Source organism: Morococcus cerebrosus (genome assembly GCF_022749515.1).
Classification (GTDB): Bacteria; Pseudomonadota; Gammaproteobacteria; order Burkholderiales; family Neisseriaceae; genus Neisseria; species Neisseria cerebrosa.
The window spans coordinates 1,785,761-1,901,103 of the sequence record NZ_CP094242.1; the positions used below are offsets into that span (position 1 = coordinate 1,785,761).

Here is a 115,343-nt window from a genome sequence, read left to right on the forward strand (position 1 = left end):
GTGGCGGAAAAAACGATTGCGGTGGCGGAAGCCAAAGTCCATATGGATTTCGGCAGGGCTTTCGTCTCAGCGGTCGCGTGTAACTGGATGGTGTGTATGGGCGCATGGCTGCACTTTGCCGCCAAGCATACGGCGGGGCGGATGTTGGCGATTTGGTTTCCCGTCATGATTTTCGTGTTAAACGGCTTCCAACACCTTGTCGCTAATATGTTCGTCATCCCCGCCGGTATTTTGGCGGGCGCAGACATCACATGGGGGCAGTTTTTCTTCAACATGATTCCCGTGTTTTTAGGCAATGTCTTAGGCGGCGCATCGTTTGTCGGCGCGTCGTACCTTTATACTTATAAAGATACGCTGAAAGATTGTGCCGAGTCTTGAATAGATTGGTATTGAAAAGGTTTAGAAACGCAAAGGTCGTCTGAAAACAGAATTTTGGTTTTCAGACGACCTTTTGTTTCATTCAAATTAATGAGGCAATTCACCACTTCGGATTTTCTTTTTGAAATCCTGAGTTTCCCTGACAATTACTTTCGCCATCAGCAAGAGGGCGATTAAGTTGGGCAAAGCCATCAATCCGTTGAACGTATCCGAAGCGAGCCAAACCAAATCAAGACTCAAGACGGTTCCCAGCATGACCGAGGCGACGTAAAAAACTCGGTAGAGATTCGCGGATTTTTCGCCGAATACATATGCCGCACATTTCTCACCGTAGTAACACCAGCCCAAAATGGTCGAATAGGCAAAGAAAATCAAACCGATGGTAACGACCCAGCCGCCGAAACCGGGCAGCATTTTTTGGAAGGTAACGGTAGTCAGCGCCGCGCCGCTCAATTCCGGTTTGACAAACTCACCGCCCGCGCCGAGCAAACCCATCACCAATACAATTCCCGTAATCGAGCAGACGACGATCGTGTCCAAAAACGTCCCGGTCATGGAAACCAATGCCTGGCGGACGGGATGGTCGGTTTTCGCGGCTGCAGCGGCAATCGGTGCAGAACCCATACCCGCCTCGTTAGAAAACACGCCGCGCGCCACGCCGTAGCGGATCATCGTCCCGATTGCGCCGCCTGCCACAGCCTGCGCGCTGAACGCATCGGAGAAAATCAGTTTGACGGCGGGTGCTAGCAAGCCTGCATTGACGGCAATAATGGCAATGCCGCCTAAAACGTAAAACACCGCCATCGCAGGTACGATAAACGAAGCAGCTTTAGCGATACCTTTAATACCGCCCAAAACAACGATAGCTGTCAGAATGGTCAGGACGACGCCGGTATAGCCCGGTTCCACGCCGAAACTCGTCTGAACGGCCTGCGCAACCGAGTTGGACTGTACCGAACTGCCGATACCGAACGAAGCAAATGTGCCGAATAAAGCAAACGCCAATGCCATCCATTTCCAGTTTTTGCCCAAGCCTTTTTCGATGTAATACATCGGCCCGCCAGACATTTCGCCTTTGGAGTTGGTCACGCGGTATTTCACCGCCAACACGCCCTCGGCGTATTTGGTAGCCATACCGAAAATGGCGGTCATCCACATCCAAAATACCGCACCCGGACCTCCGGTAACCACGGCGGTCGCCACACCTGCAATGTTGCCTGTACCGATGGTGGCGGACAGGGCGGTCATCAAAGCAGCGAAATGGGAAATATCGCCTTCGTGGTCTTCGCCGTCATCCGTTGTTTTTTGCGGCATAAACGCCTGCTTGAGCGCGTAACCGAGCATAGAAAATTGCAGGCCTTTGAGCATAACGGTCAACAAAACGCCCGTTCCGACCAACAACACCAGCATAACAGGTCCCCAGACCCAGCCGCTGACTGTTTCAAAAAACGCTTTTAAATTCTCCAAAAATAATTGCATATTTTTCTCCTCATTATGTTTTTAGTGTTCGGTCATTTCAGCATAAAGCGTTAAAAAACGCAACGGTCTGATGATATGCTCCTTATTTTCTCCATAAATCCAAACTCATCACGTCGGATCTAAATGCAGAGAACATTAAAATAAAAATACCCGTCTGACGTCAGTCTGCGCAAATGGAAATCTGTATTTCAGCATTACAAAAAGCTAATAAACATCATAAACTTAAAATACCTAGCCTCCTATCTGCACAAACTTAAAAAGATAGAGCCTTCCATTTCGATTCACGATAAATTTCAGACGACCTTCTTGGCGTTAAAAACAACAACTCAACATTTAAACTAACAGGCAAAAAAGGTCGTCTGAAAGCCCCTTATTTCTTTCAGACGACCTTGAATTCCCGCTTTGTATTGTTTTCGGGTATTTTATTGCAGGGTAAAGCCTGCTTTGAAATCCAGCTTCGGCACGCCGATGATAAAACGCTCTCCGATACTGTCTTCAAACTCGTATGCGCCTTCGATACTGCCCCAAGGCGTGCTGATTTGCGAACCGCTGTTGTACTCGTATTCCTCACCCGGATACAGGACAGGCTGCTCTTCGATCAAACCGCCGTGTCCGACCTGCCCGATTTCTCCGTGCCCGTCGGTAACTTCCCAAAACCGCTGGCGCAATGTGATAACTTCATTGCTGCGGTTGCAGATGGTGATTTGATAATTAAAAGCATAGCGGTCACGATAAACATCGCTTTGTCCGGCGATATAACGCGGCTTTACACTGATTTCTATATTATTCATTTTGCTTCCCCGTGATGATGCGGTTCTATTTTTATTTAAAAGTGAGTGAAAGTGTGCCTGCCTTATATTTTTTATCAGCAGTCATATATTTAATTGTGTGTGTTTAAAAAATCCAAGATGCCAGCCCTAATACCAGTCCGGTCATCAGTGCGGCGATCAGGTCGTCAAGCATAATACCCAGCCCGCCGTGGATGCGGCTGTCGAACCATTTAATTGGCCAAGGCTTAAGCATGTCGAACAGTCGGAACACGATAAAAGCCGCAAGCCACCAACTCCAGCGGAAAGGCACGAAAGACAAAACCAAAATCATTGCTACGATTTCATCCCAAACGATACCCCCGTAATCCTGTATGCCCAGCTCTTTTTCGGTATACCCGCAAATGCGGACTCCCCAAACAAACATGGCGATACACAATAATGCCAAAACCCAGCCGCCGATTCCGATCAAATGAAGGACAAACGCCAAAGGCAAAGCCGCCAAAGTACCGGTCGTTCCCGGCGCGACGGGAGAAAGACCGCTGCCGAAACCGAAGCCCAAGAAGCATAAAGGACGCTCTTTGAGCCATGTGAAAGTAGGTTTAAATTCAGCCAAAATGATCGAACCCCCGTGAAGTAAGCAATAATTCGCCGCCTTTTTTATCCTTTATTTTCAGACGGCCTGAGTTGTTTGTTTTCCCTATCCTCGTTACCGCCACACCGCATTGCGCTGCTGCGGCAAGGATTTCACTGCGACGGTCTGCGGAAGCGGTAAATACCAATTCATAATCGTCGCCGCCCGACAAGGCGAAAGCCGTCCATTGTTCTTCAGACACCGATGTTCTCAATTCATCGGGAACCGGCAACACATCTGTCGAAATTTCCGCCCCCAACGACGACGCGGTCAGAATGTGCCCCAAATCCTGCGCCAGCCCGTCCGAAATATCTTGGGCGGCATGGGCAAGCGGCAAAAGTGCCAAACCTAAATCTACCCTTGGCTCCGGTCTGAGGAGTTTATCTTCGCAAAGTCCGAAGACTTCCGGCGGCAGGGTGCAGTTTTTCAGACGATGGTTTAATGCTGCCGCAGCCATACCGATTTGCCCGGACACCCAAATATCATCCCCTTCTTGCGCTGCATCGCGCCGCAGGGCTTGCTCTTGGGGCAGTTCGCCGACGATGGTGATGTTGAATACCAAATCACCTTTGGTCGTATCGCCGCCGATAAGCGTGATGCCGAAACGTTGTGCCAGCGAGAAGAAACTTTCGCAAAACCGCGTCAGCCATTCTTCGTCCAAATCGGGCAATCCCGCACTGAGCAGAACCCATTTTGGAACGGCACCCATCGCCGCCATATCGGATATGTTAACTGCAAGCATTTTCCATGCCAAATCTTCAGGAGAAACATCTGAAAAAAAATGTTTGTCCTTAATCAACATATCGGAACTAAAACACAAATCAAATCCGATACTTGGACGGATGATGGCTGCATCGTCCCCGATACCCAACACCAAACCTTCCGCCTGCTGTTTTTGCAAAAACTGTCTAATAAAGTCAAATTCTGTCATATTTAGCGTAAAAAATTGTCAACTCGTTTACCTTACAGGAAACCGTAGGGCAAGACATTCCTTTTATAAATAGCGATATTCATTGCGTTATCACCAGGATTCGCAACCCAAGGTCGTCTGAAAACAGGATTCCGATAAGATGGAATGTTTTCAGACGACCTTTTCTGTTGCCAGCAACATTTCCACATTCCGCTCGGTCGCTTCGGCTATCTCTTCAACGGCAACACCGCGAATTTCAGCGGCGATGGCGGCGATTTGGCGGATGTTGGCGGGCGTGTTGATTTCGTTTTTCAGCATAAACGGGCTGTCGGTTTCCAAGACGAAATCGGTGTCATTCAAGGTTTTGAGGGTTTCGCGTATTTTTCGTGCGTTCGGGTTGAGCAACAGCGAACCGATGCCGATTTTGAAGCCCAGTTTCGTCAACACGCGCGCTTCTTCCGCGCTGCCTGAAAACGCATGGACAATCCCGCCTTGGGCAAAGCCTGTCTTCCTGACGGCGGCGGCAATGTCGGCGGTGGCTTTGAGATTATGGATAATCACGCGGCGGCGCAGGGTTTGCGCGATGGTAAGCTGGCGGCTGAAGACTTGAATTTGCCGTTCTCGCTGCGGCGGCGTTTGGGTTTTGTCGTAAAAATCCAAGCCGATTTCGCCGACCCATGCCGCCGGACGCGCTTGCAATGTTTGTTCCAAACGCTGGAAATCCGGCTCGGAAACGTCGTCTGAAAACCAGGGATGGATGCCGAGCGCGATATGGATGTTGCCCAAAAGCGGGTTTTCAGACGACCTTTGCACCAAATCCGCCACGTCCTGCCAATCCTGCGGCCGGGTCGCGGGAACGATAAACCGCCCTACCCCTGCCTCCCGCGCGGCGGTCAGGATGTGCGGCAGGTTTTCGCGCAAGGCGGGATCGGCGAGGTGGCAATGGGTGTCGGTAAGGTTCATCGATTTCACACTAATTTTAGTCTTACCAATTCTTTGAGAACATCTTCCGCACCCCAGCCTTGCGATACGGCGAGGGTCATGAGCGCGGTGGCGGTTTCGAGGTTGCATTTGCCGCCGTTAATAATGCCCGAATTGCGGAACGCGTTGCCTTGCGCATAAACAGCGGCGGTTCTGCCTTGTTGGACTTGACTGATGTTGAGCAGCAGTTTGCCTTGCTGCGTAAAGTCTCGGACGGCGCGGATGAAGCCTTTGTCTGCGGGGGTGTTGCCGTGTCCGTAGCTTTGTAGGATAAGGGCGTGGGCGGGAAGCTGTCCGAGTCCGTCCGCAAGTTCTTGGACGGCAAAGCCGGGGATAAGCGTGCGGACGGCGATTTTTGCCTGCGGGTCGGGATAGCGGATTTTGAGGTCGTCTGAAACATCCGCCGTATCTTGGGACGGGACGCGAATATGGTTCCAACCTTGGGTTTCGTCCCATTCAGCGATGGCGCCGAAATGCGGATTGTCGAAGCCTGCGGCGGTTTCGGTGCTGACTTTGCTGCTGCCGACGGCGGGATAAAGTTTGCTGTCAAAGGCGATGACGGTTTGTTTGAGTTTGAGGCTGAAGGCGGCGACGGCGGTGGAGAGGTTGCGCGGGGCATCGCTGTTTTCGGCGGCGTAAGGCCATTGGGAACCGGTCAGGATGATGGGTTTACCCAAACCTTGCAGGGCAAGCGCGAGGAGGTTGGCGGTGTACGCCATGCTGTCTGTGCCGTGCAGTATCAGGATGCCGTCGCAGGAAGGCAGTTTGGCGGCGATGATGTCCAGCCAGTCGCGCCAGTGTTGCAGGGTGACGGAGGAGGAATCAATCAAAGGATTGCAGACGTGCCACTCGAAGTCGAGGTCGTCTGAAAAGGGGGAAAGGGCTTGGCTGACAAGCGCGGTATCTGGGCGCAGGCCTTCGCTGCTTTGGGTCATGCCTATGGTGCCGCCTGTGTAGAGGACGAAGATTTTTTGTTTCATGGACATCATCGGGTCGTCTGAAAATAATGATGCGGCTTATTTAACTATATTTCTGACAGGCTGGCAATTTGGTGGCGCAGACGGTTTTCAGACGACCTTGAAATGAAAAAACACCCCGAGGCTGCCGATATTTGATTTTCCAAGTGGATTTTTATTCACGAAGCGGGAGATTCAAGGCTAAAGCCGCAACAAGCTTGGACAATTTGTGAGGATTGCCAACGCAGAAGATACCGCTTTGAGGATAAAAAGACACGGAAACTATAGTGGATTAAATTTAAATCAGGACAAGGCGACGAAGCCGCAGACAGTACAGATAGTACGGAACCGATTCACTTGGTGCTTCAGCACCTTAGAGAATCGTTCTCTTTGAGCTAAGGCGAGGCAACACCGTACTGGTTTAAAGTTAATCCACTATATTGAATATCGTCAACCTTGTCAGGATGCTTGATTTTATTGTTCGCTTTGCGCGGCTTTTTTGGCTGCCTTGGCGGCTTTGCGCTGCGCCCGCTTTTCGCTCAATTTGGTACGGTAGAACTGGAGGCGCTGGCGTTTTTTCCACCAAAACCAGGCCAACACCACTGCCAATATACCCAAAACAGTAAAGATACCGGATTGCAGGCTGTGCATTTTTGCCATCAGCCAATCGATGTTGTTCGCGCCGTATTCGCCCAAATAAATCCACACCGGTACGGAAATCAATGCGGCAAGCCCGTCCATCAGAATGAAGCGGGTATAGGAAACTTTGCGGCTGATGCCAGCGGTCACGAAAACGGCGGTACGCAAGCCGGGCAGGAAGCGGGCGACAAACAATACCCAGTTGCCGTATTTGTCGAATTTTTCCTGCACCTGCGCATAACGCTTCGGCGTCATCACGCGGGCAATGGGTTTGAACTTGAGGATTTTCTGCCCCCACACGCGTCCGGCGACAAACATAAATCCGTCGCCCGCCAATACGCCGAGCATACCGACGACAACCATCCAATGCGAATTGGTGTACCCCAAGCCGGAAATCACGCCGCCTGTCACCAGCGTCAAATCTTCGGGAATCGGTACGCCAAAGCCGCAGATGACCAAAACGAAAAACACGGCTGCGTAGCCGTATTGGACAAAAAAGGCTTCTAAAAAGGCAAACATGGCGTATCCGTCGGTTGTAATGTGGAGGGGAAATTCATTTGAACTGAATGTCGTATTTTACCAAAGATAGGGTCGTCTGAAAGAAATAACAAGGAAGGTTATGAAAATAGGTGTGAACAATATGAATTGATGTGTTTCAGACGACCTCGAATCCTAAAAAACACAATCACAATGGATTAACCTTAAACCGGCATGGCGTTCCCCCGCCTTGCCCTGATTTAAAATCAATCCACTGTACCGCCGTTCCCGCTTGCGTGGAAACGACGGCAGTTCCAAGGTTTGCTAAAAACCTGATTGATTTTTTGACGGCATTACTGCTTGCCGGTGATGGCTGCCGCGATGTGTTCCGCGCCCTTTTTCGCCCAGTCCGCCTGCCGCGCTTCGACCATGACGCGCACGACCGGTTCTGTACCTGATGCGCGCAATACGACGCGGCCTTTGCCTTCGAGCTCTTTTTCTACTTCAGCCAATACGTCTTTCGAGGCTTCCTGCCATTTCTGACCTTTTTGAATGCGCACGTTGATCATGGTTTGCGGATACGGCTGCCAGTCGGCGCAAACGGTGGCAAGGTCTTGGTTCAGGATTTGCAGCGCCGCCAAAACTTGCAGCGCGGAGATGATACCGTCGCCGGTGTTGTGTTTGTCCATACACAAAATATGGCCGCTGGCTTCGCCGCCGATGAGCCAGCCGCGTTGGTTCAGTTGTTCCAACACATAGCGGTCGCCGACTTTGGCGCGGCAGAAATCGACGCCCTGCTCTTTTAAGGCGATTTCCATCGCCATATTGGTCATGACCGTACCGACTACTCCGCCGATGTTGATGCCTTCGCGGGCACGGGCTTTGGCGATGACGTAAATCAGGCTGTCGCCGTCGTACACTTTGCCGTTGCGGTCGACCATCATCAGGCGGTCGCCGTCGCCGTCCAACGCGATGCCGTAGTCGGCTTCGTTTTGCAATACGGCAGCCTGCAAGGCTTTGGGATGGGTTGCGCCGCATTTTTCGTTGATGTTGTAGCCGTTCGGTTCGTCGCCGATGCTGACGACTTGCGCGCCGAGTTCGTGGAACACTTTGGGCGCAACGTCATAGCCTGCGCCATGTGCGGTATCGACCACCAATTTCAGGCCGCGCAAATCCAAATGGCTGGGGAAGGTAGATTTGCAAAATTCGATATAACGGTCGTCCGCGCCATTGATACGGCGGGCGCGTCCGAGGCGGGCGGACGGCTGGGTTTTCATTTCCTCATCAATTTTGGCTTCGATTTCCAACTCGATTTCATCGCTCAGCTTCACGCCGCCTTCAGCGAAGAATTTGATGCCGTTGTCGGAATACACATTGTGCGACGCGGAAATCATCACACCGGCGGACAAACGCAGCGCACGGGTCAGATAAGCCACACCCGGCGTAGGCAGCGGGCCGGTTTGGATGACGTTGACACCCGCGGCGGTAAAACCAGCCACCAGCGCGGCTTCAAGCATGTAGCCGGAAATACGCGTGTCTTTGCCGATAAGGACGGTCGGCTTCTGCCCGCCGTCATGCTGCACCAACACCTGCCCCGCCGCATAACCGAGCTTCAATACGAAATCGGGGGTAATCGGGAATTGACCGACTTCGCCGCGCACGCCGTCCGTGCCAAAATATTTTTTTGCCATAAATTTGCTCCGTGAGGATGTTTTTAAAATGAGAATACCCGTGAATGTTATAACGGGCAGTATAGGGGATTTTATGCAAACCTGTTGGGATTTATGTTTAGCGTTATTAGATTGAGCCTGAGCGGTATAGTTTCTTATCTTATCAAAATCCGAAACAAGTTAACCGTATTAAACAAACAGGTCGTCTGAAACCTCAAAACTCTTTTTTAGACGACCTTGGATTCGGATTTCAAGTGCAACACTAGGGTACCAGTGGTTGGAACAGATTTAAGAATAAAACACTTGGCGTTTCGTAGCCAAGTGTTTTTCTTGGCCGGTGGTTCAACTCATCTTGAACCCTGCGTATCTCCCGATCGCTGATGTTTCGGAAATCTGTCTGTTTGGGGAAATATTGCCGGATGAGTCCGTTGGTGTTCTCATTCAGCCCTTTCTCCCAAGAATGGTAAGGGCGGCAAAAATAGGTTTTCGCCTTCAAGGCTTTGGCTATTTTGGTGTGTTGGTAGAACTCTTTGCCGTTATCCATGGTGATGGTGTGGACTCTGGCTTTATATGCCTTTAATACCCTAATGGCCGCCCGGGCAGTGTCTTCGGCTTTTAAGTTCTTTAATTTGCAGATGATGGTGTAGCGGGTAGTGCGTTCGACCAAGGTCAATAACGCGCTTTTCTGATTTTTGCCGACGATGGTGTCGGCCTCCCAATCGCCGATGCGGGTTTTCTGGTCGACGATAGCAGGTCGGTTTTCTATGCCGACGCGGTCGGGCACTTTGCCTCTGGTCCATGTGCTGCCGTAGCGTTTGCGGTAGGGTTTGCTGCATATTCTGAGATGTTGCCACAAAGTGCCGCCGTTGCTTTTGTCTTGGCGGAGGTAGCGGTAAACGGTGCTGTGATGGAGTGTGATCCCGTGGTGTTTATGCAGGTAGGCACATACTTGTTCGGGACTGAGTTTGCGGCGGATAAGGGTGTCGATGTGTTGAATCAGCTGCGAATCGAGTTTATAGGGTTTTCGCCGGTGCTGTTTGGTCAGCCGGCTTTGCCGTTGGGCTTTATCGGCGCTGTATTGCTGCCCTTGGATGCAGTACCGCTTGATTTCTCGGCTGATGGTGCTTTTGTGGCGGTTGAGCTGTTTGGCGATTTCGGCGATGGTGCAGTGGCGGGACAGGTATTGGATATGGTATCGTTCGTCTTGGGTCAGTTGTGTGTAGCCCATGGCAATCTTTCTTGCAGGAAAGGCCGTATGCTACCGCATACTGGCCTTTTTCTGTTATGGAAAGTTGCACTTCAAATGCGAATCCGCCGACCTCTTTATCACCACTTCAGGGGCTGCCGACATTTCATTTTCCAAGTGGTTTTTTGCTTCCAAAACGAAAACTATCGGACGCCGGCAGGCCCTAAGGCGTCCCACACCTTCAACGCATCCGCCGTCGCCTTCACATCATGCACGCGCACGATTTGTGCACCGCGCGCCACAGAAGCCAGCGCCGCCGCCACGCTGCCGTGTACGCGCGCCGCTGCGTCCGCCTCGCCGGTCAGCTCGCCTATCATGCGTTTGCGCGACACACCGATCAGCAGCGGGAAACCCGTTTCCGCCATCAATTCGGGCAAGTGCTGCATCAGCGCGATATTGTGTTGCAGGTTTTTACCGAAACCGAAGCCCGGATCGAGCGCGATGCGTTGCGGAGCGATGCCTGCCGCGATACATTCCGCCGCCCTCTCTTTCAAATACCGCGCCACTTCGCCGACAACATCTTGATATTTCGGATTAATCTGCATGTTTTCGGGCAAACCCTGCATGTGCATCAGGCAAATGCCCGTGTCCGCCTGACGCGCCAGCAATTCGACCGCGCCCTCGTCGGTCAACGCCGCTATATCATTAATAATATCGACGCCGCCGAGCGCCAACGCTTTTTCCATAATCACCGTGCGGCGCGTGTCCAAACTGACAGGAACGCCCCACCCCGCCACTTCCGCCAATACAGGCTCAATCCTCGCCCATTCTTCTTCAGGCGAAACATAATCCGCACCCGGCCGCGTCGATTCGCCGCCGATGTCGAGAATGTCCGCGCCCTCTTTCAAAAGCCGTTCGGCGTGCGCCAAGGCTGTTTGGGCGTTTTGCGAATATACGCCGCCGTCGGAAAAAGAATCGGGTGTCAGGTTGACGATACCCATGATTTTCGGCTTGTCCAAACCGATTTCAAACCTGCCTGCCTGCCAGATGCGCGTGGTCATGATGGTGTTCCGTAAAATAATGAAGACGAAATTATAGGTCCTTGGATTCGGATTTCAAGTGCAACACTAGGGTACCAGTGGTTGGAACAGATTTAAGAATAAAACACTTGGCGTTTCGTAGCCAAGTGTTTTTCTCGGCCGGTGGTTCAACTCATCTTGAACCCTGCGTATCTCCCGATCGCTGATGTTTCGGAAATCGGTTTGTTTGGGGAAATATTGCCGGATGAGTCCATTGGTGTTCTCATTCAGCCCTTTCTCCCAAGAATGGTAAGGGCGGCAAAAATAGGTTTTCGCCTTCAATGCTTTGGCTATTTTGGTGTGTTGGTAGAACTCTTTGCCGTTATCCATGGTGATGGTGTGGACTCTGGCTTTATATGCCTTTAATACCCTAATGGCCGCCCGGGCAGTGTCTTCGGCTTTTAAGTTCTTTAATTTGCAGATGATGGTGTAGCGGGTAGTGCGTTCGACCAAGGTCAATAACGCGCTTTTCTGATTTTTGCCGACGATGGTGTCGGCCTCCCAATCGCCGATGCGGGTTTTCCGGTCGACGATAGCAGGTCGGTTCTCTATGCCGACGCGGTCGGGCACTTTGCCTCTGGTCCATGTGCTGCCGTAGCGTTTGCGGTAGGGTTTGCTGCATATTCTGAGGTGTTGCCACAAAGTGCCGCCGTTGCTTTTGTCTTGGCGGAGGTAGCGGTAAATAGTGCTGTGATGGAGTGTGATCCCGTGGTGTTTATGCAGGTAGGCACATACTTGTTCGGGACTGAGTTTGCGGCGGATAAGGGTGTCGATGTGTTGAACCAGCTGCGAATCGAGCTTATAGGGTTTTCGCCGGTGCTGTTTGGTCAGCCGGCTTTGCTTCTGTGCTTTTTCGGCGCTGTATTGCTGTCCTTGGATGCAGTGCCGCTTGATTTCTCGGCTGATGGTGCTTTTGTGGCGGTTGAGCTGTTTGGCGATTTCGGCGATGGTGCAGTGGCGGGACAGGTATTGGATATGGTATCGTTCGTCTTGGGTCAGTTGTGTGTAGCTCATGGCAATCTTTCTTGCAGGAAAGGCCGTATGCTACCGCATACTGGCCTTTTTCTGTTATGGAAAGTTGCACTTCAAATGCGAATCCGCCGTCGTCTGAAAACATCATGCAGCTTTCAGACGACCCCGTTTTACAAATCCTGCCGTTTAATGCAAAAATCAGGTTTCCCGTCCTAATCCGCCTGACAAAGGAAACAGCCATGTACCGACACGTCGAATATTACCCCGGTGACCCGATTTTAAGTTTGGTCGAAACCTTCAAAAACGACCCGCGCCCCGAAAAAGTCAATTTGAGTATAGGCATTTATTTCGACGACGAAGGCAAAATGCCCGTATTGGAATCCGTGAACCGTGCCGAAACCGCCCGCGCCGCCACGCCTGCACCGTCGCCCTACCTGCCGATGGAGGGCTTGAACACTTACCGCAGCGCGGTGCAGCATTTATTGTTCGGCAAAGACAACCCCGCGCTCGCACAAGGGCGCATCGTTACCGTACAAACTTTGGGCGGCTCAGGCGCGCTCAAAGTCGGGGCGGATTTCCTGCACCGCTGGTTCCCCGCAGCGCGCGCCTACGTCAGCGACCCGACTTGGGACAACCACCGCGGCATTTTTGAAGGCGCCGGTTTCGAGGTCGGCACTTATCCTTATTACGACCCCGCCACCGTCGGCGTCAAATTCGACGAAATGACCGCGTTTTTCAACACCCTGCCCGAACACAGCGTCCTAATCCTACACCCCTGCTGCCACAATCCGACCGGCGTGGATATGTCGGAACAGCAATGGGACGAAGTGTTGCAAATCATCAAAACGCGCAAACTGATTCCGTTTATGGACATCGCCTACCAAGGCTTCGGCGGCGATTTGGACAGCGATGCCTACGCCATCCGCAAAGCGGTGGAAATGGAATTGCCGCTGTTCGTCAGCAATTCCTTCTCGAAAAACCTGTCGCTCTACGGCGAGCGCGTCGGCGGCTTGAGCGTGGTTTGCCCGAATAAAGAAGAAGCGGAATTGGTGTTCGGACAACTCAAATTCACCGTCCGCCGCATCTACTCCAGCCCGCCCGCACATGGCGCCTATATCGCCGCCGACGTGATGAACAACCCCGAGCTTTACGCCTTGTGGCAAAATGAAGTCTATGTCATGCGCGACCGCATCCGCGCCATGCGGCAGAAACTTTACGACGTATTGACCGTCCAAATCCCTGACCGCGATTTCACTTATTTCATCAAACAGCGCGGCATGTTCAGCTACACAGGATTGAGCGTAGAACAAGTCCGCAGGCTGCGCGACGAATTTGCCGTTTACCTGCTGGATTCAGGCAGGATGTGCGTCGCCGGGCTGAATGCTTCGAATATCGCCTATGTTGCCGATGCGTTTGCCGAAGTGCTGAAATAAAACGCAAAAAGCAAAAGGTCGTCTGAAACCCGATGTAGTTTTATTTGAAGTAAATCAAAAGGCCGCCCGAAAAATTTTCATCTTTCAGACGGCCTCTCTATAATTGGCGCACCCAACAGGGATCGAACCTGTGACCTCCAGCTTCGGAAACTGACACTCTTCCAACTGAGCTATGGGTGCGAAGAAGGCGTAAGATTAACGCAAATCCCGCCTGTTGGCAAAGCCTATTATGCAGGATGGCGCAAACAAGACAAATTTGAAGAAAAATCCCATAAAATAATCAACAACATACACAACCCACCCCTTAACAGGCGGCAAAAAACCGCCGCCTTTGCGTATATTTTCCACAAGAGCGATTGGAAAGCCCTTGTGAATTCAGTATAATCCAGCAAAATATTGTTAACTGCGTTTAACACACCAAACTATAACTCAAAGCACAACCTAACCTAACGGCGAGGCCTACCAAATGAAACAACTCCGCGACTCCAAAGCCCAAGGCTCTGCATTGTTTACCCTTGTGAGCGGTATCGTTATTGCCATTGCAGTCATTTACTTCCTCATCAAATTGGCGGGCAGCGGCTCGTATGCAGACGTTGCCCAATCTTCCGAAACCGCCACCCAAACCCGCATCCAGCCCGTAGGACAGCTTACCTTGGGAGACGGCATTCCGGTAGGCGAACGCAAAGGCGATCAGATTTTCAACAAAATCTGTATCCAGTGTCACGGCGCAGACAAATCTGTACCCAACGCGCCAAAAATCGAAAACAACGGCGAATGGGCTCCCCGTATCGCGCAAGGCTTCGATACCCTTTTCCAACACGCTCTGAACGGCTTTAACGCCATGCCTGCAAAAGGCGGCGCAACCGATTTGACCGACCAAGAACTTAAACGCGTCATCACTTACATGGCGAACAAGAGCGGCGGTACCTTCCCTGATCCAGATGCCGCAGCACCTGCCGATCAAGCCGCTTCAGGCAATGCAGCCGCCTCCGCACCGGCCGCTGCCGGCTCTGCCCCCGCAGCAGATGCACCTAAAGCCGAAGACAAAGGCGCAGCCGCTCCTGCAGCTTCCGGCGCAGACGGTAAAAAAGTTTTTGAAGCAACCTGTCAGGCATGTCACGGCGGCGCAGTCCCCGGCATTCCCGGCATAGGTAAAAAAGACGAATGGGCTTCGCGTATCAAACAAGGTAAAGAAACCCTGCACAAACACGCAATCGAAGGCTTCAACGCCATGCCTGCAAAAGGCGGCAACGCCGGCCTGAGCGACGATGAAGTCAAAGCAGCGGTCGACTACATGGCAAACCAATCAGGCGCCAAATTCTGATTTGTTCAAGAACGCTATTGATATCCCGTCAAAAACGCACCTTTAAACAAGGTGCGTTTTTTATGAGTTCCAAGAAATATGTAATCCCCTATCAACGCAGGTTTGGGACAAATAACATCCCCACTTCATTTACGATATATTTTATTCATTAACCCGTTCATTCTACCCTGCCTACACAAAACATACTGAGATAGAAAGAACAGCATTAAATTTTCTTTCAATTGGCAGCACAACAAGATTTTCAATTCACGCACACTGTTTGAGACCTTTGCAAAATTCCCCAAAATCCCCTAAATTCCCATCAAGACATTTAGGGGATTTCCCATGAGCACCTTCTTCCAGCAAACCGCACAAGCCATGATTGCCAAACACATCGACCGCTTCCCATTATTGAAGTTGGATCAGGTGATTGATTGGCAACCGATCGAACAATACCTGAACCGTCAAAGAACCCGTTACCTTAGAGACCACCGCGGCCGTCCCGCCTATCCCCTGTTGTCCATGTTCAAAGCCGTCCTGCTCGGACAATGGCACAGCCTCTCCGATCCCGAACTCGAACACAGCCTCATCACCCGCATCGATTTCAACCTGTTTTGCCGTTTTGACGAACTGAGCATCCCCGATTACAGCACCTTATGCCGCTACCGTAACTGGCTGGCGCAAGACGACACCCTGTCCGAATTGCTGGAACTGATTAACTGCCAACTGGCCGAAAAAAACCTAAAAGTAGAGAAAGCATCCGCCGCCGTCATTGACGCCACCATTATTCAGACTGCCGGCAGCAAACAGCGTCAGGCCATAGAAGTCGACGAGGAAGGACAAGTCAGCGGCCAAACCACACCGAGTAAGGACAAAGATGCCCGTTGGACAAAGAAAAACGGCCTCTACAAACTCGGTTACAAACAACATACCCGTACCGATGAGGAAGGCTATATCGAGAAACTGCACATCACTCCTGCCAATACCCATGAGTGCAACCATCTGTCCCCTTTGTTGGAAGGCATTGCCGAAGGTACGACCGTCTATGCCGACAAAGGCTACGACAGCAAGGAAAACCGGCAACATCTGAAAGAGCATCAGTTGTTAGACGGCATTATGCGCAAAGCCTGCCGCAACCGTCCGCTGACGGAAGCGCAAACCAAACGCAACCGATATTTGTCGAAGACCCGTTATGTGGTCGAACAAAGCTTCGGTACGCTGCACCGTAAATTCCGCTACGCCCGGGCAGCCTATTTTGGTCTGCTCAAAGTGAGTGCGCAAAGCCATCTGAAGGCGATGTGTTTGAACCTGTTGAAAGCGGCCAACAGGCTAAGTGTGCCTGTTGCAGCCTAAAAGGCGGCCCGGATGCCTGATTATCGGGTATCCGGGGAGGATTAAGGGGGTATTTGGGTAGAATTAAGGAGTGATTGGGGGCGGAAACAGCCGAAAACAGCCGAAAACCTGTGTTTGGGGTTTCGGTTGTCGGGGGAAAAGGAATTTTGCAAAGGTCTCTGTTTATAAAAACCAATCTAAAAAAGGTCGTCTGAAACCTTATTTGGGTTTTCAGACGACCTTTTTTTACTTTTGAAGTTTACTGCTTATTTTGCTGCCGAAGCCGTAGAGGCTGCTTCGGCTTTTGCACCGACAGCTGCATCTTCACCCCATGCAGCAGGATATTTATAGCCTTCGAAGCGTTTGTGCGCATAGGCTTTGAACTCATCGGAGTTATAGGCTTCGGTTACATCTTTGAGCCATTGGCTGTCTTTATCGGCAGTTTTGACTGCTGCCCAGTTAACATAGGCAAAGCTCGGCTCTTGGAACAGGGCTTCGGTCAGCTTCATACCGCTGCTCATGGCATAGTTGCCATTTACGATGGCGAAATCAACATCGGCGCGGCTGCGTGGCAGTTGCGCGGCTTCAAGTTCTACGATTTTGATGTTTTTCGGATTTTCGGCGATGTCTGCTTTGGAAGCAGTCAGCGGATTAACGCCGTCTTTCAACTTAACCCAGCCCAATTCGTTCAACATCACCAGCGCACGGGCGAAGTTGGACGGGTCGTTAGGCGCGGAAACACTGCTGCCGTCTTTGACTTCGTCCAAAGATTTCAGTTTGCCCGGATACAGGCCCAAAGGCGCAGTCGGCACTTGGAAAGTTTCAGCAATATCTAATTTGTGTTCTTTTTTGAAGTCGTCCAAATAAGGCTTGTGTTGAAAAATGTTGATATCCAGTTCGCCTTCAGCCAAAGCGAGGTTAGGACGGACGTAATCGGTAAACTCAACCAGTTTGACGGTATAGCCTTTTTTCTCCAACGCAGGTTGGATTTGATCTTTGACCATGTCGCCAAAGTCGCCAACGGTCGTACCAAAGACGATCTCTTTTTTCGCCGCGCCATTATCGGCAACCGGTGATGCGGAGGATGCGGCAGGTGCGCTATCTTTCTGCCCACCACAAGCTGCAAGCACCACAGCAAGCGTAGCAGCAGAAAGGGTTTTAAAAAAAGTATTTACTTGCATATCTTACTCCTGATAATTCATTGAAACAGTTTTCAGACGACCTCTGCCGTCAAAAAACGAGAATTTTAAATCTATTTGGTAAAACTCAGGGGGTTTTTTGCAGATTTTTCTGTTGATTCTTATTATTACCACAGTATATTCGAAATAAAACTCGGCACAATCCAAAACTTACGCGCTATGATAGCCTACAATTTTCCAAGTCAACAGATCTAGCTCGCGTTACCCCAAACGTACGAATAGATTAAAGAAGGTCGTCTGAAATCTTGTAGACAGGGTTTCAGACGACCTTTTTATTTCATATTAAATAGATTTACATTACCAACGATCAAATAGAAAAGTCCTCGACAACTGGAGCATAAAGCGTCCTATCGACCACTTCACGTGTCAGCTTAGGCGCGAACAATTCTATAAAATCATATGCATAACCCCTAAGATAGGTATCTTTCCTAACGGCAATCCAAGTTGGAGACGACTCAAACAAATGCGAGGCATCCACTAATTCCAGATCTGTGTCATTCTCAGGATCGTAAGCCATCTTCGCCATCAACCCAACACCAAGACCCAAACGGACATACGTCTTTAAAACATCCGTGTCCGCTGCCGACAACACAACATCGGGCTGCTCTAATCTGGCTTTATTAAAAGCCCGGGCAATACTACTCCCCTGATTGAACGCAAATTCATAAGTAATCAAGGGAAAAGAGGCCAAATCCTCAATACTCAAAGGATTTTTACAATCCAACAAAGGATGTTCATGCGGCACGATAACCGCATGATTCCATTCATAACAAGTTAATTTACCCAACTCCGGATGCTCATCGATACGCTCAGTTACAATCGCAATATCCGCCTCTCCGTTACTAACCATCTGGGCGATGGCCGCAGGACTGCCCTGCTTGATGGTCAGTGTTACCTTCGGATAACGTTTGACAAATTCCGCCACAATCAAAGGCAGGGCATAACGTGCCTGCGTATGAGTCGTCGCAACAATCAACGAACCACTGTCATGATCAGTAAACTCACTGCCTATATTTTTAATATTCTGCACATCGCGCAAAATCCGTTCTACAATTTCCAACACAGCCTTGCCGGGCTGCGACACAGAAACCACGCGTTTGCCGCTGCGGATAAAAATCTGTACGCCCAACTCCTCCTCAAGAAGCCTGATTTGCTTGGAAATACCCGGCTGGGAGGTAAAAAGGGCTTCAGCAGCTTCAGACACATTCAGATTATGCCGGTACACCTCCAATGCATACCGTAATTGCTGTAATTTCATAAACGGCTCGTGTTCTATATATTTGTATGATTTGTGCGACAAATGGCAGACAATTTAACATATTTTTCCTAAATTGTCGGCAGCACCCTCACCTCAAATAAAAACTTTTGTTTTAAATAGTACTATACAAACCGATTATCGAAACCAACATTTCCCTCAGTACAAACTGTATCCTTCATACAACAACAAATGGCAACAAACTCCGATTTACCCATAAATAAATGACACAAACTTGATTTTTAGGCATGATTCGAAGCTAGGAAGCAGGCAGTTTCATGATTGTATGAGGCATTGAGTATTGACAGTAGGCACCATGCTTCTTTATAGTGCAAACTGATATATCCGATTTGCCGCTGCTTAGTATGCTGCGGCCTGTATATTGGTAATTTGCAGCGGTTCTTAAACACCCGCCGCATAACAATTTAGATGAGGGAATAAAATGACCAAACAGCTGAAATTAAGCGCATTGTTCGTTGCATTGGTTGCTTCCGGCACCGCAATGGCAAGCGAACCGCATACCAAACACGGCTACACCGTAAGCAGCCAGTCTCAAGAAGTTGTCCGCAACAACTATGGCGAATGCTGGAAAAACAGCTATTTCGACAAAGAAACCCAAGGTCGTGTCGAATGTGGCGACCGTGAAGCAGTAGCCGCAGTCCAACAAGCTCCAGAATATGTTGATGAAACCGTATCTCTGTCTTCTAAAACACTGTTCGGCTTCGATAAAGACAACCTCCGCCCTGAGGCTCAAGAGAACCTGAACGCATTAGCCCAACGCCTGAACAATGAAAATGTTCAAACTGTGCGTGTCGAAGGTCACACCGACTTTATGGGTTCAGAAGAGTACAACCAAGCTCTGTCCGAACGCCGTGCAAACGTAGTTGCCAACTACTTGGTTGGCCGTGGTATTCCTTCCAGCAAAGTTTCCGCTGTAGGTCTTGGCGAATCTCAAGCTCAAATGACTGCCACTTGTGAAGCAGAAGTAGCAAAACTGGGCAAAAAAGTATCCAAAGCCAAAAAACGTGCTGCTTTGATTGCATGTATCGAACCTGATCGTCGTGTTGACGTGAAAATCCGCAGCACTGTTACCAAACAAGTTGCCCCAGGTCAAACAATTGAAGGTCAAGGTGAACGTCCTGCAGTAGATGAAGGTTGGATTCCTTCTCCCTACAACGGTGTACACGGTTACGCCAAACCTTAACTAAATTCAGTTTTAATTCAAAACCCCGCCTCTGCGGGGTTTTCTTATATTTTTATTTTCTCCTCTACAAATTAAGAGACTTTTTATCCCCTCTTACACCCACCTCTATAAATAATCAAAAAAATCAATAAACAAAACTTAATGAAAAACAAATAAAAAAGTATCCTAAGATTACTCAGGATACCCTCTTCAAGTCTTATATCATCAAGTAAAATTACTTAACCTCTATCTTTTCTACTCCGCCCATATAAGGCTGCAAAGCAGCAGGAATATTGATGCTGCCGTCGGCGTTTTGATGGTTTTCCAAAACAGCAACCAAAGTACGGCCGACTGCCAAGCCGGAGCCGTTTAAGGTGTGTACCAAGCGGTTTTTGCCGTTTTCGTCTTTAAAACGCGCCTTCATGCGGCGGGCTTGGAAATCTTCGCAGTTGGAACAGCTTGAGATTTCGCGGTAGGTGTTTTGCGCGGGAACCCAGACTTCCAAATCATAGGTCTTAGTCGCGCCGAAGCCCATGTCGCCGGTACACAGGGTAATCACGCGGTAGGGCAGCTCCAAGGCCTTCAGGATGTTTTCGGCATGACCGACCATTTCTTCCAGCGCTTCGTATGATTTTTCGGGATGAACGATTTGCACCATTTCTACTTTATCGAATTGGTGTTGGCGAATCAGACCGCGCACGTCTTTACCGTATGCACCCGCTTCGGAGCGGAAACATGGGGAATGGGCGGTCAGCTTCAGCGGCAAGTCGCTACCTGCCACGATGCTGTCGGCAACGGTGTTGGTCAGCGTCACTTCGGCGGTCGGAATCAGGTATTGCGTTTTTTTGCTCTCGTCGCCGCCACGGGTAACATGGAACAAATCTTCTGCAAATTTAGGCAGTTGGCCCGTGCCTTGCAGGGTGGTGTCGTCCACGATGTAGGGCGTGTAATGCTCGGTGTAGCCGTGTTTCAGCGTGTGCGTATCGAGCATGAATTGCGCCAGCGCGCGGTGCAGGCGGGCGATTTGACCTTTCATGACGGTAAAGCGCGCGCCGGAGAGTTTCGCGCCGCCTTCGAAATCCAAGCCCAAAGGTTCGCCCAAATCGACATGGTCTTTGATTTCAAAGTCAAATTCGCGCGGGGTGCCGACTTTGCGGACTTCGACGTTTTCAGTTTCGTCTTTACCAACAGGCACGCTTTCGTGCGGCAGGTTGGGAATGCTCAACAACCATGCGTCCAATTCTTTCTGAACAGCATCCAAATCGGCGGCGGCCTGCTCCAAATCGGTTTTGATTTGGGCGACTTGATCCATTGCCGCCTGCGCCTCTTCGTGTTTGCCCTGTCCTTTCAATGCGCCGATTTGTTTGGAAATGCTGTTGCGCGAGGCTTGCAGTTCTTCGGTTTTCACTTGGACGGCTTTGCGCTGCTCTTCCAAGGCATTGAAACGTGCGGTATCAAACTCGTAACCGCGCTGCGCCAAACGTTCGGCGACGGCTGCGGTGTGGCTGCGGAGCTGTTGGATGTCTAACATTTTGTTATTCTCTCGATAAGATTCAGAAATCGCATTATTGTAAACCAAATCGCCAATCTTTTCATGACACCACTTTTATTCAAAAAACCCCTTCTTACATATCATGCATTGCAGAAAAAGCAAGAATGGGATAGAATTCATCGTTTTGTCAAACCTTGCCTTTTGCTTTCGCATGGCAAAAGGCTGTTATTTAATCATCCATAAGGAGATAACATGCGTCATTATGAGATCGTGTTTATCGTTCATCCTGATCAAAGCGAGCAAGTGCCTGCTATGGTTGAACGTTACAAAACCATGATTGCCGAAGCCGGCGGCAAAATCCACCGCTTGGAAGACTGGGGCCGCCGTCAACTGGCTTACCCGATTAACAAAATCCACAAAGCACACTATGTTTTGATGAACATCGAAACTACTCCTGAAGTAGTTGAAGAGCTGGAAACCGCTTTCCGCTTTAACGATGCCGTACTGCGCCATCTGACCATCAAAACAAAACATGCTGTAACCGAAGCCTCTCCTATGCTGGGCGGCGAAAAAGCAAAAAACTTGCTGAACGGTGCGGCTGAAGAAGTTGCAGCAGCCGAATAAGATTGGATAATCTTACAAAGCTTACCGCCTTGATTTACAAGATTGAATCCTTGAGATACACGCCGGCAGGAATCCCTGTTTTGGATATTATGTTAAAGCATGAATCTTGGCAGGAAGAAAACGGGCAAAAATGCCTGGTCAGTTTTGAAATTCCCGCGCGTATTTTAGGTAAGCAGGCTGAAGAATGGCAGTATCGGCAAGATACGATGGTTGAAGCAGAAGGCTTTCTCGCACAGCGAAGCAAACGCTTCCCAAGGCCGATACTCCGCATACAGAACATTAAAGAATATAAAGGTTAAACGACAATGGCTCGTCAATCATTCAAACGTAGAAAATTCTGCCGCTTTACGGCTGAAAAAATCCAAGAAGTCGATTACAAACAAGTTGATTTGCTGAAAGACTTCATTTCTGAAAACGGCAAGATCATCCCTGCCCGCATCACCGGCACCAAAGCGCATTACCAACGCCAATTGGCTACTGCAGTCAAACGCGCACGCTTCCTGGCTCTGCTGCCTTACACCGATCAACACAAATAATTTTGGAGTTTAAATCATGCAAATTATTCTGTTAGAGAAAATCGGCGGTTTGGGCAACCTGGGCGACATCGTTACCGTGAAAAACGGTTACGCCCGCAACTTCCTGATTCCTGCCGGCAAAGCCAAACGCGCTACTGAAGCCAACATGAAAGAATTCGAAGCACGCCGTGCCGAATTGGAAGCCAAACAAGCCGAAATCTTGGCCGATGCTAAAGCACGTCAAGAAAAACTGGACGGTCAAACCATCACTATCGCTCAAAAAGCCGGTGTGGACGGTCGTCTGTTCGGTTCCGTTACCAATGCCGACATCGCTGCTGCGATTGTTGCTTCAGGCGTTGAAGCTGCAAAATCCAACGTCCGCCTGCCTAACGGCCCTTTGAAAGCCGTAGGCGAGTACGAAGTTGAAGTGGCTCTGCACACTGACGCTGTTGCTGCGATTACCGTTGCTGTTGTTGCGGCTGCCGAGTAATAGACAGTCTTAAAAGGTCGTCTGAAAGGAAAGGGAATGTATATTCCTACCGTCTTTCAGACGACCTTTTTGCATAATTAAGACTGCTTCCTTAGTGACTATAAATTCAGATATGAAAAAACTTATCCCTTTCATCGCAATATCAACTGCGTTGCTGCTTTCCGCTTGTAGTACAACCAAAACAAACGTTGAGTCTGCTAAAACGGTTGAGCCGATCAATCAAAGCAAAAACCAGCGTCCTGCTTTTGATTCTGCTGCGGAATCGGTTGCCAGCAGCGGCTTTAATGCCAATACCAATGTCCGCCAGTTTATCCGTTATGAGGCAGCGAAAAAGCAGTTTACAGAAGCCGAGCTGCAAAACTTTTTTAATGGCGTGGTTTACAAGGGCAATATCATCAATATCATGTACCGCCCGTCAACTTCCCGCCCTTGGTATGAATTCCGTACAGGCAACTCCGGCGCGACGAAATTTAACGGCGGCAAACAGTTTTACGCTGCCAACCGTGCCGTTATCGATGATGTGGCACGCAAATACGGCGTACCTGCCGAGCTGATTGTGGCGATTATCGGCATTGAAACCAACTACGGTAAAAACACGGGCAGCTTCCGCGTTGCCGATGCTTTGAGTACCTTGGGTTTTGATTATCCGCGTCGCGCCGAGTTTTTCCAAAACGAGCTGATTGAGCTTTTGCTGATGGCGAAAGAAGAAAAAGAGAACGTTTTTGACTTCAAAGGCAGCTATGCGGGCGCAATGGGTATGCCGCAATTCATGCCTTCAAGCTATCGCAAATGGGCGGTCGATTATGATGGTGACGGACACCGCGATATTTGGGACAATATCGGCGATGTTGCCGCTTCTGTTGCCAATTATATGAAACAACACGGCTGGAAAACAGGCGGAAAAATGATTGTTCCCGTCAATCTGACAATTACGCCCGATTTAAAAGCCATCATTGATGAAAAAACTGCATTGAACCGTACCGTTGCCGATTTCAAAGCGATGGGCGTGGTGCCGCAACAAGCAGTTGCCGACAACGAGAAAGCCGTTTTATTCAGCTTGGAAACCAGTCCGGGCGTATTTGAATATTATCTCGGTCTGAATAATTTCTATACGGTTTGGCAGTATAACAACAGCCGGATGTATGTTACCGCCGTGCGCGATATTGCCAATGCAATCAACAACAACGGTTTGTAATGTTCAAAAACCACCTTCTCCAAGGTGGTTTTTTATTTGAGGGCCTGAAACAAAACCACTCCAAATTCAAGCAATCAAGCGGATTTTCATGCCGTAACGCTTTTTGCCATGTCCCGATACAAACTGCCCACCGCACGCAGGCGATAAAAAGGCGTTGCCTTCGGCGGTAGGCTCGGCGCAGGTGTATTGTCCGTTGCGGTCGCTCCAAAGCGCGTAAACGGGCAGGTTTTGCGTTCGGATGTCGAGTTTCAGTCCGTCAAACGCAACATGTGTATCCGACGGCGAGGCGACAAATTCCGTGTGCGCGATATAGTCGGCATCGTAGGGCGCGCCGTTGAAATCGAATTGGGTGCCGACGGCGGGGAAATAAGGATGAAAACCGGGCGAAGTGCGCACGGGCGCGTCGCCGTAATTGCAGACGGTCAGCGTGGCGACCGCTTCTTTTTCGTTCGGCAGGCTGTAATCCAGCAGCCATTCGACGTTTTCGTAGCTTTTTGCCGTACTGATCAATCTCAAGCCGACATCCGATTCGTTTTGATAGCGGATTTGCCAAGTAGAGGTTCTGCCGAAACCGTGTTGCGCCAAATGGTTTTTACTGTCCGGCCCAAACTGCGGCAGGCAGACGTGCATCCCGCCGCGTAATTTTGTGTCAGTACCGACTTGGACGGTGGTTTTCGGAAATAACACTTCCCGACCGTGTAAAACCAAGTTGTCCACATATGCGCCCAGGGTGTTTATCTGCATGGATGCGGAATGATTGCGTAAGATGATTTCAGACATAGTGATTTGTTCTTCAAGATATTTTAGATTTTGTAATATTCTAACGATTATACACGCGCCTTTCCCGATATGCAGACAGAAAATCCTTAATAAAAATCAAAAAAATGCTAAAATACCCGTCATCTTTCAAGGTCGTCTGAAAGGCGTTCAACCACTTTTCAGACGACCTTCCGATTTATTTCCAGCAGAGAAAACCTTATGGCTTATCAAGTTCTTGCCCGTAAATGGCGTCCGAAAACCTTTGCCGATTTAGTCGGTCAGGAACACGTCGTCAAAGCCTTGCGCAACGCGCTGGACGAAGGCCGCCTGCACCATGCCTACCTGCTGACCGGTACGCGCGGGGTCGGGAAAACCACCATCGCCCGTATTCTGGCGAAAAGCCTGAACTGCGAAAACGCGCAACACGGCGAGCCTTGCGGCGTGTGCCAAAGCTGTACGCAAATCGACACCGGACGCTACGTTGATCTGCTGGAAATCGACGCCGCCTCCAACACCGGCATCGATAACATCCGCGAAGTACTGGAAAACGCCCAATACGCGCCGACCGCCGGCAAATACAAAGTCTATATCATCGACGAAGTGCATATGCTCTCCAAAAGCGCGTTCAACGCGATGCTGAAAACGCTGGAAGAGCCGCCCGAACACGTCAAATTCATCCTTGCGACCACCGATCCGCACAAAGTCCCCATTACGGTTTTGAGCCGCTGCCTGCAATTTGTCTTGCGCAACATGACTTCGCAACAGGTTGCCGACCACCTTGCCCATGTTTTAAACAACGAAAACATCGCCTACGAACCTGCCGCCCTGCAACTCTTAGGCCGTGCCGCCGCAGGCTCGATGCGCGATGCCCTGAGCCTGCTCGACCAAGCCATCGCCATGGGTTCGGGCAGCGTTGCCGAACAAGACGTCCGCCAAATGATTGGTGCGGTGGACAAGCAATATCTGTACGAACTGCTGGCGGGTATCGTCAACCAGGACGGCGAAGCCCTGCTGGCGAAAGCGCAGGAAATGGCGGCGCGCGCCATCGGCTTTGACAGCGCGTTGAGCGAACTTGCCATGCTGTTGCAACGCCTCGCCTTGATACAGGCGGTTCCTTCCGCTTTGGCACACGACGATCCTGAGCGCGAAACCCTGTTGCAACTGAGCCAGGCACTCAGCGGCGAACAAGTCCAGCTTTATTATCAATGCACTATCCATGGCAAACAGGATTTGAGCCTTGCGCCCGACGAATACGCCGGCTTCGTCATGACCCTGCTGCGTATGCTTGCGTTTGCGCCGCTGGCAGCGGATGCGCACGACGTTGGCGGACATATCGAAAATACCGAGCTGCATTCTGCCGAAACGGGTGTCCATACCGCAAAAAAGCCCTTGCAACTTCCCCAGTCTGAAGCCGCCAAACCACCCGTTCAGACGACCCCTGAGCCTGCTACGTCGTCTGAAAACAAAGTTGCCGAACCGGTTACGACTCAAGGAAACAACGACGTCCCACCTTGGGAAGACGCACCGAGTGATGTGGAAACCATAACAGAAACGCCTGCACAAACGGCGGATGCAAGCGTTCAGACGACCTCTGAAGTAGCAGAGACAAACACACAGTCCGCAAACGAAGCAGAAACGCCGTTTCAGACGACCCCTCAAGCCGAAACGTCGTCTGAAAACCAAGTTTCCGATTACGGGGCAGCAAACAACGAAACCGAGGTTTCCTTGTCTCAAACGTCGTCTGAAAACCCCATTCAGACGACCCCGATTGAAGAAGCCGTGGATGCAGAATCGTTTGCGCATGAAGCTTCCGCAGAGCCTTTCTACGATTACGGTTCGCCCGAGCATGACTACCCCGTAGCAGACAGCGCGGAAATGCCATCGCCGCCGGATTGGGAACACGCCGTCCCTGCCGATACGCCAGAAGCAGAATCGGAAGCCGAAGAAGACGGCGACGACGAAGAAGATACGCAGTTCGCCCCGCTGCCCGAGTTTTCTACTGAAAACTGGGCGGCAATCGTCCGACACTTCGCCCGCAAGCTCGGCGCCGCGCAAATGCTGGCGCAACACGCCGCATGGACGCACTACGACGCAGGCAGCCATCTGATGATGCTGTCGCTGACCGACGAAGCCCGCGCCACCGCCAACAAAGAGCGGCTCGACAAAATCAAAAACACGCTTGCCGAAGCCTACGGCCTGCCGTTGAAATTGCAAACCGAACCGTGGCGCGACGACGCGGGTTGGGAAACCCCGACCATGCGCCGCCAACGCCTCCAGCTCGAAGGCAGGCAGCAGGCGCAGGATTTGCTCGAAGCCGACGAAACCGCGCGTCAGGTTTTAAAAGTTTTCGAAGCCCAATGGCAGCCCGATTCTTTGGAACTGGCAGAGCAGGCGGAATAAGTTTTGTCTAGTTGCGATGGAATCACTGAAAATGGATACAATACAAGATGATTTACAAAAGAAAATAATATTTCAAATGGGCTTGAATTTGCAAAAATATCAAGAAATTGAACGAATTTTGAAGCATATTATTTCCATTTCAAGTAGAACTGCCCATATTACTTATCCTACAAAATCTCCTAATAATTCAAATCCTGAATTAAATATCTGGTCAGATCAGGAAGATATTACCAAAGCGACTTTAGGAAATTTGTTTGCGCAATTAGAAAAAACGGAGCATGAACCGAATTACGAAGATCATTGTATTGATAATCCCGAATTAACCCAATTAAGTTTTAGTTATCATATTCCAACGATATGTTTTATTGATAGGGAAATTTTTTATTTGGATTTTAAACAAGTTGTTCAAAATAGAAATATGTTTATTCACAATTTTCCAAATGAGATGCATCCAAAGGATGTCTTATGCAAGTTGAAAGAGGAATATAACCGAGCCGATAGATTTCAAGAAAATCACTTAAGACCTTGCTTAAATACACTAAGAAAGAGGATAGATAATTTACTACCAGAAATAGTTAAACAAGGTCTAATCATGATATCTAATTATGGCAGGTTAAGTGCTTGTGATGTATTAGACGAAATTTATCAAAAACACAAACGTAAGGATGGCTGGGCTTTGTGGACGAGTATTATTCAAGAGATGCAGAAAGAACACCCCTTTATTCTTTCCAGTTTGAAACAGGAAAGTTCGTTTGACGGTAAAAATATAGCTTTATATAAAATCTTTCAAGAAGCCTATCCGCGTTGGCAGTTTATGCAAGAAGATTTACCTAAAGGCACTAAACGATTATTGGTAAAAGTCGATAATCGAGAATTAAATTTACGAGAAGAATTGGATTAATAGGTCAACTGAAATATCGGATAAATCATATTCAGACGACCCTTCATACCAAACGGTATGACCCCATAACCTTAACGATTCAACCACAGGAGTTTTAAATATGTTCGGAAAAGCCGGATTAGGCGGCCTGATGAAACAGGCGCAGCAAATGCAGGAAAACATGAAAAAAGCGCAAGCGAAACTTGCCGAGACCGAAGTAGAAGGCGAAGCAGGCAACGGCTTGGTTAAGGTCGTGATGACCTGTGCCCACGTCGTGCGCAAACTCGAAATCAGCCCCGACCTGATTCAAGAAGCCGCAGACGACAAAGAAATGCTCGAAGATTTGGTGCTCGCCGCCATCAATGCCGCTTCTGAAAAAGCCGAAGAAACCACCAATAAAACCATGGGCGCATTCACCCAAGGCCTGCCCGCAGGCATGGGCGACTTCTTCCGCTAAACCCGCGCCGCAAAGCAAATATAGGTCGTCTGAAACGCCAAAAAGCAGTTTTCAGACGACCTTCGGATTGAGACCTTTGCAAAATTCCCCAAAATCCCCTAAATTCCCATCAAGACATTTAGGGGATTTCCCATGAGCACCTTCTTCCAGCAAACCGCACAAGCCATGATTGCCAAACACATCGACCGCTTCCCATTATTGAAGTTGGATCAGGTGATTGATTGGCAACCGATCGAACAATACCTGAACCGTCAAAGAACCCGTTACCTTAGAGACCACCGCGGCCGTCCCGCCTATCCCCTGTTGTCCATGTTCAAAGCCGTCCTGCTCGGACAATGGCACAGCCTCTCCGATCCCGAACTCGAACACAGCCTCATCACCCGCATCGATTTCAACCTGTTTTGCCGTTTTGACGAACTGAGCATCCCCGATTACAGCACCTTATGCCGCTACCGTAACTGGCTGGCGCAAGACGACACCCTGTCCGAATTGCTGGAACTGATTAACTGCCAACTGGCCGAAAAAAACCTAAAAGTAGAGAAAGCATCCGCCGCCGTCATTGACGCCACCATTATTCAGACTGCCGGCAGCAAACAGCGTCAGGCCATAGAAGTCGACGAGGAAGGACAAGTCAGCGGCCAAACCACACCGAGTAAGGACAAAGATGCCCGTTGGACAAAGAAAAACGGCCTCTACAAACTCGGTTACAAACAACATACCCGTACCGATGAGGAAGGCTATATCGAGAAACTGCACATCACTCCTGCCAATACCCATGAGTGCAACCATCTGTCCCCTTTGTTGGAAGGCATTGCCGAAGGTACGACCGTCTATGCCGACAAAGGCTACGACAGCAAGGAAAACCGGCAACATCTGAAAGAGCATCAGTTGTTAGACGGCATTATGCGCAAAGCCTGCCGCAACCGTCCGCTGACGGAAGCGCAAACCAAACGCAACCGATATTTGTCGAAGACCCGTTATGTGGTCGAACAAAGCTTCGGTACGCTGCACCGTAAATTCCGCTACGCCCGGGCAGCCTATTTTGGTCTGCTCAAAGTGAGTGCGCAAAGCCATCTGAAGGCGATGTGTTTGAACCTGTTGAAAGCGGCCAACAGGCTAAGTGTGCCTGTTGCAGCCTAAAAGGCGGCCCGGATGCCTGATTATCGGGTATCCGGGGAGGATTAAGGGGGTATTTGGGTAGAATTAAGGAGTGATTGGGGGCGGAAACAGCCGAAAACAGCCGAAAACCTGTGTTTGGGGTTTCGGTTGTCGGGGGAAAAGGAATTTTGCAAAGGTCTCGGATTATCTGTTTGACAAGTCGGCACCCGTCCAATATTTTCAGACGCCCCCTGCCCGCTTTGGTAAAATACACCATACAATCAACCGCCCTCTTCCACCATCCCCCAACCACGCCAACTGCCCATGACCAATCAGCGCATCAATCACGAACCCGTCTTCCTGCTTGCCTCCTCCCCTTGGCGCGAGAGCAGTTTGTGGGTGGAGGTGTTCAGCCGCCGTTACGGGCGCGTGGCTTTACTGGCGAGAAGCGCACGCAAAAGGCAGAGCGAGTTGCGCGGTGTGTTGGTGCCGTTTGTACCGGTCAGCGCCTCTTGGTACGGTTCGCAAGAGTTGAAAACGCTGCATCGTGCAGAGTGGATAGGCGGCTGGCCGCAACCGCAAGGCAGGGCTTTGTTCAGCGGCCTGTATATCAACGAACTGATGCTCAAACTGACGGCTCGCGAAGACCCGATACCCGAGCTTTACGACGCGCTAGAAGCAGTCATGCGGGCGGTATGCGACGAAAGCAGCCATACCGCCGCGCTGCGCCGCTTTGAATGGACTTTACTCAGCCGCTTGGGATTCGCACCCGATTTATTCCACGATGGCAACGGCGAAGCAATCCGCGCCGAAGAAACCTACTGGCTGACGCCTGAAAACGCGGTTGTCCCGATCGAAGAAGCTGAACGCTTCAATCCGCGCAACCATGGTGTTGCCGTCAGCGGCGACATCTTGATTCAGTTGCGCGAAGGCGATTTCACCCACCCCGAAAGTCTCGGACAGTCGCTAAAAATCACGCGCCTGCTGATTGACAACCTCCTGCCCGAAGGCATTAAATCCAGACAGGTTTTGCAACAGCTCCAGCAATTCAGTTTCGGTATTTAATCCTTTTCAGACGACCTTTTAAATTTCGATTTTTTCTCTTAGTTTCATACTGATGCGGAAAATCAAAAGCATACCGCGCACATCAATCCGCGATCTCCGCAAACTTCTCCCAATTTGCCAACACATACGCCACAGCCGCCGCCATATCGTCGTCCGCGATTTCGTAATATTCGCCGTCCAATTCCTCAAAATCGGGAAACTTAGCACGAATCTCGTCCAAAGATGCCCCTCTGTCCGCCATTTCCTCGATTTTTGCGCCGTCCCGCCCGTATAAAGCCTTTGCCTTATCCAAAATCTTAGGTGTCGGTTTAATCCGCCAGCGGCGCAGGCTGTCGGCGACGGGGTTATGGAACACATATTCGCCGTAACCCGCCGCAATCAGTTGCACAAAGCCGCCCTCCTGCACTTGGCTGTCCAAATAGCAGTAAGCCGTCAGCGTGTGCTGCTCGTCGTTCAAACACCGCATTTCCTCATCGCCTGCCGCATCCGTATAATCCAAATACGCCGCGCTCAATGTGTAGAGAAATTCTGCAGCGTCTTGAGGGTTCAAATCATCCTGCCGGAAAAGTGTCGTCATGTTAAAGCCCGTTTGAAAATAAAGCGATTTAAAGCTAATTCATCATAAAAACCGCATTATAGTGGATTAATTTTAAACCGGTACGGCGTTGCCTCGCCTTAGCTCAAAGAGAACGATTCTCTAAGGTGCTGAAGCACCAAGTGAATCGGTTCCGTACTGTCTGTACTGTCTGCGGCTTCGTCGCCTTGTCCTGATTTAAATTTAATCCACTATATAACCAAAGCATTATCAAACCAAAACCCATTTTCAGACGACCTTTTGCGCTGCACAAACAGGCGATATATCGTACAATAAGGTCGGACTTACCAAGGAAAAATCATGAACGCAAACACCGAAACCGTCATTATCTACCCCAAAGACCTGCCGCTGCACTGCTCCGGCCCCAACCACGAAACTTGGAACGGTCATCCGCGCGTCTTCCTCCCGATTCAGTCCGACAGCGACATCGAATGCCCCTACTGCGGGACGCGTTACCATCTCGAAGGCCACATTCCCCACCACCATTATTGAGACGCTATGAAGAGATACGCCCTCCTGCTGTTGCTCGGACTGTGTACCGCCTGCGGTTCGTATAAAGCCGTTCGCCCCGATGCCCCTCTCGCCGTCGTCGCCGAAGCGCAAAACAACGCCATCCGCTACCAAGCCGCCGACGGCAGCCGCATCTCCGCCATCTACGTCAACAGCAACAGCCCGATGACGGTCGAACTGCGTCAGGGAAGTACGGTCGAAAAACTGACGCAAACCCATTCGATGACCAAAACCACGGAATACCGCAATGCAAGCACAATATGGCAGCTTCAGGACGGCTTCGCCACGCTTACCCGCGGCGGCAAAACCGTCGTCTTCACCGAAATCATCGAATAATCCTGTCTGAAGTTCTTATCAAAAGGTCGTCTGAAACCCCAAAACAAGGTTTCAGACGACCTTCTTATTCAACTGCCTGCATCAAATCAATGATGACCGCAGCCGCATTCTTTTTTCATGTCGATAACCATGCGGCCGGTGATTTTGCCTTCGCGCATTTCTTGAAAAATCGCCGGAGCTTCGTCCAAAGCACGCAGTTGGACTTTCGGTACCACCAAGCCTTCTGCGCCGAATTGGAAGGCTTCTTCCAAGTCTTTGCGTGTACCGACCAGCGAGCCGACCACTTCGATGCCGTCCAAGACCAGACGCGGGATGGACAAGTCCATAGATTCAGGCGGTAGACCAATGGCAACGACGCGGCCGCCTGCACGGACGCAGTCTACGGCGGAGTTGAACGCGGCGGCAGATACGGCGGTGACAACGGCTGCGTGTGCGCCGCCGGTTTTTTCCTGAATCACTTTGGCTGCGTCTTCTTTGGCGGCGTTGATGACTAAATCTGCACCGCTTTCTTTAGCGAATGCCAGTTTTTCATCGTTGATGTCGATGGCGACGACGTGTGCGCCGAATACTTTTTTCGCGTATTGGACACCCAAGTTACCCAAACCGCCCGCACCGTAAATGGCAATCCATTGTCCCGGACGCACGCCGGAAACTTTCACGCCTTTGTAAGTGGTTACGCCGGCGCAGGTGATGCTGGAGGCTTGTGCAGGGTCGAGGCCGTCGGGTACTTTGACGGCGTAGTCTGCATCGACGATACAGTGGGTCGCCATACCGCCGTCGGCGGTGTAGCCTGCGTTCAATACGGAACGGCACAAGGTTTCGCGGCCGGTATTACAGTATTCGCACGAACCGCAGCTTTGGAACAACCATGCGATGCTGACGCGGTCGCCGACTTTCAGGGCGTTTGCGCCCGGAGCGACTTCTTTGACAATGCCGATGCCTTCGTGTCCCAACACGCGGCCCGGTTTTTCGCCGTAGTCGCCTGCCGCAACGTGCAGGTCGGTATGGCACACGCCGCAATATTCGACTTCAACCAACGCCTCGCCGTATTCCAACGGGCGCAGTTCGCGTTCTACAACTTCTACATCACCTGCTACATTTTGATTCACAACAACTGCTTGCATCTTCATGGTGTTCTCCTTGGCATTCGTACGAAATCCGTAAATGGTGGGACAGGCGGAATCGGAATAACGCCCTTCCTCTGAATGAGAATACTCCCCTTCATTTCGCTGTGTCAACACCCTATCTTTTTGAAAAATAAGAAATAAAATGTTATACCATAACAATCTGTTTGCGCAGAAATATATCTACCAAGCCGCTGAAAAATTCTTACACATATCATGTAAAAAAGGTCGTCTGAAAACTTTAAATACATTAACAAACCCGCTTCATTTCCATGCGGGGTCAAGCCTTATCGGATTAGATTTCCTATTTTAGAAAATTACATATTTGGAATTTTAAGAACGATATCATTTTTAGTGCTTGAACTGAAAGAGAAAAAATACTATTCTATTTTCAGACGACGTTGGAGATACGTCCGAAACCTCAAGAAGACAACCAAGGAGACGGCATCATGGCAAAAGATTTAAATGTGTTTGATAAAGAGTACGGCCTCTTGATTAACGGCGTGTGGACCAAACCCGGCGCGCTTTTGGATTCATACAATCCTGCCAACGGAGAATTGTTAGCCAAATTTACCGACGCATCCGATGCCGATGTCGATGCTGCAGTTGCCGCCGCGCAAGAAGCGTTCAAAACATGGCGCAAAACCACCACCACCGAACGCGCCGCCATCCTCAACAAAATCGCCGATGTGATTGACGAAAACTTGGAATTGTTCGCCTTGCAGGAAACGCTGGACAACGGCAAACCCATCCGCGAAACCCGCGCCGCCGATATACCTTTGGCTTCCGACCATTTCCGCTACTTTGCCAGCGTAATCCGCGGCGAAGAAGGCACTGCCACCCAGCTTGACTCCGAAGACCTGTCTATCGTCCTGCGCGAACCTATCGGCGTAGTCGGTCAAATTATCCCGTGGAACTTCCCTTTCCTGATGGCGGCTTGGAAAATCGCCCCCGCACTTGCCGCAGGCTGTACCATCGTTATCCACCCGTCTTCCAGCACTTCGCTGAGCCTGTTGTCGCTCGCTCAAAAAATTAACCACCTGCTGCCTAAAGGCGTGCTGAACATCATCACCGGACGCGGTTCTAAATCCGGCGAATACATGCTGCACCACAAAGGCTTCAACAAACTCGCCTTCACCGGCTCGACCGAAATCGGCCGCCGCATCGGCATCGCTGCCGCCGAAATGCTCATTCCCTCCACCTTGGAGCTGGGCGGCAAATCCGCCAACATCTTCTTTGACGACATGCCGTTTGACAAAGCCCTCGAAGGCGCGCAAAAAGGCATTTTGTTCAACCAAGGCCAAGTGTGCTGTGCCGGCTCGCGCATCTTCGTTCAGGAAGGCATTTACGACAAATTCGTCAACGCCTTGGCTGAAGAATTCAAAAAAATCAAAGTCGGCCTGCCTTGGGAAGACGACACCCAAATGGGTTCGCAAGTCAATGCCGGCCAGCTTGAAACCATTTTGAAATACGTCAAAATCGGCGAGCAGGAAGGCTGCCGCATCATCACCGGCGGTAAGAAAATCGAAGGCGAGTTGGGCAAAGGCGAATTTGTCGAGCCGACCTTGATCGAAGCCGGCAGCAACAGCGCCCGCGTCGCCCAAGAAGAAATCTTCGGCCCGGTTGCTACCGTGATTAAATTCAAAACCGAAGAAGAAGTCATCAAAATGGCGAACGACAGCGAATACGGCCTGGGCGGCGCAGTGTGGAGTACCGACATCAACCGCTGCCTGCGCGTTTCCAATGCGCTGGAAACCGGTCGCGTCTGGGTGAACTGCTACAACCGCCTGCCCGCAGGCGCACCGTTTGGCGGCTACAAAACTTCAGGTATCGGCCGCGAAACCCACAAAATGATGCTCGCCGCGTACACGCAGGTGAAAAACATCTACATTTCCACCCGTGAAGAACGCGAAGGCTTCTATTAATTGAATGTTCGCATGATAGCGGTTTGAACATGATAGGGCAGTTTGAAAACTTTTCAAACTGCCCTATTAATTACACAATAACTTTTTTAGGAGATAAATTATGTCGAAACACAAAACACGTTACATTCTGCCGCTGCTGGCCGTGATGGCATCTGCCGCCTGTATCGGTGCGGCAGGGTCGTCTGATAAAGCTGCAAATGCCGTTAAACCGAAACAGGAAAAGAATCTTTGTCCCGAACCTGTTGACCAAATGGATGAAGATTGTTTGAGGCTTACCCTGTTAGATTTTGAAATTGCATTAAATAAGAAGTACGAAGATTTATTTCGACGTGCCGCTGCCAAAGACCAAAAACTTCATGGCATGACAAAACAGTATTTTACAAGCATCCGCTCAAAATGGGAGGCTTATCAGGACGAACTATGTTACGACCCGACGGTAACGACCGATTTGAAAACACCGGCGGATCGGATTCACACTCTTTGCGCTATCGAACAGACGCAGCTTCATTTGAAGTCATTGGAACGTTTTTAATTTTTATAGGAGACTGATATGTCGAAACACAAAATCCGTTACATTCTGCCGCTGCTGGCCGTGATGGCATCCGCCGCCTGTGTCGGTGCGGCAGGGTCGTCTGAAAAAGCTGCAAATGCGCTTAAACCTCAGAAGGAAAAGAATCTTTGCCCTGAACCTGTAAAAGAAATGGACGATGATTGTTTGAGGCTTACATCAAGGGAGTTCGAAGGCAAATTGAACACAAAATATAAAGATTTATTTAGGCGAGCTGCCATCAAAGACAAAAAACTGCACGGTTTATCCAAACAGTATTTCACAAGCGTCCGCTCAAAATGGGAGGCTTATCGGGACGAACTCTGTGATGATCCGACGGTAACGACTGATTTAAAATCACCGGCGGACAGAGTTTTTTATATGTGTTATATCGAACAAACACAACACCATTTAAAAGCATTGGAACGTTTTTAATTTTTTAGGAAACTGATATGTCGAAACACAAAATCCGTTACATCCTGCCGTTGCTGGCAATAATGACATCCGCCGCCTGTGTCGGTGCGGCGGGGTCGTCTGAAAAAACTAACGAAAAAGATGCAAAGCAACAGAACAGGGCTATTTGTCCAGAGCCTGTCAATCTGATGAGTGATGATTGCTTGAGTATTACTTTAGGGGAATTCGAGGACAAGCTGAAGAAGAAGTATGAAGAATTATTTCGACGTGCAGTAGCCAAAGACCGAAAATTGCACGGATTGTCCAAACAGTATTTTGCAAGCGTCCGCTCGAAATGGGAGGCTTACAAAGAAGAACTTTGTGACGACCCGACGGTAACGACCGATTTGAAAACACCAGCGGACAGGATTTATTCTCTTTGCGCCATTGAGCAGACGAAACTTCATTTGAAGGCATTGGAACGTTTTTAATTTTTATAGGAGACTGATATGTCGAAACACAAAATCCGTTACATTCTGCCGTTGCTGGCAATAATGACATCCGCCGCCTGTGTCGGTGCGTCGGAGCCGTCTGAAAAGGCTGTTCCAAAGGTAACAAGGCAAAAACAGGACAATAAGGACATTTGCCCTCAGAGCATGATGAAAGACATAGACGGACAAGGCTATGAATGTGTAGATATTTTCAGTATGAGGTTGGAAGAGCAACTGAATAAGAAATACGAAAATCTGCTGCACCGTATCGATTCAAAAGACCCCAAATTGAATGGAGTATCCAAAGAATATTTTTTGACTATCCGTAAGATTTGGGAAAGTTATACGGAAATGCTGTGTTCAGACCCATCCGTTACGACGAAAGTTCGTCCTCTGGCAGGACGCTACATCCGTATTTGCAGGTTCGAGCAGAACTTAAACCATTTAAAAGCGTTGGAACGCTTTGAAAATTCTTTATAAAGCTGATAGATAGTTAGGAGGCTGATATGAGTCGTTTTACAGGCGGAGACCATCTGAAACCGGAAGACGGTTTGAAATACTATATACATCAAGCCATGATGGTAAACGAATTGTCGGGCGGATACGGTGCGTACGAAATATCAAATGCAAAAAAAGCAGACAGCGGTCCCAGTTTTGGTCCTATCCAGTACGATATAGGCGGCAATAATGAAGGGAGGAATTTGTTGGAACGGATTGCGCGAGAGGCAACAGACTCAAAAGGCAACCGTTTTATTTCCGATAATGAAATAAAGCAGATGCAAATCCATCTATACAAGCCATTCAATAAAATGTCTACCGAAGACAAACAGGTGTATCAAAATCTGAAACCGAAATTGAATCAGGCTTTGGCTTCCGAAACCGGTATCTCATTAATCAATCGGGATTATGATAAGGCACTTGATGACAAAGTTAACAAGGTAAATAACGTTATCTCTAAAATTACAAATCCTGACAATAAAAAATTCCTGCAATCCAATATGCAGGCACAAGTCTTCATTGCCGATATACGCAACCAATATAGCGATAAAGTAAACGATGCTTTGAAGCATTTCCTCAATATGTCGGAACGCGATGCGGGCATCAAACTTCCAGGTAAACACGGCGGAGTGGTTAAAGTCAAAGGCAAACTGGATATGGAGGATTTGAAAAACTTCCGTATGAATACGGCTTACGGCGTCAAACATCCCGCCGATGCCCGTCGCAGAGATAACAATATTGAGGAAATTACTGCCCCTACCCGTCCGAAACCAATATCGAAATTGGACAAGCTCGAAGCGATGATGCACGGTCTGCTCAACGATAAGGACGGCTCTTTCGCCAAACAGGTTTTGGCGGAGAACCGCGAAGTTGTTGATGCTTTCAATGCTAAAGTGCAGGAAAAAATGGAACAGGAACGGCAACAAACGGCAGCGAGGGAAATTTCTGTGCAGCAGAATCCTGCGGAAAGGGAATTGGGAGGACGGTCTTTTGGCTAATCACTCCAAAGGCGATGGAAAAGAGGAATAAGACTCCCTCCCCCAAGCCATGAGGTCGTCTGAAACCTTTTCAGACGACCTTTTGATATTCGGGTTTATAAACCCAACTCCCCCCAAATCTCATCAATCTTAGCCGTAACCGCAGGGTCTTTTTTGATCACCCGCCCCCATTCGCGGTCGGTTTCGCCCGGCCACTTGTTGGTCGCATCCAAGCCCATTTTGCCGCCGAGTCCGCTGACGGGGCTGGCGAAGTCGAGATAGTCGATGGGCGTGTTTTCCACCAAAACGGTATCGCGTACGGGGTCCATGCGCGTGGTTACCGCCCAGATGACTTCTTTCCAGTCGCGCACGTTCACGTCGTCATCCACCACGATGATGAATTTGGTGTACATAAACTGGCGCAAAAACGACCAGCAGCCCATCATCACGCGCTTGGCGTGTCCGGCGTACTGTTTTTTCATACTGACCACCGCCATCCGGTAGGAACAGCCTTCGGGCGGCAGGTAGAAATCGGTGATTTCGGGAAACTGCTTTTGCAAGAGCGGTACGAACACTTCATTCAACGCCACGCCCAAAACGGCGGGTTCATCGGGCGGTTTGCCTGTGTAGGTCGAATGGTAAATCGGGTTTTCGCGCATGGTGATGCGTTCGACCGTGAACACGGGAAAATGGTCCTGCTCGTTGTAATAGCCCGTGTGGTCGCCGTATGGGCCTTCCAACGCGGTTTCGTTCGGATGGATGACGCCTTCCAACACGATTTCTGCGCGGGCGGGCACTTGCAAATCGTTGCCGATACATTTCACCAGCTCCGTCCGCGAGCCGCGTAGCAAGCCGGCAAACTGGTATTCGCTCAAAGTGTCGGGCACGGGCGTAACCGCGCCCAAGATGGTGGCGGGGTCGCAGCCAAGCACGACGGCGACGGGATACGGCGTATCGGGATTGAGTTTGCGGAACTCCTGATAATCCAGCGCGCCGCCGCGGTGCGACAGCCAGCGCATAATCAGCTTATTTTTGCCGATTAATTGCTGGCGGTAAATGCCGAGATTTTGGCGTTTTTTGTGCGGCCCGCGCGTTACGGTCAAGCCCCATGTTACCAGAGGCGCAACGTCTTCCGGCCAGCAATGTTGAATCGGAAGTTTATACAAATCAACGTCTTCACCTTCCCACACAATTTCCTGACACGGCGCATTTTTCACTACGTTTGGTGCCATGCTCCAAATGTCTTTCAGCAGCGGCAGCTTGGAAAACGCGTCTTTGATGCCTTTGGGCGGTTCGGGTTCTTTCAAATACGCCAACGTCTGCCCGATTTCGCGCAGCTTCGACACACTGTCCGCGCCCATGCCCATCGCCACGCGTTCGGGCGTGCCGAACAGGTTTGCCAACATGGGATAGTCGTAGCGCGTACCGTCGGGCTTAATCGGGTTTTCAAACAACAACGCCGGCCCTTCGGCACGCAGTACGCGGTCGGCGATTTCGGTCATTTCCAAATGCGGGGAAACGGGATGCGCGACGCGCTTGAGTTTGCCCTGCTGTTCGAGCATGGCGATGAAGTCGCGTAGGTCTTTGTATTTCATGTTGATCCTTATTTGAGGTCGTCTGAAAACCGGACTTTGGATTTCAGACGACCTGAATCATAGATTGCAATATAGCTTCGGGGCATTCGCTGTTTTCGGCAAAAAACCAATATTCACCATATGGGTTGTGAATACTGAACTTCCAGCCCTTGTAACCGAAATCTATCCACGTTTCGCCTGTTATTTCATCAGAAACGAAGGCGGTAATGGTTCCGCCTAAGCGGACAATTTGCCGCAGCAGGCTCGACGGCGGGTAGGTTTGCGGCAGTTGCAGGAACAGGCGGGAGCCGTTGTGCATGGTTTCGTTCAATAGAGGGCGGTTTGTCATTTGGTCCTTAATAGTCTGCCCCGAATGCCGCCTCTATCCTTGCCTGCGCTTCGGCATATTCTATGCCGTGATAAAAGTCGCGTACCAGCGGATGTTCGCTGCCTTGATGGAGTTGCAGCAGGGGACGTCGGTTGTCGGACTGGGTAACGACATTGCAGTGCAGACCGAAGGTGTCGGATTCGTAAGGGGGCAGCCAGTTGCAGATCATGCCGAAATAAACGACGTTTTCCGGATTGTCGTGAAAGTGGCTTTGATAGTTGTTAAAACTCTTTTCGCTGACGGATACCCACACCCCGTATTCCAGCGTTTCCTCATGCCCGATAATCGGAATAAGCAGCACCGCGCGGATAAAGCGGTCGGTTTGGTTGGGATAACGGATGATACAGAAATCAGAATCGCATTCCGCTTGATAAGCAATGCGTTCTTCTTCACTGAGTTGGTCATAGGGAGCGGGAGTGGCAAAGCAGAGCGCCGGCATGTCTTCATGTTTTTCGCCGCAGGAAGTGCAAGTGTACATGATGGATTCCTTTTGAGTTTTAGGCGGGACTGGTTTTCAGACGACCTGTCAGTGTGATACAGGCATTTGTAAGAAACGCTTTTTAACCGTTCAAATAAGGCAGATCCAAAGCTTCACCATAGCTTTCTTCCAAAATTTTGTTGATACGGGCGGCAAATTCAATAGCAGGCATATCGACGGTTTCGGGGTCGTCAGGCGTGGGGAAAATGGCAATGTAGCTGCCAATGTCCATCAGATAGGGAATGCCGTCTTCTAAAAATTCTTCAAGCTCCAATTCGAAGATGCAAAGACTTGCGTCTCCTGCCTGTGCCAAGGATAAGCGGGCAAATTCCAAATCTGACCAAATAGCCAGCGAGGTATGGCCGTCATCATCGCCCCAAAATGACCAGTCTCCTTCTTCGTCTGCCATCACATAAAGACATTCTGCATCGGCAATGTCTTTAACGGCGTGTTCAAAACGTTTTTGTGCGGACAGACGCAGAATAGATTGAATGGCTTGTGGTGGATATCCCATAAGCAGTTTCCTTTTATGACTAATTTGAAGTTCGGGTCGTCTGAAAAACAGGGGGTAGTCTATATTGCACTAGTTGTTTTTCGGCTGTGGTTTTCAATTCCTTCTGCTACGGTGGCTAAGAAATCCAGATATTTCGGGTCTTCGTCCAGCCACGCTTCATCGTCCAAACCCATGTAGGCGCGCATCAGCTCGTCAGCGGCGCGTTCCATATTGCCTAATTCAAACTGCGCCTGTCCTAAACGCAAATGCAAAAACGGGTTGCCGATTGCGTCCGGGCAATACATGGCGTGGCTTAAATGCTCGTGCGCGGCGGCAAAATCGCCACTCAAAAAATCCGCATCGCCGATGGCTGCCAGAATCCATGTTGCCGCTTCCCAGTCGGTTTTCGGTTCGGGCAACAAATCCCATGCCTGCCAATAAAGGTCGAGTGCTTCGGCGTATTGCCCGTCGTCCGCCAAAGTGTCGCCTTGTTCGCAAAGCTGGCAAATGGTGTCGTAGGTTTGGTCGTTTAATTCGCTCATGGTTTATCTCCTCAATGGGTGTGGTTTCATGTTGCAGTAAATCTGCTTTCAGACGACCTTTTATGTTTTCTATTCATTCTGAGTCAGGGTCAATATTATAGTGGATTAACTTTAAACCAGTACGGCGTTGCCTCGCCTTACCGTACTATCTGTACTGTCTGCGGCTTCGTCGCCTTGTCCTAATTTAAAGTTAATCCACTATAGTGTTGTTTTGCGTTTTCAGACGACGTCTTTGAATGTTTTATCAAACGGCGTCTGAAAATAAGATTCGGCTTTGTATTTTAATGGCGATGCAGTTTAAACAGCAGTTTTCCGTCGCTGTTTCAGACGACCCCTGCGCCTTACCAATTCACGCGCACTGCCCTGCTGCCGAGCAGTTTTTCCAGTTCGTCGAATAACGCGGAGCTGGGTGTCACCATCCATTTCGGCGGCACTTGAAACCTGCCCGACGCTTTGCCGTTGCTGTACGACAGTTGCAGCGGGATGTGCGACGTATCGGGCAGGCGGTGGGCGGTGAGGATGGCGGCGAGGCGTTCGATGTCATGACCGGGGGTAAGGGCGAGGCTGAGGCTGCGGGCGTAGCGTTCGCGCGCCATTTGCAGGGTCATGACTTGGTTTGCCATGATGCGCAGCCCGTCGCCGCCGCCGTAGTCGTCGCGGCTGACTTTGGATTCGATAATCAGCACTTGGTCGGATTTGAGGTAGTCGGCGCAATTTTCCAGCGTCTGGCCGCTGACCATGATTTCAATCTGCCCGCTCAAATCTTCGAGGCTGACAAAGGCGATTTTGCCGCGCTTGCCCATCATGGTGCGCACGGCGGTAACGAATCCGGCGAGGCGCACGCTGTCTTGCGGTTTCAGACGGCCTAATTTGGTCGGGGCGATTTGGCGGACTTCTTGGGCATACGGGCCGAAGGGGTGGCCGGACAGGTAAAAGCCGATGACGGTTTTTTCTTCGGCGAGTTTTTCCGATTCGCTCCACATGGGCGCGTCAATGAGCTGCACCGGTTCGATGGCGTCTTCCATCATGTCAAACAGCCCGCCCTGATTGGCGTTGGCGGCTTTTTGGTCGGCGTTGTTCATGGCGAGGTCGATGTTTGCCAAGAGCATGGCGCGGTTGGGTTCGATGCTGTCGAACGCGCCGCCGCGTATCAGGGCTTCGAGGGTGCGGCGGTTCATGTGTTCTTTGCCGACGCGCTCACAAAAGTCCAACAGGCCGGTAAATTTGCCGCCGCTTTGCCGCGCGGCGATGATGGATTCGACGGCGGCTTCGCCCGTGCCTTTAATCGCGCCGAGTGCGTAGCGGATTTTCATGTTCGGATACGGCGTGAAGCGGTAGTCGGATTCGTTGATGTCGGGCGGCAGGAACTCGATGCCGTTGGCGCGGCAGTCGTCGTAGAAATGCTTGAGCTGGTCGGTGTTGTCCAATTCAGACGACATGGTCGCTGCCATAAATTCGGCGGGGTAATGGGCTTTGAGCCATGCGGTCTGGTAGGAAATCAGGGCGTAGGCGGCGGCGTGGGATTTGTTGAAACCGTAGCCGGCGAACTTTTCCATGTAGTTGAAGATTTCGTCGGATTTTTCGCGCGAAATACCTTGTTTTGCCGCGCCTTCGGCGAAGATTTCGCGGTGTTTCACCATTTCTTCGGGCTTTTTCTTACCCATGGCGCGGCGCAGCAGGTCCGCACCGCCGAGCGAGTAGCCGCCGATAATCTGCGCCGCCTGCATCACTTGTTCCTGATACACCATAATCCCGTAGGTCGGCGCGAGGATGCCTTCGAGCAGCGGGTGGATGTATTGGAATTCCTGTCCCTTCATGCGCGCGACGAAATCGGGAATGTTGTCCATCGGGCCGGGTCGGTAGAGCGATACGAAGGCGATTAGTTCTTCAAACTTGGTCGTGTGCGCCGTTTTCAGCATTTTTTTCATGCCGGTCGATTCGAACTGGAAGACGGCGGTGGTGTTCGCATCGCGGAAGATTTTGTAGGCGGCCTGGTCATCGAGCGGGATTTTGCCGACATCGACAATATCGCCGGTGGTGTTTTTGATGTTGTTCTGCGCCATTTCGATAATGGTCAGGTTGCGCAGGCCCAAAAAGTCGAACTTCACCAAACCCACGTCTTCCACGTCGCCCTTGTCGTACATGGATACGGGCGAGGCGGATTCGTCTGCCTGATACACGGGGCTGTAATCGGAAATCTTGCCCGGTGCAATCAACACGCCGCCCGCGTGCATACCCAAACCGCGCGTCAGGTCTTCCAGCTTTTTCGCCAACGTAATCAGTTCGTCCGCTTCTTCCGCTTCGATCAATTCCTGAATCTGCGGTTCCGCCTTCATTGCATCGTCCAAACCCAAAGGTTTGTTGGCTTCCAGCGGAATCAGCTTCGATAATTTGTCGCACAGGGTAAACGGCAGCTCCAACACGCGCCCTACGTCGCGGATGACCGCTTTGGACGACATCGTGCCGAAAGTCACAATCTGGCTCACCGCCTGCGCGCCGTATTTATCGCGCACATACTCAATCACGCGACTGCGGTTGCTTTGGCAAAAGTCCACGTCGAAGTCGGGCATGGAAACGCGTTCGGGGTTTAAGAAACGCTCGAACAGCAGCGCGTATTTGAGCGGATCGAGGTCGGTAATCTTCAGCGAATACGCCACCAGCGAACCCGCGCCCGAACCGCGTCCCGGCCCTACCGGACAGCCGTGCGTTTTCGCCCAGTTGATAAAGTCTTGTACGATAAGGAAATAGCCGGGGAATTTCATCTGGATGATGATGTTCAACTCAAAATCCAGCCGCTCCTGATATTCCGGCATTTTCGCCGCCCGTTCCGCCTCGTCGGGATAAAGCTGAACCATGCGTTCCTGCAAGCCCTCGTTGGACAGTTTCACCAGATAATCATCCAGCGACAAGCCGTCGGGCGTCGGGAACAGGGGCAGGAAGTTTTTGCCCAGCGTGATATGGATATTGCAGCGTTTGGCAATTTCCACCGTGTTTTCCAAGGCTTCGGGCAAATCGGCGAAACGCTCCAGCATCGTTTCCGGCGGAATGAAAAACTGGCTCGGCGTGAAATCGCGCGGACGTTTCTTGTCCGTCAGCACCCAGCCGCCCGCGATGCACACCCGCGCCTCGTGCGCGTTGAAGTCGTCGCGGCTCATAAACTGCGTCGGATGCGTCGCCACCACCGGCAAACCCAACTCCTCCGCCAGTTTCACGCTGCCCGAAACGCAAGCCTCCCATTCGGGACGCTCGGGCAGGCGTTGCAGCTCCAGATAAAACGCATCGGGGAACCACGCCGCATACTTCAACGCCGCCGCACGCGCCGCGTCTTCATTGCCGTTCAAGAGATTTACGCCCACTTCGCCGTAATGCGCGCCGCTCAAACAAATCAAGCCGCTGTTGTCGCCGTTTTCCAGCCATTCGGGATTGAGTTCCGCATGATGGACATTGCGGTCTTTGCCGACATAAGCCGCCGTTAAAAGCTCGCTCAGGCGCAGATAGCCCGCATCGTTGCGGATAATCAGCATGGCGCGGAACGGCTTGTCGGGCGCATTGGGATTGCCTATCCACACATCCGCCGCCCCGACGGGCTTAATCCCCGCGCTGCGGCAGGCTTTATAGAATTTCACCAAACCGAATTCGTTCATCAAATCGCTGATGCCCAAAGCAGGCAAACCGTATTCCTGCGCTTTGGCAATCAGTTTTTTAATCCGCACCATACCGTCGGTAATCGAAAACTCGGTATGCAGGCGCAGCGGGATATAGGTCGGCTCGGTCATGGCAAAATCGGCGTGAACAATAAAAGGCGTATTGTAGCAGGGTTGGAAAAAGGTCGTCTGAAAACGAGCGTAGCGAGTTTCGCTAAAAAGAGTGAAGCGGGTTTCGCTAAAACGGACAAAGTGAATTTCGCTAAAACGAACGTATTGATTGGGCTTTCAGACGACCTTGAAAGAAAAATGGTATATAAAACAGAAAAAATTTTCCATTCTATTTAAATTTTATAAAAAACAAAATAAAAACCGACCAATGTACAAATTTAGCATTCAAACGGTATGAAGTTTCCGAAATTTTACGATTTAATTACAACAAAATCTGATATTAAAATATGAAAAACGGGAATTAATATTGCATTTGCAATTCCAGCGGGTACAATGACGCAAAATGCCTATCGGCATAGAGAATGCGGTTTCCTGCATATTTCAATATCAATAAAGACCGCCTGATACGGTTGTATCGTGTTTCAAAAGGGATATATCAGAATGCTCCATATCAAAGTCGTCGTCGTCGGTAGTATCAACATGGATTTAGTAACCCGCGCCACCCAATTCGCGCGCGCGGGCGAGACTTTGCTGGGAAGCTCATTCCATCGCTACATGGGAGGCAAAGGTGCCAACCAAGCAGTTGCCGCCGCACGCCTAGGTGCATGCGTAACCATCATCGGTGCAGTCGGCGACGACGATTTCGGACTGGAAATGGTAACCAACCTCCGCCACGAAGGCATATGTACCGATTATGTCCAAACCATCATGGGACAAAACAGCGGCATGGCAAACATTACCGTTGCCGACGAAGAAAATTCCATCATCGTTATTGCCGGCGCAAATATGTATCTGACCGTTGCCGACATCGAAGCCGCAGAAGAACGGTTTGCCGAAGCCGACATCATCCTCAGCCAGCTTGAAATTCCGATGGAGTGCGTGATAGCCACATCAAAACTGGCAGCAAAATACAACAAACCCTTTATCCTTAATCCCGCACCCGCCCGCGCCATCCCGAAAGAATTGTTGGAGCAAATTACCATCTTAACACCCAACCGCTATGAGCTTGCCGCCAGCTTGGGAGCACCGCAAGGCTTGTCTCCCGAAGAGTTGATTTTAAAATCCCCCTGCCCCGTCCTGATGACTTCAGGCAGTAAAGGCGCCGTATATAAAGACCCCAAAGGCCGTCTGCGCCATGTTTCAGGTTTTAAGGTACAAACCTCCGACACCACGGGTGCCAGCGATGCCTTCAACGGCGCATTGGCAGTATTCTGGCACGAAGGCATAGACATCGCCGTACGCAAGGCCTGCGCCGCTGCCGCCCTGTCTATTACCCGCTCCGGCGCGCAAAACGGAATGCCTTTCGAGTTCGAGTTAAGCGGCTTTCTCGCCTCTCAAAAATAAGGTTTGATGCGGCAGATTTTCCCCTCTGACACACTATCTAAAACTACCTCAAAACGAGAACATCAGAATTTAATATTCTAAAATAATTTATTTTTTTAACTGTTAAGGCGTTTTCCTATGTAAAAAGGACAAACAGATCCGCCGTATTCGAACCTTCTATTAAATTTGGAAATATTTAAATTTTTATATGATAAAAGGTCGTCTGAAACCCAAAATCAGGTTTCAGACGACCTTTTATATTTTCTGATTATCCTTACGGTTTCATCAGAATTTATGAACCATACCCAAAGAAACGGCTTTTTGCTCAACAGACCCTGTTTGAGTCGGCGTCAGGCGGGTTTTGCTGCCCAGTTTCATATAACCGGCATGAGCAAGCATAGAAGTACGTTTGCTGAATTTGTAGTTGGCACCAACTACTACTTGGTCGAATTTATCGACTAGTTTCTCGCCGCTGTTCACGCCTTTTGCCGCCCAGCCGTGGGCGTAAGTGAGGCGCGGGGTCAGGTTGCCGAAGGTATAACCCACGGTAACGGCTGCATCGGCAACTTTGACGGCTTCATTTTTACCGGCATCGGCAGTAATGTCAGTGCCTTTGTACGTATTGAAATCATCGGTAAAGTAACCCAAATATTTATTTGCGCTTTCATGGCCTTTGGTATATTGCGCGCCTACGCCGACGAACAGGTTGTTTTTGTCATAGTAGCTTTCGATTTTAGCGATTTGTGCGGCTTTGATTTTACCGTTCTTGTCGGTGTACGCGCCTTTGTAATGGCCGTAGGCAAGGTTGGTGGTGAAACCGCTGTTTTCATAAGTCAAACCGGCGGTATATTGTTCTTTGCTGGGTTTTTCATGTTTATATTTGTCGTCCGGATTGCGGTTGTCGCGTGGCGCGTAGGACGCATTGAATTTGAACCCGCCGAACGAAGGACTGTCGTAGCGTACGGATGTGGTGCGCACACCGGTGCGTGTGTTGATGCCCAAACCCATCGCGTTGGTTTTATACAACCAAGGGTCGATGGTATCCATCTCGTTGAGCATATTGTTCATATTGCCGACGCGAACCTTACCGAATGAGCCTTCCAAGCCTATGAAGGAATCACGGTTGCCGAAACTTTGGCTATTGGATTCGCCCAAAATGGAAGTGCGCTGTTCCACCTGCCAGATGGCTTTGAGGTCGTCTGAGAGTTTTTCGCTGCCTTTGAAGCCGATGCGCGAGGTATTGTCATTGATACGGGTTGCAGTCGCGCTTTTTTCCGTACCTTCGTTACCTTTGATTTTCACCTGTCCGGAGGTGATGGTGCTTTTAACTTGTCCGTACAGGACAACTTCGGCGGATGCTGCAAAAGGCAAAGCCGCGATAGTCAGGGCAATAATGGCTTTTTTCATACAAACTCCTCTTTAATCAAAGAATCAAATTTAGGTCTATCGTTTTACAAAAATAAGAGACTCAAAACCAAAAACAGCAAGACCCGTGGAATAATTTGCGCAATCATAATGAACTTTCGATATTTAAACAATCTTTTTCATCTTGATAAGAATTATTATTCATTAGAGTTTAGACTTTTTACAACATTCATCCATTTTTTTATAGTTGATTCAAATAGAAACGCAAACCCACCATTTATGGATAGGCAGGAATTTGAGATTTGAAAGTAGCTTTTCCCCCATACACTTCATCCCGACTCCTAAAACCGGTTTCCACTCTCCCCAAAAAAATAATGATAAGTCATTTTTATCTGAATGAATATCCGGTATAGTCGTCTGAAAACACAAAAAAGCACCTCAACCGAGGTGCTTTTTCTCTTTTCAGACGACCTTTTTCTGGGCATCAGCCTTTTTTATTGTTCAACGCGGCTTTGACAAACGCGGTGAACAAAGGATGGCCTCTGCGCGGGTTGGACGTGAACTCTGGGTGGAACTGGCAGGCGAAGAACCAAGGATGGTTCGGCAGCTCGATGGTTTCGACCAAGCGTTCACGTCCGGCAGATACGCCACCGATGACCAAGCCAGCCTGTTCCAGCGTGGGAACGTAGTTGTTGTTGACTTCGTAGCGGTGGCGGTGGCGTTCACGGATGTGTTCGCTGCCGTAGATTTTGGCGGCGAGGCTGCCTGCTTTCAATTCAACCTCTTGCGCGCCCAAACGCATGGTGCCACCCAAATCGGCGGATTCGTCGCGTGTTTCGACGCTGCCGTCGGCGGTTTGCCATTCGTCAATCAGAGCGACGACGGGGGCGGCGCATTTGAGGTCGAACTCGGTGGAATTCGCGCCTTTCAAGCCTGCGACGTCGCGTGCGTATTCGATCAGCGCGATCTGCATACCGAGGCAGATGCCCAGGTACGGCACGTTGTTTTCGCGGGCATAACGCACGGCAGCAATTTTGCCTTCCACGCCGCGCGAACCGAAGCCGCCGGGAACGAGGATGGCGTCCATGTCTTTGAGCATGGAAACGTCGCCGTTGTTTTTCTCGATGTTTTCGCTATCAACGAAGGTGATTTGCACGTCGGTTTCGGTGTGGATGCCCGCGTGTTTCAAGGCTTCGATCAGCGATTTGTAGGATTCGGTCAAATCGACGTATTTGCCGACCATGGCGATTTTGACGGTGTGTTTCGGATTTTTGATGGCATGGACGATTTTTTTCCACGCAGTCAAATCCGCCTGTTGTACGTTCAGCTGCAACTGCTCGGTAATGATGTTGTCGATGCCTTGGTCGTGCAACATTTCGGGACATTCGTAGATGCTGTCCACGTCGTAGCTGCCCACAATCGCGCGCTCTTCCACGTTGCAGAACAGGGCGATTTTGCGGCGTTCGTCCGCCGGCATTTTCCGATCCATGCGGCAAATCAGGATGTCGGGCTGCAAACCGATGCTCAACATTTCTTTAACGGTATGCTGGGTCGGTTTGGTTTTGATTTCGCCGGCGGCGGCGATATAGGGGACGTAGCTCAGGTGGGCGAACAAGGTGTTGTTGCGTCCCAACTGGCTGCGCATCTGACGGATGGCTTCCAAAAACGGCAGCGATTCGATGTCGCCGACCGTACCGCCGATTTCGACGATGGCAACATCGTAACCCGCCGCGCCTTCGTGGATGCGGCGTTTGATTTCGTCGGTAATGTGCGGGATGACTTGAACCGTACCGCCGAGGTAGTCGCCGCGGCGTTCTTTGGCGATGACGTTTTCGTACACCTGCCCCGTGCTGAAGCTGTTGCGGCGGGTCATGGTGGCGTTGATGAAACGTTCGTAGTGTCCCAAGTCGAGGTCGGTTTCCGCGCCGTCGTCGGTCACGAACACTTCGCCGTGCTGGAACGGACTCATCGTGCCGGGGTCGACGTTGATATAAGGATCGAGCTTGAGCATGGTCACGTTCAGACCGCGCGATTCGAGGATGGTGGCAATAGAAGCGGCGGCGATACCTTTTCCGAGTGAAGATACGACGCCGCCGGTTACGAAAATAAATTTAGTCATGATGCAGTACCCATGTTGGAATACGGGATTTTACCTTTAAGCGGGTTTTCTGGCAAACGCGGGACGGGATGCGGATGTGGTTTTCAGACGACCTCCGCTTCTACCCTTTTGCGTCTAGGCAAGGCAATAATTTGTTAAAATAAAGTCTGTTTGCGATTACTGATGACGATAAGGTCGTCTGAAAATATCGGCTTCCTCATCGCCATCCCATGCCGCCGGATGATTCGGCCGGTTTGTTAAGATTAATTGATATGTATAAGTTCCTCCCTATTGTCCACGTTTTGTCCAGACTGGGGCTGCTGTTTTCCATGGTGCTCGCAGTACCGACGCTGATGTCGTATTTTTTTCTGGACAACGCGTTTCCGGCGTTTGCCTACACGGCTTTGGCGACGACGCTGACCTCTTGCGCGGTTTGGCTGCTGACCTTCCATTTCCGCCGCGAGCTGCGCCCGCGCGACGGGTTTACGTTGGTTTTGATGTTGTGGCTGGCATTTGCGCTGGTGGCAGCGATGCCGATTTATATTCACATCCCGGGCATCAGTTTTACCGATGCGTTTTTTGAGGCGATGTCCGGACTGACGACGACAGGCGCGACGGTCATGACGAGCTTGGACACGCTGGCCCCGTCGGTGAATTTTTGGCGGCATATGCTCAACTGGCTGGGCGGCATGGGTATCATCGTGCTGGCGGTAGCGATTCTGCCGATGCTGGGCGTGGGCGGAACGCAGCTCTTCAAGGCTGAAATTCCGGGGATGGACAAGGAAAGCAAGATGGCGCCGCGCATTTCGCAGGTGGCAAAAAAGCTTTGGTTCTTCTATACGATGACGACGACGGCGGCTTTTCTGACGCTGCATTTTGCGGGGATGAGCTGGTTTGACGCGCTTTGCCATGCGATGTCGGCGGTGTCGCTGGGCGGTTTTTCGACACACGATGCCAGCATCGCTTATTTTGATTCGCTGACCGTCGAGTGGGCGGTCATGTTTTTCACGCTTTGGGGCGGTGTGAATTTCGCCACGCATTTCACGGCGCTGACACGGCGTTCGCTCAAATCCTATTGGCAGGACGAGGAATGCCGCGTACTGCTGGTGCTGCTGGCGGGCAGTATTTTGATGTCGGCGGTGTATCTGTGGCAGAAGGATTTTTATGCAACCTTTGGGGATTCGCTGCGTTTTGTCAGCTTCAACTTTGTCTCCATCGGACTGGCAAGCGGTTTTTCCAACACGGATTTCGCGCAATGGCCGCTGATCGTGTCGCTGTGGATGTTTTTCCTGTCCAACCTGTTGGCAAGCTCCGGCTCTATGGGGGGCGGCATTAAAAACGTGCGGGCGTTGGTCTTGTTCAAATTCAGCCTGCGCGAGATGATGATTCTGCTGCACCCGAAAGCGGTGCGTACGGTCAAGGTCAACGGACGCATGATTCCCGACCGCATGGCGCTGACAGTGATGGCGTTTATTTCGATTTATTTCATGACGACGATTGTGTTCAGCTTTTTGCTGATGGCAAGCGGGATGGAATTTATCTCCGCCTTCACCGCCGTCATTGCGTGTATTACCAATGCGGGACCGGGCTTGGGCGAAGTCGGACCTGCGGGCAGCTATGCGGTATTGAGCGATGTGCAGAAATGGCTGTGTTCGGCCGTGATGCTGCTGGGCCGCTTGGAGATTTTTACGGTGTTGATTTTGCTGACACCGGCTTATTGGAAAAAATAAAGACGGGTCGTCTGAAAACGGATTTCGGGTTTTCAGACGACCTTTTTGCTTCACTGACACATCTTCTATTACCGCACAACACCTTTTCCTACCGTTACGCCTTCTATACATCCTTCTCATGACAAGGATGCTACAATTGGCATATTTTTACCGTTATCGGACAGGTGTTTTATGCAGTATTTCTGCCTACTCATCCCCATCCTCATTGGCTATTTTCTTGACGAAATGACCGTCGGCGTCATTTTCGGCTCTATTTTATGGTTGTTTGCACGGGAACTCGGCAAGCCGCGTCAGGAAGAACGTGATGCCAAACTGCAAAATCTGGAAAAAGAAATCGAGTTGTTGAAACAGCGTTTGACGGCTTTGGAACATGAAACCGTTCAAGATAAAACGGGAGTCGGGCAGGCGCGGAAACTGCGTGCTGTTTTGTCCGAACATACCGACAATATTCAGACGACCCCTGCGCCGCTTCATGAGAAGGTTGAACCTTTGGTAACGGCGGACAATGCGCCCGCCGAGCCGCACGTCGAACCGGTTGCTACACCCTCTTTTTCTACACCTGTTCCCCCTGTTTCCGCTGAACCTTCCGTACAGCCCGAACCTGCTTTGCACGCAGACAGCGTCGAAACGCCTGCCCAAGTTTCCGCTATTCAAGAGGACGTACTCGAACAAGACGCGCCTGCCTTGCTGACGTCGTCTGAAAACGAAGTGCCGATGTCGTCTGAAAATATCGCTGAAACCGCAGACGCAAAATCCAGTGAAACCGTTATCCATAAGGAAGAAGGTTTCGATTTCAAATTCTCCGAAAATCCGATTGTTGCTTGGTTCCTGCGCGGCAATCCGCTGCTGAAAACCGGTATCGTGGTGCTATTCCTCGGCTTGGCGTTCCTCTTGCGCTATGCTTCCGAGCGGATTCATGTGCCGGTGGAAATGCGTTACCTGACCGTAGCAGGTGCGGGTCTGGCGGCGGTCATCGGCGGCTGGAAGCTGCAAAGCCGAAAACGCGAATACGGCTTGGTGTTGCAGGGCTTCGGCGTGGCGGTGATGTATCTGACCGCTTTGGCGGCGTTGAAACTGCATCCGCTGCTGCCCGCACCGATCGTGTTCGTGCTGATGGTGGCGATGGTCGTATTAATGGCGTTGCTGGCGATCAGGCAAAACGCGCAGATTATGGCGCAGGTCGCCTTGGTCGGCGGTCTGGCGGCGCCCATCCTGGTATCGGACGGCAGCGGCAATTATTTGGTGCTGTTCTCCTACCTTTCCCTACTCAACGCCGGCGTAGCGGCGATTGCCTGGTTTAAGGCATGGCGGCCGCTGAACCTGACGGGTTTTGCCGGATCCTTCTCCATCGCCGCGTTGTGGGGCATGCAAAGCTATACGCCGCAGCATTTCGCCACCACCGAGCCTTTCCTGATTTACCACTGGCTGCTCTACACCTTCATCGCCTATTTGTTTGCCCGCCGCAAGCTGACGGAAAACCGCGAAGACACACTCGCGCCCGTTGCCGACAATGCGACGCTGGAAGAAATTTGGAACAGCATCTGCTCCCACGGCCTGCGCGTCCACGTCCTCGACCATACTTTATTGTTCGGCACGATGGCGGCGGCGTTCGGACTGCAATACCGCATGGTGGAACACTGGCCGTCTGCGGACGCATTCTCCGCGCTGGGCTTCGCCGCCGTTTACGGACTTGCCGCGCTGATGCTGAAACGGCAACAGGGTTTGTATATCCTGCGTCAGGCGTTTGTTGCCTTGTCGCTGCTTTTCCTCACGCTCGCCGTTCCGCTTTATTTTGAACGCGGCAACACTGTCATCCTGTGGACGGTAGAATCCGCGCTCGTGTATTTCTTCGGACTGCGCCAACAGCGTCCGCATATGCGTTTGGGTGCGCTCGTTGTTTATCTGCTGGCGGCGCTGACCCAACTGAGCGGTTATCAGGAGGGAGGATCCACCATCCTGCAAGGTCAATGGTTCACCACCCTGCTGACCCTGTTCGGCGGCGCAGCAATTTACCTGCAATGGCACCTCTACCGCCGTAAAGGCTCGGCACACTGGGAACAGACGCTTCAAAACGCAGCCCTCTGCGCCGCCCTGCTCTACACATCCATCCTGCCTTTACTGTTTTTCGCGGAACGCGGCAGCATCATCATTTTCTCTGCTTTGGTGGCAGCTTGGGCGTTCTGCCGAGGCAAAGGCAAGTCGGACGTGTTCAGCACATTCGCCTTGGGCAATGCAATCTTTATCCTGCTCTTCCAAGCCTCGATTAATAATGAATCCAACGGCTTCCTGACACACTGGCACCTCTTTGCCGCCGCGCCGCTGCTGTTTGCCGCGGCCTACATGCTGCAATATTCGCGCGTCCAAACCGAAGCATCGGAAAACCAAGGCAAACAAGACCAAACCCTCCCGTTCTCGCAGATTGCAGGCTGGGCTATCCTCGTTATCGCCCTGATGTTGGGCGGCTTCGCCACCTATACCCAATGGACGGGCGAAGAAACCCTGTTTATCGAGCTTTGGGCATTGCCGATATTCACCGCCTTGCTGTTGCTTGCCAACCGTTTGAACTGGAAAGAGCTTTTTCAGACGACCTTGGCATTCCTGCCCCTGTTTGCCCTGCACTTCATCGGCTATCACCTCGAACACCTATGGACGGCCGCCGCAGCCCTGCCGCTTGCCGCCGCCACCGTGTTGAACTTCGTCATCCTGAATAACCGCCAAACTAATGCGCCTATCGGCTTGCACAAACTCAACATCATCCTGATCGGCATCCTTTGGTCGCTTTGGGCAGGAATGTATGTAGGCTATCGTCTCGACGGCGTTTGGTCGCAGCTCTCGTGGCTTGCCGTACCGCTAATCATGTGGGTCGTCTTCCATACGCAGCGGCAGCGCGGCTTTTTCAGACGACATCAAGCCTCCTATCAGCATTTCGCCCTGCCGATAGCCGCCCTTGCCGCCGCAAGTTGGATGATATGGACGAACTTCTCCACGCCGTTCCAACCCGTGCCGTTGCCATATATCCCGCTGCTTAACCCGCTGGAGCTCGCCTGCGCCGGAATGCTGTGGTTTGCCCTGAAGTCCCTGCCCGAAGCCCTGCCTGCAGAATACCGCCGCGTGAACGCGCCCGGCGTCGCCGCCCTCGCATTCATGGTCATCAGCGCGGGCGTGATGCGGCTGTGGCACTTCTACGACGGCATCACTTGGCGCCTCGACATCATGCTCCAATCCTTTGGTCTGCAAGCCAGCCTCTCCGTCGTCTGGGCAGTGACCGCCATCATCCTGATGGTGTACGGCAACCGTCGCAAACTGCGCCCCTTCTGGATAACCGGCGCGGCGCTGATGGCCATCGTCGTCATCAAGCTCTTCCTCATCGAGCTTTCCAACAGCGACGGCATCGCCCGAATCGCCTCTTTCATCATCGTCGGAATATTGCTGCTCTTGGTCGGCTGGTTCGCGCCCGTTCCGCCCAAAGCGGTGGAAAACGAAGAAGACAAGGTATAGTCTAAGCCTCAAAGCAAAGGTCGTCTGAAAACCGATTCAGGTTTTCAGACGACCTTTTTAGTAGAAAGAACGTTATAGCCCGTTTGCCAAGCAGTTCAATATCCTGATTGAGCCGCCGACATCAGGGCAAACATCTCCGAGCGATTATTTCAGATGAATCGTCGGTTGATAGCCTTTTCAGACGACCTTTTGGGTAGGTTGGGTTGAAAACCCAACATTGCGAACACTCGACAGACTTTGTTGGGTCTCGACCCAACCTACACTGACCATATTGATAGAACCATACCGTAGCGTGGGCTTTGCCCACGAAATCCGTTTAAAAAACCGATTTAGAATTTCAGACGACCTTCATTTTATTTCTTCAATTCTTTCAACAAAGACGTTAACCCTTCCACACCATCGAATGTACCCGGCACTTTATCCGGATTGGACAGAATGCTGCTGAAAATCAGGTTTTCGAATTTTTCCAGCGCGTCTTTATCATTAGTTTTGATTTTTTTCGCGTACTCGGCATAGCTTTGGATAAATTCGCACAACGACTGTCTCAGTTCCAACTGCATGATTTGAGTCTGTATCGAATGGTAATGAGTTAAAACCACTCTGAAGAAATAGATTAAAATAAATTCCAAGCCAATGACGGGCAGCATGGATTGCCATAAAATATCTACACCTGCCATAAATTTTTCGTAGAAGCTGAAGCCTAAAGGTAGAATTGTAACTATTGCCAAACCACTCAACAACCGAAAAGTTTTTGTTTTGGCTTCGTTTTTTTGTCTCAATAGATTTTCAAAGCCTTTGTTCAAACCGACAAAAGTAAAAGCTGTTTTGTATTCGTCTAATTTTTCCTTAAGTTTATCTACATCATTTATTCTTTGTTGAACTTCAACTATTTTTTCGTTGACTTCATTCTGATATTTTTGAATCGATTTTTCTAAAGCGTGGCGGATTCGCATTTGAAGTGCAACTTTCCATAACAGAAAAAGGCCAGTATGCGGTAGCATACGGCCTTTCCTGCAAGAAAGATTGCCATGAGCTACACACAACTGACCCAAGACGAACGATACCATATCCAATACCTGTCCCGCCACTGCACCATCGCCGAAATCGCCAAACAGCTCAACCGCCACAAAAGCACCATCAGCCGCGAAATCAAGCGGCACTGCATCCAAGGACAGCAATACAGCGCCGAAAAAGCACAGAAGCAAAGCCGGCTGACCAAACAGCACCGGCGAAAACCCTATAAGCTCGATTCGCAGCTGGTTCAACACATCGACACCCTTATCCGCCGCAAACTCAGTCCCGAACAAGTATGTGCCTACCTGCATAAACACCACGGGATCACACTCCATCACAGCACCGTTTACCGCTACCTTCGCCAAGACAAAAGCAACGGCGGCACTTTGTGGCAACATCTCAGAATATGCAGCAAACCCTACCGCAAACGCTACGGCAGCACATGGACCAGAGGCAAAGTGCCCAACCGCGTCGGCATAGAGAACCGACCTGCTATCGTCGACCAGAAAACCCGCATCGGCGATTGGGAGGCCGACACCATCGTCGGCAAAAATCAGAAAAGCGCGTTATTGACCTTGGTCGAACGCGTTACCCGCTACACCATCATCTGCAAATTAAAGAACTTAAAAGCCGAAGACACTGCCCGGGCGGCCATTAGGGTATTAAAGGCATATAAAGCCAGAGTCCACACCATCACCATGGATAACGGCAAAGAGTTCTACCAACACACCAAAATAGCCAAAGCATTGAAGGCGAAAACCTATTTTTGCCGCCCTTACCATTCTTGGGAGAAAGGGCTGAATGAGAACACCAATGGACTCATCCGGCAATATTTCCCCAAACAAACCGATTTCCGAAACATCAGCGATCGGGAGATACGCAGGGTTCAAGATGAGTTGAACCACCGGCCGAGAAAAACACTTGGCTACGAAACGCCAAGTGTTTTATTCTTAAATCTGTTCCAACCACTGGTACCCTAGTGTTGCACTTGAAATCCGAATCCAAGCGTTTCTTCTTTCATCAAATTCAAAAAATGTCTTAAAGCCCTTGTTGCCCATGTAAGAACACAGTATATCTATCGGCATTTTGTAAAAAGCATAGTTAAGCTGACCTGCATATTCACTTCGAGGGAAATACATTTTATCTTTTAAAGGTATTATTACTTTTCCAAATGAATCACTTTTCAAAAAATTGAGCCCTTCCAGCCCATAGCTCAAATCAAGCTCAACTAAAAACCTAACCATGCACTCATAGATATGTGCAGCTTCTAGCTCAGAAATATTGTCCTGTAAATTTTGAATTCGACTCTTAAAACCATTACCTATGTACTGTATATTGTATAAACACTTCTTTTCCCATAACTCAGGGTTATCAATCATCAATGAAGCCACCGCCGTAATCAATTCATACTGTTCGCGCTCCTGTTCTGACAACATCGACTCATCCACTTTGGCAATTTTCTTTTCAACCTGCACCAAATCATCATGTAACTCGCTAAAAAATCCCATTTTTTTCCCTTTCCTATTTTTGCTGATTAATCTTTTCGGATTCTAAAGATAAGAATCGAATCACTTAATTTGAACGACCTATTTGCAAACTGCCGATTCTTTAATGCCGTCATTCCCGCGCAGGCGGGAATCCAGATCTTGGCATTTCAGGAACATTTCAAGACTGCTGCAACCTCAAACTTCTGGATTCCCGCCTGAGCGGGAATGACGGCAGAGGTTTCGGCAAAAATTGCTCCTCCCGTTTTCAGACGACCTCTGTCTTCCCCCTTCTACATCTCTTCCAATTTCGCAAACTTGGTATCCAGCTCTTTTACGCCCTGTTTGCCGAAGTTGATGGTCAGGCGGGCGGATTCGCCTTTGTCCACGGCATCGATGATGACGCCGGTGCCGAATTTGGCGTGGCGGACGTTTTGTCCGATGCGGAAGCCTGCGTAGGTTTGGGGCTGTTTGTAGTCGTCGATGATTTTGTCTTTGGGCGTGGTGGTTGGGCGCGGGCTGCCGTAGCTGTCGTAGGCGGCCTTTTTGACGGACAGGTAGTGCAATACTTCGGGTGGGATTTCTTCGACGAAGCGGGAGACGATACCGAATTGGGTTTGTCCGTGCAGCATTCTTTGCTGTGCCATGGTGATGTAGAGGCGTTTGCGGGCGCGGGTGATGGCGACGTACATGAGGCGGCGTTCTTCTTCGAGGCCGCCGCGTTCGGCAAGGCTCATTTCGCTGGGGAAGCGGCCTTCTTCCATGCCGGTGAGGAAGACGGCGTTAAATTCCAAGCCTTTGGCGGCGTGGACGGTCATGAGTTGGACGGCTTTTTCGCCCGCGCCTGCTTGGTTTTCGCCGGATTCGAGGGCGGCGTTGCTTAGGAAGGCGAGGATGGGGAAGGCGGGGTCGTCTGAAATGTTGTCGGGCAGGATTTCGAAGTTGCTGTCTTCGGGTTTGAACTCGATGGCGGCGTTGACGAGTTCGTCGAGGTTGTCGAGGCGGTCTTGGTTGTCGCCTTTTTGGGTTTTGTAGTGTTCGGTTAGGCCGCTGTCTTTGAGGATGCCGACAATGATTTCGGGCAGGGACATTTGTCCGACTTGGTTACGCAGGGCTTCAATCAGGCGGACGAAGGCGGCGATTTTGGTAGCTTTTGCGCCGGCATTGCAGGCTGCCTGCCAGAGGGTGATGCCTTGTTCGTTTGAGGCCGTCTGAAGGTTTTCGATGGTGCGTGCGCCAATGCCGCGCGGCGGGAAGTTGATGACGCGCAAGAGGGCGTTGTCGTCGTCGGGATTGACGGCGAGGCGCAGGTAGGCGAGCGCGTGTTTGATTTCTTGGCGTTCGTAAAAGCGCAGACCGCCGTAGATTTTGTAGGGGATGCCGCTGCGGAACAGGCTTTGTTCGATAACGCGGGATTGGGCGTTGCTGCGGTAGAGGACGGCGATTTCGTCCAAATCCCAGCCTTCGCGTTCGAGGGCTTTGGTTTCGTCCACGATGAATTGGGCTTCTTCGAGGTCGGTAAAGGCGGAGTAGTAGCGGATTTTGTCGCCTGCTTCGGCGTCGGTGCGCAGGTTTTTGCCGAGGCGTTCGTCGTTGTTTTCGATAACGGCGTTGGCGGCGGCGAGGATGTTGCCGACGGAGCGGTAGTTTTGTTCGAGTTTGACGGGCGCGTCGATGTGGAACTCTTCCATCAGCGCGGTCATGTTGCCGACGTGTGCGCCGCGAAAACGGTAGATGCTTTGGTCGTCGTCGCCGACGGCAAACACTGCCGCGTTGCCGCCCGCCATGAGTTTGAGCCAGGCGTATTGCAGTTTGTTGGTGTCTTGGAACTCGTCGACGAGAATGTGGTTGAAGCGGTTTTGATAGTGCTGGCGCAGGATTTCGTTGCTTTGCAGCATTTCGTAGCTGCGGAGCATGAGTTCGGCGAAATCGACCACGCCTTCGCGTTGACAGATTTTGTCGTATTCGGCGTAGCATTCAATCATGCGGCTTGTGTGCGGGTCGGGCGCGCTCAATACGGAAGCGCGCAAACCGGATTCTTTTTGCGCGTTGATAAAGCCTTGCAGCGAACGCGGTGCAATGATTTCTTCGGCAATGTTGAGGCTTTTGAGCAGGCGTTTGATGAGGGAAAGCTGGTCGCCGCTGTCGAGGATTTGAAAGGAAGACGGCAGGCCGGCATCGCGGTGGTGCAGCCGCAAAAAGCGGTGGCAGAGACCGTGGAACGTGCCGAGCCACATGGCGCGGACGTTGATGGGAATCATCGCGCCAAGACGGGTTTGCATTTCTTTGGCGGCTTTGTTGGTAAACGTTACCGCCATAATGCTGTGTACGCTTGCCTGACCGGTTTGCAGCAGCCATGCGATGCGCGTGGTCAGCACGCGCGTTTTGCCGCTGCCCGCGCCCGCCAAAACGAGGGCGGATTGCGGCGGCCAGGTTACGGCGGAGAGTTGTTCGGGGTTCAAGCCTTGCAGCAGATTGGGGGCGGATTGCTCGGGAAACATGGGAAGAGGCCGTCTGAAAAATGGGAATACGGTATTTTAATGGAAACGGCAAAGGTCGTCTGAAAAGATGTTTCAGACGACCTTTTGCTTGCATTCCACGATGCAAACGCTATATCCTCCACCTAAAATCCATTCTTCCGAAACCATGACCCGCCTTCTCCATACTCTTGCCGACGGCACGCAAATCACCGTCGAACTCAAACGCAGTGCCAAGAAAAATCTGATTCTTCGCCCCGTCAATACGCAAACGGTCAGCATCAACGTCCCACCCTTCTTTCAAGACCGCGCGTTGGCAAACTGGCTGACGGCAAACGAAACGATATTGCGGAATACGCTTGCCAAAACGCCCGCACATCCCATTCCCCACCCAAACTTACCCGAGTGGATTTGGTATCGGGGAGTAAAGGCCAAGCTGGGTACCCACAGCCAAAGCCATATCCGCATCACGTCGTCTGAAATCCTGCTTCCCCGAAAAGAGACCGCCGCACAAATCGACCACCTGTGCCGCCTGTTGAACGAACGCGCCCGCGAATACCTGCTGCCCCGCCTTGAAAAACACGCAGCCGAAACAGGGCTGACTCCCGCTGCCACAGACCTGAGCAACGCTAAAACCTTTTGGGGCGTATGCCGCCCGCACACCGGCATCCGCCTCAATTGGCGGCTGATCGGCGCGCCCGAATACGTCGCCGACTATGTCTGCATCCACGAACTCTGCCACCTCCGCCACCCCGACCACAGTCCGCGCTTTTGGCATTTGGTGAACACGCTGACGCCGCATACCGACAATGCTAAAAGTTGGCTGAAGGCGCACGGGCAGGAATTGTTTGTTCTTGGGTGAAGGGTAACCGTAGCGTGGGCTTCGCCCGCGAGAATCCGCCCTCTCCCGTCTGACGAGAGAAGGTGGGAGAGAAGGTGGCTTTTGTCCCTTGTTCCGTATATTTGCAAGCCACCCTATCCCAGCTTTCCCCCGTCGGATAATGGGAAGGGATCAAGCTGCTGTAACTGAAAAAAGGTCGTCTGAAAAACCTATTTCAAGCTTTTCAGACGACCTTTCATCTATATTTCAAACACTATCTAAATCAGCTTTTGCTGCTTTAACTCATTCTTCAGATACGCATAATAAACCGGTGCGACGATGATGCCGCCGACGCCGAAAATCCGTTCGAACACGACCATCGCCACCAAGAGTTCCCATGCGCTTGATTCGATTTCCGAACCGATGATTTTCGCGTTCAGGAAATATTCGAGCTTGTGGATGACGACCAGAAACACCAGCGAAGCGACCGCCACATATAAAGACGCGCCGAGGCTCAAGATGATAATGATGGTGTTGGAAATCAGGTTGCCCGCGACGGGAATCAGCCCGACGATGAAGGCGATGACCAACACGGTTAGCTTAAACGGCAACTCGACGCCGAAAAGCGGCAGGATCAGATAGAGGTACACGCCCGTCAGCGTGGTATCGATCAACGAGATTTTGACCTGCGCCAGAAACACACGTTCGAAGCTGGTTTCAAAATTGACAATCCGCCGCACCAGTTCTGCCTTGAAGGGCGGCATTTTGCGGCGGTTTTTGCGCATGTTGAGGCGGTGGAAACTGAGCATCGCGCCGATGATGATGCCGATAAGAATGTACACGAACGAGGTGAAGCTGTTTTTGCTGATGCGCGTCAGCGCGGCGCTGTATTCTTCAATCAATTTGACCGCATAGGCTTTGATTTCGGCGGTATTGTTGGGCAGCATGTTCAAAACCGACTGCGGCAGGCTGCTGCTGTTTTTCGTGTCTTCCAGAATCGCCGCCAGCTTGGTCAGCATGACGGGGATATGCCCGCCGTGAATCAGGTGGTAAATCCCCAGCGACATCAAGAGGATAACCGTCAATACGATGCCTATGGTCAGCGTGGTCGAAATCAGGTTGATATTGTGCGCGTTGAGCGATTTGTGCAGAAACGTATTGCGCGCGAGCGTACGGCGGCGCAGCCAAAGAATCAGGCCGTTGGTCTTAGTGATGAAGACGTAGGTCAGGATGACGGCGAGCAAAAGCGGCAGAAAGTGGAAATACAGCACCGCAAGCAGGGCAAGCCCCATCAGGATGTAGGATGCATTGCGGAATCGGGGGTGTTCGAAAATCATCGGGTGTAATGCCATGAAATATATAAATTTAAACAATCAAGCTATGAGGTGCGATTAATAAAGCAGGACAAGGGGGTTAACCCTCCTTTTGAAACTTTATTTCAATTTCGCTCGAGCTGACTTCGGTTTACAAACAAACCGTTACAATAAAAACTCAATCGCACCAATTGGTTATGCGGTTGTCTTTACGCAAATTGCCATTTGGCATTTGACGGAATGATTTTATCAGACAAATTTCCCGAAAGGATATTACACATGAAAACATTGTCTAAATTGACCTCTCTCGTTCTTGTTTCTGCCGGTCTGATCGCTGCTCCTGTGGCTATGGCACAACCTGCTTCCGGCAAAGCCGCTAAAGCAGAACACGTTCACAAAAAAGCCAATAAAGCTAAAAAACAAGCCAACGAATTGAAACAAGACAAAGCCGCCGAAGCTGCAACAACTGAAGCCACTTCCGCCGATGCCGAAACCAATGCGTTGGGCGAACAAGGTCAGGCTGCAACCCAAACCGCACCCGCAGCCACTCCGACCGAACAAGCTCCTGCAAAATAAGCAGGATGATAGTGGACTGAATTAAAAGAGGGATTTCATTTCCCACGCACCGTTTTGACGGCTGTCGTCCTTTTTGAATTTAGCCCATTAAATGTCTACCGCAGGCAAAAGGTCGTCTGAAGATTTCAGACGACCTTTTGCCGTTCACGATTCACACATATTCGCTTTTATCGTTTTCCTTCCAAGCCTGATGCGAGCAGAGCCAAAGCAACACAATCCCGCACGCCGTCGAGGCCAGCATCATGCCCGCCATCACCAACGCAGAACCATTGTGCAGCCGCGTCGCCAACAGCCCCACGCTTGCGCCGATGATGGATTGGAACACGCCCAATACCGCGTTTGCGCTGCCGCTTTCCTGCTTGAAATAAGCCATAAAACAAGCTTGTGTGTTCGCGCCGACCAAGCCCTGCGTGCCTACCGAAAACATTACACAAAGCACCAAAGCCCACATCGGCGGCAGTCCCATCGACCAGACCAGCAGTACCATCGTCAGGTTCGCCACAAACTGCACGATAATGCCCCATTTCAAAATACTTTGCGGGTGCGCCCCCGTTTTCAGCCGCCATGCCGTGATGCGGTTAAACGAAGCCATCGTGAGGATGTTCAGCGCAAACACCCAAGCGTATTGGCGCGGCGTAACATGGTACAGCTTTTGGTAAACAAAAGACGATTCCGTCAAAAATGCAAACATCGACGCAAAGCTGAATGCCTGAAAAAACAGATAGCCCATCGCCGCCCGCGTCTTCAGCACTCTGGCGAACCTGCCCGCCACTAGTCCGAAAATGTCCATCCCGATTTTGCCCGTCTGCTTTGGACGCGGCAGGAAAGCAAACACCAAGATGAACAAAATAAACGAATACGCCGCCAAAAAACCGAAAATAAAACGCCAGCCGCCCAATTCCTGCAACAGAGAGCCGAACATAGGTGCAATCAGCGGCACGACCATCAGGATAATGCCGATTAAGGCAAACATTTGCGCCGCCTCCCTGCCCGAATAATAATCGCGCACCATCGCCCCGACGATGACCACCGTCATCCCCGCTCCGAACGCCTGTACGGCACGCAGGTTCAAAAGCCCGTCCACCGACTGCACCATCGTCAGCGCGGCAACGGCCGCAAAATAAATGCTCAAACCGACCAAAGCCACCGGTCTGCGCCCCTTGATGTCCGAAACCGCGCCGCCGACAATTTGCCCGAACGCCACACCGAACATAAACAAAACCAAGCTCTGCTCAATGCGGTGTATATCCGCGCTCAGCGACTGCGCCATTTCCGGAATGGCTGGCAGGTAGGCATCGACCGAAAACGGCATCAGGGCAACCAACATCGCCATCAAAACCGCCATTTGCTTTTCGCCCAGCGGGGCGGGGGTGGATTGGGACATAAGGGACTTTCAGAATGTTCAAACGAAACAAACCGCCCTGACATATCCTAGGCGGTTGAAATAAAAAGAAGTATATCATGTTTTCATACCAGGCCGCAGCATACTCCCCCTATTCACAAAGAGGTCGTCTGAAAAACGTCCCGACAGATTTCAGACGACCTCTCCCGTTTTCCGTTACAATAAACACCCTCCGAATCACAGCACATGACCGTCCATGTACGACAACATCCGCTTCCACCTAGACGAAGAATATCCCGAAGGACTGCCGTCCGAAAACGCCGCCACGCATATCGGCATGTACTGGATATGGGCGGCGCAGACAGGGCTGGCGAATCCCGTTTGGCAAACTGCCCCCGAAAGCGCGGAAGATTTCGCCAATATGCTCAAAGGCAGAACCAGCGGTCGCCGCTTCCTACTCAAACACATGGACGGCGCGCTCACGCCCGACGACTTCACCGAACAAGGGCAGAAATTCACCTCCTATTACTACGACAATGAAGAAGACGGCTACAGTGCATTTTTAGAAGACTACGTCCGCACCCTCGACACCCCGTCGCTCGGCGGCTTCTACCACGTCCCCAACACCCCCGAAATCTACAAACGCCTCAAACCCGTCTTTCAGGCAGCATTTGAGCAATGGAAAAACCATTTGGCATCCACAGTCGGAGAGCAACCGTGAAACTCATCATCCTTGACCGCGACGGCGTCATCAACCAAGACCGCGACGACTTCGTCAAATCCGCCGACGAATGGATACCCATAGAAGGCAGCATGGACGCCATCGCCTTCCTCACCCAGGCAGGTTACACCGTCGCCGTCGCCACCAACCAATCCGGCATCGGCCGCAAATACTTCACCGTCCAAGACCTGACCGAAATGCACGCCAAAATGCACCGCCTCGTCCGTCAGGCGGGCGGCGAAATCGACGGCATCTGGTTTTGCCCGCACACCGCCGCCGACAACTGCGACTGCCGCAAACCCAAACCCGGCATGATTTACGACATCCTCGAACGCTTCAAAGCCAACCCTGCCAAAACCTGGCTGGTCGGCGACAGCCTGCGCGACCTGCAAGCCATGCACGAAGCCGGCGGCAAAACCGCGCTCGTCATGACCGGCAAAGGCAAGAAAACCCTGTCGCAACAGGAAAAAGAATTACCCGAAAACACCCAAATCTTCGACAGCCTGCTCGCCTTCTCCCAATACATCATGCAGGAAACCGCACAAGACCGTGCAGACGGACAGGAAAACCCGTAACAGCCGTATTCAGCAATCTGCCCCTCTCCTGTCCGGCGGGAAAGGGTCGGGGAGGGGATGGCCCTACGGCCTTTATGCCCCGTATCCGCCTCCCTCCTAGCCCCCAGACGGAGAAAAGAACAAGATTGCCGTTGCAGTTTAGTTAAAGAGGCCGTCTGAAACCTTGTCCGCGGCCAAATTTTCAGACGGCCTTCGCAAAAAAGAAACCTAAACAGCCGTCATTCCCGCGCAGGCGGGAATCCAGACTGTCAGTATTCAGAAATATTCAAAGGTTACTGTAATCCCAAACTCTGGATTCCCGCCTGCGCGGGAATGACGAAATGAGTGTTCCTGATTTGAAGGTTACTATATATTTTGTCCCACCCCGTTTTCAGACGACCCATCCGACAGGTAAAAACATGCTCCTCATCCGCAATCTGACCTACTGGTTCATCCTCAGCACCAGCCTGATTTTACTTTTCCCCTTCATGCTCCTCGCCCTGCCCGTCCAAGGAGGCGCGCACAAAATGGCGCAAATTTGGGTACGCATCCTCAACTGGTCGCTCAAACACATCATCGGACTCAAATACCGCCTCATCGGTGCCAAAAACATCCCCGATCGCCCCTCCATCATCTGCGCCAAACACCAAAGCGGCTGGGAAACCCTCGCCCTGCAAGAAATTTTCCCGCCGCAGGTTTACGTCGCCAAACGCGAGCTGTTCAAAATCCCCTTTTTCGGCTGGGGCCTGAAACTCGTTAAAACCATAGGCATAGACCGCAGCAACAGCCGCGAAGCCAGCAAACAACTGATGGAACAAGGCATGGCGCGCAAAAACGAAGGCTACTGGATCACCATTTTCCCCGAAGGCACACGCCTGCCGCCCGGCGAAAAAGGCCGCTACAAACTCGGCGGCGCGCGCATGGCGAAAATGTTTGAAATGGACATCGTCCCCGTCTCCCTCAACAGTGGCGAATTTTGGCCGAAAAACGCCTTCCTCAAACACCCCGGCACCATCACCGTCGTCATCAACCCCGTCATCCCCCACGGCAGCGGTACGGAAGCCGAATTGATGGCGGAATGCGAAAAACGGATTGAAACGCAACAACCTCTTATCGAAGGAAAAGGACCGTTCGCCGCAAAAAATAAGAAAACAACAGCATCGCTATCATGATAAAAGGTCGTCTGAAAATCAGTTTTCAGACGACCTTTAGCTTACATGAGAGTGTAGGAAATCATCGAATTGTTTACACCACAGATTGAGAGAAATAAGCCTGCAAGGCCTCAAACGGCGTATCGCCGTTCAAACTTCGATACGGCTTCACCGTGTTATAGAAATTATAGTGGATTAAATTTAAATCAGGACAAGGCGACGAAGCCGCAGACAGTACAGATAGTACGGCAAGGCGAGGCAACGCCGTACTAGTTTAAAGTTAATCCACTATAATAAAGCAGCACAACTCCTTTTACCGGTGTTCCGGACTCTCAAACGACTGTTTCTCATGCCACATCTCCATCAGGGTACGGATAACCCGCCCCGCCTTACCGTTGGTCTGCGGACGGGCAAACCGGGTAAACTTTTGACCAATCCCGTTCTCGTAACAGACTACACCGAAAGCATGGTTGGCCGAGCCTTTGTATTCCGTACCGTTGTCGGAGTAAACGCACTCAATCAGGTATGGGCAGGGATCAATCAGGTGTTCGGTCAGAAACTTGGCGGCGCTGTCTGCGGTTTTGTCCGGCAAAATGGCGGCGTATAGCTCCCTTGAGAAATCGTCAATGGCGACAAACAGGTAATCCCGCTTATCGGTGGCTTTCTGCCCTTTGAGCAGCGGCAGCCGTTTGGTGTCGAGATGCACCAGCTCTCCGGGGTAGGATTTATTGTAGCGTTTGGCCTGCTTTTTGAGTTTTTCCTGAATGCTGCGTTCTACCTTGGCCAGGCGTTTCATTCCGTACTTTGCCTGTTTGAAACGGTTGTTGGTACTGGTTTGCGGTTTGAGCAGCTTGGCCCTTGCGGCTTTAAGGGCGCGGTAAATGGTGACGCGGCTGACTTGGTAGCGGCGTGCCGGGGAGGTGACGCTTTCCTTTTCCTGCGTGTAGGCCGGCCAAATAGCTTGGCGGTGGTGCGGGGTGAGGCGGGTGTTTTTGTGCATGTTCATGTGTGAAGTAATCCGAATACCAATGGAAATATAGTGGATTAAATTTAAATCAGGACAAGGCGACGAAGCCGCAGACAGTACAGATAGTACGGCAAGGCGAGGCAACGCCGTACTGGTTTAAAATTAATCCACTATACTGTAAACAACGCTACTGGTTTCTAAAGGTCAAAATTAGAAAAAGGTTGTCTGAAAAAACAAATTTTATTTTTTCAGACAACCTTTTCACTTTCGAAACAGTTAGAAAACCACCTGCAACACCAAATAAGAGATCACAGACAAAACTGCGGCTGCGGGCAAGGTAATTACCCATGCCAAACCGATGGGTTTCATCAGTTTCCAGTTGGCATTGCGGTTAACCAAGCCGATCCCCAAAACCGCTCCGACCAGGATATGGGTACTCGATACAGGCAACCCCATGAATGATGCACCCATCACAACGGCGGCAGCGGAAAGTTCGGCCGCAAAACCCGAAGCGGGATGCATTTCCGCCAGACTGGTTCCGACGGTCTTGATAACCTCTTTACCGACAAACCATAACCCGACAATCAATGCGATACCAAAGGTCAACATAGCGATAGGCGGGACGGCATTTTGCGCGGTAATGCTGTTGGTACGCAATGCATCCATAATGGCGGCAAACGGTCCAATGGCATTGGCAATATCATTTGCTCCGTGGCTGAATGCAAAGCCGCATGCGGTAAAAACCTGCATCCAAGAAAACATTTGAAAGGTTGATTTGCCAAGGTCTTTGCGTTTGAGACTTTTGGCGAATACGAATGTCGCCATCCAAATCGCCGCGCCGACCATGAAGATAATCAGGAAACTGTTGACATTGCTCATGCCCAAATGCAAGTTGTTCAATCCTTTGAAAATCAGCATTGCAGCAATCATCATACCGCCTATCGAGCCGATAAAGGGAACCCAGGAATGAAGGGCTTTATAGGAATCGACATTGTTTTTCCGGTTATCCAATTCATACAGCCCGCGATAATAGTCAGACTGTAATTCGGAAGGTTCGAAATCGGGTTCGTCGTAAATCTGCGCATCGTGCGCTACTTTGGTTGCATATTCGACTTTTTCAGTTTCACTAAGGGCTTCAAAGAAAAGACGGTGCTGCTCTTTGTATGACTTCTTTTCCTGCTTGATGGTTTTAAGCGTTCCTTCTGCCCAGTCGTTGTAGTCTAATACGTTTTTCTTAATACGGGAGAAAACGAGGTAGGAAACCAACCCACCCAACATCGGGGATAATACCCATGAAAGGGCAATCTCTCCAAGCTTACCCCATTGGATAAGCGTACCCGCATCAATTTTGTGCATAAACGCCATACACAACGCACTGCCGACAATACCGCCGATAATGGCGTGGGTAGTCGACACCGGCAGCCCCTTACGCGAAGCAAACAAAAGCCATAATGCCGCTGCCAAAAGGGCTGACATCATAATGAAGACGAATTGCATGGGTTGCAAATCCAACCCGTTCAAATCGACAATACCTTTACGGATGGTATCTGTAACTTCGCCACCCGCTATAACGGCTCCGCTGACTTCAAATACAGCGGCAATCAAGAGTGCCTGCGGGATGGTCAGCGTGCCGGAGCCGACACTGGTTCCGAACGAGTTGGCAATATCGTTGCCACCGACATTAAATGCCATAAATACGCCGAACATCGTGGCAATGATGAAAAGTATAGGATTGTTGTAATGGGTATATCCCAGACCCCAATAAATAAAATAGCCGACCATGCCCACCAGCATAGCGGCAAAAGCGGCGTTAATAAGCTTCAAGTTCGCACTCGATTGAGTTTGAGCCATGGAAGTTTTCCTTTGGAAATACGAAAGTTGGCAGATTCGGAATCTCGACCTAATTGTAACCTTTTTACAATCTTTCTTGAAATATTTCTTTATCTTCTCCAATCCTGAATCCAAATAAAATCTGAAACAGCGTTACAATGTTTCTTTTTGCCTACTTCAAAATCACAATTTTATGAATATCCGAAACTATATCGGCATTATGTCCGGCACCAGCATGGACGGTACGGACGCAGTTTTAATCCGCATGGAAGGCAGTCGATGGCTGGAAGCCGTTTCCCACGTATTCATCCCCTATTCAGACGACCTTAGGCATGAATTGCTGGATTTGCAAAATATCGGCAACAACGAACTGCATCTCAGTATGCTGCTATCTCAAAAACTAAGCTGCCTTTACGCAGATACGGTTTCTTTACTGCTCAAACAAACCAACCTGCAAGCCCACGATATTGACGCCGTTGGCTGCCACGGGCAGACTGTCCGCCATGCCCCCGAAGCAGGATACAGCATACAACTCGCCGATCTACCGCTTTTGGCACATCTGACCGGTATCTTTACCATCGGCGATTTCCGCAGCAGGGATTTAGCGGCAGGCGGACAAGGCGCCCCTCTTGTCCCCGCATTCCATCAAGCCTTGTTCCAAAGCGACTCCGAGACACGCGTTGTTTTGAATATCGGCGGTATTTCCAACATCAGCATCCTGCCAAATTCCTCTCCGGCATTCGGCTTTGATACCGGCCCGGGCAATATGCTGTCTGACGCATGGATGCAAGCCATTTGGCAACGTCCTTATGACAAAGACGGCTTGATTGCGGCAACAGGAACCGTTTTACCCGAACTGCTAACCCGCCTGCTCGACCACCCATATTTTTCCTCCCCATACCCAAAAAGTACTGGGCGTGAATTATTTTCATTGGATTGGTTGAAAGGTCGTCTGAAAGGTGGTGAAAAACCGGAAGACATTTTGCGAACGTTACTCAGGTTTACTGCCCAAACGATTTATGATGCAACCATCTCTGCCGCTCCTGATGTTTGCAATCTTTATGTTTGTGGCGGTGGTATCCGCAATCCTGTTTTAATGGAAGATTTGCACCAACTTTTTTCCTCTACCACGAAATTACATAGTACAGCAGCACTCAATCTTGATCCGCAATGGGTCGAAGCCGCTGCCTTCGGCTGGCTTGCGGCCTGTTGGATGAATAAAATTCCAAGCAGTCCGCACCATGCGACAGGGGCAGAAAAATCCTGTATTTTGGGTGCAGGACATTATCCCTAATGAGACCTTTGCAAAATTCCCCAAAATCCCCTAAATTCCCATCAAGACATTTAGGGGATTTCCCATGAGCACCTTCTTCCAGCAAACCGCACAAGCCATGATTGCCAAACACATCGACCGCTTCCCATTATTGAAGTTGGATCAGGTGATTGATTGGCAACCGATCGAACAATACCTGAACCGTCAAAGAACCCGTTACCTTAGAGACCACCGCGGCCGTCCCGCCTATCCCCTGTTGTCCATGTTCAAAGCCGTCCTGCTCGGACAATGGCACAGCCTCTCCGATCCCGAACTCGAACACAGCCTCATCACCCGCATCGATTTCAACCTGTTTTGCCGTTTTGACGAACTGAGCATCCCCGATTACAGCACCTTATGCCGCTACCGTAACTGGCTGGCGCAAGACGACACCCTGTCCGAATTGCTGGAACTGATTAACTGCCAACTGGCCGAAAAAAACCTAAAAGTAGAGAAAGCATCCGCCGCCGTCATTGACGCCACCATTATTCAGACTGCCGGCAGCAAACAGCGTCAGGCCATAGAAGTCGACGAGGAAGGACAAGTCAGCGGCCAAACCACACCGAGTAAGGACAAAGATGCCCGTTGGACAAAGAAAAACGGCCTCTACAAACTCGGTTACAAACAACATACCCGTACCGATGAGGAAGGCTATATCGAGAAACTGCACATCACTCCTGCCAATACCCATGAGTGCAACCATCTGTCCCCTTTGTTGGAAGGCATTGCCGAAGGTACGACCGTCTATGCCGACAAAGGCTACGACAGCAAGGAAAACCGGCAACATCTGAAAGAGCATCAGTTGTTAGACGGCATTATGCGCAAAGCCTGCCGCAACCGTCCGCTGACGGAAGCGCAAACCAAACGCAACCGATATTTGTCGAAGACCCGTTATGTGGTCGAACAAAGCTTCGGTACGCTGCACCGTAAATTCCGCTACGCCCGGGCAGCCTATTTTGGTCTGCTCAAAGTGAGTGCGCAAAGCCATCTGAAGGCGATGTGTTTGAACCTGTTGAAAGCGGCCAACAGGCTAAGTGTGCCTGTTGCAGCCTAAAAGGCGGCCCGGATGCCTGATTATCGGGTATCCGGGGAGGATTAAGGGGGTATTTGGGTAGAATTAAGGAGTGATTGGGGGCGGAAACAGCCGAAAACAGCCGAAAACCTGTGTTTGGGGTTTCGGTTGTCGGGGGAAAAGGAATTTTGCAAAGGTCTCCTAATATGTCTCACTAGTTTCATTAGTTACTTTGCGACCCATAGCAAACCATAAGCTGTTCCCTGTATTTCATACACATTTAAGATAAAGACAGAAATTAAATTGCTCTATGAAGACAGATGGCTTGACCATAAAAAAACGCACCTTATGAAAAGGTGCGTTTTAATTTCTACGGTTTAGAATTTAGCGCCGGATTGGTTGGCCATATAGTCAACCGCTGCTTTGACTTCGTCATCACTCAGGCTTGTGTTACCGCCTTTGGCAGGCATGGAGTTAAAGCCTTCGAGCGCGTGTTTGTGCAGGGTATCTTTACCTTGCTTGATGCGCGGGGCCCACTCGTCTTTCTTGCCTATGCCTGGAGCACCAGGGATGGTACCGCCGTGACACATTTTACAGTTAGCTTCAAAAACGGCTTTACCGTCCACTTTGGCAGAAGAAGCATCTGCTTTTTCCACCGGCTTGGCTTCGGCAGGAGCGGCCGCTTTTGCATCAGCTGCTGAAGCTGCTTTTTCAGCTTGTGCAGGTGCGGACGCAGATGAAGCGTCAGCGGATGATGCAGCAGCAGAAGCAGGTGCCGGTGCGGGAGCAGGTTCGGCTTTTTTCACGGGCGCTTTGCCGTCTTTGTTGGACAGACCCCATACATACGCAGTCATAATGTGGAGTTTGTCTTTATCCAAGAAACGACCCCAAGCCGGCATTTGACTGTGTCGGCCGTTGGTGATGGTTTCGATAATCGATTTTTGAGTACCGCCCCACAACCATACGTTATCGGTCAGGTTCGGACCCAGTCCTTGGATACCTTGACCTTTGTCGCCGTGACAGGTAAAGCAGTTTGCCGGTGGACCACTGAACAATACTTTACCGCGTGCGGCACGTTCTTCATCGTATTGGTCTTTGGATTTGGATAAGGACATGACATAGTTTGCCACATCTTTTACCCGCTCTTCACCCAATGCAGGACCCCATGCCGCCATCGTCGCCGTACGGCCTTTTTCAATGGTCTCGTGGATTTTCTCAGGTTCGCCGCCCCACAACCAATCGTTGTCGGTCAAATTCGGGAAGCCTTTGGAACCTTTGGCATCAGAACCGTGACATTGGATACAGTAGGTATTGAAGAGGTTTTGACCGATGGCGCGTGCTTCAGGATTTTTTGCCACTTGCTCAATCGGCATATTGGCAAACTTGGCATAAACTTTGCCGTACTTCTGATCTGCTTTAGCCATTTCCTGATCATATTGTCCGTGGCTGCTCCATTTCCACTGTCCTTTATAATCGCCCAAACCCGGATACATGACCAGGTAGCCGATACCGAACAACCAAGTGCAGACATACAGCCAAAACCACCAGCGTGGCAACGGGTTGTTGTATTCTTCGATACCGTCCCATTGATGGCCTGTCGTTTTGACCTCTTCGCCCTTTTTAGGACGCTTCACAACGTTTTGGGAAAGCAGCAGCCATGCCAAGCCGATAAAGCTGAGCACGACGATGACTGCAATGTATATATTCCAGAAATTGCTGGTAAATTGGGTTGCTGTGTTCATTATTTTGCTCCGTGATCACGGACTAAACTGTTATCGCCCGTCTTTTTCAGACGACTCTTTATCCTCATCATTTTCGAAAATACTGTTGGCGGCATCATCGTAGTTCTTTTTATTGCGTCGGTTGAAAACGATATAAAGCACTAAGATAAAGCTGATAAAAACCCAAACAGTAAAGAGCGAGCGGGCCCAGTTTACGTCCATGATGTTACCTTACGTTTTTCAATGCCAAGCCTAAGCCTTGCAGGTATGCAATCACCGCATCCAGCTCCGATTTGTTTTCCAAGGCTTCAGGTGCTTTGGCAATCTCTTCATCGCTGTAAGGCGTACCGACTTTACGCAGGGCTTTCATATGCGCCACGGTTGCTTCGGCATCGACTTTGTTGCGGGCAAGCCATGGGAAAGCGGGCATATTGGACTCCGGCACAACGTCGCGCGGATTCAGCAGGTGGATGCGGTGCCATTCGTCGGAATAGCGGCCGCCGACACGTGCCAAGTCCGGACCGGTACGTTTGGAACCCCATTGGAACGGATGGTCATAAACAGACTCGCCGGCAACGGAGTAGTGGCCGTAACGTTCGGTTTCCGCACGGAACGGACGGATCATTTGAGAGTGACAGTTGTAACAACCCTCGCGGATATAGATGTCGCGACCAGCCACTTGCAAAGCGTTATAAGGTTTCACACCTTCAATAGGCTGGGTGACTGCCTTAGTAAAGAACAGCGGCACGGCTTCAATCAACAGGCCTACGCTGACTACAAGCAGGGTAAATACAATCAGGACGCCGACTTTTTCTTCAGCTAATTGTTGTAATTTCATTTTGGTAGCCTTTTCTTATGTTTTTAGTGGTGCTGGGTTTGAGACACCGCGGGAATCTCGGCATCAACCGCTTTGCCACTGATGGCCGTACGGTAAACGTTGTATGCCATGATACACATACCGCTCAGGTACAGCAGGCCGCCGGTGAAACGAATCATGTAGAAAGGCATGGTGCGTTTAACTGACTCTACAAACGAGTAGGTCAAAGTACCGTCCGCATTCAAAGAACCCCACATCAGACCTTGCAATACCCCTGCAATCCACATGGAGGCGATATACAGAACCACGCCGATGGTCGCAATCCAGAAATGCGCTTCCACCAATTTGGTGCTGTACATTTCATTTTTACCGAACAGGCGGGGAATCATGTAGTACACGGAACCAATGGTCACGAAGCCCACCCAGCCCAATGCGCCGGCATGAACGTGTGCAACGGTCCAGTCAGTGTAGTGGCTCAAAGCGTTGACGGATTTGATGGACATCATCGGACCTTCGAAGGTGGACATACCGTAGAAGGACAGAGAAACGATCAAGAATTTCAAGATAGGGTCGGTACGCAGTTTGTCCCATGCGCCGGACAAGGTCATGATACCGTTGATCATACCGCCCCAAGAAGGTGCGAACAGAATCAGGGACAACACCATACCCAAGGACTGAGTCCAGTCAGGCAGCGCGGTATAGTGCAAGTGGTGGGAACCTGCCCACATATAGGTGAAAATCAAAGCCCAGAAGTGGACGACGGACAGGCGGTAAGAGTAAACCGGACGCCCTGCCTGTTTCGGCACGAAGTAGTACATCATGCCCAAGAAACCTGCGGTCAGGAAGAAACCTACGGCATTGTGGCCATACCACCATTGAACCATAGCATCGATTGCACCCGCATAAACCGGATAGGATTTCATGAAGCCCGCAGGAATACTCAGGTTATTGACGATGTGCAACAGGGCAACGGCCAAAATGAAACCGCCGTAGAACCAGTTGGCAACGTAGATATGTTTGATTTTACGTTTAGCAATCGTACCGAAGAATACGATGGCGTAAGCAATCCAAACCAAAGCGATCAGGATGTCGATAGGCCATTCCAATTCGGCATACTCTTTAGCTTGGGTATAACCCAAAGGCAGGCTGACGATTGCCGCAACGATAACTGCCTGCCAGCCCCAGAAGGTAAATGCCGGCAGCCAACCGCCGAACAGGCGTGCATTACAGGTACGTTGAACAACGTAGTATGATGTACCCATCAGACCGCAACCGCCGAACGCAAAAATCACCGCATTGGTGTGCAACGGACGCAGGCGGCCGAAGTGGAACCAAGGGCCGACATCTGATAAATCAAGGGCTGGGGCGAACAATTGGGCGGCAACGATGACACCGACCAACATGCCCACAATACCCCAAACTACGGTCATGATGGCGAACTGGCGCACCACTTTGTAGTTATAAGTTTGTGTGTCCATGAGAGTCTCCATGAATTATGGGAATAAAAATTTTTTATCTCACTTTGCCGTATGCGTTTTAAACAAACGCAATAAGGGCTAGGTTTAAATTTTTCTAAATTTAACATATAAGACAAGCCTAGCCAAGCGGAATTACATTTCACTCCATCTGGCGGCTTTATCGATTTTTTATATTTTTTACTTTATAATCATATTATTATTTAACAACCTCCCCTACAGCGCCACTTTATTTTTTCAAGTCTCCCTTTTGAAGGGGACTTTATCGATATAAATCAAACCGCATAATTCGACCTTTTTTATTCATAAAATTTAACAAATACATTAATAGTCATGATTAATTACAAAATCACCCCCAGCCCGCTCACCCACGAGTGGCACATCCGCCTAACCTTCCGACAAGAACATGATTTGGAAACAGAAATCAGCCTGCCGAACTGGGTTCCCGGCAGCTATCTGATACGTGACTTCTCCCGCCACATCACCACCATCCGCGCCTTTTGCAATGGAGAATATGCCCATCTGACCCAAGTCAAAAAAAACCGGTGGCGCATTGCCCCGCAGTCCGGCGAGTGGGAAATTTACTACACCGTTTACGCCTACGACCTGTCCGTCCGCGGCTCGTTTCTGACTGCCGAACGCGGGTTCTTTGACGGCGCGTGCCTGTTTTTGCAGGTAAACGGACAAGAAAACAGCGCGCACCAAATCGAATTCCCCATCCTGCCGAAAACATGGCGGATTGCCACCACCCTGCCCCAAACCGGCATCCACAGCTTTCAGACGACCTCCTACCATGACTTAATCGACCACCCTGTCGAACTGGGCAACATCGAATTTCTCGATTTCGAAGCCGGCGGCATCCCGCACCGTATCGCCTTGAGCGGCCACTACCCCAATTTCGACCGCGACCGCCTCGTGTCAGACATCCGCACAATCTGCAAAACCGAACTGGCCATGTTCCCCTCCCCTGCCCCGTTCACCCATTACCTCTTCCTGCTCCACGTCGGCGACAACATCTACGGCGGACTGGAACACATCAGCAGCACCGCCCTGCTCGCCGACCGCCACAGCCTGCCGCCGCACGGCATGACCGACGCCAACGATGCCTACACCCAACTGCTCGGACTGTTCTCACACGAATACTTCCACGCCTGGAACGTCAAATCCATCAAACCCGCCGCCTTTGCCCCCTACGACCTCGACCGCGAAAACTACACCGAGCAGCTTTGGGCATTTGAAGGCATCACCTCCTACTACGACGACCTCTTCCTCGCCCGAAGCCGCACCATCGCCCCCGAAGCCTACCTGCGCCTGCTCGCCCAAAGCATCACCCGCGTGCAGCAAACCAAAGGTCGTCTGAAACAAAGCCTTGCCGAATCCAGCTTCACTGCTTGGAACAAATTCTACAAACAAGACGAAAACAGCCCCAACGCCATCGTCAGCTACTACCAAAAAGGCGCACTCGCCGCCCTCTGCCTCGACCTCGCCATCCGCAGCAAAAGCAGTGGGCGACACACCCTCGACAGCGTCATGCAGCAACACTACCGCGATTGGTTGGACACCCGGCAAGGCATTCCCGAAAAACAATGGCAAGCCCGTTGCCAAGCGTTTATCGGCCTAGACCTCGAAGACTTTTTTCAGACAACCCTCTACACCACCGCCGACCTGCCCCTTGCCGAACTCCTCGCCACCATAGGCATCGGGCTGCAATGGCAGGCACAGCCGCGCGGACACGGCGGCGCATTCCTGTCCGAACCGCCAACCGAAACGCCCGCCCCCGCGTCCGACTTCGGCGCAAGGTTCAAACAAAACAGCGACCACGCCACCTTGACCCACGTCTTCAACGGCGGCAGCGCAGAAAACGCCGCCCTCTGCCCGCAGGACAAAATCATCGCCATCGACGGCTACGCCTGCACCGACCTTGCCGCACAGTGGGCGCAACTCCCCATCGGCGCCACCGCCCGCCTCCACTACTTCCGCACCGGCATCCTGTACGTCGCCGACATCACCGTCCAAGCCGCCGAAGCCGACACCGCCGTCCTCTACATTACCGACCGCGAATTATTTGAAAACTGGCTTTATAATGACCGAGTCTGATTTTCAGACGACCTCAAACACCGGATCGAGGTCGTCTGAAAACCACTTACAGAAAGGAAAACCCATGTCTATCCAAAAACTTGCCGACAACCTCTACATCGCCCCTCAACTGACCGAAGCAGACGTACGAGAAGCCGCCAAACTCGGCATCCAAACCGTCATCTGCAACCGTCCCGACGGCGAAGAAGAAAACCAACCCTCGTTCAAACAAGTCGAAAGCTGGCTTGAAGCCGCAGGCATCCACGAACACCACCATCAGCCCATCGTCGCGCCCGCCATCAACGCCGCCGATGTCGCCGCTTTCCAAAACCTGCTCAAAAGCGTTCCCCAACCTGTCCTCGCCTACTGCCGCACCGGCACCCGCTGTTCCCTGCTCTGGGGCTATCATCAGGTGCAAAACGGCGCAAGCGTCGCCGAAGTCGTCGCTGCCGCACAACAAGCAGGCGTCAATCTGAGCAACTTCGAAGCCCGCCTGCAAGACGCGCAACAAAACGGGCTGGCGTAACACGCTATCCGTTTAGCCAAATGCAAAGGTCGTCTGAAAATACCGTTTCAAAAAATGGAAACTGTTTTCAGACGACCTTTTTTACGTTATGCCGTTTGGCGAACCGAATGAACGCACCTGATATAGTGGATTAAATTTAAATCAGGACAAGGCGACGAAGCCGCAGACAGTACAGATAGTACGGAACCGATTCACTTGGTGCTTCAGCACCTTAGAGAATCGTTCTCTTTGAGCTAAGGCGAGGCAACACCGTACTGGTTTAAATTTAATCCACTATACAAGCTTGAATCACGTTTTAATCATCTTCACAACAACCTGTGCTTCAAAGCGGGCAGTCTGGTGCGTACACTTTGCAGCCTCGCAGCGTCCAAATCGGCAATGACGATGCCTTCTCCTTCGGGCAATATGTCCAAGATTTCGCCCCACGGATCGATAATCATGCTATGACCGAACGTGCGCCTACCGCTTTCGTGTTCGCCGCCTTGCGCCGAAGCGATGACGTAGCATTGGTTTTCCACCGCTCGGGCGCGCAGCAGCAATTCCCAATGCGCTTTACCTGTCGTGTAAGTGAAGGCGGCGGGCAGCAGCAAAACGTCAAACGGCTGCTGGGTGCGGAAAAACTCGGGAAAGCGCAAGTCGTAGCACACACCTGCGGCAAGCGGCACGCCGTCGGCAGCCAATTTCGGCACATTGCCGCCCGCGCTGATGGTGTCCGCCTCGGCATAGCGTTCGCCCAAACCTGAAAAACCGAACAGGTGCATTTTATGATACAGCCCGATTTGCGTGCCATCGCGGTCGTACACCAACATCGTGTTCATCACTTTGCCCGCGTCAGGGCTTTGCAGCGGAATCGTGCCGCCGAACAGCACCACGCCGCATTCCGCCGCCGTCTCGCTCAAGGTCGTCTGAAAACGAGCGTAGCGAGTTTCGCTAAAATTGCTACCGACTAAAGGTTCGGCGAAAGCCAGTTTGTCAGTATCCTTGCGCCCCATCAGCGGCCAATATTCAGGCAGCAGCACCCAGTCCGCGCCTTGTTCGGCTGCTTGGCGTACGAGGCGTTTCATGGTGTCGATGTTGGCATCGGGGTCGGTGGACGAAATCATTTGCACGGCGGCTGCGCGGATGTTTTTTTGCATGTCAGTTCCTATCTGCGTGTTCAGACGCCCGCCGACAGGTCGTCTGAACAAAGATTCACGATATGTCCAAAGAAAAATACCTGTACCCATTATCTGAGACCTTTGCAAAAAAGCCCTTCCCCCCGACAGCCGAAACCCAAACACAGGTTTTCGTCTATTTCCGCCCCTAATTGCTCCTGATTTTACCCAAATATCCCCTTAATCCTCCCCGAATACCCGATAATCAGGCATCCGGGCCGCCTTTTAGGCGGCAACAGGCACACTTAGCCTGTTAGCCGCTTTCAACAGGTTTAAACACATCGCCTTCAGATGGCTTTGCGCACTCACTTTGAGCAGACCAAAATAGGCTGCCCGGGCGTAGCGGAATTTACGGTGCAGCGTACCAAAGCTTTGCTCGACCACATAACGGGTCTTCGACAAATATCGGTTGCGTTTGGTTTGCGCTTCCGTCAGCGGACGGTTGCGGTGGGCTTTGCGCATAATGCCGTCCAGCAACCGATGTTCTTTCAGATGTTGCCGGTTTTCCGCACTGTCGTAGCCTTTATCGGCATAGACGGTCGTACCTTCGGCAATGCCTTCCAGCAAAGGCGACAGGTGGTTGCACTCATGGGTATTGGCGGGGGTGATGTGCAGTTTCTCGATATAGCCTTCCTCATCGGTACGGGTATGTTGTTTGTAACCGAGTTTGTAGAGACCGTTTTTCTTTGTCCAGCGGGCATCTTTGTCTTTACTCGGTGTGGTTTGGCCGCTGACTTGTCCTTCTTCATCGACTTCTATGGCCTGACGCTGTTTGCTGCCGGCGGTCTGAATAATGGTGGCGTCAATGACGGCGGCGGATGCTTTCTCTACTTTTAGGTTTTTTTCGGTCAGTTGGCGGTTAATCAGTTCCAGCAATTCGGACAGGGTGTCGTCTTGCGCCAGCCAGTTGCGGTAGCGGCATAAGGTGCTGTAATCGGGGATGCTCAGTTCGTCAAAACGGCAAAATAGGTTGAAATCGATGCGGGTGATGAGACTGTGTTCGAGTTCGGGATCGGAGAGGCTGTGCCATTGTCCGAGCAGGACGGCTTTGAACATGGACAACAGTGGATAGGCGGGACGGCCGCGGTGGTCTCGAAGGTAACGGGCTCTTTGACGATTCAGGTATTGTTCGATCGGTTGCCAATCAATCACCTGATCCAACTTCAATAATGGGAAGCGGTCGATGTGTTTGGCGATCATGGCTTGTGCGGTTTGCCGGAAGAAGGTGCTCATGGAAAATCCCCTAAATGTCTTGGTGTGAATTTAGGGGATTTTGGGGAATTTTGCAAAGGTCTCTATCTATGTAATTTGAAACAACGGCATAGACTTTTTTGATACAGCACACATCATCAGCCCCGTCATTTCCGTCCACTCGCAATACGCCGATAAATAAACCGTATCGAAAACAGGACAAAGGTCGTCTGAAAATCAGTTTTCAGACGACCTTTATTCATTGCTTGCAACGGCGCGGCGTTATTTGCTAGCAGCTTTAATTCAAGCTGCCGGCAGCCATCCGCGTATGCGTTTTTCCATCGCGTCGGCACTCAAGCCCAAATCGTCCAAAAGTTTTTTCGGATCGCCGTGTTCGGTTACGGTGTCAGCAACACCCAAAAGAAAAACGGGTTTGCAGATGCCGTGTTTCGCCAATACTTCCAGCACCGCGCTGCCTGCGCCGCCTTGTTCGGCGTTTTCTTCGGCGGTAACGATGTAGTCGTGGCTTTGGGCGAGGCGGACGATGAGTTCCTCGTCTATCGGTTTGACGAAGCGCATATCGGCGACGGTGGCGTTCAGTTTTTCGGCAACCGCCAATGCGGGGGCGACTATGCTGCCGAAGGCGATGAATGCGGTTTTCTCGCCTTGGCGGCGGACGATGCCTTTGCCGACAGCTACGGTTTCGAGGCCGTCTGAAACGGGCGCGCCTGTTCCCGTGCCGCGCGGATAGCGGACGGCAGCGGGGGCGTCTGCCTGATAGCAGGTCGAAAGCAGCAGGCGGCATTCGTTTTCATCGCTCGGCGCGGCAACAATCATGTTCGGCACGCAGCGCAAGAAGCTCAAATCGTACAAACCGGCATGGGTCGGGCCGTCCGCGCCGACGATGCCCGCACGGTCGACGGCAAACAAAACGGGCAGGTTTTGCAGGGCGATGTCGTGCACCAGTTGGTCGTAGGCGCGCTGGAGGAAGGTGGAATAAATGGCGACGACGGGCTTCATGCCTTCGCAAGCCAAACCGCCGGCAAAGGTAACGGCGTGCTGCTCGGCGATGCCGACATCGAAATAGCGGTCGGGGAATTGTTGTTCGAATTCGACCAGTCCGCTGCCCTCGCGCATAGCGGGGGTAATCGCCGCCAATCGGGAATCTGCCGCCGCCTGGTCGCACAGCCATTTGCCGAACACTTGCGTATAGGTCGGTTTGGCGGCGGGCTTGTTTTCTTTTTCAGACGACGTTGCGGTTTTGAGGTCGTCTGAAATGTCTTTGGGCAGGTTGGCAACGGCGTGGTATTTGACAGGGTCGTTTTCGGCGAGTTTGTAGCCGTTGCCCTTTTTGGTGATGACGTGCAGCAGTTGCGGGCCTTTGCGGCCGCGCAAGTCTTTCAATACGTCAACCAGATGCTCGACGTTGTGACCGTCCACGGGGCCGGTGTAGCGGAAACCGAAGTTTTCAAACAAAGACAGCGACTGCTTGGCGTGTTCGGCTTCGCCCGCCAGCGTTTTGATTTTGTGTTCGACTTTTTGGGCAAGCTCCATCGCGCCGGGCAGCTTGTCCAAAACCTTGCTCGATTGCGCCTTGATTGTGCTCAACACGCCGCGCATATCGCGCACGACGTTGCTGGCGAGGTATTTCGGCAGCGCGCCGACGTTAGGGGAAATCGACATTTCGTTGTCGTTTAGGATGACCAGCAGGTTCACGTCCATGTCGCCCGCACAGTTCAAGGCTTCAAACGCCTGCCCCGCCGTCATCGCGCCGTCGCCGATAATGGCGACGCTGCGGCGGTCGCTGCCCAAGAGTTTGTCTGCCGCCGCCATGCCCAAAGCCGCGCCGATGGAGGTGGAGGAATGCCCTACGCCGAACGCGTCGTATTCGGACTCGCTGCGTTTGGGGAAACCCGCCAAGCCGCCGTAGCGGCGCATGGTGTGCATCCGTTTTTTGCGGCCGGTGAGGATTTTGTGCGGATAGCTTTGATGGCCGACATCCCAAATCAAATGGTCTTCGGGCGTGTTATACACATAGTGCAGGGCGATGGTCAGCTCGACCGCGCCCAGATTGCTGGCGAAATGCCCGCCGGTTTGACCGACGGATTCGAGTAGGAATGCCCGCAATTCGGCGGCAACCTGCGGCAGCAGGCTTTTATCCAGCCTGCGCAAATCCTGCGGCAGATGGATGGTGTCTAATAACGGAGTGTGGCTCATGGTGTGTCTTTGCGGGCTTATTGTGTCTATCGGGCAATTATAGCAAGAGTTGTCCTGTTCGGATAAAGGGTTTTGACGAAGCTTTGTTTTCAGACGATCTGATTTAACTATCTATTTATATAAAGGTCTTATATAAAAGTCGTCTGAAACTGCTCTTTCAAACCTGCTACTGCCGTTCCAGCCATTCATCACGGGTTTGTTTGGCAGAGGCAAAATAGCGGTAAAGGGCGGCGCGGTCTTCTTCGGACAGGATGCGTTCGAGTTCGGATAACTGGGTACGCAGGCCGCCAATCAAATCCAACAGGCTGTTTTTGTTGGCAAGGCAGATGTCCGTCCATACGGCGGGATGACTGGATGCGATGCGCGTAAAATCACGAAAGCCCGTCGCGGCAAATTCGAGGTAACGCCGACCGTCGGGATGATCGGCGATTTGGTGGACGTAGGCGAAGGCGGCAAGATGCGGCATATGGGAAACGGCAGCAAAAACGGCATCGTGTTCTTCCGCGCTCATGCGGAAAGTTTGCGCCCCGACTGCCAGCCACAGGTTTTCAACCAGGCTGACCGCCTGTTCATCTTCTTCCCCGTGCGGCGTGATCACCAGTTTCCTGTCCTGAAACAATCCGAACTGTGCGGAAAGCGCGCCGTTCCTGTCAGAGCCTGCAATCGGATGGGCTGCGATGCAACGGGACAAATGTTCGGGCAGGACGCTGCGGAAAGCCTGAACGGCAGATTGTTTGGTACTGCCCACATCGGTAACCACGGTATGCGCGTTCAAATAAGGTCGGACGGTGCGGCAAATGTCTGGAAATGTGGAAACAGGCGTAGCGATAACGGCCAAATCCGCTTCGTGCATACTCAAAGCGTCGATTTGTGTGTAGGCACGATCGATGACGCGCCGTTCAAGCGCACGGTCAAGGTTGTCGCGATCCAAATCGATGCCGGTTACCGTATCGACCAATCCGAGCCGTTTCAAGTCCAACACGAACGAGCCTCCGATCAGCCCGACACCGATAAGGACGATGTGTTTGAGTGTATTCATGGCAGGTACACGGGACAAAGGTCGTCTGAAAACGGCACGCCCGCTATTTTTATTTTAGGGATTAATTGTCCGCATTCTATCGTATCCGAAAGGCAAACGCATATCGGCAATGATACTGCCTCGCACACCATCCGTCCGACCATAAAAAGGCAGTTCGCCATTGTGCCGTTTCGTTTTACAATAGGCAGACCGAAATCCATCCGCCGAAAGCAAACTATGTCCCTGGCCCAACCGAAACGTATTTTAGTCATCAAGCTGCGCCACTACGGCGACGTCCTGTTAGCCACGCCCGTCGTCCACGCCCTCAAGACCCGCTTTCCCGATTGCGAAATCGACATGCTGGTTTACCGGGAAACCGCCGACATCATCAGCGACAATCCTGAAATTGCCGAAATCTTCACCATAGACCGCTCCTGGAAAAAGCAGGGGTTGAAAACCCAGCTATGCGAAGAAAAAAAGCTGTTCTCGCACCTGAAAAAGCGGAGGTACGACTGGGCGTTCAACCTGTCCGACCAATGGCGCTCGGCAATACTCGCCAAATTCTGCGCACAATGCAGCGTCGGCATCAGCCATATCAAACGCGACCACTTTTTCTGGCGTTGGTGCCACGACTTCCTCAACCCCGAAGCCGGACGCGGCTGCCACATTACCGAATATCATATGAACGTTTTGCCGCCGCTTATCCGGCCTGAGGAAACACCGCCGACAAAAGTGATGATGGCAATCGGCGAAGATGCCTGCTCGAATTTGCAAAGCAAGCTGAACAAACAAGGCTGGAACGGGGAGGATTATGTCTTATTCCACCCGGGCGCGCGTTGGGAATTCAAATGCTGGGAAGACGGCAAAAACGCCGCCATCGTCCAATTACTGCTCAACCACGGTCAAAACGTCGTTTTAACCGCCGCACCCTCAGCAACCGAACAACAAATGATCGATGCAGTTTTAGAACGCGTCAAAATTCCCGAAGGCGGTAAATTATGGACACTGTCGGGCAACCTCAACCTGCGCGAACTGGCTGCTGCCATCGACGGCTGCAAACTCTTCATCGGCGTAGATTCCGCCCCCATGCACATCGCCGCTGCACTGGACAAACCGCAAATCGCCCTGTTCGGTCCCTCATGGCTGGACAGATGGCATCCCTATTCCGACAATGCCGAGGTTATTTGGGCGGGTGATTTCGGCGACCTACCCCACCCCGACAGCATCAATACATCCGGCAAAAAACGCCTGCTCAAAGCCATTCCGCTGGAAGCCGTGTGGAACAAAATTGCTGAAAAGCTGGGTTTAAACAAGGAAGCTTAAACAAAACGGCAAAGGTCGTCTGAAACCCCCAAATCGGTTTTCAGACGACCTTGGATTCGGATTTCAAGTGCAACACTAGGGTACCAGTGGTTGGAACAGATTTAAGAATAAAACACTTGGCGTTTCGTAGCCAAGTGTTTTTCTCGGCCGGTGGTTCAACTCATCTTGAACCCTGCGTATCTCCCGATCGCTGATGTTTCGGAAATCGGTTTGTTTGGGGAAATATTGCCGGATGAGTCCATTGGTGTTCTCATTCAGCCCTTTCTCCCAAGAATGGTAAGGGCGGCAAAAATAGGTTTTCGCCTTCAATGCTTTGGCTATTTTGGTGTGTTGGTAGAACTCTTTGCCGTTATCCATGGTGATGGTGTGGACTCTGGCTTTATATGCCTTTAATACCCTAATGGCCGCCCGGGCAGTGTCTTCGGCTTTTAAGTTCTTTAATTTGCAGATGATGGTGTAGCGGGTAACGCGTTCGACCAAGGTCAATAACGCGCTTTTCTGATTTTTGCCGACGATGGTGTCGGCCTCCCAATCGCCGATGCGGGTTTTCTGGTCGACGATAGCAGGTCGGTTCTCTATGCCGACGCGGTTGGGCACTTTGCCTCTGGTCCATGTGCTGCCGTAGCGTTTGCGGTAGGGTTTGCTGCATATTCTGAGATGTTGCCACAAAGTGCCGCCGTTGCTTTTGTCTTGGCGAAGGTAGCGGTAAACGGTGCTGTGATGGAGTGTGATCCCGTGGTGTTTATGCAGGTAGGCACATACTTGTTCGGGACTGAGTTTGCGGCGGATAAGGGTGTCGATGTGTTGAACCAGCTGCGAATCGAGCTTATAGGGTTTTCGCCGGTGCTGTTTGGTCAGCCGGCTTTGCTTCTGTGCTTTTTCGGCGCTGTATTGCTGTCCTTGGATGCAGTGCCGCTTGATTTCGCGGCTGATGGTGCTTTTGTGGCGGTTGAGCTGTTTGGCGATTTCGGCGATGGTGCAGTGGCGGGACAGGTATTGGATATGGTATCGTTCGTCTTGGGTCAGTTGTGTGTAGCTCATGGCAATCTTTCTTGCAGGAAAGGCCGTATGCTACCGCATACTGGCCTTTTTCTGTTATGGAAAGTTGCACTTCAAATGCGAATCCGCCGACCTTTTCATTACACGAACGACAAAAAATTCAATATTTCCCAAACTGCCCTGCCGCATCATCTCCCATATTGCCCGAATGGGAGGAAGGACTATGCCAAACCGTGCGCGACAGGCTGCGCGAACCTACCGGCGTATCCTGTTCTGCCTGAAACAACACATTATTCCCACTACCGATAGGTAGCGAGCCGCGCAAACCGATATAACTGCCTGAATCATATATGCCGCTATGTGATACCGAACTGTCTCTCGATTTGATGCGCGACGCTTCAACGCCGCTTTTGATTTCGCCATAAAGGCGGACTTCCGCTGTCGCCAACACAGGCAAAGCCGTCAAAGCAGCAACCAAAATATACAAGGGTTTCATCCTGTTCGTTCCTTTCAAATATTTCTTACACAACCGAATAGCGATAACCAATTTGACCAACCAGTATATGCCCCTCTTGCGTAAACAAACCATAAATCGTGAAAACGTCGTCTGAAAAGACACATCGCATCCCATATCCGTTTTATATTGATTTCACTATAATCCCGGTTTCACCGCCTCAACAGCATAATCATGACTTCCGCTTCACAAACCACCCGCATCCTAGGCATAGACCCCGGCAGCCGCGTAACCGGCTTCGGCATCATCGACGTCCGCGGCCGCGAGCATTTCTACATCGCCTCTGGCTGCATCAAAACCCCTCCGGACGCGCCGCTGTCAGAACGCATCGCCGTCATCGTACGCCATATTGATGAAATCGTCCGAACTTACCGGCCGCAACAGGCCGCCGTGGAGCAGGTATTCGTCAACGTCAATCCTGCCTCCACACTCATGCTCGGACAGGCGCGCGGCGCGGCATTGGCAGCATTGGTCATGCATAGCTTGCCCGTATCCGAATACACCGCCCTGCAAGTCAAACAGGCCGTCGTGGGCAAAGGCAAAGCAGCGAAAGAGCAAGTACAGCACATGGTCGTACAAATGCTCTCCCTTTCCGGCACGCCCCAATCCGATGCCGCCGACGGCCTCGCCGTCGCCCTGACCCATGCCCTGCGCAACCACGGACTTGCCGCACAGTTGAACCCGAAAGCAATGAAAGTCAAACGGGGACGCTTCCAATGGTAAAAAGGTCGTCTGAAAACGAGCGTAGCGGGTTTCGCCAAAACAAGTTTACTCAGACTCCTACTCTCTGACTGAACAACAGACCTTTCCGTTATAATTCCCTTTTTCCCGCACCATTCCTCAATAGACGACATGAAAGCCGCCTTTTTCCTCCTCTACCTCATTCAGCTCCTGCCCTTCAAAGCCATACACAAAATTGCCGATGCAGTGGGCATCCTTGCCTATTACGCCGTCAAACCGCGCCGCAAAGTCGGCGAGACCAACCTCAGAAAATGCTTTCCCGAATGGAGCGAAGACAAGCGCGAAGCCGTGCTCAAACGCCATTTTCAGCACATGGCAAAGCTGATGCTCGAATACGGCCTGTATTGGTACGCACCCGCAGACAGACTGCGCAAGTTTGTGCATTATCAAGACAAACACCATCTCGACGACGCACTCGCGGCGGGCGAAAAAGTCATCCTGCTTTATCCGCATTTCACCGCATTTGAAATGGCGGTTTACACCCTCAATCAGGACGTGCCGCTGACCAGCATGTATTCGCACCAAAAAAACAAAGCGTTGGACGAACAAATCCTCAAAGGCCTCCACCGCTACAACAACGTCTTCCTCATCGGCCGCACCGAAGGCCTGCGCGCGATTATCAAGCAACTGCGCAAAAGCGACGCCCCCTTCCTTTACCTGCCCGACCAAGATTTCGGCCGCAACGACTCCATTTTCGTCAACTTCTTCGGCATCCCCACCGCCACGATTACAGGCTTAAGCCGCATCGCCGGCATGACGAAAGCCAAAGTCATCCCCGCCATCCCCACGCGCAATGCCGACAACACCGTTACGCTGCGCTTTTATCCGGCATGGGAAAACTTCCCTTCAGACGACGTTGCAGCCGACACCCAACGCATGAACGACTTTATCGAAGCGCGGGCAAGGGAAAATCCCGAACAATATTTCTGGCTGCACAAACGCTTCAAAACCCGTCCCGAAGGCGAACAGGGATTTTATTGAATTACATACAGTTACAACAAAAAGCAAAGCCCGTCATATTCGGGCTTTTATCATTTCTATTAAATCGAAAATTAACAACGATAGTAACAAATTTTCAATTGAGAATTTTTCACATTAACTCTTTGGATAAAATAGAGATTTAACCCTAATTAACCTAAAATGCAGTCGAATCCCCAAGCCATATCCTCAAAACGTAAAGATAATATAACTTTTTAATTAATATATTAAATTTAATTTCATTTAAAATCAAAAAGTTATAAAATAACATTTTATCCAAATTAATATCATTAACTACACAATCAAGAATATAATTCCAAAATTATGAAAATATGATTCTTATTTTTATATAAATATTAATTTAATAGCATATAGTTTTAAATAATTTAGATTTTTTGAAATATTGCAAATACAAAAACAGCATAAAAAAATCATATCCCCCTCTTGGCAAACCTGAAAATTTAGCGTAAATTTCACTACATCGAATTACAGCCCTACTGGCAAATACGATACTCTGGTTTCCCGTAGCAAGCTCCTTAGTTTGCAGCGGATGTTCCGAGCCTCACTCCCTCGGAGCAAAAGTTTACCCGCACGGAGTTGAGCCGTGCAGGTAAAGCCGCAGGCGAAAGCCTGTATTGTTTGTGAAGCGTAAATCTCTGATTTGAGGTATTGGGGCAATCCTGTGGGGGATTGCCTCCTTTTTTGTTTCCTACATTTCCACCATTTCATTATTGCCTCCGACCTCAAATTGTCTTGAGGTATTCGGACATCCGGCCCGCATTACTTCCATATAAAAGGTCGTCTGAAACCTGATTTTGTTTCAGACGACCTTTAAACTTTATCTGCAGACGGATAGCTTATTACATTTGTTGTTGCGCTGCTTTGATGGCGTTTTGATCGGGATTGATCAAAATCTCAACGCGGCGGTTTTGGGCGCGGCCTTCGGCTGTGGCGTTAGATGCAATCGGGTGGCGTGAGCCGTAGCCGGCGGTGGTCAGGCGCGAGCCGTTCACGCCGCGGGATTGCAGGTAATCGGCAACGGCAAGTGCGCGGTTGCGGGACAGCGGTTCGTTGATGGCGTCATTGCCGGTGTTGTCGGTATGACCGTTAATCGTCAAGGTCGTGTCGGGGTATTGCACCAGCGTTTCGGAGGCGGTCGCCAAAGCGTTACGCGCCTGATCGCTCAATGCCGCGCTGCCTGTGGCGAAGGTGACGTTTTCAGGCATCACCAGCTTGATTTGGTTGCCTTGGCGTTCCACTTCGATGTTGGTGTTTTTCAGGTTTTCGCGCAGTTTTTTCTCTTGGTAGTCCATGTAGCCGCCTACGCCCGCACCAATCGCACCACATGCCAACGCGGAATTGCGCGCGCCTTTGCCGCCGTGGGTCAGTGCACCGACGATGCCGCACACTGCCGCGCCACCCAAGCCGTACATAGCGGTTTTGCTGGTGTTGCGTTGTCCGCTTACAGGATCGGTTACGCAGCCGGTCAGAGCCAAAGGAATGGCCAACGCGGCAACAGTCAAAGGTTTCAAGAATTTCATTGAGATTTCCTTTCAAAAAATACCGCTCCGACACAGAAGGTCGTCTGAAAAGCGGCTTGATGTATTTCAACGATGTTTCGGCGTGCTGCAAACCCTTCCAAACAGATTGAAGCAGCATGATAGCCAAGATTGCGGCGTAGTAAATCTCGCTTAACCCGATATTACCTAACTAACCGCAAACTGACATTTCGGTTTTCTATTCTGCGTATTCAGTAAGATTACCGTAATGAAGTTTGGTTCCTCAAGGCGTTTGCAACACCTATTCTTTCCCATAACGGCTGCGGACATACCTTATCAACATATATTTCAGCCTCAAACGCACATCGTAACCGACCGATCCCGCGCCCAACACAAACAACACCAGCGCGACCGGCAAGGCAAAATGGTGGCCTATCTGATGATAGCCCCACGCACCAATCACCCCACCCAACAAAAACGACCACATCAATCCGCCCAAAAGCCACATCTTCGGCTTATTGACACGCACATGCGGCAGGCGCGGATGATGTTTTTTCGAATAATACAGCGCGCGCGAAAGCTCGATGCCCAAGTCGGTTGCCGTGCCGGTCATGTGCGTCGAACGGATGGCACCGCCGGATAAAAGCGTCATCACCGTATTGTGCATTCCCATGATGAAACACATTAAAAACAAAGCCAACGACGGGAAAACCAAATTCCCGTCCCCGATGTTCCACTTCGATGCCGTCAGACCGAACAAGCCGAATATCAACAGATAAACCGCTTCCAGCCACATGGAAAAACCGAAGCTGCCGCGAAACCGTTTCTGCTGCGTCCACAAAACCACCCAGCCCGAATGCGCCGCACCGACAATGAAGCACAACACACTAATCAAAGCTACTGCCGCCGTTACCCATTCGCGCAGATATAGTCAATTAAAATCAAAATAGGACAGTAACGCATCGTCAAATCGGGCGTAATCAGACAATACGGTTCGCAGATACCGCTTAATATTCGCCCACACCTTCTCAATCGGGTTGAGCTCAGGTGAATAAGGTGCAAGAGGCAATACCTTATGTCCCCATTTTCCCGCCATTTCCCGTAAAACACCCATACGGTGAAATCGCGCATTATCTAAAATAATCACCGATTTTTGAGTCAATGCAGGCAGTAGGCATTGCTGAAACCACGCTTCAAAAAAGACTCCGGTCATCGTATTTTGATAAACCATCGGAGCAATCAGCCGGTTGCCGACTTGTGCGGACACCAGAGATAAGCGTCGGTATCTTTTTCCACTTATCTGCGCTTTCACTATTTGCCCTTTCGGGCTGCGGGCATAGGGACGGAACAGGTAGCGGTCAAATCCTGTTTCATCCAAATAAACACGTTGGTAGCCGGAAAATTCGGCCAGCTGTGTCAAATAATGCGTTACTTTGGCCGGGTCTTGTTCTTTGTAAGTGGTGGTCTTTTTTTGCGCGTCATCCCCATCTGTTTGAGTGCATAGCAAACGGCGGCTGGCGTACAATCAAAATGTTTGGCGATTTCATGCAGATAGGCATCCTGGTGCTGCTCAACATATTGAGCCAGTTTTTGCCTATCCAATTTTACGGCATTTAGACCGGTAACTTGATGTTTTAGGCTGCCTGTTTGTTTTTTAAGGTGAATCCACAGGTAAAGCGTGTTTCTTGACAAGTTAAATGTTGCTGCGGTTTGGCTGATGTTTTTGCATTGTTCGTAAAAGTTTAAAGCTTTGTTTCTCAAGTCCGCAGAGTATGCCATGGTTAGACCTTCAAAGTTGAGTATTGTACTATTTTGTTTTTAATTGATTATAAACAGCGTCCGCCAGCAGCGACATCGAGCCGGTAACGTGCGACGTATAACGTGAAAACGCAAAGAAACCGCCCGCATTGATCGCACCCGCCAACATCGCCATGATGTAACCCAGCCTGCGGAAGCGCGCATCGGAAATATGGTGTTCGTGCAGATACGGCCTGTCTGCCTGCCAAAACGGTGGGGCATGCCGCCGCTTGTCATGCGGCCTAATCTGCTTATCGCGTCGTAAGTGTATTTGCGGTTCTTCCATGCAACGTTATCCCTTTTGCAATGATGGATGCAAGGCAAGTAAACACCTTTCCGATTAAAATTAATCCATCATCCGAACAGTATGTTCAGACGACCCCGCCATCAAAAATCTACAATATTAAGGTGTTGTACCTACCACCGATGAAAAATGACGGCAGGCAGGAATTTTTCTATTTCCATTAGCCATAAAAAAGGTTGTCTGAAAAGCATTTTATCCTTTTCAGACAACCTTTCCACCGATTGCATCAATACAAAATCAAATCAGCACACTTCAACCAACCAGCCATGTTTGTCTTCCGCCAAACCGTATTGGATGTCGGTCAAGGCTTTACGCAAAGCGTAGCCGCGTTCTTGGCTCTTCACTTCGATTTCTTTGCCGTCGATGACAAAAGAGGTTACGGGCGAGATGACGGCGGCAGTGCCGGTCAGAATTGCTTCCGCGCCCTCTTCGACTGCGGCTTTGAGTTCGTCCACGGTGAAGTTGCGTTCGCTGACGGTGTAGCCCAAGTCTTTGGCGACGGTCAGCACAGAATCACGGGTTACGCCGTGGAGGAATTCGTCGGTCAACGGTTTGGTGATGATTTCGTTGCCTTTAATCAGGATAAAGTTGGACGCGCCGGTTTCCTGTACGTCGCCGTTCGGGCAGAACAGGACTTGATTTGCACCATGTTCAGCTTTTGCCTTCAGTACCCAAGGCATGGCGGAGGCGTAGTTGCCGCCGCATTTGACGCGGCCCATGTGCGGTGCGCAGCGGATGTGCTCGGTTTCAACCAAAATTTTCACGGGCGAACCGGCTTTGAAATAATCGCCGACCGGAGACGCGAGGATATAGAGTAGCGCGGTTTCGGACGGTGAACCGGCTTTGCCGATAACGGGGTCGGTACCGATGAGCGTCGGACGCAGATACAGCGCGGCAGGCGCATCGGGAATTTCGTCGGCGGCGCGTTTGACCAATTCGATCAGGGCATTCAGATAGGCTTCGGTTTCGGGGCGCGGCAGGTGCAAAATGTCTGCGCTTTGCTGCATACGGGCGATGTTTGCCGTCGGGCGGAACAAGACGATTTTGCCGTTTGCCTGACGGAAGGCTTTTAAGCCTTCAAAGCATTCGCTGCCGTAATGCAGGGCGTGCGCGCCGGGCGCGAGGGTGAGGTCTGAGGAAGTTTGCCATTCGGTCGGCTGCCATTTGCCGTCCTTGTGGGCGATAACGGGCATTTGGGCGTGGAAGACGCTGCCGAACACGGCGGGTACGGGTCTGCTCATGGTGATTGCCTTTCTTATTCTGTTTGGTTCTGTTTAGATATTAAAAGTTGAAAGATACGCCTGTACGGATGGTTTTGACAAGTCCGAATACTTGTTTCGCAAACAGCTTTCGCCCAAGCCCTTGCCTGATAACGAAATACGGAAAACCATCCATTCCGATACGCATACGAATTGTCCGCAATCATGCCTACCGTGTACTACATATATATAATGAAGCCTAAGGTCGTCTGAAAACTGCCGCACATCCTATCCGAAACAATCCAAATCGTTTAAACTAAGCCGCATCTGCGGCAAACGGATTCGGAAACGGAATCCCTATCGACCGCCCTACCGAATTTTCAGACGACCTTTTCAAAACTTTCCGACAGGCATACCGCCGGAGACATCCATGAAACTGATTTACACCATTATCAAAGTCATCATTTTATTATTGTTTTTACTGCTCGCCGTCATCAATACCGATAGCGTCGCCTTCCACTACCTGCCCGGTCAGAAAGCTGATTTACCGCTGATTGTCGTCCTCTTCGGCGCGTTTGTCATCGGCATCGTGTTCGGCATGTTTGCCCTGTTCGGCAGACTTTTGGCGCTTCGCAGCGAAAACAACCGCCTGCGTGCCGAAGTCAAAAAACACGCGCATTTGAGCGAAAAAGACCTTGCCGCCCCCGCTCCACAACAACCTGTACCTCAAACCACTGCTCCCGCCAACCAACCCGTACAAACGCCCAAGCCTTAAAGAAGGAATCACATGGACAACGAATTGTGGGTTATCCTCCTGCCCATTACCCTTTTGCCCGTCTTTTTCGCCATGGGCTGGTTTGCCGCCCGTATCGACATGAAAACCGTGTTGAAACAGGCGAAAAGCGTGCCTGCCGGCTTTTACAAAAGTCTGGACGCATTGGTTGACCGCAACAGCGGCCGTGCCGCCCGCGAACTGGCGGAAGTCATCGACCAGCAGCCGCAGTCTTACGACCTCAATCTGACCTTGGGCAAACTCTACCGTCAGCGCGGCGAAAACGACAAAGCCATCAATATGCACCAAGCCCTGCTCGACTCGCCCGATACCGTCAACGAAAAACGCGCGCGGGTATTGTTCGAACTCGCGCAAAACTACCAAAGCGCAGGCTTGGTTGACCGCGCCGAACAAATCTTCATCGGCTTGCAGGAAGGCAACATGGCGCGTGAAGCCCGTCAGCACCTGCTCAGCATCTACCAGCAAGACCGCGACTGGGAAAAAGCCATCGAAACCGCGCAACTCCTCAGCCACGACGAGCAGACCTACCAATTTGAAATTGCACAGTTTTATTGCGAACTCGCCCAAACCGCGCTGTTCAAATCCAATCTTGACGCCGCCCGTTACAACGTCCAAAAAGCTTTGGATGCCAACAAAAAATGCGCCCGCGCCAACATGATTTTGGGCGACATCGAAACCAAACAGGGCAATTTCCCTGCCGCTGTCGAGGCATACGGCGCCATCGAGCAGCAAAATCATGCCTACCTAAGCATGGTCGGCGAAAAACTCTACGAAGCCTACGCCGCACAAGGCAAACAGGAAGAAGGGCTGAACCGGCTTATCGGCTATATGCAGACCTTTCCCGATTTAGACCTTATCAACGTTATCTACGAAAAAGCCCTGCTGCTCAAAGGCGAAAGCGAAGCCGCCCAACTCGCCGTCGAACTCGTGCGCCAAAAACCCGACCTCAACGGCGTATACCGCCTGCTCGGTTTGAAAATCAGCGACATGAATCCCGCATGGAAAGCCGACGCCGACATGATGCGCTCCGTCATCGGCCGCCAACTCCAACGCAGCGTCATGTACCGCTGCCGCAACTGCCACTTCAAATCCCAAGTCTTCTTCTGGCACTGCCCTGCCTGCAACAAATGGGAAACCTTCACGCCCAATAAAATCGAAGTGTGAAGCAAACCAACAAAAAGGTCGTCTGAAAAAAGTTTCAGACGACCTTTTTTTCACAAACAAACGGTAGTTTATCTTGCCAAGCGGTACAAAAAACAACAGTTTTTTCAAAAAAATCTACTTTCTCAAATTAATTACTAAATATAATTAGTAATATTTTCAATATATTAAATTTCCAACCTAAATATTTCATTATGAATTTATCATTTTCTTATTTGTCATGCTAGAATTACTCTCAATTACTCATTTCGAATATTAGCTCACTTCCCCAGTCAAAAAGGAACATTTATTTTGGTTACAGTGAACTAATAAACAATCTCGCAATCTTACTTAATCTAGGTTAAATTACCTAAATAACCCAAAATACAGTACAGATAACGTGAATGAATGAAATGATAAGAGGTTCGACCGTCTAGATATGCAACAAACAATCAAAACGGCCGGAGTCCGAACCATAAAAGGTTTTCCTTATTCTCTAAGGCAACACACCATCAGAAAAACGAATAGATACGGCCCGCCCGATTGAAGATAACAACCTTTAAATCGGTTTTTAGTCGAAAACTTCTGCCGCAAGCAGTATTTTTCTTACACAGGGAAACTCCTCTATTTGATAAAAGGAACACCATATCGTTACATTGCTACGGGTATGAATCCGTAATGTTCAAACATGGGAAATACAAATTATGTCAAAACAAACTCTGTCTGCACTCGCTAATCATGGGCAAACTACCATCCACACATCTCCTGCGATCTCAAACACAACAGGACAAGGGCAAACGACTTCTTCTACACTAAACGCTTTGATTTTCGAACACTCAATGGGTGGAATAAATATCGCTACCGCCCTACCGAAGCAAACTTATGGCAAAACCAACATTACCGATACCTCAAATATGCAGCCAACCAAGTTTTCTATGAATAAAGCCAAACTGACGCCTTTCGAAACCCAGTTGCTTGCCCAAGCCAAAGCTGCTGCCGAGAAAAAAGCAGAACAAGAAAGAGCTGAAGCAGCACATAAAGCAGCCATAGCCGCAGCCGAGAAAAAAGCCGCAGCCGAAAAAAAAGCCGCTCAGGAAAGAGCCGAAATTGCGCATAAGATTGCCATGGCCGAAGCCGAGAAAAAAGCCGCGGCCGAGAAAAAAGCCGCTCAGGAAAGAGCCGAAATTGCGCATAAGATTGCCATGGCCGAAGCCGAGAAAAAAGCCGCGGCCGAGAAAAAAGCTGCTCAGGAAAGAGCCGAAATTGCGCACAAGATTGCCATGGCCGCAGCCGAGAAAAAAGCCGCCGCCGAGAAAAAAGCCGCTCAGGAAAGAGCCGAAATTGCGCATAAGATTGCCATGGCCGCAGCCGAGAAAAAAGCCGCCGCCGAGAAAAAGGCCGCTCAGGAAAGAGCTGAAGCCGAGCGCAAAGCAGCCCGAGAAAAAGCTGAAGCCGAACGTGTAGCTTTGGAACAAAAACGAGAAATCGATCGTAAAGCAGCCATCATCAGTGCTCGCGAAAAGGCAGAAGCGGCCCGTAAAGCTGCTGATGCTGCTGCAAAAGCCGAGCTGGCAGAAAAAAACCGCGCAGAACAAATCAAACATTCGGAAAATAAACTGGGCAATCATTCTTCAAACGAAGAAGAAATGAGCAAACCTGCAAAAAATACCGGCTCTAAAACAGACAACCCATCATCCGATAAATCCCATGTCGGCAAGAGTACGCTGCCGGCACAAGACAACACCGGCAAAGTAACCGACCTTTCCGATGACAACAATAATGCAACACAACACCAAAACAACAAAAATGTTTCTCCTACGCAACCTGCTGCTGAAAAAGGAACGACTGCGACTGCCCATATCCATAATCCTGCCGAAGGCAAACAATCGGAATCCGGCGACTATAAAGTATATGAATCCAAACAATATGGTCGCTACATTAATGTAAATGATTTCGGTGCGGATCCTACAGGTAAAAAAGACAGTCTGGCTGCCATCAAAGCTGCACTCGAAGCCGCCCACAAAGAAAAAGCCATGCTGTTTATGGACGGTACTTATTACATTTCTGATCAAATCGTTATCGACAATAATACCTCCGGCGTTAAAGGCATCTTCGGTTCGGGTATGGGTAAAACCCAGATTAACTTCGACAAAGCCCAAGTCGGCATATTCAATTCCAACACCAACCACGACGATGTTCGTGCCTTTGCAGGTATCTTGGTGGATGGTCAAAATGGTAAAACGATTGCCGACCTATCGGTTCGATATACCAATGCTGACTTCTACCGGAAAGATTTAAGCTACTTCGGTAAAGTAAACGGTATTTTAGTCAACGATGCAGACAACACCCTGATCAGCAAAGTGGAAGTATCCGGTGCAAACCGTGCAGGCGTAACCTTTACCTCTACCGCCGCACTCATGCGTGAAGCCGGCTATAAACTGTCTTATAAAGATCGCGTTGCCAACGGTTCCATCGACGACAAATACGATTCACTGCCTTTAGGTGAAAACAACCGTATTATTGATTCCAAGCTGCACCACAACCGCGTTGCCGGTGCTCTGGTTTCCTATCAGAAGAATTTCCTTGGAGAAGGCAATCTCTTATCTTGGAACGGACACCAAGATGATGGCGGTACCGGCTATGGTATGGCTGCCGCTGCAGGTAGCTACAACTACGGGATTACCTACCGTAAAAACACAACAGATCACAACTATCGGAAAGGTTTGGATGTACATGACGGCACAAACGTCTTGATTGAAAACAACACATTAAATGGCGACCGCCTGTACGGGATTGCCGTCTATAACCGCCAATTCTCGCTGGACAACGTCAAAATATCCGGTAATGTCATTACACAGGACACTTCGTTCCGTCTTGCCGTCGATGACACCCCGGGATACGACTACCATATGTATTCAGGTATCCAAGTACAGACCAATACGCAACGCCGGGACTTACACAGTAAAGATAAAGGCTATTTTGACATCAGCAACAACACAATCAATAACTTGGAGGTCTATAAAGACAATATCCAAACCTACGGTATCGAATTCCGTAACCATGAACAAAAAATGGATTACACACTAAACATTACCGGTAACAAAATCAGTGGCGAATCCACCAAATACCTGATGGCGGTTATCAATGATACCTACGCCCCGCAAACTCATGAAAAAGGTATCGGTATCAGCACCATCAACATCAGTGATAATGTTGCTGATATTGGCAAAATAAAGAGCGGAGCTGTTCCTTTCTATATTGAAGAACATCACTCCGACGTACCGATGCATGGCTCGGTTACGCTAAACAACAACGCCGTTACCGTTCGTGAAGAATCCGGCGGTTATGCTGAATTTGCCTTTATGCGTACAAATGCCAAGGAATATAACGTTACCAATAATACCCTGTCGCTACACGGACACCTGGATAACGGTATCGTTGAAGTCCGCAGTACCGGGGATGGTAAGGTTAATGCTAATTTAAATATGGCAAATAATACCTTGGTAACCGACATCAAAGGCCAAATCTACAAAACCTGGCTGCGTTATGAATCGGATATTGATGTTTATGCCAACTCCAACACCCATAACGGCGATACGCTTGATAATGTCAATACCAAAGGCAGCAACGTCAGCATGTCTGATGTATTAGTCAGCGTCAGCAAAAACATCAACACCATCCAAGATGCCGTCTATTCCTACCAGCATAAAACCTTACCAGTAACAGAAGACCACGTGCACACCAACGGCATCCTATAAACCCGCCGTAATCAAAAGGTCGTCTGAAATTTCAGACGACCTTTTAGCTATTTTCCATCCTACACCGCCACGGCGGCCTTGATGTGCGGATGCGGGTCGTAACCTTCCAACTCGAAATCTTCAAACTTAAATGCAAACAAGTCTTTGACTTCCGGATTGATTTTCATCACCGGCAGCGTGCGGGTGTCGCGACTCAATTGCAGTTTTGCCTGTTCGAAATGGTTGCTGTACAGATGCGCATCGCCCAAAGTATGGATAAATTCACCCGCCCCTAACCCGCAGACTTGGGCAATCATCATGGTCAACAGCGCGTAACTGGCAATGTTGAACGGTACGCCGAGGAAAATGTCCGCGCTGCGTTGGTAAAGCTGGCAGGACAATTTACCGTTGGCAACGTAAAACTGAAACAGCGCATGGCAAGGCGGCAATGCCATTTCGTCTACCAACGCGGGATTCCATGCCGACACAATCAGGCGGCGGGAATCAGGGTTTTTCTTGATTTGTTCCACCACATTGGCAATTTGGTCGATATGGCGACCGTCGGGGGCAGGCCAACTGCGCCATTGGTAGCCGTACACAGGCCCCAAGTCGCCATTTTCGTCCGCCCATTCGTCCCAAATGGAAACATTATTATCTTTCAAATATTTGATGTTGGTATCGCCTTTGAGAAACCAAAGCAGCTCATGGATAATCGAGCGCAAGTGCAGCTTTTTGGTAGTCAGCAGCGGAAAGCCTTGACTCAAATCGAAGCGCATTTGATAACCAAACACCGAACGAGTGCCTGTACCGGTACGGTCGGATTTATCGGTACCGTTTTCGAGAACATGACGCATTAAATCAAGGTAGGCTTTCATTGGTGTCCTTTAAGGATGTATGTTATTCGAGAGATTATAGGGTGTATTGTATAGGATTCAACGGAACAGGAATACCAAGGTGTAAGAAATCACCGCGTTGTTTATACAACATTTAGGGGATTTTCCATGAGCACCTTCTTCCAGCAAACCGCACAAGGCATGATCGCCAAACACATCGACCGCTTCCCACTATTGAAGTTGGATCAGGTGATTGATTGGCAACCGATCGAACAATACCTGAACCGTCAAAGAACCCGTTACCTTAGAACGTGTTCATTGTCTCAGCCTCTGCTGTAAACTATCGGCATGAACAGAAAAACCTACCCAAGCGATATCAGTCGCGAGCAATTTGCGCCTCTCCTTCCCCTGCTGGAAAGTGCCCGTAAACGCACAGCGCCACGCCAGGTGGACTTGTACGATGTCTTTTGTGCCATTCTCTACCTGCAACGCACTGGCTGCTCCTGGCGCGCTTTGCCGGGCGACTTCCCCAAATGGCGCACCGTGCATTCCTACTTCCAGAGATGGACCGAACCACGCGAGAGTGGCATCAGCATCCTTGAGGAAGCATTAAAAAAATCAGGTAGTTGCGGAGCACCGCAAGCAGGGGCGCCATGAAGCAACTACTTTCCTGATTATTGATGCGCAGAGTGTGAAGAACACGGATACCGCCATGGAAAAAGGCTACGATGCGGGCAAGAAGGTTAGCGGTATCAAGCGACATATAGCGGTTGACACGCAAGGTTTGCCGCATGCCCTTGCGGTAACGACGGCGGATGTTACGGATAGAAAAGGCTGCCTGGTGGCATTGGAACGTGGGCGGGATAATCTTGGTGCGATACAAAAAATCCTTGCTGACGGTGGTTACACGGGTAAGGCATTTGCTTCGTCGGTACAGGAGTTGATTGGTGCGGAGGTAGAGATTGCCAAACGAAACGAATTGCACCGTTTTGCAGTATTGCCGAAGCGATGGGTAGTAGAGCGCAGCTTTTCCTGGTTGGAAAAGAACAGGCGGCTTTGGAAAAACTGCGAGCGTAAGTTGAGTACCAGTCTGCAAATGGTAGCTTTGGCTTTCTTGGGAGTCCTGCTACGAAGACTATGAACACGCTCTAAGGTAACGGGTTCTTTGACGATTCAGGTATTGTTCGATCGGTTGCCAATCAATCACCTGATCCAACTTCAATAATGGGAAGCGGTCGATGTGTTTGGCGATCATGGCTTGTGCGGTTTGTTGGAAGAAGGTGCTCATGGGAAATCCCCTAAATGTCTTGATGGGAATTTAGGGGATTTTGGGGAATTTTGCAAAGGTCTCGAACTGGGCATCCCCGATTACAGCACCTTATGCCGCTACCGCAACCGGCTGGCGCAAGACGACACCCTGTCCGAATTGCTGGAACTGATTAACCGACAACTGGCCGAAAAAAACCTAAAATTAGAGAAGGCATCCGCCGCCGTCGTTGACGCCACCATTATTCAGACCGCCGGCAGCAAACAGCGTCAGGCCATAGAAGTCGATGAAGAAGGACAAGTCAGCGGCCAAACCACACCGAGTAAGGACAAAGATGCCCGCTGGACAAAGAAAAACGGCCTCTACAAACTCGGTTACAAACAACATACCCGTACCGATGAGGAAGGCTATATCGAGAAACTGCACATCACCCCCGCCAATACCCATGAGTGCAACCATCTGTCGCCTTTGTTGGAAGGCATTGCCGAAGGCACGACCGTCTATGCCGACAAAGGCTATAACAGCAAGGAAAACCGGCAACATCTGAAAGAGCATCGGTTGTCAGACGGCATTATGCGCAAAGCCTGCCGCAACCGTCCGCTGACGGAAGCGCAAACCAAACGCAACCGATATTTGTCGAAGACCCGTTATGTGGTCGAACAAAGCTTCGGTACGCTGCACCGTTAATCAAGACCGTCTGAAAACCCAAAATCAATTTTCAGACGACCTTTCTTGTTTATGGAGCAGCCTATTTTTTACGCAAAACCCATTTTACGTCCTGCCCGATCAGCTCTACCGAACGGCTTTCCCACTCGCCTTCCGAAGCCAAAACGGCGGGGTTGGCGGAGAGGGTGAGCAGGCTTCTGCCTTCGCCTAAGATTTTCGGCGCTTGGTACAACACGATTTCGTCTGCCAAGCCTGCTTCGATAAAGGCGGAGGTCAGCGTCGCACCCGCTTCGACCATAATTTCGCCGTAGCCCAGTTCTGCCAACCGGGGCAGCAGTGCGGCAAGGTCTATACGTCCGTCAGCGTTTTCGGACGACCTCAAGATGCGGATATGATTGAACGCGCGGTATGGTTTGAGGCATTCTTCATCATCAACGGCGGTTACGATGATGGTGGGGCTGAGGTCGTCTGAAACCATGTGGCTGTTCAACGGCGTTTGCAGTTTGCTGTCCAACACGATGCGCGCAGGTTGGCGCAGGGTCGGGAAGGCGCGGACGTTGAGACGCGGGTTGTCGACAAGCACCGTGCCGATGCCGGTTAAGACGGCGCAGCTTTCCGCGCGTAAGGTTTGTACGTCCGCCCTTGCGGCTTCGCCGGTAATCCAGTAGCTGCGTCCGTCGGCGAGCGCGGTTTTGCCGTCCAAGCTGGCGGCGCATTTGACGCGGACAAACGGGCGGCCGCGTTCGATACGGGAAAGGAAGCCGCGGTTGAGTTCGCGCGCTTCGGTTTCCAGCAAACCGCTTTCGGTGCGGATGCCTGCGGCTTCGAGCATTGCCAAACCTTTGCCTGCCACCAGAGGATTGGGATCGGTCATGGCGGCGACCACACGCGATACGCCCGAGCCGATTAGGGCTTCGGCGCAGGGCGGCGTATGGCCGTAATGGCTACACGGTTCGAGCGTCACATAAGCCGTCGCCCCGCGCGCCATTTCGCCCGCCTGCCGCAGCGCATGCACTTCGGCGTGCGGTTCGCCTGTTTTGACATGAAATCCCTGTCCGACGATTTGGTTGCCGTGTGCAATCACGCAGCCGACGCGCGGGTTGGGGGAAGTGGAAAAACGCCCGAGCCGCGCAAGGGCAAGGGCGTTTTGCATCATTTGGGTATCAATACAATCAAACATAACTTAGGTTTCTTAAAGTTTTCCGTTTTCAGACGACCTTTTCTTTCGCCGTATTCCGTTCGTCAAAGCATTAACGCGACAAGCTCAATTCTTTCAATACTTCCGACAATTCCTTCTGACCCACGTGATGGCTGTACGCGCAAACGGTATAAATATTGGTTTCGTGAATGGCGATGCAGTATTGGTTGAACGTACCTTGCCGGTCTTCGCGGTCGGTTTGGTAATTCATGCGGTTGTCGGTGGCGATGCCGACGCGGACATTTTGAGTCTCGTCCGATTGCAGGGCGGTTTTGAGTTCGGCGAAATAGGTTTTGGCATCCGTTTGCGCCGGGCCGTTGTTCGCCGCATAAATAGTAATGCGCGCTTCAGGGTCGTGTTGGAGCAGAATCAGGTTGGAGGCGGGAACGTTTTTCGGATGGCGGGCAGAATCGGCGATGATGTCGGTGAAGTGGCTGTTGTGGACGGAGATGGAAATTTTGCCGTCCATGCTCGTCAGCGTTTGAACCGTATCGGAGGCGGCTTTCGACGCCGCATCGCCCTGTTCGGGGCTGCAGGCGACAAGGCAGAATAGGGCGGCGGCTACGGATAAAACTCTTTTCATAAACATCCTCTTCATCATCAACACACCGCTTTCAGACGACCTATTTCCCGTCGGTCTGCACCAGCGTGGCGATTGCCTGAGTAAACTCGGACACGTCGTTGAAACTTTTATACACGGAAGCAAAACGGACATAGGCGACCTGATCGATTTTTGCCAATTCCTCCATCGCCATTTCTCCCACCATGCGCGACGGCACTTCCTTGTTGCCCGACTGATACAGACGCTGCTCAATCAGCGCGACCGTTTCATCGATTTTTTCTTGGGCGATCGGGCGTTTGTGCAAAGCCCGCTCCAAACTGGTTCTCAGCTTGTGCGGATTAAACGCCACGCGCGTACCGTTGGATTTAATCACCTGCGGCATCCGCATTTCGACCGTTTCAAACGTACTGAACCGCTGCCCGCACTCCACGCAACGGCGGCGGCGGCGGATGCTGTTCGTCTCTTCCAAGAGCCGCGAATCAGTGACTTGAGTATTGGGATGCTGACAAAACGGACATTTCATAAGTTTTTGAATTTATTTGTTTGTGAAACGGAATTGTAGCCGATTGAGCTATTCCCGTATAGTCGGTGGGTTTATTATGGGTTGAAGGGGTCGTCTGAAAGCGGAAATTCGAGCTGCTAAATGAACTATAAACCCTATCGTTACTATCTTTTATACTACTGCCTCCTCCTTGATTGTTAAATGAAAATCTTGGGATTGAAGTAGAGTAGCTCTAAATAAGACAACAAAGCCTAAGGATTTTTAATCACCTTTCATTTTAGTATCTCATAGTGGAAACGAAATTTACATTTTTTCAAAAATAATTAGAAAAAGAATTCAAATCAACTCTGTTACATTTACATAAGACATGCTTTTACCTAATTTTAAAAGTTTTCAATACCTTTAGCTTACTATGATTTATCTTGAAATAGTAAAATCTATTGGTATCTAATACATCATAACTACTTTCACTATCAGCATAACTACGCTTCCAAACATAATTTTCGTTACAATAACAAAAATAAGCTTTCTCTTTTTGGAGTAGCTCACCATGCACACATAGATCGCACTAGCACACTTTAAGATCGCAGCGATTACTCCACCTTAAGCTACTACCACACTTTGTTTCCTTTTTGTCTTTGCCAAAGTAACTCATACACACCTTCATAGAATCCTAGAAAATCTAATCTGCGCCCACCAATTAAAGGTAGCTTATATCCTCTAATAACCGCTTTGTAAGTATCGTAAACCATCTTTTTTCACCTCGACATTTCAAGATAACCAAAACAATCATTTTTTGGCTCGCACTATATTTATTCACTTGAGATAATGCTTCACCGAATAGGATTCATTCAATTCTAGAATACCTTATAAGGAGCTATCTTCTATATGCATCATCTTCTCCAAACCTGTCAACGATACAAAGTAAAAGCCCCCGACATCTGTCGGGGGCTTAGAATAGGTGTTTGGCAGTGACCTACTTTCGCATGGAAGAACCACACTATCATCGGCGCTGAGTCGTTTCACGGTCCTGTTCGGGATGGGAAGGCGTGGGACCAACTCGCTATGGCCGCCAAACTTAAACTGTACAAATCGGCAAAGCCTTAATCAATATATTCGGTGATGACTGAATCAGTCAGTAAGCTTTTTATTTGAAGTTCTTCAAATGATAGAGTCAAGCCTCACGAGCAATTAGTATGGGTTAGCTTCACGCGTTACCGCGCTTCCACACCCCACCTATCAACGTCCTGGTCTCGAACGACTCTTTAGTGCGGTTAAACCGCAAGGGAAGTCTCATCTTCAGGCGAGTTTCGCGCTTAGATGCTTTCAGCGCTTATCTCTTCCGAACTTAGCTACCCGGCTATGCAACTGGCGTTACAACCGGTACACCAGAGGTTCGTCCACTCCGGTCCTCTCGTACTAGGAGCAGCCCCCGTCAAACTTCCAACGCCCACTGCAGATAGGGACCAAACTGTCTCACGACGTTTTAAACCCAGCTCACGTACCACTTTAAATGGCGAACAGCCATACCCTTGGGACCGACTACAGCCCCAGGATGTGATGAGCCGACATCGAGGTGCCAAACTCCGCCGTCGATATGAACTCTTGGGCGGAATCAGCCTGTTATCCCCGGAGTACCTTTTATCCGTTGAGCGATGGCCCTTCCATACAGAACCACCGGATCACTATGTCCTGCTTTCGCACCTGCTCGACTTGTCGGTCTCGCAGTTAAGCTACCTTTTGCCATTGCACTATCAGTCCGATTTCCGACCGGACCTAGGTAACCTTCGAACTCCTCCGTTACTCTTTGGGAGGAGACCGCCCCAGTCAAACTGCCTACCATGCACGGTCCCCGACCCGGATTACGGGTCTGGGTTAGAACCTCAAAGACACCAGGGTGGTATTTCAAGGACGGCTCCACAGAGACTGGCGTCTCTGCTTCTAAGCCTCCCACCTATCCTACACAAGTGACTTCAAAGTCCAATGCAAAGCTACAGTAAAGGTTCACGGGGTCTTTCCGTCTAGCAGCGGGTAGATTGCATCTTCACAACCACTTCAACTTCGCTGAGTCTCGGGAGGAGACAGTGTGGCCATCGTTACGCCATTCGTGCGGGTCGGAACTTACCCGACAAGGAATTTCGCTACCTTAGGACCGTTATAGTTACGGCCGCCGTTTACTGGGGCTTCGATCCGATGCTCTCACATCTTCAATTAACCTTCCAGCACCGGGCAGGCGTCACACCCTATACGTCCACTTTCGTGTTAGCAGAGTGCTGTGTTTTTAATAAACAGTCGCAGCCACCTATTCTCTGCGACCCTCCGAGGCTTACGGAGCAAGTCCTTAACCTTAGAGGGCATACCTTCTCCCGAAGTTACGGTATCAATTTGCCGAGTTCCTTCTCCCGAGTTCTCTCAAGCGCCTTAGAATTCTCATCCTGCCCACCTGTGTCGGTTTGCGGTACGGTTCGATTCAAACTGAAGCTTAGTGGCTTTTCCTGGAAGCGTGGTATCGGTTACTTCATGTCCGTAGACACTCGTCGTCACTTCTCGGTGTTAAGAAGACCCGGATTTGCCTAAGTCTTCCACCTACCGGCTTAAACAAGCTATTCCAACAGCTTGCTAACCTAACCTTCTCCGTCCCCACATCGCATTTGAATCAAGTACAGGAATATTAACCTGTTTCCCATCGACTACGCATTTCTGCCTCGCCTTAGGGGCCGACTCACCCTACGCCGATGAACGTTGCGTAGGAAACCTTGGGCTTTCGGCGAGCGGGCTTTTCACCCGCTTTATCGCTACTCATGTCAACATTCGCACTTCTGATACCTCCAGCACACTTTACAATGCACCTTCATCGGCCTACAGAACGCTCCCCTACCATGCCAGTAAACTGGCATCCGCAGCTTCGGTTATAGATTTGAGCCCCGTTACATCTTCCGCGCAGGACGACTCGACCAGTGAGCTATTACGCTTTCTTTAAATGATGGCTGCTTCTAAGCCAACATCCTGGCTGTCTGGGCCTTCCCACTTCGTTTACCACTTAATCTATCATTTGGGACCTTAGCTGGCGGTCTGGGTTGTTTCCCTCTTGACAACGGACGTTAGCACCCGCTGTCTGTCTCCCGAGGAACCACTTGATGGTATTCTTAGTTTGCCATGGGTTGGTAAGTTGCAATAACCCCCTAGCCATAACAGTGCTTTACCCCCATCAGTGTCTTGCTCGAGGCACTACCTAAATAGTTTTCGGGGAGAACCAGCTATCTCCGAGTTTGTTTAGCCTTTCACCCCTATCCACAGCTCATCCCCGCATTTTGCAACATGCGTGGGTTCGGTCCTCCAGTACCTGTTACGGCACCTTCAACCTGGCCATGGATAGATCACTCGGTTTCGGGTCTACACCCAGCAACTGTTCGCCCTATTAAGACTCGGTTTCCCTACGCCTCCCCTATTCGGTTAAGCTCGCTACTGAATGTAAGTCGTTGACCCATTATACAAAAGGTACGCAGTCACACCACATGGGTGCTCCCACTGTTTGTATGCATCAGGTTTCAGGTTCTATTTCACTCCCCTCCCGGGGTTCTTTTCGCCTTTCCCTCACGGTACTGGTTCACTATCGGTCGATGATGAGTATTTAGCCTTGGAGGATGGTCCCCCCATATTCAGACAGGATTTCACGTGTCCCGCCCTACTTTTCGTACGCTTAGTACCACTGTTGAGATTTCGAATACGGGACTATCACCCACTATGGTCAAGCTTCCCAGCTTGTTCTTCTATCTCGACAGTTATTACGTACAGGCTCCTCCGCGTTCGCTCGCCACTACTTGCGGAATCTCGGTTGATTTCTTTTCCTCCGGGTACTTAGATGGTTCAGTTCTCCGGGTTCGCTTCTCTAAGTCTATGTATTCAACTTAGGATACTGCACAGAATGCAGTGGGTTTCCCCATTCGGACACCGCGGGATCATAGCTTTATTGCCAGCTCCCCCACGCTTTTCGCAGGCTTACACGTCCTTCATCGCCTATCATCGCCAAGGCATCCACCTGATGCACTTATTCACTTGACTCTATCATTTCAAGAACTTCTCTGACTTTGCCTGATATTCCGTTGACTAGAACATCAAACTTGAATTTCCTACTCTGATAAAGCTTACTGCTTGTTGTGTCTTAATCCCGCCTTTTGTCTTTCGGGATTAAGTCGATACAATCATCACCCAAATACTGTACCTGTTTTTCTTTTCCTGTTCAGGAGACAACTGACCGTTTGCAATCGGTCAATCATCAAAAACAGACACATTGTCTTTGTTTGTTGATTTCGGCTTTCCAATTTGTTAAAGATCGATGCGTTCAATATTGCTATTTACTTCGCAAATCAAAATGAGCTGATTATTATAGCAGCCTTTCTTTTTCCGTCAAACTGATTCGTCAGCAGACTTCTCTTTAGAAAAAAAGAAAGCAGTTACACTGCCTTTTAACTCGCTTTGATTTGGAAAGTATTGGTGGAGGCAAACGGGATCGAACCGATGACCCCCTGCTTGCAAAGCAGGTGCTCTACCAACTGAGCTATGCCCCCGTTCTTGGTGGGTCTGGGAGGACTTGAACCTCCGACCCCACGCTTATCAAGCGTGTGCTCTAACCAGCTGAGCTACAAACCCGGATTCTCTTCTTAAGCGAATCTTGTCTTCACTCAAGCATTTTTCCGCATCTTCTACAGTTTACCGATAAGTGTGAATACGACAGCCTCTTCTTTCTCTAGAAAGGAGGTGATCCAGCCGCAGGTTCCCCTACGGCTACCTTGTTACGACTTCACCCCAGTCATGAAGCATACCGTGGTAAGCGGGCTCCTTGCGGTTACCCTACCTACTTCTGGTATCCCCCACTCCCATGGTGTGACGGGCGGTGTGTACAAGACCCGGGAACGTATTCACCGCAGTATGCTGACCTGCGATTACTAGCGATTCCGACTTCATGCACTCGAGTTGCAGAGTGCAATCCGGACTACGATCGGTTTTGTGAGATTGGCTCCACCTCGCGGCTTGGCTACCCTCTGTACCGACCATTGTATGACGTGTGAAGCCCTGGTCATAAGGGCCATGAGGACTTGACGTCATCCCCACCTTCCTCCGGCTTGTCACCGGCAGTCTCATTAGAGTGCCCAACTTAATGATGGCAACTAATGACAAGGGTTGCGCTCGTTGCGGGACTTAACCCAACATCTCACGACACGAGCTGACGACAGCCATGCAGCACCTGTGTTACGGCTCCCGAAGGCACTCCTCCGTCTCTGGAGGATTCCGTACATGTCAAGACCAGGTAAGGTTCTTCGCGTTGCATCGAATTAATCCACATCATCCACCGCTTGTGCGGGTCCCCGTCAATTCCTTTGAGTTTTAATCTTGCGACCGTACTCCCCAGGCGGTCGATTTCACGCGTTAGCTTCGCTACTAAGCAGTCATGCTGCCCAACAGCTAATCGACATCGTTTAGGGCGTGGACTACCAGGGTATCTAATCCTGTTTGCTACCCACGCTTTCGGGCATGAACGTCAGTGTTATCCCAGGAGGCTGCCTTCGCCATCGGTATTCCTCCACATCTCTACGCATTTCACTGCTACACGTGGAATTCTACCTCCCTCTGACACACTCTAGTCACCCAGTTCAGAACGCAGTTCCCAGGTTGAGCCCGGGGATTTCACATCCTGCTTAAGTAACCGTCTGCGCCCGCTTTACGCCCAGTAATTCCGATTAACGCTCGCACCCTACGTATTACCGCGGCTGCTGGCACGTAGTTAGCCGGTGCTTATTCTTCAGGTACCGTCATCAGACAGGGGTATTAACCCCGCCCTTTTCTTCCCTGACAAAAGTCCTTTACAACCCGAAGGCCTTCTTCAGACACGCGGCATGGCTGGATCAGGCTTTCGCCCATTGTCCAAAATTCCCCACTGCTGCCTCCCGTAGGAGTCTGGGCCGTGTCTCAGTCCCAGTGTGGCGGATCATCCTCTCAGACCCGCTACTGATCGTCGCCTTGGTAGGCCTTTACCCCACCAACTAGCTAATCAGATATCGGCCGCTCAAACAGCGCAAGGCCAAATGGTCCCCTGCTTTCTTCCTCAGAATATATGCGGTATTAGCTAATCTTTCGATTAGTTATCCCCCACTGCTCGGTACGTTCCGATATGTTACTCACCCGTTCGCCACTCGCCACCCAAGAAGCAAGCTTCTCTGTGCTGCCGTCCGACTTGCATGTGTAAAGCATGCCGCCAGCGTTCAATCTGAGCCAGGATCAAACTCTTATGTTCAATCTCTAACTTTTTAACTTCTGGTCTGCTTCAAAGAAACCAACAGGACAATGTCTAAAACATCATCTTGTCTGTCTTTCAAACAGTGTGAGGCTGTCGCACTCACACTTATCGGTAATCTGTTTTGTTAAAGAGCAAAAACGAATTATAAAGCATTTCATCTCGTTGTCAATCAAAACTTTTCTTAAAACCTCGAAAAATCAGACCAACTGTGATATACTTATCTGTTCGTTCAATCACCGCCAAAGCAGCGAAGAACCGAACTATACCCCTCCCCTCAAAAACCGTCAACCCCCAAATAACAAAAAATCCCACAAAACACTTCAACAAACTGAAATTCAACAGCTTTTATTTCAGATACTATTTCGGAACTTTCAAAACACCATCAATCCAAAATCCAAACAGCCCAAAACCATCCAATTCTCACAACTACAAACAGAAACTCAACTCCCAACACCTAATAACACCAAAGGTCGTCTGAAATCTCTTTCAGACGACCTTTGGTGTTCAATTTCGCATCATGTTTTACCAATCTTGCTCATTCAGAAAATATTTACCCTCCTGAATATTACATCACCTCGTTGACATATATAGATCTTCCTCAAAATTGCTTGTTTATTCTTTATCCATGTTAGTATAAACATATTTTGAACACGTATTTTAATCATGAGTAAACATATTCTGCTGGGTATTAGTGGCGGCATTGCCGCTTATAAGTCTTGCGAGTTGGTACGCTTGTTGAAAAAACAGGGGCATTCAGTCAGTGTGGTAATGAGCAAAGCATCAACCGAATTTATTTCACCACTGACTTTTCAGGCCTTAAGCGGAAATCCTGTTCTAACAGATACGCATGAAAATAGCTTAGGAAATGGCATGGCTCATATTAATTTAACACGTGAGGCAGATGCGTTGGTCATTGCACCGGCAACAGCCAATACGATTGCCAAAATTTCCCATGGCATTGCGGATAACCTCCTGGCTAATCTTGTTGCCGCACGGAAATGTCCTTTAGCAGTTGCTCCCGCCATGAATGTAGAGATGTGGAACAATCCTGCCAATCTACGCAATATCGAACAACTACGTTCAGACGGTATTACTGTCTTTCAGCCGGCATATGGCGAACAGGCCTGTGGGGAAATTGGACTTGGTCGAATGCTTGAAGCAGCTGATTTGGCTGATTTAATTTCCGACTTATGGACACCTAAAATCTTATTAGGCAAACGTATTTTAATCACAGCCGGAGCAACGTTTGAAGCCATCGACCCTGTACGCGGTATTACAAACATCTCTAGCGGACAGATGGGTACGGCTTTAGCACGGGCATGCAGGGCTGCAGGGGCTAAAGTAACTCTGATTTATGGGCAACTCCAAACTACTATTCCAACCGGGCTTTTTCATACAGAACAAGCCGTAAGTGCTGAAGAAATGTTCCGTGCTGTTCACAATCATATTACCAACCAAGATGTATTTATCTCCGTTGCAGCTGTTGCTGACTATAAGGTGAAAAATAGCAGTTCCCAAAAAATGAAAAAAGATGGTTCCGGTAAAGTTCCTATTATCGAATTAACGGAAAACCCTGATATTCTCGCTTCCATTGCTTCTTTACCTACCCCTCCCTTCTGTGTCGGGTTTGCCGCTGAAAGCGAACGCGTTCTAGAATATGCCAGAATCAAAAGAATCAGGAAAAATATCCCTATGCTGGTTGCAAATCAAATTTCCCAGTCAATGGGAAAAACGACTAATCAAATTACCATTATTGATGACGAAAATGAGATTTCATTCCCAGAAACAGATAAACGTCAAGCAGCAGATAACATTGTCCAACATCTTGCAGCTCGTCTGAATCGTTGATCATGAACAATATAGCAAAATAATTCTCAAAATAAGCAAGAACAATGCTATTTTTTTGAAAAGTCCAAAGGTCGTCTGAAAATTTTAACGAAACCCGTTTCCCTGTTTTCAGACGACCTTCATCTTTAATCTAAACAAAAAAAGGAAGAAAATGAGGTTTCTTCCTTCTTCGTTTAAGGTTAAATTTTAACCGCCGAAGTCATCCAAGAGGATGTTTTCATCTTCCACGCCCAAGTCTTTAAGCATTTTGATGACGGACTGGTTCATGATCGGCGGGCCGCACATGTAGAATTCGCAGTCTTCCGGTGCTTCATGGTTTTTCAGGTGGTTTTCGTAAACCACGTTGTGGATGAAGCCTGTGTAACCGTCCCAGTTGTCTTCAGGCAATGGGTCGGACAGGGCAACGTGCCATGTGAAGTTCGGGTACTCTGCCGCGAGTTGGTCGAAGTCTTCAACATAGAACATTTCACGTTTAGAACGGGCACCATACCAGAAGGTAATCTTACGTTTGGAGTTCAAACGTTTCAGCTGGTCGAAAATGTGGGAGCGCATCGGTGCCATACCTGCACCGCCGCCGATAAATACCATTTCCGCATCGGTGTCTTTGGCGAAGAATTCGCCGAACGGGCCGGAGATGGTTACTTTGTCGCCGGGTTTGAGCGACCAGATGTAAGACGACATTTGTCCCGGAGGCGCATCGGGTACGCGCGGAGGCGGCGTGGCGATACGCACGTTCAGCATGATGATGCCTTTTTCTTCAGGATATGAAGCCATGGAGTAAGCGCGCAAAATCGGCTCGTCCACTTTGGAAACGTATTGCCACAGATTGTATTTATCCCAGTCTTCGTGATATTCCTTAGGAATGTCGAAATCTTTGTAGGCAACGGTGTGCGGCGGGGCTTCGATTTGGATGTAGCCGCCGGCGCGGAATGGGACTTCTTCGCCTTCGGGAATGGCAAGCTTGAGTTCTTTAATGAACGTGGCTTTGTTGTCGTTGGAGATGACGGTGCATTCCCATTTTTTCACGCCGAACACTTCTTCGGGCACTTCGATGTCCATGTCGGTTTTGACGTTGACCTGACAAGACAGACGGCAGCCTTCGCGTGCTTCTCGTTTGCTGATGTGGGACAACTCGGTCGGCAGAATGTCGCCGCCACCGCTTTTCACGACAACGCGGCATTGTCCGCACGAACCGCCGCCACCGCAGGCGGAGGGAACGAAGATACCTTGGCTGGCAAGCGCGCCCAACAGTTTGCCGCCGGCGGGCATAGTCAGCTCTTTTTCATCATTGACTTTGATGGTGATGTCGCCCTCGCTCACCAGCTTGGATTTGGCAAACAGAATCATCAGTGCCAAAGCCAAGACGATGACGGTGAACATCACGATACCTAAAATAATTTCCATGCCGAATCCTTTCTTATAACTGGATGCCGGAGAACGACATAAACGCCATCGCCATCAGGCCGGCGGAGATGAAGGTGATACCCAGTCCTTTGAGGCCTTTGGGAGCGTCCGAATATTTCATTTTTTCGGTAATGCCCGCCAAAGCGACAATCGCCAACATCCAGCCCAAGCCCGCGCCGAAGCCGTACACGACGGATTCGCCGAAGTTGTATTCGCGTTGCGCCATAAACGAAACGGCACCGAAAATCGCGCAGTTTACGGTAATCAGCGGCAGGTAGATACCCAGCGCGTTATAGAGGGCTGGGAAGAATTTGTCCAAGAACATTTCCAAAATCTGCACCAAAGCCGCAATCACGCCGATGAAGGTGATGAATTTCAGGAAGGTCAAATCCACGCCTTCGACAATCGCGCCGTCTTTGAGCAACGAATAAACGAGCTGGTTGGCTGGGACGGACAGGCCGAGTACGAAGGTAACGGCAACGCCCAAGCCGAATGCGGTGGATACTTTTTTCGATACCGCCAAAAAAGTACACATGCCCAAGAAGAAGGACAGCGCCATGTTTTCAATGAAGACGGATTTCACAAAAAGGCTTAAATAGTGTTCCATGTCTTATTCCTCCGCCTGTTCGGGTTTCCATGTGCGCAAACCCCAAATCAAAAAGCCGATGATGAAGAACGCGCTCGGTGCCAGCAGGAAAAGGCCGTTGGTTTGATACCAGCCGCCGTCCTGCACGGTTTGGAAAACGGTGTAGCCCAAGAGCTTGCCCGAACCGATAAGCTCGCGGATGGTTGCGATGATAATCAGCATCATGCCGTAACCTGCGCCGTTACCAATACCGTCTACCAGGCTTTCCAACGGCGGCTCTTTCATGGCGAAGGCTTCGGCGCGACCCATCACGATACAGTTGGTAATAATCAGGCCGACGAATACGGAGAGCTGTTTGGACAATTCGTAGGCATAGGCCTGCAATAATTGGTCAACCAGCGTAACCAGCGACGCGACAATCGCCATCTGCACGATAATGCGGATGCTGTTCGGGATGTAATTGCGCACCAGCGAGATAAAGAAGCTGGAAAAACCGGTTACCAAACTGACGGAAATACCCATCACGATGGCCGTCTGAAGTTTGGTGGTAACCGCCAGCGCCGAACAAATCCCCAAGACCTGCAAGGTAATCGGGTTGTTGTCAATAAAGGGTGAAAACATTAAATGTTTCAAGCGTTTCATATCAGCCATTATTGTGCTCCTGCTGATTTCAATTTGTTCAGGTAGGGGATATAGCCGTTTTCGCCGAACCAGTAGGCAAACGAGCCTTGTACGCCTTTGGAAGTCAGCGATGCGCCGGAAAGGGCATCTACGCCATGTTCTTTGTCCGAGCTTCCGCCTTTGGAAACATGCAGGGCAAGTTTGCCTTGTTCGTCAAAGAGTTTTTTGCCGACGAATTTTTGCTGCCACAACGGATTGCCG

General features: G+C 50.6%; 96 protein-coding genes, 3 tRNA genes, 3 rRNA genes and 9 pseudogenes (2 of these 111 running past the window's edge). 48 read left to right on the plus strand and 63 right to left on the minus strand.

Annotated elements, in window-relative coordinates; genetic code table 11:
• Positions 1 to 378: the end of a formate/nitrite transporter family protein gene (locus tag MON37_RS08425; protein WP_039407463.1), read on the plus strand. Its footprint begins 417 nt before the window's first position; only the last 378 of its 795 coding nucleotides appear in the window; its start codon lies beyond the left edge, outside the window; its stop codon occupies positions 376 to 378.
• Between the two features lie 87 nt (positions 379 to 465).
• On the opposite strand, the gene MON37_RS08430 is transcribed toward MON37_RS08425, so the two are convergent.
• The 11 genes from MON37_RS08430 to MON37_RS08480 form a co-directional block, all read right to left on the minus strand.
• Complete coding sequence (locus tag MON37_RS08430; protein ID WP_039407460.1) at positions 466 to 1,857, minus strand: alanine/glycine:cation symporter family protein; 1,392 nt, start codon at positions 1,855 to 1,857, stop codon at positions 466 to 468.
• 422 nt (positions 1,858 to 2,279) lie between these two features.
• Positions 2,280 to 2,648: a Co2+/Mg2+ efflux protein ApaG gene (gene apaG / locus MON37_RS08435; RefSeq protein WP_003743457.1), complete on the minus strand. Its 369-nt coding sequence runs from the start codon at positions 2,646 to 2,648 to the stop codon at positions 2,280 to 2,282.
• A 103-nt stretch (positions 2,649 to 2,751) separates the two neighbouring features.
• Positions 2,752 to 3,240, minus strand: a complete 489-nt coding sequence (locus MON37_RS08440) for a phosphatidylglycerophosphatase A family protein (protein ID WP_039407457.1) — start codon at positions 3,238 to 3,240, stop codon at positions 2,752 to 2,754.
• Positions 3,233 to 4,189: a thiamine-phosphate kinase gene (gene thiL, locus MON37_RS08445; protein WP_039407454.1), complete on the minus strand. Its 957-nt coding sequence runs from the start codon at positions 4,187 to 4,189 to the stop codon at positions 3,233 to 3,235. Before thiL ends, MON37_RS08440 begins: the two co-directional genes overlap by 8 nt.
• Before the next feature lie 150 nt (positions 4,190 to 4,339).
• Complete coding sequence (locus MON37_RS08450; protein WP_039407451.1) at positions 4,340 to 5,131, minus strand: TatD family hydrolase; 792 nt, start codon at positions 5,129 to 5,131, stop codon at positions 4,340 to 4,342.
• A 5-nt stretch (positions 5,132 to 5,136) separates the two neighbouring features.
• The gene (locus MON37_RS08455; protein ID WP_039407514.1) at positions 5,137 to 6,129 is read right to left on the minus strand and encodes an asparaginase; all 993 of its coding nucleotides are present in this window, start codon (positions 6,127 to 6,129) and stop codon (positions 5,137 to 5,139) included.
• Between the two features lie 450 nt (positions 6,130 to 6,579).
• The gene (locus MON37_RS08460) at positions 6,580 to 7,263 is read right to left on the minus strand and encodes a DedA family protein (protein WP_039407448.1); all 684 of its coding nucleotides are present in this window, start codon (positions 7,261 to 7,263) and stop codon (positions 6,580 to 6,582) included.
• Positions 7,264 to 7,574: 311 nt separating this feature from the next.
• Positions 7,575 to 8,912, minus strand: coding sequence for a phosphoglucosamine mutase (gene glmM / locus MON37_RS08465; protein WP_039407445.1), 1,338 nt, complete (start codon positions 8,910 to 8,912; stop codon positions 7,575 to 7,577).
• Positions 8,913 to 9,153: 241 nt separating this feature from the next.
• Positions 9,154 to 10,119, minus strand: coding sequence for an IS30 family transposase (locus tag MON37_RS08470; protein ID WP_242883604.1), 966 nt, complete (start codon positions 10,117 to 10,119; stop codon positions 9,154 to 9,156).
• Between the two features lie 161 nt (positions 10,120 to 10,280).
• A complete protein-coding gene (gene folP, locus MON37_RS08475; RefSeq protein ID WP_039410503.1) occupies positions 10,281 to 11,138 on the minus strand; it encodes a dihydropteroate synthase in 858 nt (285 codons plus the stop codon).
• A 66-nt stretch (positions 11,139 to 11,204) separates the two neighbouring features.
• On the minus strand, positions 11,205 to 12,170 hold the full coding sequence (locus tag MON37_RS08480; RefSeq protein ID WP_242883537.1) for an IS30 family transposase: 966 nt from the start codon (positions 12,168 to 12,170) through the stop codon (positions 11,205 to 11,207).
• A 197-nt stretch (positions 12,171 to 12,367) separates the two neighbouring features.
• On the opposite strand from MON37_RS08480, the gene MON37_RS08485 reads away from it, so the two are divergent.
• On the plus strand, positions 12,368 to 13,561 hold the full coding sequence (locus MON37_RS08485) for an amino acid aminotransferase (RefSeq protein ID WP_039410800.1): 1,194 nt from the start codon (positions 12,368 to 12,370) through the stop codon (positions 13,559 to 13,561).
• A gap of 104 nt (positions 13,562 to 13,665) precedes the next feature.
• Here MON37_RS08485 and MON37_RS08490 read toward each other — a convergent pair.
• Positions 13,666 to 13,741, minus strand: a tRNA-Arg gene (locus MON37_RS08490).
• A 286-nt stretch (positions 13,742 to 14,027) separates the two neighbouring features.
• On the opposite strand from MON37_RS08490, the gene MON37_RS08495 reads away from it, so the two are divergent.
• Both MON37_RS08495 and MON37_RS08500 read left to right on the plus strand, forming a co-directional pair.
• Entirely contained in the window at positions 14,028 to 14,885 is an 858-nt protein-coding gene (locus tag MON37_RS08495) for a c-type cytochrome (RefSeq protein WP_039410795.1), read from the plus strand.
• 324 nt (positions 14,886 to 15,209) lie between these two features.
• Entirely contained in the window at positions 15,210 to 16,217 is a 1,008-nt protein-coding gene (locus tag MON37_RS08500; protein WP_242883562.1) for an IS5 family transposase, read from the plus strand.
• A gap of 245 nt (positions 16,218 to 16,462) precedes the next feature.
• On the opposite strand, the gene MON37_RS08505 is transcribed toward MON37_RS08500, so the two are convergent.
• The gene (locus MON37_RS08505; RefSeq protein ID WP_039410654.1) at positions 16,463 to 17,377 is read right to left on the minus strand and encodes a MetQ/NlpA family ABC transporter substrate-binding protein; all 915 of its coding nucleotides are present in this window, start codon (positions 17,375 to 17,377) and stop codon (positions 16,463 to 16,465) included.
• A 325-nt stretch (positions 17,378 to 17,702) separates the two neighbouring features.
• Complete coding sequence (locus MON37_RS08510; protein ID WP_039410656.1) at positions 17,703 to 18,653, minus strand: CysB family HTH-type transcriptional regulator; 951 nt, start codon at positions 18,651 to 18,653, stop codon at positions 17,703 to 17,705.
• 439 nt (positions 18,654 to 19,092) lie between these two features.
• On the opposite strand from MON37_RS08510, the gene MON37_RS08515 reads away from it, so the two are divergent.
• The gene (locus MON37_RS08515; protein ID WP_039410658.1) at positions 19,093 to 19,854 is read left to right on the plus strand and encodes an OmpA family protein; all 762 of its coding nucleotides are present in this window, start codon (positions 19,093 to 19,095) and stop codon (positions 19,852 to 19,854) included.
• A 214-nt stretch (positions 19,855 to 20,068) separates the two neighbouring features.
• Here the strand turns inward: MON37_RS08515 and serS are convergent, their stop codons facing one another.
• Positions 20,069 to 21,364, minus strand: coding sequence for a serine--tRNA ligase (serS, locus tag MON37_RS08520; protein WP_039410661.1), 1,296 nt, complete (start codon positions 21,362 to 21,364; stop codon positions 20,069 to 20,071).
• Between the two features lie 213 nt (positions 21,365 to 21,577).
• Here serS and rpsF point away from each other — a divergent pair, with 213 nt between their 5' ends.
• The 5 genes from rpsF (at position 21,578) to mltB (ending at position 24,149) form a co-directional block, all read left to right on the plus strand.
• Positions 21,578 to 21,949, plus strand: a complete 372-nt coding sequence (gene rpsF / locus MON37_RS08525; protein ID WP_003757376.1) for a 30S ribosomal protein S6 — start codon at positions 21,578 to 21,580, stop codon at positions 21,947 to 21,949.
• Between the two features lie 2 nt (positions 21,950 to 21,951).
• Complete coding sequence (gene priB / locus MON37_RS08530; RefSeq protein ID WP_039410664.1) at positions 21,952 to 22,248, plus strand: primosomal replication protein N; 297 nt, start codon at positions 21,952 to 21,954, stop codon at positions 22,246 to 22,248.
• 6 nt (positions 22,249 to 22,254) lie between these two features.
• A complete protein-coding gene (gene rpsR, locus MON37_RS08535) occupies positions 22,255 to 22,485 on the plus strand; it encodes a 30S ribosomal protein S18 (protein WP_003678863.1) in 231 nt (76 codons plus the stop codon).
• A gap of 16 nt (positions 22,486 to 22,501) precedes the next feature.
• Complete coding sequence (gene rplI, locus MON37_RS08540) at positions 22,502 to 22,954, plus strand: 50S ribosomal protein L9 (protein ID WP_003743490.1); 453 nt, start codon at positions 22,502 to 22,504, stop codon at positions 22,952 to 22,954.
• A 112-nt stretch (positions 22,955 to 23,066) separates the two neighbouring features.
• Positions 23,067 to 24,149 carry a lytic murein transglycosylase B gene (gene mltB / locus MON37_RS08545; protein ID WP_039410674.1) on the plus strand — a complete coding sequence of 361 codons (1,083 nt, stop codon included), beginning with the start codon at positions 23,067 to 23,069 and terminating at the stop codon, positions 24,147 to 24,149.
• A 66-nt stretch (positions 24,150 to 24,215) separates the two neighbouring features.
• Here mltB and MON37_RS08550 read toward each other — a convergent pair whose 3' ends face one another.
• The gene (locus MON37_RS08550; RefSeq protein WP_039410677.1) at positions 24,216 to 24,929 is read right to left on the minus strand and encodes an aldose epimerase family protein; all 714 of its coding nucleotides are present in this window, start codon (positions 24,927 to 24,929) and stop codon (positions 24,216 to 24,218) included.
• Between the two features lie 198 nt (positions 24,930 to 25,127).
• On the opposite strand from MON37_RS08550, the gene dnaX reads away from it, so the two are divergent.
• From dnaX to recO, 5 genes are all read left to right on the plus strand, one after another.
• A complete protein-coding gene (gene dnaX, locus MON37_RS08555; RefSeq protein ID WP_039410680.1) occupies positions 25,128 to 27,308 on the plus strand; it encodes a DNA polymerase III subunit gamma/tau in 2,181 nt (726 codons plus the stop codon).
• Positions 27,309 to 27,339: 31 nt separating this feature from the next.
• Positions 27,340 to 28,209, plus strand: coding sequence for a hypothetical protein (locus MON37_RS08560; RefSeq protein WP_141752662.1), 870 nt, complete (start codon positions 27,340 to 27,342; stop codon positions 28,207 to 28,209).
• A 100-nt stretch (positions 28,210 to 28,309) separates the two neighbouring features.
• Positions 28,310 to 28,645: a YbaB/EbfC family nucleoid-associated protein gene (locus tag MON37_RS08565; protein ID WP_003744574.1), complete on the plus strand. Its 336-nt coding sequence runs from the start codon at positions 28,310 to 28,312 to the stop codon at positions 28,643 to 28,645.
• A 132-nt stretch (positions 28,646 to 28,777) separates the two neighbouring features.
• Positions 28,778 to 29,785, plus strand: a complete 1,008-nt coding sequence (locus tag MON37_RS08570) for an IS5 family transposase (RefSeq protein WP_242883562.1) — start codon at positions 28,778 to 28,780, stop codon at positions 29,783 to 29,785.
• 282 nt (positions 29,786 to 30,067) lie between these two features.
• Positions 30,068 to 30,808, plus strand: coding sequence for a DNA repair protein RecO (gene recO / locus MON37_RS08575; RefSeq protein WP_039408680.1), 741 nt, complete (start codon positions 30,068 to 30,070; stop codon positions 30,806 to 30,808).
• A gap of 82 nt (positions 30,809 to 30,890) precedes the next feature.
• Here the strand turns inward: recO and MON37_RS08580 are convergent, their stop codons facing one another.
• Positions 30,891 to 31,385, minus strand: a complete 495-nt coding sequence (locus MON37_RS08580; protein WP_039408678.1) for a DMP19 family protein — start codon at positions 31,383 to 31,385, stop codon at positions 30,891 to 30,893.
• Positions 31,386 to 31,703: 318 nt separating this feature from the next.
• On the opposite strand from MON37_RS08580, the gene MON37_RS08585 reads away from it, so the two are divergent.
• Together MON37_RS08585 and MON37_RS08590 are read left to right on the plus strand one after the other, a co-directional pair.
• Complete coding sequence (locus MON37_RS08585; protein WP_003763364.1) at positions 31,704 to 31,895, plus strand: zinc-finger domain-containing protein; 192 nt, start codon at positions 31,704 to 31,706, stop codon at positions 31,893 to 31,895.
• Between the two features lie 6 nt (positions 31,896 to 31,901).
• Positions 31,902 to 32,249 carry a hypothetical protein gene (locus MON37_RS08590; protein WP_003763387.1) on the plus strand — a complete coding sequence of 116 codons (348 nt, stop codon included), beginning with the start codon at positions 31,902 to 31,904 and terminating at the stop codon, positions 32,247 to 32,249.
• A gap of 86 nt (positions 32,250 to 32,335) precedes the next feature.
• Here MON37_RS08590 and adhP read toward each other — a convergent pair whose 3' ends face one another.
• Complete coding sequence (adhP, locus tag MON37_RS08595; protein WP_082013640.1) at positions 32,336 to 33,379, minus strand: alcohol dehydrogenase AdhP; 1,044 nt, start codon at positions 33,377 to 33,379, stop codon at positions 32,336 to 32,338.
• A gap of 443 nt (positions 33,380 to 33,822) precedes the next feature.
• On the opposite strand from adhP, the gene MON37_RS08600 reads away from it, so the two are divergent.
• From MON37_RS08600 to MON37_RS08625, 6 genes are all read left to right on the plus strand, one after another.
• Positions 33,823 to 35,298 (plus strand): aldehyde dehydrogenase family protein, encoded by a 1,476-nt coding sequence (locus MON37_RS08600; RefSeq protein ID WP_009312407.1) that lies wholly within the window; start codon positions 33,823 to 33,825, stop codon positions 35,296 to 35,298.
• A 100-nt stretch (positions 35,299 to 35,398) separates the two neighbouring features.
• The gene (locus tag MON37_RS08605; RefSeq protein WP_052242832.1) at positions 35,399 to 35,830 is read left to right on the plus strand and encodes a hypothetical protein; all 432 of its coding nucleotides are present in this window, start codon (positions 35,399 to 35,401) and stop codon (positions 35,828 to 35,830) included.
• 18 nt (positions 35,831 to 35,848) lie between these two features.
• Positions 35,849 to 36,280 (plus strand): lysozyme inhibitor LprI family protein, encoded by a 432-nt coding sequence (locus tag MON37_RS08610; protein WP_052242831.1) that lies wholly within the window; start codon positions 35,849 to 35,851, stop codon positions 36,278 to 36,280.
• A 17-nt stretch (positions 36,281 to 36,297) separates the two neighbouring features.
• Positions 36,298 to 36,729: a lysozyme inhibitor LprI family protein gene (locus tag MON37_RS08615; protein ID WP_052242830.1), complete on the plus strand. Its 432-nt coding sequence runs from the start codon at positions 36,298 to 36,300 to the stop codon at positions 36,727 to 36,729.
• Positions 36,730 to 36,747: 18 nt separating this feature from the next.
• Entirely contained in the window at positions 36,748 to 37,209 is a 462-nt protein-coding gene (locus MON37_RS08620) for a hypothetical protein (protein WP_052242829.1), read from the plus strand.
• Positions 37,210 to 37,235: 26 nt separating this feature from the next.
• Entirely contained in the window at positions 37,236 to 38,225 is a 990-nt protein-coding gene (locus tag MON37_RS08625) for a hypothetical protein (protein ID WP_039408674.1), read from the plus strand.
• Between the two features lie 95 nt (positions 38,226 to 38,320).
• Here the strand turns inward: MON37_RS08625 and ubiD are convergent, their stop codons facing one another.
• The 6 genes from ubiD to dnaE all read right to left on the minus strand — a co-directional run bounded on the left by ubiD (position 38,321) and on the right by dnaE (position 45,455).
• On the minus strand, positions 38,321 to 39,799 hold the full coding sequence (ubiD, locus tag MON37_RS08630) for a 4-hydroxy-3-polyprenylbenzoate decarboxylase (protein ID WP_039408672.1): 1,479 nt from the start codon (positions 39,797 to 39,799) through the stop codon (positions 38,321 to 38,323).
• A 43-nt stretch (positions 39,800 to 39,842) separates the two neighbouring features.
• Positions 39,843 to 40,127, minus strand: a complete 285-nt coding sequence (locus MON37_RS08635; RefSeq protein ID WP_039408670.1) for a hypothetical protein — start codon at positions 40,125 to 40,127, stop codon at positions 39,843 to 39,845.
• Between the two features lie 7 nt (positions 40,128 to 40,134).
• The gene (locus MON37_RS08640) at positions 40,135 to 40,644 is read right to left on the minus strand and encodes a DUF2199 domain-containing protein (protein WP_039408668.1); all 510 of its coding nucleotides are present in this window, start codon (positions 40,642 to 40,644) and stop codon (positions 40,135 to 40,137) included.
• An 82-nt stretch (positions 40,645 to 40,726) separates the two neighbouring features.
• A complete protein-coding gene (locus MON37_RS08645; protein ID WP_039408665.1) occupies positions 40,727 to 41,158 on the minus strand; it encodes a DUF2750 domain-containing protein in 432 nt (143 codons plus the stop codon).
• Positions 41,159 to 41,217: 59 nt separating this feature from the next.
• Positions 41,218 to 41,679 carry a tetratricopeptide repeat protein gene (locus MON37_RS08650; RefSeq protein WP_039408663.1) on the minus strand — a complete coding sequence of 154 codons (462 nt, stop codon included), beginning with the start codon at positions 41,677 to 41,679 and terminating at the stop codon, positions 41,218 to 41,220.
• A 341-nt stretch (positions 41,680 to 42,020) separates the two neighbouring features.
• Positions 42,021 to 45,455 (minus strand): DNA polymerase III subunit alpha, encoded by a 3,435-nt coding sequence (gene dnaE, locus MON37_RS08655; protein ID WP_039408660.1) that lies wholly within the window; start codon positions 45,453 to 45,455, stop codon positions 42,021 to 42,023.
• Between the two features lie 480 nt (positions 45,456 to 45,935).
• Here dnaE and MON37_RS08660 point away from each other — a divergent pair, with 480 nt between their 5' ends.
• Positions 45,936 to 46,838: a ribokinase gene (locus tag MON37_RS08660; protein ID WP_039408657.1), complete on the plus strand. Its 903-nt coding sequence runs from the start codon at positions 45,936 to 45,938 to the stop codon at positions 46,836 to 46,838.
• Positions 46,839 to 47,102: 264 nt separating this feature from the next.
• On the opposite strand, the gene MON37_RS08665 is transcribed toward MON37_RS08660, so the two are convergent.
• Complete coding sequence (locus MON37_RS08665) at positions 47,103 to 48,224, minus strand: porin (RefSeq protein ID WP_039408654.1); 1,122 nt, start codon at positions 48,222 to 48,224, stop codon at positions 47,103 to 47,105.
• 442 nt (positions 48,225 to 48,666) lie between these two features.
• A complete protein-coding gene (locus MON37_RS08670; RefSeq protein WP_003768576.1) occupies positions 48,667 to 50,301 on the minus strand; it encodes a CTP synthase in 1,635 nt (544 codons plus the stop codon).
• Between the two features lie 251 nt (positions 50,302 to 50,552).
• Here MON37_RS08670 and MON37_RS08675 point away from each other — a divergent pair, with 251 nt between their 5' ends.
• Positions 50,553 to 52,010: a TrkH family potassium uptake protein gene (locus MON37_RS08675; protein ID WP_039408651.1), complete on the plus strand. Its 1,458-nt coding sequence runs from the start codon at positions 50,553 to 50,555 to the stop codon at positions 52,008 to 52,010.
• A gap of 171 nt (positions 52,011 to 52,181) precedes the next feature.
• Positions 52,182 to 55,508 (plus strand): DUF2339 domain-containing protein, encoded by a 3,327-nt coding sequence (locus tag MON37_RS08680; protein ID WP_039408649.1) that lies wholly within the window; start codon positions 52,182 to 52,184, stop codon positions 55,506 to 55,508.
• 353 nt (positions 55,509 to 55,861) lie between these two features.
• Here MON37_RS08680 and MON37_RS08685 read toward each other — a convergent pair whose 3' ends face one another.
• Positions 55,862 to 56,509 carry a hypothetical protein gene (locus tag MON37_RS08685; protein ID WP_156122135.1) on the minus strand — a complete coding sequence of 216 codons (648 nt, stop codon included), beginning with the start codon at positions 56,507 to 56,509 and terminating at the stop codon, positions 55,862 to 55,864.
• 27 nt (positions 56,510 to 56,536) lie between these two features.
• On the opposite strand from MON37_RS08685, the gene MON37_RS08690 reads away from it, so the two are divergent.
• A complete protein-coding gene (locus MON37_RS08690; protein WP_242883531.1) occupies positions 56,537 to 57,502 on the plus strand; it encodes an IS30 family transposase in 966 nt (321 codons plus the stop codon).
• On the opposite strand, the gene MON37_RS08695 is transcribed toward MON37_RS08690, so the two are convergent.
• Positions 57,473 to 58,030: a hypothetical protein gene (locus tag MON37_RS08695; protein ID WP_039407359.1), complete on the minus strand. Its 558-nt coding sequence runs from the start codon at positions 58,028 to 58,030 to the stop codon at positions 57,473 to 57,475. The genes MON37_RS08690 and MON37_RS08695 overlap by 30 nt on opposite strands.
• Positions 58,031 to 58,299: 269 nt before the next feature.
• A complete protein-coding gene (uvrD, locus tag MON37_RS08700) occupies positions 58,300 to 60,507 on the minus strand; it encodes a DNA helicase II (RefSeq protein WP_039407356.1) in 2,208 nt (735 codons plus the stop codon).
• Positions 60,508 to 60,652: 145 nt separating this feature from the next.
• Between uvrD and MON37_RS08705 the strand changes: the two genes are divergently transcribed.
• Positions 60,653 to 61,345, plus strand: a complete 693-nt coding sequence (locus MON37_RS08705) for a YgjP family zinc-dependent metalloprotease (RefSeq protein WP_039407362.1) — start codon at positions 60,653 to 60,655, stop codon at positions 61,343 to 61,345.
• A gap of 236 nt (positions 61,346 to 61,581) precedes the next feature.
• On the opposite strand, the gene MON37_RS08710 is transcribed toward MON37_RS08705, so the two are convergent.
• On the minus strand, positions 61,582 to 62,640 hold the full coding sequence (locus MON37_RS08710) for an AI-2E family transporter (protein WP_039407354.1): 1,059 nt from the start codon (positions 62,638 to 62,640) through the stop codon (positions 61,582 to 61,584).
• Between the two features lie 255 nt (positions 62,641 to 62,895).
• On the opposite strand from MON37_RS08710, the gene MON37_RS08715 reads away from it, so the two are divergent.
• Entirely contained in the window at positions 62,896 to 63,192 is a 297-nt protein-coding gene (locus tag MON37_RS08715; RefSeq protein WP_039407352.1) for a hypothetical protein, read from the plus strand.
• Positions 63,193 to 63,343: 151 nt separating this feature from the next.
• Here the strand turns inward: MON37_RS08715 and MON37_RS08720 are convergent, their stop codons facing one another.
• Positions 63,344 to 64,576 carry a multidrug effflux MFS transporter gene (locus MON37_RS08720; RefSeq protein WP_039407350.1) on the minus strand — a complete coding sequence of 411 codons (1,233 nt, stop codon included), beginning with the start codon at positions 64,574 to 64,576 and terminating at the stop codon, positions 63,344 to 63,346.
• A gap of 214 nt (positions 64,577 to 64,790) precedes the next feature.
• On the opposite strand from MON37_RS08720, the gene MON37_RS08725 reads away from it, so the two are divergent.
• From MON37_RS08725 to MON37_RS08735, 3 genes are all read left to right on the plus strand, one after another.
• Entirely contained in the window at positions 64,791 to 65,255 is a 465-nt protein-coding gene (locus MON37_RS08725) for a DUF7832 domain-containing protein (RefSeq protein ID WP_039407348.1), read from the plus strand.
• On the plus strand, positions 65,252 to 65,830 hold the full coding sequence (gmhB, locus tag MON37_RS08730; RefSeq protein ID WP_039407346.1) for a D-glycero-beta-D-manno-heptose 1,7-bisphosphate 7-phosphatase: 579 nt from the start codon (positions 65,252 to 65,254) through the stop codon (positions 65,828 to 65,830). The genes MON37_RS08725 and gmhB overlap by 4 nt, the downstream gene beginning before the upstream one ends.
• 398 nt (positions 65,831 to 66,228) lie before the next feature.
• Positions 66,229 to 66,981, plus strand: coding sequence for a lysophospholipid acyltransferase family protein (locus MON37_RS08735; protein ID WP_039407343.1), 753 nt, complete (start codon positions 66,229 to 66,231; stop codon positions 66,979 to 66,981).
• Positions 66,982 to 67,054: 73 nt separating this feature from the next.
• Here MON37_RS08735 and MON37_RS12340 read toward each other — a convergent pair.
• Together MON37_RS12340 and MON37_RS08740 are read right to left on the minus strand one after the other, a co-directional pair.
• Positions 67,055 to 67,147, minus strand: a pseudogene (locus MON37_RS12340) (IS481 family transposase); the annotation flags it as partial.
• Positions 67,148 to 67,276: 129 nt separating this feature from the next.
• Positions 67,277 to 67,966 (minus strand): annotated as a pseudogene (locus MON37_RS08740) (DDE-type integrase/transposase/recombinase); the annotation flags it as partial.
• 26 nt (positions 67,967 to 67,992) lie between these two features.
• Here MON37_RS08740 and MON37_RS08745 point away from each other — a divergent pair.
• Positions 67,993 to 68,142: pseudogene (locus MON37_RS08745) on the plus strand (IS5/IS1182 family transposase); the annotation flags it as partial.
• 61 nt (positions 68,143 to 68,203) lie between these two features.
• Here the strand turns inward: MON37_RS08745 and MON37_RS08750 are convergent.
• Positions 68,204 to 69,778, minus strand: a complete 1,575-nt coding sequence (locus MON37_RS08750) for an inorganic phosphate transporter (RefSeq protein WP_039410538.1) — start codon at positions 69,776 to 69,778, stop codon at positions 68,204 to 68,206.
• Positions 69,779 to 69,950: 172 nt separating this feature from the next.
• Here MON37_RS08750 and MON37_RS08755 point away from each other — a divergent pair, with 172 nt between their 5' ends.
• Complete coding sequence (locus tag MON37_RS08755; RefSeq protein WP_039410536.1) at positions 69,951 to 71,051, plus strand: anhydro-N-acetylmuramic acid kinase; 1,101 nt, start codon at positions 69,951 to 69,953, stop codon at positions 71,049 to 71,051.
• 64 nt (positions 71,052 to 71,115) lie between these two features.
• Positions 71,116 to 72,123, plus strand: a complete 1,008-nt coding sequence (locus MON37_RS08760; RefSeq protein WP_242883562.1) for an IS5 family transposase — start codon at positions 71,116 to 71,118, stop codon at positions 72,121 to 72,123.
• A 335-nt stretch (positions 72,124 to 72,458) separates the two neighbouring features.
• Here MON37_RS08760 and ccoP read toward each other — a convergent pair whose 3' ends face one another.
• From ccoP to ccoN, 4 genes are read right to left on the minus strand one after another with little or no spacing between them, the layout of a single operon-like run.
• Entirely contained in the window at positions 72,459 to 73,823 is a 1,365-nt protein-coding gene (ccoP, locus tag MON37_RS08765) for a cytochrome-c oxidase, cbb3-type subunit III (protein WP_081094574.1), read from the minus strand.
• 30 nt (positions 73,824 to 73,853) lie between these two features.
• A complete protein-coding gene (locus MON37_RS08770) occupies positions 73,854 to 74,024 on the minus strand; it encodes a cbb3-type cytochrome oxidase subunit 3 (RefSeq protein WP_003757997.1) in 171 nt (56 codons plus the stop codon).
• Positions 74,025 to 74,028: 4 nt separating this feature from the next.
• On the minus strand, positions 74,029 to 74,640 hold the full coding sequence (gene ccoO, locus MON37_RS08775; RefSeq protein ID WP_009312365.1) for a cytochrome-c oxidase, cbb3-type subunit II: 612 nt from the start codon (positions 74,638 to 74,640) through the stop codon (positions 74,029 to 74,031).
• 23 nt (positions 74,641 to 74,663) lie between these two features.
• Positions 74,664 to 76,097, minus strand: a complete 1,434-nt coding sequence (ccoN, locus tag MON37_RS08780) for a cytochrome-c oxidase, cbb3-type subunit I (protein WP_203026403.1) — start codon at positions 76,095 to 76,097, stop codon at positions 74,664 to 74,666.
• Positions 76,098 to 76,427: 330 nt separating this feature from the next.
• Here ccoN and MON37_RS08785 point away from each other — a divergent pair, with 330 nt between their 5' ends.
• From MON37_RS08785 to MON37_RS12505, 3 genes and pseudogenes are all read left to right on the plus strand, one after another.
• Complete coding sequence (locus MON37_RS08785; RefSeq protein ID WP_039410247.1) at positions 76,428 to 78,191, plus strand: M61 family metallopeptidase; 1,764 nt, start codon at positions 76,428 to 76,430, stop codon at positions 78,189 to 78,191.
• 64 nt (positions 78,192 to 78,255) lie between these two features.
• Entirely contained in the window at positions 78,256 to 78,696 is a 441-nt protein-coding gene (locus MON37_RS08790; RefSeq protein ID WP_039410251.1) for a TIGR01244 family sulfur transferase, read from the plus strand.
• Positions 78,697 to 78,817: 121 nt separating this feature from the next.
• Positions 78,818 to 79,005: pseudogene (locus MON37_RS12505) on the plus strand (hypothetical protein); the annotation flags it as partial.
• Here the strand turns inward: MON37_RS12505 and MON37_RS08795 are convergent.
• The 4 genes from MON37_RS08795 to MON37_RS08810 all read right to left on the minus strand — a co-directional run bounded on the left by MON37_RS08795 (position 79,002) and on the right by MON37_RS08810 (position 84,297).
• A complete protein-coding gene (locus MON37_RS08795) occupies positions 79,002 to 79,832 on the minus strand; it encodes a carbon-nitrogen hydrolase family protein (protein ID WP_039410255.1) in 831 nt (276 codons plus the stop codon). The pseudogene MON37_RS12505 and the gene MON37_RS08795 overlap by 4 nt on opposite strands.
• 243 nt (positions 79,833 to 80,075) lie before the next feature.
• Positions 80,076 to 81,083, minus strand: a complete 1,008-nt coding sequence (locus MON37_RS08800; RefSeq protein WP_242883552.1) for an IS5 family transposase — start codon at positions 81,081 to 81,083, stop codon at positions 80,076 to 80,078.
• Between the two features lie 261 nt (positions 81,084 to 81,344).
• Positions 81,345 to 83,258, minus strand: a complete 1,914-nt coding sequence (gene dxs / locus MON37_RS08805; protein ID WP_070635986.1) for a 1-deoxy-D-xylulose-5-phosphate synthase — start codon at positions 83,256 to 83,258, stop codon at positions 81,345 to 81,347.
• 166 nt (positions 83,259 to 83,424) lie between these two features.
• The gene (locus tag MON37_RS08810) at positions 83,425 to 84,297 is read right to left on the minus strand and encodes a prephenate dehydrogenase (protein ID WP_070635987.1); all 873 of its coding nucleotides are present in this window, start codon (positions 84,295 to 84,297) and stop codon (positions 83,425 to 83,427) included.
• Between the two features lie 216 nt (positions 84,298 to 84,513).
• On the opposite strand from MON37_RS08810, the gene rfaQ reads away from it, so the two are divergent.
• Entirely contained in the window at positions 84,514 to 85,599 is a 1,086-nt protein-coding gene (rfaQ, locus tag MON37_RS08815; protein ID WP_070635988.1) for a putative lipopolysaccharide heptosyltransferase III, read from the plus strand.
• Between the two features lie 75 nt (positions 85,600 to 85,674).
• Here the strand turns inward: rfaQ and MON37_RS08820 are convergent, their stop codons facing one another.
• Both MON37_RS08820 and MON37_RS08825 read right to left on the minus strand, forming a co-directional pair.
• Positions 85,675 to 86,640 carry an IS30 family transposase gene (locus MON37_RS08820; RefSeq protein ID WP_242883531.1) on the minus strand — a complete coding sequence of 322 codons (966 nt, stop codon included), beginning with the start codon at positions 86,638 to 86,640 and terminating at the stop codon, positions 85,675 to 85,677.
• Between the two features lie 118 nt (positions 86,641 to 86,758).
• A complete protein-coding gene (locus MON37_RS08825) occupies positions 86,759 to 87,094 on the minus strand; it encodes a porin family protein (protein WP_039410275.1) in 336 nt (111 codons plus the stop codon).
• Positions 87,095 to 87,286: 192 nt separating this feature from the next.
• On the opposite strand from MON37_RS08825, the gene ruvC reads away from it, so the two are divergent.
• Positions 87,287 to 87,835 carry a crossover junction endodeoxyribonuclease RuvC gene (gene ruvC / locus MON37_RS08830; RefSeq protein WP_039410272.1) on the plus strand — a complete coding sequence of 183 codons (549 nt, stop codon included), beginning with the start codon at positions 87,287 to 87,289 and terminating at the stop codon, positions 87,833 to 87,835.
• A 129-nt stretch (positions 87,836 to 87,964) separates the two neighbouring features.
• Positions 87,965 to 88,834 carry a lipid A biosynthesis lauroyl acyltransferase gene (locus MON37_RS08835; RefSeq protein WP_039410269.1) on the plus strand — a complete coding sequence of 290 codons (870 nt, stop codon included), beginning with the start codon at positions 87,965 to 87,967 and terminating at the stop codon, positions 88,832 to 88,834.
• A gap of 857 nt (positions 88,835 to 89,691) precedes the next feature.
• Here the strand turns inward: MON37_RS08835 and MON37_RS08840 are convergent.
• From MON37_RS08840 to ilvE, 5 genes and pseudogenes are all read right to left on the minus strand, one after another.
• Positions 89,692 to 90,372, minus strand: a complete 681-nt coding sequence (locus MON37_RS08840) for a YiaD family glycine zipper/OmpA-like lipoprotein (protein WP_039410724.1) — start codon at positions 90,370 to 90,372, stop codon at positions 89,692 to 89,694.
• 259 nt (positions 90,373 to 90,631) lie between these two features.
• A pseudogene (locus MON37_RS08845) lies at positions 90,632 to 91,261 on the minus strand (YoaK family protein); the annotation flags it as partial.
• Positions 91,262 to 92,109 (minus strand): IS630 family transposase gene (locus MON37_RS08850; RefSeq protein ID WP_242883611.1). Its coding sequence is split into 2 segments (ribosomal slippage): positions 91,262 to 91,794 and positions 91,794 to 92,109, totalling 849 coding nucleotides; the frame shifts between segments, so codons are not numbered across the junction.
• A 49-nt stretch (positions 92,110 to 92,158) separates the two neighbouring features.
• Positions 92,159 to 92,413, minus strand: a pseudogene (locus MON37_RS08855) (YoaK family protein); the annotation flags it as partial.
• 260 nt (positions 92,414 to 92,673) lie between these two features.
• Positions 92,674 to 93,672 (minus strand): branched-chain-amino-acid transaminase, encoded by a 999-nt coding sequence (gene ilvE / locus MON37_RS08860; protein ID WP_003765854.1) that lies wholly within the window; start codon positions 93,670 to 93,672, stop codon positions 92,674 to 92,676.
• Between the two features lie 388 nt (positions 93,673 to 94,060).
• Here ilvE and MON37_RS08865 point away from each other — a divergent pair, with 388 nt between their 5' ends.
• From MON37_RS08865 to MON37_RS08875, 3 genes are all read left to right on the plus strand, one after another.
• Entirely contained in the window at positions 94,061 to 94,405 is a 345-nt protein-coding gene (locus MON37_RS08865; protein ID WP_039410765.1) for a LapA family protein, read from the plus strand.
• Positions 94,406 to 94,417: 12 nt separating this feature from the next.
• Positions 94,418 to 95,587 carry a lipopolysaccharide assembly protein LapB gene (lapB, locus tag MON37_RS08870; protein WP_039410768.1) on the plus strand — a complete coding sequence of 390 codons (1,170 nt, stop codon included), beginning with the start codon at positions 94,418 to 94,420 and terminating at the stop codon, positions 95,585 to 95,587.
• 815 nt (positions 95,588 to 96,402) lie between these two features.
• Positions 96,403 to 99,321, plus strand: coding sequence for a right-handed parallel beta-helix repeat-containing protein (locus tag MON37_RS08875; RefSeq protein WP_242883613.1), 2,919 nt, complete (start codon positions 96,403 to 96,405; stop codon positions 99,319 to 99,321).
• A 59-nt stretch (positions 99,322 to 99,380) separates the two neighbouring features.
• Here the strand turns inward: MON37_RS08875 and MON37_RS08880 are convergent, their stop codons facing one another.
• Entirely contained in the window at positions 99,381 to 100,175 is a 795-nt protein-coding gene (locus MON37_RS08880) for a thymidylate synthase (protein ID WP_039410185.1), read from the minus strand.
• Positions 100,176 to 100,301: 126 nt separating this feature from the next.
• Between MON37_RS08880 and MON37_RS08885 the strand changes: the two are divergent.
• Together MON37_RS08885 and MON37_RS08890 are read left to right on the plus strand one after the other, a co-directional pair.
• Positions 100,302 to 100,442: pseudogene (locus MON37_RS08885) on the plus strand (IS5/IS1182 family transposase); the annotation flags it as partial.
• A 39-nt stretch (positions 100,443 to 100,481) separates the two neighbouring features.
• A protein-coding gene (locus MON37_RS08890) for an IS5 family transposase (RefSeq protein ID WP_234403659.1) occupies positions 100,482 to 101,274 on the plus strand; the annotation gives its coding sequence in 2 pieces (ribosomal slippage) (positions 100,482 to 100,745 and positions 100,747 to 101,274; 792 coding nt in all).
• A 6-nt stretch (positions 101,275 to 101,280) separates the two neighbouring features.
• Here the strand turns inward: MON37_RS08890 and MON37_RS08895 are convergent.
• Positions 101,281 to 101,421 (minus strand): annotated as a pseudogene (locus MON37_RS08895) (IS5/IS1182 family transposase); the annotation flags it as partial.
• Between the two features lie 48 nt (positions 101,422 to 101,469).
• Between MON37_RS08895 and MON37_RS08900 the strand changes: the two are divergent.
• Positions 101,470 to 102,084, plus strand: a pseudogene (locus MON37_RS08900) (IS5 family transposase); the annotation flags it as partial.
• 64 nt (positions 102,085 to 102,148) lie between these two features.
• Here MON37_RS08900 and ribD read toward each other — a convergent pair.
• The 8 genes from ribD to MON37_RS08940 all read right to left on the minus strand — a co-directional run bounded on the left by ribD (position 102,149) and on the right by MON37_RS08940 (position 110,620).
• Positions 102,149 to 103,246 carry a bifunctional diaminohydroxyphosphoribosylaminopyrimidine deaminase/5-amino-6-(5-phosphoribosylamino)uracil reductase RibD gene (gene ribD, locus MON37_RS08905; RefSeq protein WP_039410441.1) on the minus strand — a complete coding sequence of 366 codons (1,098 nt, stop codon included), beginning with the start codon at positions 103,244 to 103,246 and terminating at the stop codon, positions 102,149 to 102,151.
• A 70-nt stretch (positions 103,247 to 103,316) separates the two neighbouring features.
• Complete coding sequence (locus tag MON37_RS08910) at positions 103,317 to 103,847, minus strand: hypothetical protein (protein WP_242883616.1); 531 nt, start codon at positions 103,845 to 103,847, stop codon at positions 103,317 to 103,319.
• Positions 103,848 to 103,887: 40 nt separating this feature from the next.
• Positions 103,888 to 104,349: a transcriptional regulator NrdR gene (gene nrdR / locus MON37_RS08915; RefSeq protein ID WP_003776195.1), complete on the minus strand. Its 462-nt coding sequence runs from the start codon at positions 104,347 to 104,349 to the stop codon at positions 103,888 to 103,890.
• A 942-nt stretch (positions 104,350 to 105,291) separates the two neighbouring features.
• Positions 105,292 to 105,405, minus strand: a 5S ribosomal RNA gene (gene rrf / locus MON37_RS08920).
• A 93-nt stretch (positions 105,406 to 105,498) separates the two neighbouring features.
• Positions 105,499 to 108,390: ribosomal RNA gene (locus MON37_RS08925) — 23S ribosomal RNA — on the minus strand.
• 430 nt (positions 108,391 to 108,820) lie between these two features.
• Positions 108,821 to 108,896 (minus strand) — tRNA-Ala (locus MON37_RS08930).
• Positions 108,897 to 108,901: 5 nt separating this feature from the next.
• Positions 108,902 to 108,978: transfer RNA gene (locus MON37_RS08935), tRNA-Ile, on the minus strand.
• Positions 108,979 to 109,079: 101 nt separating this feature from the next.
• A 16S ribosomal RNA gene (locus MON37_RS08940) occupies positions 109,080 to 110,620 on the minus strand.
• Together the 16S, 23S and 5S rRNA genes with 2 tRNA genes alongside form the textbook arrangement of a ribosomal RNA operon.
• 666 nt (positions 110,621 to 111,286) lie before the next feature.
• Between MON37_RS08940 and coaBC the strand changes: the two genes are divergently transcribed.
• Positions 111,287 to 112,471 carry a bifunctional phosphopantothenoylcysteine decarboxylase/phosphopantothenate--cysteine ligase CoaBC gene (gene coaBC / locus MON37_RS08945; protein WP_039409804.1) on the plus strand — a complete coding sequence of 395 codons (1,185 nt, stop codon included), beginning with the start codon at positions 111,287 to 111,289 and terminating at the stop codon, positions 112,469 to 112,471.
• A gap of 186 nt (positions 112,472 to 112,657) precedes the next feature.
• Here coaBC and nqrF read toward each other — a convergent pair whose 3' ends face one another.
• The 4 genes in view from nqrF to MON37_RS08965 are tightly spaced (at most 13 nt apart) and all read right to left on the minus strand, a layout consistent with a single transcriptional unit that may run on beyond the window.
• The gene (gene nqrF / locus MON37_RS08950) at positions 112,658 to 113,875 is read right to left on the minus strand and encodes an NADH:ubiquinone reductase (Na(+)-transporting) subunit F (protein WP_003770038.1); all 1,218 of its coding nucleotides are present in this window, start codon (positions 113,873 to 113,875) and stop codon (positions 112,658 to 112,660) included.
• Positions 113,876 to 113,888: 13 nt separating this feature from the next.
• Positions 113,889 to 114,482, minus strand: coding sequence for an NADH:ubiquinone reductase (Na(+)-transporting) subunit E (gene nqrE / locus MON37_RS08955; protein ID WP_003741087.1), 594 nt, complete (start codon positions 114,480 to 114,482; stop codon positions 113,889 to 113,891).
• A 3-nt stretch (positions 114,483 to 114,485) separates the two neighbouring features.
• Positions 114,486 to 115,112 carry an NADH:ubiquinone reductase (Na(+)-transporting) subunit D gene (locus MON37_RS08960; protein ID WP_039409798.1) on the minus strand — a complete coding sequence of 209 codons (627 nt, stop codon included), beginning with the start codon at positions 115,110 to 115,112 and terminating at the stop codon, positions 114,486 to 114,488.
• Positions 115,112 to 115,343: the 3' portion of a Na(+)-translocating NADH-quinone reductase subunit C gene (locus MON37_RS08965; protein ID WP_009311195.1), read on the minus strand. 545 nt of this gene lie beyond the right edge of the window; the window shows 232 of its 777 coding nt (coding positions 546-777); the start codon falls outside the window, past its right edge; its stop codon occupies positions 115,112 to 115,114. The genes MON37_RS08960 and MON37_RS08965 overlap by 1 nt, the downstream gene beginning before the upstream one ends.

Excerpts from the sequence above, each read along its gene's own strand:
- MON37_RS08430 (WP_039407460.1), bottom strand. The coding sequence starts at position 1,857 with ATGCAATTATTTTTGGAGAATTTAAAAGCGTTTTTTGAAACAGTCAGC.
- apaG (WP_003743457.1), bottom strand. The coding sequence starts at position 2,648 with ATGAATAATATAGAAATCAGTGTAAAGCCGCGTTATATCGCCGGACAA.
- thiL (WP_039407454.1), bottom strand. The coding sequence starts at position 4,189 with ATGACAGAATTTGACTTTATTAGACAGTTTTTGCAAAAACAGCAGGCG.
- MON37_RS08450 (WP_039407451.1), bottom strand. The coding sequence starts at position 5,131 with ATGAACCTTACCGACACCCATTGCCACCTCGCCGATCCCGCCTTGCGC.
- MON37_RS08455 (WP_039407514.1), bottom strand. The coding sequence starts at position 6,129 with ATGAAACAAAAAATCTTCGTCCTCTACACAGGCGGCACCATAGGCATG.
- MON37_RS08460 (WP_039407448.1), bottom strand. The coding sequence starts at position 7,263 with ATGTTTGCCTTTTTAGAAGCCTTTTTTGTCCAATACGGCTACGCAGCC.
- glmM (WP_039407445.1), bottom strand. The coding sequence starts at position 8,912 with ATGGCAAAAAAATATTTTGGCACGGACGGCGTGCGCGGCGAAGTCGGT.
- MON37_RS08470 (WP_242883604.1), bottom strand. The coding sequence starts at position 10,119 with ATGGGCTACACACAACTGACCCAAGACGAACGATACCATATCCAATAC.
- folP (WP_039410503.1), bottom strand. The coding sequence starts at position 11,138 with ATGACCACGCGCATCTGGCAGGCAGGCAGGTTTGAAATCGGTTTGGAC.
- MON37_RS08480 (WP_242883537.1), bottom strand. The coding sequence starts at position 12,170 with ATGAGCTACACACAACTGACCCAAGACGAACGATACCATATCCAATAC.
- MON37_RS08485 (WP_039410800.1), top strand. The coding sequence starts at position 12,368 with ATGTACCGACACGTCGAATATTACCCCGGTGACCCGATTTTAAGTTTG.
- MON37_RS08495 (WP_039410795.1), top strand. The coding sequence starts at position 14,028 with ATGAAACAACTCCGCGACTCCAAAGCCCAAGGCTCTGCATTGTTTACC.
- MON37_RS08500 (WP_242883562.1), top strand. The coding sequence starts at position 15,210 with ATGAGCACCTTCTTCCAGCAAACCGCACAAGCCATGATTGCCAAACAC.
- MON37_RS08505 (WP_039410654.1), bottom strand. The coding sequence starts at position 17,377 with ATGCAAGTAAATACTTTTTTTAAAACCCTTTCTGCTGCTACGCTTGCT.
- MON37_RS08510 (WP_039410656.1), bottom strand. The coding sequence starts at position 18,653 with ATGAAATTACAGCAATTACGGTATGCATTGGAGGTGTACCGGCATAAT.
- MON37_RS08515 (WP_039410658.1), top strand. The coding sequence starts at position 19,093 with ATGACCAAACAGCTGAAATTAAGCGCATTGTTCGTTGCATTGGTTGCT.
- serS (WP_039410661.1), bottom strand. The coding sequence starts at position 21,364 with ATGTTAGACATCCAACAGCTCCGCAGCCACACCGCAGCCGTCGCCGAA.
- rpsF (WP_003757376.1), top strand. The coding sequence starts at position 21,578 with ATGCGTCATTATGAGATCGTGTTTATCGTTCATCCTGATCAAAGCGAG.
- rpsR (WP_003678863.1), top strand. The coding sequence starts at position 22,255 with ATGGCTCGTCAATCATTCAAACGTAGAAAATTCTGCCGCTTTACGGCT.
- rplI (WP_003743490.1), top strand. The coding sequence starts at position 22,502 with ATGCAAATTATTCTGTTAGAGAAAATCGGCGGTTTGGGCAACCTGGGC.
- mltB (WP_039410674.1), top strand. The coding sequence starts at position 23,067 with ATGAAAAAACTTATCCCTTTCATCGCAATATCAACTGCGTTGCTGCTT.
- MON37_RS08550 (WP_039410677.1), bottom strand. The coding sequence starts at position 24,929 with ATGTCTGAAATCATCTTACGCAATCATTCCGCATCCATGCAGATAAAC.
- dnaX (WP_039410680.1), top strand. The coding sequence starts at position 25,128 with ATGGCTTATCAAGTTCTTGCCCGTAAATGGCGTCCGAAAACCTTTGCC.
- MON37_RS08560 (WP_141752662.1), top strand. The coding sequence starts at position 27,340 with ATGGATACAATACAAGATGATTTACAAAAGAAAATAATATTTCAAATG.
- MON37_RS08565 (WP_003744574.1), top strand. The coding sequence starts at position 28,310 with ATGTTCGGAAAAGCCGGATTAGGCGGCCTGATGAAACAGGCGCAGCAA.
- MON37_RS08570 (WP_242883562.1), top strand. The coding sequence starts at position 28,778 with ATGAGCACCTTCTTCCAGCAAACCGCACAAGCCATGATTGCCAAACAC.
- recO (WP_039408680.1), top strand. The coding sequence starts at position 30,068 with ATGACCAATCAGCGCATCAATCACGAACCCGTCTTCCTGCTTGCCTCC.
- MON37_RS08580 (WP_039408678.1), bottom strand. The coding sequence starts at position 31,385 with ATGACGACACTTTTCCGGCAGGATGATTTGAACCCTCAAGACGCTGCA.
- MON37_RS08585 (WP_003763364.1), top strand. The coding sequence starts at position 31,704 with ATGAACGCAAACACCGAAACCGTCATTATCTACCCCAAAGACCTGCCG.
- MON37_RS08590 (WP_003763387.1), top strand. The coding sequence starts at position 31,902 with ATGAAGAGATACGCCCTCCTGCTGTTGCTCGGACTGTGTACCGCCTGC.
- adhP (WP_082013640.1), bottom strand. The coding sequence starts at position 33,379 with ATGAAGATGCAAGCAGTTGTTGTGAATCAAAATGTAGCAGGTGATGTA.
- MON37_RS08600 (WP_009312407.1), top strand. The coding sequence starts at position 33,823 with ATGGCAAAAGATTTAAATGTGTTTGATAAAGAGTACGGCCTCTTGATT.
- MON37_RS08605 (WP_052242832.1), top strand. The coding sequence starts at position 35,399 with ATGTCGAAACACAAAACACGTTACATTCTGCCGCTGCTGGCCGTGATG.
- MON37_RS08610 (WP_052242831.1), top strand. The coding sequence starts at position 35,849 with ATGTCGAAACACAAAATCCGTTACATTCTGCCGCTGCTGGCCGTGATG.
- MON37_RS08615 (WP_052242830.1), top strand. The coding sequence starts at position 36,298 with ATGTCGAAACACAAAATCCGTTACATCCTGCCGTTGCTGGCAATAATG.
- MON37_RS08620 (WP_052242829.1), top strand. The coding sequence starts at position 36,748 with ATGTCGAAACACAAAATCCGTTACATTCTGCCGTTGCTGGCAATAATG.
- MON37_RS08625 (WP_039408674.1), top strand. The coding sequence starts at position 37,236 with ATGAGTCGTTTTACAGGCGGAGACCATCTGAAACCGGAAGACGGTTTG.
- ubiD (WP_039408672.1), bottom strand. The coding sequence starts at position 39,799 with ATGAAATACAAAGACCTACGCGACTTCATCGCCATGCTCGAACAGCAG.
- MON37_RS08635 (WP_039408670.1), bottom strand. The coding sequence starts at position 40,127 with ATGACAAACCGCCCTCTATTGAACGAAACCATGCACAACGGCTCCCGC.
- MON37_RS08640 (WP_039408668.1), bottom strand. The coding sequence starts at position 40,644 with ATGTACACTTGCACTTCCTGCGGCGAAAAACATGAAGACATGCCGGCG.
- MON37_RS08645 (WP_039408665.1), bottom strand. The coding sequence starts at position 41,158 with ATGGGATATCCACCACAAGCCATTCAATCTATTCTGCGTCTGTCCGCA.
- MON37_RS08650 (WP_039408663.1), bottom strand. The coding sequence starts at position 41,679 with ATGAGCGAATTAAACGACCAAACCTACGACACCATTTGCCAGCTTTGC.
- dnaE (WP_039408660.1), bottom strand. The coding sequence starts at position 45,455 with ATGACCGAGCCGACCTATATCCCGCTGCGCCTGCATACCGAGTTTTCG.
- MON37_RS08660 (WP_039408657.1), top strand. The coding sequence starts at position 45,936 with ATGCTCCATATCAAAGTCGTCGTCGTCGGTAGTATCAACATGGATTTA.
- MON37_RS08665 (WP_039408654.1), bottom strand. The coding sequence starts at position 48,224 with ATGAAAAAAGCCATTATTGCCCTGACTATCGCGGCTTTGCCTTTTGCA.
- MON37_RS08670 (WP_003768576.1), bottom strand. The coding sequence starts at position 50,301 with ATGACTAAATTTATTTTCGTAACCGGCGGCGTCGTATCTTCACTCGGA.
- MON37_RS08675 (WP_039408651.1), top strand. The coding sequence starts at position 50,553 with ATGTATAAGTTCCTCCCTATTGTCCACGTTTTGTCCAGACTGGGGCTG.
- MON37_RS08680 (WP_039408649.1), top strand. The coding sequence starts at position 52,182 with ATGCAGTATTTCTGCCTACTCATCCCCATCCTCATTGGCTATTTTCTT.
- MON37_RS08685 (WP_156122135.1), bottom strand. The coding sequence starts at position 56,509 with ATGCTACCGCATACTGGCCTTTTTCTGTTATGGAAAGTTGCACTTCAA.
- MON37_RS08690 (WP_242883531.1), top strand. The coding sequence starts at position 56,537 with ATGAGCTACACACAACTGACCCAAGACGAACGATACCATATCCAATAC.
- MON37_RS08695 (WP_039407359.1), bottom strand. The coding sequence starts at position 58,030 with ATGGGATTTTTTAGCGAGTTACATGATGATTTGGTGCAGGTTGAAAAG.
- uvrD (WP_039407356.1), bottom strand. The coding sequence starts at position 60,507 with ATGTTTCCCGAGCAATCCGCCCCCAATCTGCTGCAAGGCTTGAACCCC.
- MON37_RS08705 (WP_039407362.1), top strand. The coding sequence starts at position 60,653 with ATGACCCGCCTTCTCCATACTCTTGCCGACGGCACGCAAATCACCGTC.
- MON37_RS08710 (WP_039407354.1), bottom strand. The coding sequence starts at position 62,640 with ATGATTTTCGAACACCCCCGATTCCGCAATGCATCCTACATCCTGATG.
- MON37_RS08715 (WP_039407352.1), top strand. The coding sequence starts at position 62,896 with ATGAAAACATTGTCTAAATTGACCTCTCTCGTTCTTGTTTCTGCCGGT.
- MON37_RS08720 (WP_039407350.1), bottom strand. The coding sequence starts at position 64,576 with ATGTCCCAATCCACCCCCGCCCCGCTGGGCGAAAAGCAAATGGCGGTT.
- MON37_RS08725 (WP_039407348.1), top strand. The coding sequence starts at position 64,791 with ATGTACGACAACATCCGCTTCCACCTAGACGAAGAATATCCCGAAGGA.
- MON37_RS08735 (WP_039407343.1), top strand. The coding sequence starts at position 66,229 with ATGCTCCTCATCCGCAATCTGACCTACTGGTTCATCCTCAGCACCAGC.
- MON37_RS08750 (WP_039410538.1), bottom strand. The coding sequence starts at position 69,778 with ATGGCTCAAACTCAATCGAGTGCGAACTTGAAGCTTATTAACGCCGCT.
- MON37_RS08755 (WP_039410536.1), top strand. The coding sequence starts at position 69,951 with ATGAATATCCGAAACTATATCGGCATTATGTCCGGCACCAGCATGGAC.
- MON37_RS08760 (WP_242883562.1), top strand. The coding sequence starts at position 71,116 with ATGAGCACCTTCTTCCAGCAAACCGCACAAGCCATGATTGCCAAACAC.
- ccoP (WP_081094574.1), bottom strand. The coding sequence starts at position 73,823 with ATGAACACAGCAACCCAATTTACCAGCAATTTCTGGAATATATACATT.
- MON37_RS08770 (WP_003757997.1), bottom strand. The coding sequence starts at position 74,024 with ATGGACGTAAACTGGGCCCGCTCGCTCTTTACTGTTTGGGTTTTTATC.
- ccoO (WP_009312365.1), bottom strand. The coding sequence starts at position 74,640 with ATGAAATTACAACAATTAGCTGAAGAAAAAGTCGGCGTCCTGATTGTA.
- ccoN (WP_203026403.1), bottom strand. The coding sequence starts at position 76,097 with ATGGACACACAAACTTATAACTACAAAGTGGTGCGCCAGTTCGCCATC.
- MON37_RS08785 (WP_039410247.1), top strand. The coding sequence starts at position 76,428 with ATGATTAATTACAAAATCACCCCCAGCCCGCTCACCCACGAGTGGCAC.
- MON37_RS08790 (WP_039410251.1), top strand. The coding sequence starts at position 78,256 with ATGTCTATCCAAAAACTTGCCGACAACCTCTACATCGCCCCTCAACTG.
- MON37_RS08795 (WP_039410255.1), bottom strand. The coding sequence starts at position 79,832 with ATGCAAAAAAACATCCGCGCAGCCGCCGTGCAAATGATTTCGTCCACC.
- MON37_RS08800 (WP_242883552.1), bottom strand. The coding sequence starts at position 81,083 with ATGAGCACCTTCTTCCGGCAAACCGCACAAGCCATGATCGCCAAACAC.
- dxs (WP_070635986.1), bottom strand. The coding sequence starts at position 83,258 with ATGAGCCACACTCCGTTATTAGACACCATCCATCTGCCGCAGGATTTG.
- MON37_RS08810 (WP_070635987.1), bottom strand. The coding sequence starts at position 84,297 with ATGAATACACTCAAACACATCGTCCTTATCGGTGTCGGGCTGATCGGA.
- rfaQ (WP_070635988.1), top strand. The coding sequence starts at position 84,514 with ATGTCCCTGGCCCAACCGAAACGTATTTTAGTCATCAAGCTGCGCCAC.
- MON37_RS08820 (WP_242883531.1), bottom strand. The coding sequence starts at position 86,640 with ATGAGCTACACACAACTGACCCAAGACGAACGATACCATATCCAATAC.
- MON37_RS08825 (WP_039410275.1), bottom strand. The coding sequence starts at position 87,094 with ATGAAACCCTTGTATATTTTGGTTGCTGCTTTGACGGCTTTGCCTGTG.
- ruvC (WP_039410272.1), top strand. The coding sequence starts at position 87,287 with ATGACTTCCGCTTCACAAACCACCCGCATCCTAGGCATAGACCCCGGC.
- MON37_RS08835 (WP_039410269.1), top strand. The coding sequence starts at position 87,965 with ATGAAAGCCGCCTTTTTCCTCCTCTACCTCATTCAGCTCCTGCCCTTC.
- MON37_RS08840 (WP_039410724.1), bottom strand. The coding sequence starts at position 90,372 with ATGAAATTCTTGAAACCTTTGACTGTTGCCGCGTTGGCCATTCCTTTG.
- ilvE (WP_003765854.1), bottom strand. The coding sequence starts at position 93,672 with ATGAGCAGACCCGTACCCGCCGTGTTCGGCAGCGTCTTCCACGCCCAA.
- MON37_RS08865 (WP_039410765.1), top strand. The coding sequence starts at position 94,061 with ATGAAACTGATTTACACCATTATCAAAGTCATCATTTTATTATTGTTT.
- lapB (WP_039410768.1), top strand. The coding sequence starts at position 94,418 with ATGGACAACGAATTGTGGGTTATCCTCCTGCCCATTACCCTTTTGCCC.
- MON37_RS08875 (WP_242883613.1), top strand. The coding sequence starts at position 96,403 with ATGGGTGGAATAAATATCGCTACCGCCCTACCGAAGCAAACTTATGGC.
- MON37_RS08880 (WP_039410185.1), bottom strand. The coding sequence starts at position 100,175 with ATGAAAGCCTACCTTGATTTAATGCGTCATGTTCTCGAAAACGGTACC.
- ribD (WP_039410441.1), bottom strand. The coding sequence starts at position 103,246 with ATGTTTGATTGTATTGATACCCAAATGATGCAAAACGCCCTTGCCCTT.
- MON37_RS08910 (WP_242883616.1), bottom strand. The coding sequence starts at position 103,847 with ATGAAAAGAGTTTTATCCGTAGCCGCCGCCCTATTCTGCCTTGTCGCC.
- nrdR (WP_003776195.1), bottom strand. The coding sequence starts at position 104,349 with ATGAAATGTCCGTTTTGTCAGCATCCCAATACTCAAGTCACTGATTCG.
- coaBC (WP_039409804.1), top strand. The coding sequence starts at position 111,287 with ATGAGTAAACATATTCTGCTGGGTATTAGTGGCGGCATTGCCGCTTAT.
- nqrF (WP_003770038.1), bottom strand. The coding sequence starts at position 113,875 with ATGGAAATTATTTTAGGTATCGTGATGTTCACCGTCATCGTCTTGGCT.
- nqrE (WP_003741087.1), bottom strand. The coding sequence starts at position 114,482 with ATGGAACACTATTTAAGCCTTTTTGTGAAATCCGTCTTCATTGAAAAC.
- MON37_RS08960 (WP_039409798.1), bottom strand. The coding sequence starts at position 115,112 with ATGGCTGATATGAAACGCTTGAAACATTTAATGTTTTCACCCTTTATT.